Origin of the sequence: Streptomyces sp. NPDC035033, assembly GCF_040636735.1 — a bacterium.
Classification (GTDB): domain Bacteria; phylum Actinomycetota; class Actinomycetes; order Streptomycetales; family Streptomycetaceae; genus Streptomyces.
The window spans coordinates 1-85,181 of sequence record NZ_JBEZUZ010000022.1; the positions used below are offsets into that span (position 1 = coordinate 1).

General features: G+C 73.6%; 90 protein-coding genes, 1 tRNA gene and 1 pseudogene. 43 read left to right on the plus strand and 49 right to left on the minus strand.

Annotation, left to right across the window (positions count from 1 at the left end; genetic code table 11):
- Together AB0E83_RS11905 and AB0E83_RS11910 are read left to right on the plus strand one after the other, a co-directional pair.
- A pseudogene (locus AB0E83_RS11905) lies at nucleotides 1-97 on the plus strand (tyrosinase family protein); the annotation flags it as partial.
- A gap of 72 nt (nucleotides 98-169) precedes the next feature.
- A complete protein-coding gene (locus AB0E83_RS11910) occupies nucleotides 170-1,621 on the plus strand; it encodes a trehalose-6-phosphate synthase (RefSeq protein WP_362109237.1) in 1,452 nt (483 codons plus the stop codon).
- A 43-nt stretch (nucleotides 1,622-1,664) separates the two neighbouring features.
- Here AB0E83_RS11910 and AB0E83_RS11915 read toward each other — a convergent pair whose 3' ends face one another.
- On the minus strand, nucleotides 1,665-2,009 hold the full coding sequence (locus tag AB0E83_RS11915; RefSeq protein WP_362109239.1) for a helix-turn-helix domain-containing protein: 345 nt from the start codon (nucleotides 2,007-2,009) through the stop codon (nucleotides 1,665-1,667).
- 95 nt (nucleotides 2,010-2,104) lie between these two features.
- Here AB0E83_RS11915 and AB0E83_RS11920 point away from each other — a divergent pair, with 95 nt between their 5' ends.
- Both AB0E83_RS11920 and AB0E83_RS11925 read left to right on the plus strand, forming a co-directional pair.
- Nucleotides 2,105-2,989 carry an NAD(P)-binding domain-containing protein gene (locus AB0E83_RS11920; protein WP_362109241.1) on the plus strand — a complete coding sequence of 295 codons (885 nt, stop codon included), beginning with the start codon at nucleotides 2,105-2,107 and terminating at the stop codon, nucleotides 2,987-2,989.
- A 174-nt stretch (nucleotides 2,990-3,163) separates the two neighbouring features.
- The gene (locus AB0E83_RS11925) at nucleotides 3,164-5,473 is read left to right on the plus strand and encodes an immune inhibitor A domain-containing protein (protein WP_362109243.1); all 2,310 of its coding nucleotides are present in this window, start codon (nucleotides 3,164-3,166) and stop codon (nucleotides 5,471-5,473) included.
- Nucleotides 5,474-5,514: 41 nt separating this feature from the next.
- Here AB0E83_RS11925 and otsB read toward each other — a convergent pair whose 3' ends face one another.
- The 3 genes from otsB to AB0E83_RS11940 form a co-directional block, all read right to left on the minus strand.
- Nucleotides 5,515-6,357 (minus strand): trehalose-phosphatase, encoded by an 843-nt coding sequence (gene otsB, locus AB0E83_RS11930; protein WP_362109245.1) that lies wholly within the window; start codon nucleotides 6,355-6,357, stop codon nucleotides 5,515-5,517.
- Between the two features lie 105 nt (nucleotides 6,358-6,462).
- On the minus strand, nucleotides 6,463-6,714 hold the full coding sequence (locus AB0E83_RS11935) for a DUF3263 domain-containing protein (protein ID WP_362109247.1): 252 nt from the start codon (nucleotides 6,712-6,714) through the stop codon (nucleotides 6,463-6,465).
- Nucleotides 6,715-6,738: 24 nt separating this feature from the next.
- A complete protein-coding gene (locus AB0E83_RS11940) occupies nucleotides 6,739-8,022 on the minus strand; it encodes an extracellular solute-binding protein (protein ID WP_362109249.1) in 1,284 nt (427 codons plus the stop codon).
- Between the two features lie 226 nt (nucleotides 8,023-8,248).
- Between AB0E83_RS11940 and AB0E83_RS11945 the strand changes: the two genes are divergently transcribed.
- The 3 genes from AB0E83_RS11945 (at nucleotide 8,249) to AB0E83_RS11955 (ending at nucleotide 11,423) form a co-directional block, all read left to right on the plus strand.
- A complete protein-coding gene (locus tag AB0E83_RS11945) occupies nucleotides 8,249-9,199 on the plus strand; it encodes an ROK family protein (RefSeq protein ID WP_362109251.1) in 951 nt (316 codons plus the stop codon).
- Complete coding sequence (gene nagA, locus AB0E83_RS11950) at nucleotides 9,199-10,368, plus strand: N-acetylglucosamine-6-phosphate deacetylase (protein ID WP_362109253.1); 1,170 nt, start codon at nucleotides 9,199-9,201, stop codon at nucleotides 10,366-10,368. The genes AB0E83_RS11945 and nagA overlap by 1 nt, the downstream gene beginning before the upstream one ends.
- A 125-nt stretch (nucleotides 10,369-10,493) precedes the next feature.
- Nucleotides 10,494-11,423, plus strand: a complete 930-nt coding sequence (locus AB0E83_RS11955) for a 1-phosphofructokinase family hexose kinase (protein ID WP_362109255.1) — start codon at nucleotides 10,494-10,496, stop codon at nucleotides 11,421-11,423.
- 70 nt (nucleotides 11,424-11,493) lie between these two features.
- On the opposite strand, the gene AB0E83_RS11960 is transcribed toward AB0E83_RS11955, so the two are convergent.
- Both AB0E83_RS11960 and cdgB read right to left on the minus strand, forming a co-directional pair.
- Nucleotides 11,494-12,471 (minus strand): CBM35 domain-containing protein, encoded by a 978-nt coding sequence (locus tag AB0E83_RS11960; protein WP_362109257.1) that lies wholly within the window; start codon nucleotides 12,469-12,471, stop codon nucleotides 11,494-11,496.
- A gap of 84 nt (nucleotides 12,472-12,555) precedes the next feature.
- Nucleotides 12,556-14,250, minus strand: a complete 1,695-nt coding sequence (gene cdgB / locus AB0E83_RS11965) for a diguanylate cyclase CdgB (protein WP_362109259.1) — start codon at nucleotides 14,248-14,250, stop codon at nucleotides 12,556-12,558.
- Nucleotides 14,251-14,673: 423 nt separating this feature from the next.
- On the opposite strand from cdgB, the gene AB0E83_RS11970 reads away from it, so the two are divergent.
- The gene (locus tag AB0E83_RS11970; protein WP_362109261.1) at nucleotides 14,674-15,237 is read left to right on the plus strand and encodes a flavin reductase family protein; all 564 of its coding nucleotides are present in this window, start codon (nucleotides 14,674-14,676) and stop codon (nucleotides 15,235-15,237) included.
- Nucleotides 15,238-15,252: 15 nt separating this feature from the next.
- Here AB0E83_RS11970 and arfB read toward each other — a convergent pair whose 3' ends face one another.
- Nucleotides 15,253-15,690: an alternative ribosome rescue aminoacyl-tRNA hydrolase ArfB gene (arfB, locus tag AB0E83_RS11975; protein ID WP_362109263.1), complete on the minus strand. Its 438-nt coding sequence runs from the start codon at nucleotides 15,688-15,690 to the stop codon at nucleotides 15,253-15,255.
- Between the two features lie 123 nt (nucleotides 15,691-15,813).
- On the opposite strand from arfB, the gene AB0E83_RS11980 reads away from it, so the two are divergent.
- Together AB0E83_RS11980 and AB0E83_RS11985 are read left to right on the plus strand one after the other, a co-directional pair.
- Nucleotides 15,814-16,389 carry a TerD family protein gene (locus tag AB0E83_RS11980; RefSeq protein WP_362109265.1) on the plus strand — a complete coding sequence of 192 codons (576 nt, stop codon included), beginning with the start codon at nucleotides 15,814-15,816 and terminating at the stop codon, nucleotides 16,387-16,389.
- An 83-nt stretch (nucleotides 16,390-16,472) separates the two neighbouring features.
- Entirely contained in the window at nucleotides 16,473-17,003 is a 531-nt protein-coding gene (locus tag AB0E83_RS11985) for a GNAT family N-acetyltransferase (protein ID WP_362109267.1), read from the plus strand.
- On the opposite strand, the gene AB0E83_RS11990 is transcribed toward AB0E83_RS11985, so the two are convergent.
- Nucleotides 17,000-18,418: a M1 family metallopeptidase gene (locus AB0E83_RS11990; protein ID WP_362109269.1), complete on the minus strand. Its 1,419-nt coding sequence runs from the start codon at nucleotides 18,416-18,418 to the stop codon at nucleotides 17,000-17,002. The genes AB0E83_RS11985 and AB0E83_RS11990 overlap by 4 nt on opposite strands.
- Before the next feature lie 137 nt (nucleotides 18,419-18,555).
- On the minus strand, nucleotides 18,556-19,098 hold the full coding sequence (locus tag AB0E83_RS11995) for a heme-binding protein (protein WP_362109271.1): 543 nt from the start codon (nucleotides 19,096-19,098) through the stop codon (nucleotides 18,556-18,558).
- A gap of 405 nt (nucleotides 19,099-19,503) precedes the next feature.
- Here AB0E83_RS11995 and AB0E83_RS12000 point away from each other — a divergent pair, with 405 nt between their 5' ends.
- Genes AB0E83_RS12000 through AB0E83_RS12015 form a run of 4 tightly spaced genes read left to right on the plus strand, consistent with a single transcriptional unit; the run spans nucleotide 19,504 to nucleotide 23,046 of the window.
- Complete coding sequence (locus tag AB0E83_RS12000) at nucleotides 19,504-20,616, plus strand: sensor histidine kinase (protein WP_362109402.1); 1,113 nt, start codon at nucleotides 19,504-19,506, stop codon at nucleotides 20,614-20,616.
- 14 nt (nucleotides 20,617-20,630) lie between these two features.
- Entirely contained in the window at nucleotides 20,631-21,251 is a 621-nt protein-coding gene (locus AB0E83_RS12005) for a response regulator transcription factor (RefSeq protein ID WP_030495583.1), read from the plus strand.
- Nucleotides 21,252-21,311: 60 nt separating this feature from the next.
- Nucleotides 21,312-22,517: an FAD-dependent monooxygenase gene (locus tag AB0E83_RS12010; RefSeq protein WP_362109273.1), complete on the plus strand. Its 1,206-nt coding sequence runs from the start codon at nucleotides 21,312-21,314 to the stop codon at nucleotides 22,515-22,517.
- A 28-nt stretch (nucleotides 22,518-22,545) separates the two neighbouring features.
- Nucleotides 22,546-23,046: a hypothetical protein gene (locus tag AB0E83_RS12015; protein ID WP_362109275.1), complete on the plus strand. Its 501-nt coding sequence runs from the start codon at nucleotides 22,546-22,548 to the stop codon at nucleotides 23,044-23,046.
- Between the two features lie 7 nt (nucleotides 23,047-23,053).
- On the opposite strand, the gene AB0E83_RS12020 is transcribed toward AB0E83_RS12015, so the two are convergent.
- Complete coding sequence (locus AB0E83_RS12020; RefSeq protein WP_362109277.1) at nucleotides 23,054-23,710, minus strand: pentapeptide repeat-containing protein; 657 nt, start codon at nucleotides 23,708-23,710, stop codon at nucleotides 23,054-23,056.
- Nucleotides 23,711-23,840: 130 nt separating this feature from the next.
- Here AB0E83_RS12020 and AB0E83_RS12025 point away from each other — a divergent pair, with 130 nt between their 5' ends.
- Entirely contained in the window at nucleotides 23,841-24,839 is a 999-nt protein-coding gene (locus AB0E83_RS12025) for a zinc-binding dehydrogenase (protein WP_362109279.1), read from the plus strand.
- Nucleotides 24,840-24,846: 7 nt separating this feature from the next.
- On the opposite strand, the gene AB0E83_RS12030 is transcribed toward AB0E83_RS12025, so the two are convergent.
- From AB0E83_RS12030 to AB0E83_RS12040, 3 genes are read right to left on the minus strand one after another with little or no spacing between them, the layout of a single operon-like run.
- Nucleotides 24,847-25,209 (minus strand): hypothetical protein, encoded by a 363-nt coding sequence (locus AB0E83_RS12030; protein ID WP_362109281.1) that lies wholly within the window; start codon nucleotides 25,207-25,209, stop codon nucleotides 24,847-24,849.
- A gap of 9 nt (nucleotides 25,210-25,218) precedes the next feature.
- Nucleotides 25,219-25,701, minus strand: a complete 483-nt coding sequence (locus tag AB0E83_RS12035; RefSeq protein ID WP_362109283.1) for a GNAT family N-acetyltransferase — start codon at nucleotides 25,699-25,701, stop codon at nucleotides 25,219-25,221.
- Nucleotides 25,702-25,705: 4 nt separating this feature from the next.
- Nucleotides 25,706-26,593 carry an aminoglycoside phosphotransferase family protein gene (locus AB0E83_RS12040; RefSeq protein ID WP_362109285.1) on the minus strand — a complete coding sequence of 296 codons (888 nt, stop codon included), beginning with the start codon at nucleotides 26,591-26,593 and terminating at the stop codon, nucleotides 25,706-25,708.
- A 219-nt stretch (nucleotides 26,594-26,812) separates the two neighbouring features.
- Here AB0E83_RS12040 and AB0E83_RS12045 point away from each other — a divergent pair, with 219 nt between their 5' ends.
- On the plus strand, nucleotides 26,813-28,207 hold the full coding sequence (locus AB0E83_RS12045; RefSeq protein WP_362109287.1) for an FAD-binding oxidoreductase: 1,395 nt from the start codon (nucleotides 26,813-26,815) through the stop codon (nucleotides 28,205-28,207).
- A 41-nt stretch (nucleotides 28,208-28,248) separates the two neighbouring features.
- Here AB0E83_RS12045 and AB0E83_RS12050 read toward each other — a convergent pair whose 3' ends face one another.
- Nucleotides 28,249-30,306, minus strand: coding sequence for a restriction endonuclease (locus AB0E83_RS12050; protein ID WP_362109289.1), 2,058 nt, complete (start codon nucleotides 30,304-30,306; stop codon nucleotides 28,249-28,251).
- Between the two features lie 95 nt (nucleotides 30,307-30,401).
- Nucleotides 30,402-30,480: transfer RNA gene (locus AB0E83_RS12055), tRNA-Thr, on the minus strand.
- 154 nt (nucleotides 30,481-30,634) lie between these two features.
- Between AB0E83_RS12055 and AB0E83_RS12060 the strand changes: the two genes are divergently transcribed.
- The 4 genes from AB0E83_RS12060 to AB0E83_RS12075 all read left to right on the plus strand — a co-directional run bounded on the left by AB0E83_RS12060 (nucleotide 30,635) and on the right by AB0E83_RS12075 (nucleotide 34,896).
- Entirely contained in the window at nucleotides 30,635-32,038 is a 1,404-nt protein-coding gene (locus AB0E83_RS12060; RefSeq protein WP_362109291.1) for a transposase, read from the plus strand.
- Nucleotides 32,039-32,399: 361 nt separating this feature from the next.
- A complete protein-coding gene (ugpC, locus tag AB0E83_RS12065) occupies nucleotides 32,400-33,497 on the plus strand; it encodes a sn-glycerol-3-phosphate ABC transporter ATP-binding protein UgpC (protein WP_362109293.1) in 1,098 nt (365 codons plus the stop codon).
- A gap of 219 nt (nucleotides 33,498-33,716) precedes the next feature.
- Nucleotides 33,717-34,133 carry a hypothetical protein gene (locus AB0E83_RS12070; protein ID WP_362109295.1) on the plus strand — a complete coding sequence of 139 codons (417 nt, stop codon included), beginning with the start codon at nucleotides 33,717-33,719 and terminating at the stop codon, nucleotides 34,131-34,133.
- A gap of 46 nt (nucleotides 34,134-34,179) precedes the next feature.
- Nucleotides 34,180-34,896, plus strand: coding sequence for a nucleotidyltransferase family protein (locus AB0E83_RS12075; RefSeq protein WP_362109297.1), 717 nt, complete (start codon nucleotides 34,180-34,182; stop codon nucleotides 34,894-34,896).
- A 78-nt stretch (nucleotides 34,897-34,974) separates the two neighbouring features.
- On the opposite strand, the gene AB0E83_RS12080 is transcribed toward AB0E83_RS12075, so the two are convergent.
- The 6 genes from AB0E83_RS12080 to AB0E83_RS12105 form a co-directional block, all read right to left on the minus strand.
- The gene (locus tag AB0E83_RS12080) at nucleotides 34,975-36,552 is read right to left on the minus strand and encodes a DoxX family membrane protein (RefSeq protein WP_362109299.1); all 1,578 of its coding nucleotides are present in this window, start codon (nucleotides 36,550-36,552) and stop codon (nucleotides 34,975-34,977) included.
- A gap of 108 nt (nucleotides 36,553-36,660) precedes the next feature.
- Nucleotides 36,661-37,617 (minus strand): 23S rRNA (guanosine(2251)-2'-O)-methyltransferase RlmB, encoded by a 957-nt coding sequence (gene rlmB / locus AB0E83_RS12085; protein ID WP_362109301.1) that lies wholly within the window; start codon nucleotides 37,615-37,617, stop codon nucleotides 36,661-36,663.
- A gap of 90 nt (nucleotides 37,618-37,707) precedes the next feature.
- Nucleotides 37,708-39,105 (minus strand): cysteine--tRNA ligase, encoded by a 1,398-nt coding sequence (cysS, locus tag AB0E83_RS12090; protein ID WP_362109303.1) that lies wholly within the window; start codon nucleotides 39,103-39,105, stop codon nucleotides 37,708-37,710.
- 73 nt (nucleotides 39,106-39,178) lie between these two features.
- Nucleotides 39,179-39,676, minus strand: coding sequence for a 2-C-methyl-D-erythritol 2,4-cyclodiphosphate synthase (gene ispF, locus AB0E83_RS12095; protein ID WP_362109305.1), 498 nt, complete (start codon nucleotides 39,674-39,676; stop codon nucleotides 39,179-39,181).
- The gene (gene ispD / locus AB0E83_RS12100; RefSeq protein ID WP_362109307.1) at nucleotides 39,666-40,415 is read right to left on the minus strand and encodes a 2-C-methyl-D-erythritol 4-phosphate cytidylyltransferase; all 750 of its coding nucleotides are present in this window, start codon (nucleotides 40,413-40,415) and stop codon (nucleotides 39,666-39,668) included. The genes ispF and ispD overlap by 11 nt, the downstream gene beginning before the upstream one ends.
- A gap of 266 nt (nucleotides 40,416-40,681) precedes the next feature.
- Complete coding sequence (locus AB0E83_RS12105; protein WP_003953493.1) at nucleotides 40,682-41,164, minus strand: CarD family transcriptional regulator; 483 nt, start codon at nucleotides 41,162-41,164, stop codon at nucleotides 40,682-40,684.
- Nucleotides 41,165-41,773: 609 nt separating this feature from the next.
- Here AB0E83_RS12105 and AB0E83_RS12110 point away from each other — a divergent pair.
- Nucleotides 41,774-42,421 (plus strand): DUF461 domain-containing protein, encoded by a 648-nt coding sequence (locus tag AB0E83_RS12110; protein WP_362109309.1) that lies wholly within the window; start codon nucleotides 41,774-41,776, stop codon nucleotides 42,419-42,421.
- 277 nt (nucleotides 42,422-42,698) lie between these two features.
- On the opposite strand, the gene AB0E83_RS12115 is transcribed toward AB0E83_RS12110, so the two are convergent.
- Together AB0E83_RS12115 and AB0E83_RS12120 are read right to left on the minus strand one after the other, a co-directional pair.
- A complete protein-coding gene (locus tag AB0E83_RS12115; protein ID WP_043226173.1) occupies nucleotides 42,699-43,379 on the minus strand; it encodes a response regulator transcription factor in 681 nt (226 codons plus the stop codon).
- A complete protein-coding gene (locus AB0E83_RS12120; RefSeq protein WP_362109311.1) occupies nucleotides 43,376-44,608 on the minus strand; it encodes an ATP-binding protein in 1,233 nt (410 codons plus the stop codon). Before AB0E83_RS12120 ends, AB0E83_RS12115 begins: the two co-directional genes overlap by 4 nt.
- 265 nt (nucleotides 44,609-44,873) lie before the next feature.
- On the opposite strand from AB0E83_RS12120, the gene phoU reads away from it, so the two are divergent.
- Together phoU and AB0E83_RS12130 are read left to right on the plus strand one after the other, a co-directional pair.
- Complete coding sequence (phoU, locus tag AB0E83_RS12125) at nucleotides 44,874-45,554, plus strand: phosphate signaling complex protein PhoU (RefSeq protein ID WP_030495562.1); 681 nt, start codon at nucleotides 44,874-44,876, stop codon at nucleotides 45,552-45,554.
- 130 nt (nucleotides 45,555-45,684) lie between these two features.
- Nucleotides 45,685-45,837 (plus strand): hypothetical protein, encoded by a 153-nt coding sequence (locus AB0E83_RS12130; RefSeq protein ID WP_362109314.1) that lies wholly within the window; start codon nucleotides 45,685-45,687, stop codon nucleotides 45,835-45,837.
- Nucleotides 45,838-45,922: 85 nt separating this feature from the next.
- Here AB0E83_RS12130 and AB0E83_RS12135 read toward each other — a convergent pair whose 3' ends face one another.
- The gene (locus tag AB0E83_RS12135) at nucleotides 45,923-46,387 is read right to left on the minus strand and encodes a GNAT family N-acetyltransferase (protein WP_362109316.1); all 465 of its coding nucleotides are present in this window, start codon (nucleotides 46,385-46,387) and stop codon (nucleotides 45,923-45,925) included.
- 103 nt (nucleotides 46,388-46,490) lie between these two features.
- Between AB0E83_RS12135 and AB0E83_RS12140 the strand changes: the two genes are divergently transcribed.
- Nucleotides 46,491-47,024: a hypothetical protein gene (locus AB0E83_RS12140; protein WP_362109318.1), complete on the plus strand. Its 534-nt coding sequence runs from the start codon at nucleotides 46,491-46,493 to the stop codon at nucleotides 47,022-47,024.
- A gap of 187 nt (nucleotides 47,025-47,211) precedes the next feature.
- A complete protein-coding gene (locus AB0E83_RS12145) occupies nucleotides 47,212-47,652 on the plus strand; it encodes a hypothetical protein (protein ID WP_362109320.1) in 441 nt (146 codons plus the stop codon).
- Here AB0E83_RS12145 and AB0E83_RS12150 read toward each other — a convergent pair.
- Nucleotides 47,630-48,388, minus strand: coding sequence for a phosphoglyceromutase (locus AB0E83_RS12150; protein ID WP_362109322.1), 759 nt, complete (start codon nucleotides 48,386-48,388; stop codon nucleotides 47,630-47,632). The two genes, AB0E83_RS12145 and AB0E83_RS12150, sit on opposite strands and share 23 nt — an antisense overlap.
- 117 nt (nucleotides 48,389-48,505) lie before the next feature.
- Between AB0E83_RS12150 and AB0E83_RS12155 the strand changes: the two genes are divergently transcribed.
- Entirely contained in the window at nucleotides 48,506-49,864 is a 1,359-nt protein-coding gene (locus tag AB0E83_RS12155; RefSeq protein WP_362109324.1) for an MFS transporter, read from the plus strand.
- Here AB0E83_RS12155 and AB0E83_RS12160 read toward each other — a convergent pair.
- A complete protein-coding gene (locus AB0E83_RS12160; protein ID WP_362109326.1) occupies nucleotides 49,854-50,819 on the minus strand; it encodes an MBL fold metallo-hydrolase in 966 nt (321 codons plus the stop codon). The genes AB0E83_RS12155 and AB0E83_RS12160 overlap by 11 nt on opposite strands.
- 85 nt (nucleotides 50,820-50,904) lie before the next feature.
- On the opposite strand from AB0E83_RS12160, the gene AB0E83_RS12165 reads away from it, so the two are divergent.
- Entirely contained in the window at nucleotides 50,905-51,834 is a 930-nt protein-coding gene (locus AB0E83_RS12165; protein WP_362109328.1) for an AraC family transcriptional regulator, read from the plus strand.
- Nucleotides 51,835-51,939: 105 nt separating this feature from the next.
- Here AB0E83_RS12165 and AB0E83_RS12170 read toward each other — a convergent pair whose 3' ends face one another.
- Both AB0E83_RS12170 and mshA read right to left on the minus strand, forming a co-directional pair.
- Complete coding sequence (locus tag AB0E83_RS12170; RefSeq protein ID WP_362109330.1) at nucleotides 51,940-52,449, minus strand: YbjN domain-containing protein; 510 nt, start codon at nucleotides 52,447-52,449, stop codon at nucleotides 51,940-51,942.
- Entirely contained in the window at nucleotides 52,442-53,812 is a 1,371-nt protein-coding gene (gene mshA, locus AB0E83_RS12175) for a D-inositol-3-phosphate glycosyltransferase (RefSeq protein ID WP_362109332.1), read from the minus strand. The genes AB0E83_RS12170 and mshA overlap by 8 nt, the downstream gene beginning before the upstream one ends.
- A 212-nt stretch (nucleotides 53,813-54,024) precedes the next feature.
- Between mshA and AB0E83_RS12180 the strand changes: the two genes are divergently transcribed.
- The 3 genes from AB0E83_RS12180 (at nucleotide 54,025) to AB0E83_RS12190 (ending at nucleotide 57,664) form a co-directional block, all read left to right on the plus strand.
- Entirely contained in the window at nucleotides 54,025-54,828 is an 804-nt protein-coding gene (locus AB0E83_RS12180) for a class I SAM-dependent methyltransferase (protein WP_362109334.1), read from the plus strand.
- A gap of 205 nt (nucleotides 54,829-55,033) precedes the next feature.
- Nucleotides 55,034-56,092 (plus strand): C40 family peptidase, encoded by a 1,059-nt coding sequence (locus AB0E83_RS12185; RefSeq protein ID WP_362109336.1) that lies wholly within the window; start codon nucleotides 55,034-55,036, stop codon nucleotides 56,090-56,092.
- A gap of 324 nt (nucleotides 56,093-56,416) precedes the next feature.
- Nucleotides 56,417-57,664, plus strand: a complete 1,248-nt coding sequence (locus AB0E83_RS12190; RefSeq protein ID WP_362109404.1) for a fused response regulator/phosphatase — start codon at nucleotides 56,417-56,419, stop codon at nucleotides 57,662-57,664.
- Between the two features lie 124 nt (nucleotides 57,665-57,788).
- Here AB0E83_RS12190 and AB0E83_RS12195 read toward each other — a convergent pair whose 3' ends face one another.
- The 3 genes from AB0E83_RS12195 to AB0E83_RS12205 form a co-directional block, all read right to left on the minus strand.
- Entirely contained in the window at nucleotides 57,789-58,136 is a 348-nt protein-coding gene (locus tag AB0E83_RS12195) for a DUF2516 family protein (RefSeq protein ID WP_189853180.1), read from the minus strand.
- A 95-nt stretch (nucleotides 58,137-58,231) separates the two neighbouring features.
- Complete coding sequence (locus tag AB0E83_RS12200) at nucleotides 58,232-58,843, minus strand: hypothetical protein (protein WP_362109338.1); 612 nt, start codon at nucleotides 58,841-58,843, stop codon at nucleotides 58,232-58,234.
- Nucleotides 58,844-58,876: 33 nt separating this feature from the next.
- Complete coding sequence (locus AB0E83_RS12205; RefSeq protein WP_362109340.1) at nucleotides 58,877-59,269, minus strand: helix-turn-helix transcriptional regulator; 393 nt, start codon at nucleotides 59,267-59,269, stop codon at nucleotides 58,877-58,879.
- 127 nt (nucleotides 59,270-59,396) lie between these two features.
- On the opposite strand from AB0E83_RS12205, the gene AB0E83_RS12210 reads away from it, so the two are divergent.
- The 4 genes from AB0E83_RS12210 (at nucleotide 59,397) to AB0E83_RS12225 (ending at nucleotide 62,346) form a co-directional block, all read left to right on the plus strand.
- Entirely contained in the window at nucleotides 59,397-59,816 is a 420-nt protein-coding gene (locus tag AB0E83_RS12210; protein WP_362109406.1) for a helix-turn-helix transcriptional regulator, read from the plus strand.
- A 10-nt stretch (nucleotides 59,817-59,826) separates the two neighbouring features.
- Nucleotides 59,827-60,240 (plus strand): VOC family protein, encoded by a 414-nt coding sequence (locus AB0E83_RS12215; RefSeq protein ID WP_362109342.1) that lies wholly within the window; start codon nucleotides 59,827-59,829, stop codon nucleotides 60,238-60,240.
- 80 nt (nucleotides 60,241-60,320) lie between these two features.
- A complete protein-coding gene (locus tag AB0E83_RS12220) occupies nucleotides 60,321-60,806 on the plus strand; it encodes a MarR family winged helix-turn-helix transcriptional regulator (protein WP_362109344.1) in 486 nt (161 codons plus the stop codon).
- A gap of 115 nt (nucleotides 60,807-60,921) precedes the next feature.
- On the plus strand, nucleotides 60,922-62,346 hold the full coding sequence (locus AB0E83_RS12225; protein WP_362109346.1) for an MFS transporter: 1,425 nt from the start codon (nucleotides 60,922-60,924) through the stop codon (nucleotides 62,344-62,346).
- Between the two features lie 7 nt (nucleotides 62,347-62,353).
- On the opposite strand, the gene AB0E83_RS12230 is transcribed toward AB0E83_RS12225, so the two are convergent.
- Nucleotides 62,354-63,133 (minus strand): TetR/AcrR family transcriptional regulator, encoded by a 780-nt coding sequence (locus AB0E83_RS12230; RefSeq protein WP_362109348.1) that lies wholly within the window; start codon nucleotides 63,131-63,133, stop codon nucleotides 62,354-62,356.
- Between the two features lie 116 nt (nucleotides 63,134-63,249).
- On the opposite strand from AB0E83_RS12230, the gene AB0E83_RS12235 reads away from it, so the two are divergent.
- Nucleotides 63,250-64,191: an ATP-binding cassette domain-containing protein gene (locus AB0E83_RS12235; protein ID WP_362109350.1), complete on the plus strand. Its 942-nt coding sequence runs from the start codon at nucleotides 63,250-63,252 to the stop codon at nucleotides 64,189-64,191.
- Entirely contained in the window at nucleotides 64,184-64,954 is a 771-nt protein-coding gene (locus AB0E83_RS12240) for an ABC transporter permease (protein ID WP_362109352.1), read from the plus strand. The genes AB0E83_RS12235 and AB0E83_RS12240 overlap by 8 nt, the downstream gene beginning before the upstream one ends.
- 4 nt (nucleotides 64,955-64,958) lie before the next feature.
- Here the strand turns inward: AB0E83_RS12240 and AB0E83_RS12245 are convergent, their stop codons facing one another.
- Both AB0E83_RS12245 and AB0E83_RS12250 read right to left on the minus strand, forming a co-directional pair.
- Nucleotides 64,959-66,203 carry a GNAT family N-acetyltransferase gene (locus AB0E83_RS12245; protein ID WP_362109354.1) on the minus strand — a complete coding sequence of 415 codons (1,245 nt, stop codon included), beginning with the start codon at nucleotides 66,201-66,203 and terminating at the stop codon, nucleotides 64,959-64,961.
- An 83-nt stretch (nucleotides 66,204-66,286) separates the two neighbouring features.
- Nucleotides 66,287-66,889, minus strand: coding sequence for an ABC transporter substrate-binding protein (locus tag AB0E83_RS12250; protein ID WP_362109356.1), 603 nt, complete (start codon nucleotides 66,887-66,889; stop codon nucleotides 66,287-66,289).
- A gap of 128 nt (nucleotides 66,890-67,017) precedes the next feature.
- On the opposite strand from AB0E83_RS12250, the gene dtd reads away from it, so the two are divergent.
- Nucleotides 67,018-67,443, plus strand: coding sequence for a D-aminoacyl-tRNA deacylase (dtd, locus tag AB0E83_RS12255; RefSeq protein ID WP_362109358.1), 426 nt, complete (start codon nucleotides 67,018-67,020; stop codon nucleotides 67,441-67,443).
- Between the two features lie 15 nt (nucleotides 67,444-67,458).
- Here dtd and AB0E83_RS12260 read toward each other — a convergent pair whose 3' ends face one another.
- The 6 genes from AB0E83_RS12260 to AB0E83_RS12285 form a co-directional block, all read right to left on the minus strand.
- Nucleotides 67,459-68,424 (minus strand): folate-binding protein, encoded by a 966-nt coding sequence (locus AB0E83_RS12260; protein ID WP_362109360.1) that lies wholly within the window; start codon nucleotides 68,422-68,424, stop codon nucleotides 67,459-67,461.
- 9 nt (nucleotides 68,425-68,433) lie between these two features.
- Nucleotides 68,434-68,871, minus strand: a complete 438-nt coding sequence (locus AB0E83_RS12265) for a transcriptional repressor (RefSeq protein WP_362109362.1) — start codon at nucleotides 68,869-68,871, stop codon at nucleotides 68,434-68,436.
- Between the two features lie 40 nt (nucleotides 68,872-68,911).
- On the minus strand, nucleotides 68,912-69,484 hold the full coding sequence (locus tag AB0E83_RS12270; protein WP_362109364.1) for an FABP family protein: 573 nt from the start codon (nucleotides 69,482-69,484) through the stop codon (nucleotides 68,912-68,914).
- 271 nt (nucleotides 69,485-69,755) lie between these two features.
- Entirely contained in the window at nucleotides 69,756-70,637 is an 882-nt protein-coding gene (locus AB0E83_RS12275) for a hypothetical protein (RefSeq protein WP_362109366.1), read from the minus strand.
- On the minus strand, nucleotides 70,634-71,512 hold the full coding sequence (locus tag AB0E83_RS12280) for a hypothetical protein (protein WP_362109368.1): 879 nt from the start codon (nucleotides 71,510-71,512) through the stop codon (nucleotides 70,634-70,636). Before AB0E83_RS12280 ends, AB0E83_RS12275 begins: the two co-directional genes overlap by 4 nt.
- Nucleotides 71,509-72,186: a hypothetical protein gene (locus AB0E83_RS12285; RefSeq protein WP_362109370.1), complete on the minus strand. Its 678-nt coding sequence runs from the start codon at nucleotides 72,184-72,186 to the stop codon at nucleotides 71,509-71,511. The genes AB0E83_RS12280 and AB0E83_RS12285 overlap by 4 nt, the downstream gene beginning before the upstream one ends.
- Before the next feature lie 243 nt (nucleotides 72,187-72,429).
- On the opposite strand from AB0E83_RS12285, the gene AB0E83_RS12290 reads away from it, so the two are divergent.
- Nucleotides 72,430-72,792: a DsrE family protein gene (locus AB0E83_RS12290; protein ID WP_362109372.1), complete on the plus strand. Its 363-nt coding sequence runs from the start codon at nucleotides 72,430-72,432 to the stop codon at nucleotides 72,790-72,792.
- A gap of 34 nt (nucleotides 72,793-72,826) precedes the next feature.
- Here AB0E83_RS12290 and AB0E83_RS12295 read toward each other — a convergent pair whose 3' ends face one another.
- The 7 genes from AB0E83_RS12295 to AB0E83_RS12325 all read right to left on the minus strand — a co-directional run bounded on the left by AB0E83_RS12295 (nucleotide 72,827) and on the right by AB0E83_RS12325 (nucleotide 78,061).
- Nucleotides 72,827-73,087, minus strand: coding sequence for a DUF3099 domain-containing protein (locus tag AB0E83_RS12295; RefSeq protein WP_362109374.1), 261 nt, complete (start codon nucleotides 73,085-73,087; stop codon nucleotides 72,827-72,829).
- Nucleotides 73,088-73,207: 120 nt separating this feature from the next.
- Complete coding sequence (locus AB0E83_RS12300; RefSeq protein WP_362109376.1) at nucleotides 73,208-73,498, minus strand: DUF1416 domain-containing protein; 291 nt, start codon at nucleotides 73,496-73,498, stop codon at nucleotides 73,208-73,210.
- Nucleotides 73,499-73,534: 36 nt separating this feature from the next.
- Nucleotides 73,535-74,380: a sulfurtransferase gene (locus tag AB0E83_RS12305; RefSeq protein ID WP_362109378.1), complete on the minus strand. Its 846-nt coding sequence runs from the start codon at nucleotides 74,378-74,380 to the stop codon at nucleotides 73,535-73,537.
- Between the two features lie 542 nt (nucleotides 74,381-74,922).
- Nucleotides 74,923-75,609 carry a DUF2993 domain-containing protein gene (locus AB0E83_RS12310; protein ID WP_362109380.1) on the minus strand — a complete coding sequence of 229 codons (687 nt, stop codon included), beginning with the start codon at nucleotides 75,607-75,609 and terminating at the stop codon, nucleotides 74,923-74,925.
- 126 nt (nucleotides 75,610-75,735) lie between these two features.
- Nucleotides 75,736-76,944: a hypothetical protein gene (locus AB0E83_RS12315; RefSeq protein WP_362109382.1), complete on the minus strand. Its 1,209-nt coding sequence runs from the start codon at nucleotides 76,942-76,944 to the stop codon at nucleotides 75,736-75,738.
- 10 nt (nucleotides 76,945-76,954) lie between these two features.
- Complete coding sequence (locus AB0E83_RS12320) at nucleotides 76,955-77,209, minus strand: MoaD/ThiS family protein (protein WP_362109384.1); 255 nt, start codon at nucleotides 77,207-77,209, stop codon at nucleotides 76,955-76,957.
- A 45-nt stretch (nucleotides 77,210-77,254) separates the two neighbouring features.
- A complete protein-coding gene (locus AB0E83_RS12325; protein ID WP_362109386.1) occupies nucleotides 77,255-78,061 on the minus strand; it encodes an alpha/beta fold hydrolase in 807 nt (268 codons plus the stop codon).
- A 233-nt stretch (nucleotides 78,062-78,294) separates the two neighbouring features.
- Here AB0E83_RS12325 and AB0E83_RS12330 point away from each other — a divergent pair, with 233 nt between their 5' ends.
- The 5 genes from AB0E83_RS12330 to AB0E83_RS12350 all read left to right on the plus strand — a co-directional run bounded on the left by AB0E83_RS12330 (nucleotide 78,295) and on the right by AB0E83_RS12350 (nucleotide 83,592).
- Complete coding sequence (locus AB0E83_RS12330; RefSeq protein ID WP_362109388.1) at nucleotides 78,295-79,077, plus strand: response regulator transcription factor; 783 nt, start codon at nucleotides 78,295-78,297, stop codon at nucleotides 79,075-79,077.
- Between the two features lie 105 nt (nucleotides 79,078-79,182).
- The gene (locus tag AB0E83_RS12335; protein WP_362109390.1) at nucleotides 79,183-80,205 is read left to right on the plus strand and encodes a LacI family DNA-binding transcriptional regulator; all 1,023 of its coding nucleotides are present in this window, start codon (nucleotides 79,183-79,185) and stop codon (nucleotides 80,203-80,205) included.
- Between the two features lie 158 nt (nucleotides 80,206-80,363).
- Nucleotides 80,364-81,446: a trypsin-like peptidase domain-containing protein gene (locus tag AB0E83_RS12340; RefSeq protein ID WP_362109392.1), complete on the plus strand. Its 1,083-nt coding sequence runs from the start codon at nucleotides 80,364-80,366 to the stop codon at nucleotides 81,444-81,446.
- Between the two features lie 20 nt (nucleotides 81,447-81,466).
- On the plus strand, nucleotides 81,467-82,198 hold the full coding sequence (locus tag AB0E83_RS12345; protein WP_362109394.1) for a response regulator transcription factor: 732 nt from the start codon (nucleotides 81,467-81,469) through the stop codon (nucleotides 82,196-82,198).
- A complete protein-coding gene (locus tag AB0E83_RS12350) occupies nucleotides 82,195-83,592 on the plus strand; it encodes a HAMP domain-containing sensor histidine kinase (RefSeq protein WP_362109396.1) in 1,398 nt (465 codons plus the stop codon). Before AB0E83_RS12345 ends, AB0E83_RS12350 begins: the two co-directional genes overlap by 4 nt.
- A gap of 22 nt (nucleotides 83,593-83,614) precedes the next feature.
- Here the strand turns inward: AB0E83_RS12350 and AB0E83_RS12355 are convergent, their stop codons facing one another.
- Both AB0E83_RS12355 and AB0E83_RS12360 read right to left on the minus strand, forming a co-directional pair.
- Nucleotides 83,615-84,184 (minus strand): DUF664 domain-containing protein, encoded by a 570-nt coding sequence (locus AB0E83_RS12355; RefSeq protein WP_362109398.1) that lies wholly within the window; start codon nucleotides 84,182-84,184, stop codon nucleotides 83,615-83,617.
- Between the two features lie 56 nt (nucleotides 84,185-84,240).
- The gene (locus AB0E83_RS12360; RefSeq protein WP_362109400.1) at nucleotides 84,241-85,101 is read right to left on the minus strand and encodes a phosphatidylinositol-specific phospholipase C; all 861 of its coding nucleotides are present in this window, start codon (nucleotides 85,099-85,101) and stop codon (nucleotides 84,241-84,243) included.
- Between the last annotated feature and the right edge of the window lie 80 nt (nucleotides 85,102-85,181).

Genomic DNA, 85,181 nt, shown 5'->3' on the forward strand with positions numbered 1-85,181 from the left:
GACGGTGCCGTACTGGGACTGGACCCGGGACAACTCCCCGGCGTCCTCGCTCTGGTCGGAGGACTTCATGGGCGGCAACGGGCGCCGCTCGGACCAGCCGTCCGTATCCGGCCGACCGCTGACCGTATACGTACGTTTGAGCGTTTACGGGACGGGCTAGGTTCGCCACATGGCTTCCGTACTCGTGGCATCCAACCGGGGACCCGTCTCGTACACCCTCGGTGACGACGGCACGCTCTCCTCCCGCAGGGGCGGCGGCGGCCTCGTCTCCGGCCTGAGCGCCGTCGACTCCCAGGACAGCCTGTGGGTGTGCGCGGCGCTCGGCGAGGGCGACCGGGAGGCCGTCCGGCGCGGGGTCGCCGAACCCGGGGTCCGGATGCTGGACATCGCACCGGAGGTGTACGCCGACGCGTACAACGGCATCGCCAACTCGGTGCTGTGGTTCCTCCACCACCATCTGTACGACGTCCCGCGCGAGCCCGTCTTCGACGCGGCCTTCCGCCGCCGCTGGGCCGCCTACCGCGCCTACAACCAGGCCTTCGCCGAGGCGCTGGCCGCCGAGGCCGACGAGGACGCGGCGGTCCTGGTGCAGGACTACCACCTGGCACTGGTCCCCGGCATGCTCCGCGAGCTGCGCCCCGGGCTGAGGATCGGGCACTTCACGCACACCCCGTGGGCGGACCCCTCCCACCTGCGAATGCTGCCGCAGGACGTGCGGGAGGAGCTGCTGTGGGGCATGCTCGGCGCGGACCGGCTCGGCTTCCACACCGGCGTGTGGGCCGCCGCCTTCCTGCAGAGCGCGTCCGTCGACAACCTGTCGGGGGTCGCCGTGGCGTACTCCCCCGCCGGGGGGCGCGGGCGGCACGTGAAGCACCGGCGCGGCGGCGGTCCCGGCCCGGTCCGCACCACCCACGTCTCCGACCACCCCCTCGGCGTCGACGGCGACGACCTGCGGGCCCTCGCCCACCGCCCCCAGGTCGACGACCGGCTCGCCCGCCTCCGCGAGGAGGTCGGGGACCGGAAGACCATCGTCCGCGTCGACCGCACCGAACTGTCGAAGAACATCCTCCGCGGCCTGCTCGCCTACCGCGAGCTGCTGACGACGCACCCCGAGTGGCGCGGCCGCGTGGTCCACCTCGCCTCCGCCTACCCCTCCCGGCAGGACCTGGAGTCGTACCGGGCGTACACGGCCTCCGTCGTCGAACTCGCCGAGGAGATCAACGCCGAGTTCGGCACGGCGGACTGGCGGCCGGTCCTGGTCTCCGTCGAGGACGACTTCACCCGGTCCCTCGCCGCCTACCGGCTCGCGGACGTGGCCCTGGTCAACCCGGTCCGCGACGGCATGAACCTGGTGGCGAAGGAGATACCCGTGGTCTCCGACGCCGGCTGCGCCCTGGTCCTGTCGACCGGCGCGGGCGCCCACCTGGAGCTGATGGACGACGCGCTCACCGTGAACCCCTTCGACGTCTCCCAGACCGCCGAGGCCCTCCACACCGCCCTGACCATGCCCGAGGCCGAGCGCGCCGAGCGCACCAAGCGCCTCGCCGCCGCCGCCACCGCCCTCCCCCCGCAGCGCTGGTTCCTCGACCAGCTCGACGCCCTGCGGACCCTGGAGGACTGACACCGGGGAGGACCGACACCGGCCTCCCGCCCGCCGGCCGCCGTCAGACGGTGCCCTCCCACCGCTCCCGCCCCCACGCCGCGAGCGGCTCCAGGGCGTCGTTGAGGCGGAGGCCGGCCTTGGTGAGGCCGTACTCGACGCGCGGGGGGACCTCGTCGTACGAGACGCGGCGGACGATCCCGTCCGCCTCCATCTCCCGCAGGTGGGAGGCGAGGACCTTCTCGGTGATCCCCGGGACCATCCGGCGCAGCTCCCCGAAGCGCCGCTCCGGGCCCTCGTGGAGCGCCCAGAGGATGAGCACCTTCCACTTGCCGCCGATCACCTCCATCGCGGTGTCGATGCCGCAGACGTGGCCCCCGTCGTCCTCGGGCCGGTTCAGCGTCGCCATGCCCCACCTCCCTGACCTGCTCGCTCACCCCAGGGTAACCACCCACTTCGAAGTGGGTACTTGAGCAGGTCAGAGCGGTGGAAGAGCCTGGGGGCATGACAGCGAACGCGCTCGACAAGACCCCCGTCACCCTCCTCGGCCTCGGCGCCATGGGCACCGCCCTCGCCCGCACCTGGCTCGCCGCCGGGCACCCGCTCACCGTCTGGAACCGCACCGCGGCCCGCGCGGACGGGCTCGCCGCCGAGGGCGCGGCGGTCGCGGCGACCGCCGCCGAGGCCGTCGCCGCGAACCGGCTCGTGATCGTCTGCCTCCTCGACGACGACTCGGTCGGCGCGGCCCTGGACGGCGCCGACCTGACCGGCAAGGACGTCGTCAACCTGACCACCACGACCCCCGCGCAGGCCCGGGAGCGCGCCGCCTGGGCGACCGCCCGGGGCGCCCGGTACCTGGACGGCGGCATCATGGCCGTCCCGCCGATGATCGGCGTCCCGGAGACCGGCGGCTACGTCTTCCACAGCGGCTCGCCGGAGCTCTTCGAGGAGCACCGGGAGACCCTCGCCGTCCCGGCCGGCGCCCGTTTCGTCGGCGCCGACCCGGGTCACGCGGCCCTCCACGACGTGGCCCTGCTCAGCGCCATGTACGGCATGTTCGCCGGCGCGGCCCACGCCTTCGCCCTGATCCGCAAGGAGTCCATCGACCCGGCCGGTTTCGCCCCGCTCCTCACCGAATGGCTCACCGCCATGGCCGCCCCGCACGTCAGCCAGACCGCCGACCAGCTGGGGTCCGGCGACTACACGACGAACGTCGTGAGCAACCTGGGCATGCAGACGGCGGGCGTCCCCGCCTTCCTCGCCACCGCCGAACAGCAGGGCGTGAGCCCCGAACTGCTCCTCCCGTACTTCGGCCTGATGCGCCGCCGCCTCGCGGAGGGCTCCCCGCAGGAGGACCTGACGGGCGTGGTGGACCTGCTGCTCCGGTGACCGGACTTCCCCGGCGATCCGGTTCCGTTTATCGGTGACGACCCCTCCTCAGGAGGGGTCGTCCCGTGGCACACTCGCGGCGATCGTTCCCCCAGGCGATCCGTACACCCTCAACGGAACCACGCGAACCATGCGGCACACCCCCCGCATGTGAGCGAAGGGATCGCGACACACGTGAAGAAGATTGTCGTGGGCATGACCCTCGGGTCGGCGCTCACCGCACTCCTCGCCGCGGGGCTCACCCCCGCCGCCGCCCAGGAGGCCGGGGACTCCGCTCCGTCCGGCGCCACCACCGCCCACCGGTCCGACAACCGGCCCGGGCCGCTCACCAAGCAGCGCACCGAACTGCGCGAGAGGGCGATCGACCTGGTCGCCAAGGGCAAGGCCAAGGCGAACGCCCGGGGCGTCGTCGAGGTCGCGCCCGGCAAGTTCGCCGAGACCGAGACCACCACCGCCGTCCGGCAGGAGAAGATCCTCACGATCCTCTCCGAGTTCGGCGACCAGGGCTCCGGCAAGCTCGGCACCGTCCCCGGCCCGCTGCACAACCAGATACCGCGGCCGGACCGGACGACGGACAACTCCAACGCCTGGGCACCGGACTTCGACAAGGCGTACTACGAGAACCTCTTCAACGGCCCCGGCGAGTCGATGAAGACGTACTACGAGAAGCTGTCGAACGGCGCCTACTCCGTCACCAACGTCGTCGAGGACTGGGTCAAGGTCCCCGGCAACGCCTCCACCTACGGCGACAACGCGGTCGAGGACAACGGCGGTTCCTGGGCCTTCATCCAGGACACCGGCAACGCCTGGTGGGACGCGCAGATCGCGGCCGGCAAGACGCCCGCCGAGATCGACGCGTACCTCGCCCAGTTCGACGTCTGGGACCGCAACGACTGGGACCACGACGGGAACTTCGACGAGGCCGACGGCTACATCGACCACTTCCAGGCCGTCCACGCCGGCATGGGCGAGGACGCCGGCGGCGGCGCCCAGGGCGAGGACGCCATCTGGTCGCACCGCTGGTACGTCAACGGCGACGACTACGGCCTCACCGGCCCGGACGTGGCCGGCACCCAGAACAAGGCCGGCGGCGCCCGCATCGGCCAGTCGAAGTACTGGCTCGGCGACTACACCACCGAGGGCGAGAACGGCGGACTCGGCGTCTTCTGCCACGAGTTCGGCCACGACCTCGGCCTGCCGGACTACTACGACACCGACGGCGGCGAGAACTCCACCGCCTTCTGGACGCTGATGAGCTCCGGCTCCTGGCTCGGCCACGGCGAGGCCGCGAACGCCGGCATCGGCACCCACCCCGGCCTGATGGGCGCCGAGGAGAAGCTCTTCCTCGGCTGGCTCGACCTCGTCGACGCCCCGCTCGGCTCGAACGGCAGCTACACCCTGAGCCCCGCCGCCCTCCAGGAGGCCGGCAAGGCGCAGGCCGTGCGCGTCGCGCTCCCGGACAAGGCCGCCGGCACCACCTACGCCACCCCGACCTCCGGCGCGCACGCCTGGTGGACCGGCTCGGCGGACGGCCTCAACCAGGCCCTCACCCGCTCCGTCCCGGCCGCCCCGCGCGTCACCGTGAAGGCGAACGCCTGGTACGAGATCGAGGCGGACTTCGACTACCTCTTCGCCGAGTACTCCCTCGACGGCGGCGCCACCTGGGCCCGCGCGGGCGAGGCCGTCGACGGCTCCTCGGCCGGCCGGTGGACCACCCTGCGGTTCTCCTACGACGCCGCCGGACAGCCCTCGCTCTTCCGCTTCCGCTACCAGACCGACGGCGGCGTGCACCTCGCCGGCGCCCTCCTGGACGACATCACGCTGTCCAGCGGCGGCACGACCCTGGTGACGGACGACGTCGAGCAGGGCGCGAACGGCTGGACCGCGCAGGGCCGCTGGAAGGTCTCCACCGGCACCGAGTCCGCCACCTACCCGCGCTACTACCTCCTGGAGAACCGCGAGTACGTCGGCGCCGACGCGCTCCTCGCCGAGGGCCCGTACCAGTTCAGCAAGCCGCTGACCGCCCCCGACTGGGTCGAGTGGTTCCGCTACCAGAACGGCATGCTCGTCTGGTACGTCGACCGGTCCTTCGACGACAACAACGTCAGCAACCACCCCGGCGGCGGCTCGGCGATGGCCGTCGACGCCCGCCCGACGCCCTTCAAGTACGCCAACGGCGCCGCGCCCAGCAACCGCCGCCAGCCCTTCGACGCCACCTTCGGCCTGGAGGCCACCGACGCCACCTGCCTCCACACCGAGGTCCTGGCCGGCAAGGGCAAGCAGCAGACCGTCGAGACCCTCGCGGCCTGCGCCCCGTCGGTGCCGGGCATCCCGGTCTTCGACGACACCGACCCGAACGCGTACTACGACCCCTCGGCGCCGCAGGCCAGCGTCAAGGTCGCCGGGCACGGCGTGAAGGTCACCGTCACCGGCGACGCCGGCGACGACCTGACGATCAGCGTGGCCAACCCGGCCGCGCACTGATCACCCGCCGGGAGGGCGGTACGGGGGCGGTACGGGAGGGCTCAGCCCTCCCGTACCGCCCTCGCCAGTTCCGCCAGGAGCCCGACCACGCCCGCCGGGCCCGGGACGGAGAGGTCGGCGCGCTCGGCGAGCTCCGGGACCTCGCTGGAGCCGGAGCGGACCAGCAGGCCCGGCAGGCCCTCGCCGCGCAGCTTCTCCACGGCCGCGAAGGCCGGCAGGTCGCCCAGGTCGTCCCCGGCGTACAGCACGGAGCCCGCGCCCTTCTCCCGTACGAACTCCGTCAGCGCCACCCCCTTGTCCATGCCCGGGGGCCGCAGCTCCAGGACCAGCCGGCCGGGCTCCAGGACGAGGCCGTGCGCGGCGGCCAGGTCGCCGAGCGGGCCCTTCAGCGCCTCGAACGCCTCCTGGGGTTCCCGGGCGCGGCGGGTGTGGACGGCGACCGCGCGGCCCTTCTCCTCGATCCAGACGCCGGGCCAGGCGCCGTGCCGGTGGAGGAAGCCGGGCAGCTCGGCGCGGACGGAGGCGACGCCGGGGTGCGGGGCGGGGGCCGTGACCGTGCCGGTGGCGGCGTCCCAGCGCTCGGCGCCGTAGTGCCCGAGGACGGTGAGGCGCTCCAGGCCCGCCACGCCGGCGAAACCGCCGTGGCGGACGGCGACCCCGGCGGGCCGGCCGGTCACCACGACCACGGCGGCCAGGCGCGGGGCGAGGGCGGCGAGCGCGGGGACGGCGCCGGGATGGGCGCGGGCCCGCTCGGGGTCGGGGACGATCTCGGCGAGCGTCCCGTCGAAGTCGAGGGCGACGACGGCCTCGGAGGGACGCGCGAGCAACGCGTCCAGGCCGTCGCGGCCGGCGGGTGTGGCCGGGTGCGGAAGGCTGCTGACCATGCCCCCGACCCTACCGAGCCGGCCGTCCCCCGTCAGCGTGGCCGGACTCACCCCGCGGGGAGGGTTCGACCGCCGTCCCTCACCCGGAAGGGGCCCCGGAGGGGTTCACCGCCTGCGTTCCCTCGCCTCGCGGACGCGGCGCAGGCGGTTGACGGTCACCGGGTCGTGGGCGAGGGCCCTCGGGTCGTCGAGGAGGGCGTTGAGGAGCTGGTAGTAGCGGGTCGGCGAGAGGCCGAGGTCCTCGCGGACGGCCCGCTCCTTGGCGCCGGGGCCGGGCCAGGAGCGGCGCTCGACGGCGAGCACCGCCCGCTCCAGCTCCCCGAGGCCACTGCTGTCCCCCGGCGTCTCTTCGGTCATACGACCAACCTATTACTAGGCGGTCTACTCCGCCGCCTCCGCCGCCGTCGCGGTGCGGGCGATGCCGGCGAGGACGTTGGCCGGGCGCCCGGCGGGGGTGACGGCCGCGCCGATCCGCTGCTTGATGGTCTCGCTGACCTTGGCCCAGGAGGTCTTGCCGACCGGCGGGAGCTGGGCGGTGGGCAGCGCCTTGAGGAACTCGTGCAGCTCGGCGTGTTCGGCCTCGCTCTGCATGCGGGCGGAGGCGGTGACGGTGACGGGCAGCAGGTCGTTGTCGCCGGCGAACTTCAGCACGTTCTCGTCGCTGAAGACGAAGTCGAGGAAGGCGCCGATCTCCTCGCGGTGGCCGTTCTGCTTGAAGCCCATGATCCAGTCGGCGACGCCCATGGCCGCCTTGGCCGGGCCGTCGACGCCGGGCAGCGGCGCCTGGCCGACCTTGACGCCCTGCTTGGCGGCCTCCTGGAGGAGCGAGGGGTGGCCGTTGAGCATGCCGACCTCGCCGCGCGCGAAGGCGGTGAAGGCCGCCTTGCGGTTGAGCTTGCCGGGGGCGACGGGGCCGGTGAGGCCCTGGCCGACGAGCTCGTCCTTGAGCCAGGTGAAGGTCTCGACGTTCGCCGGGGAGTCGATGGCGTACCGGTCGGACTCGTCGGTCCAGCCGCCCCCGCCGGCGAGCAGCCACATCAGGGACTCGGCCTGGGCCTCCTCGGGGCCGAGGGGCAGCGCGAAGGGGGTGCGGACGCCCTCGTCCTTGAGCTTCCTCGCGGCCCCGGCCAGCTCGTCCCAGGTGGTGGGGGCCTTGACGCCGGCCTTCTCGAAGAGGTCGGCGTTGTAGAAGAGGGAGCGGGTGGAGGCGGCGAAGGGCAGTCCGTACTGGGTCTGGCCCCGCTCGCCGGCCGCGGTGAGCGGCGGGAGGAAGTTGGCCTGGACGGGGATGGTGAGGAGGTCGTCGGCGGAGTAGAGCTGCCCGGCGGCCGCGTAGTCGGCGTAGGCGCCGATCTGGGCGACGTCGGGGGCCTGGCCGGCCTCGACCATCTCGGCGACCTTGCGGTCGACGTCGTCCCAGGACTCGATCTGGACCTGGACCTTGATCCCGGGGTGGCTCGCCTGGAAGGCGGCGACGAGGGCGTCCCAGTACTTCTTGGTCGTGTTGCCGCCGGTGAGGTCGTAGTCGGCGGCGACCAGGCGCAGGGTCACGTCGCCGCCGTCACCGCCGAGGGTGCCGCAGCCGGCGACCGTGGCGGTCAGGCCCAGGGCGGCGGCGGCCGCGGTCAGTCCAAGGAATCGTCGCCGCTCCACGGCTTCATCCACCTTTTGCTCGTCGTTGAGCAGCAGTGAGCTGCACATTCAAGGGTCAAGGGGCGAAAGTCTCCCCCACCCGGAGCAAGAGGTCTACACCACTCGGGTATCACTTCGGCAACTCGGGCGGGAGCTTCGCCACAAACCCCCCGCCCCTCGGCTCGAATTTGTATCCGAGCGCAACAATCCACGGCAGTGGACTAGACCTTTAGGGCGGTCTCGCGCGAGACTGTCCCCCGTGAGACACGTCATCGCCCTCGATGTGGGCGGCACCGGCATGAAGGCCGCCCTCGTCGGGGCGGACGGCACCCTGCTCCACGAGGCCCGCCGCGCCACCGGACGCGACCGCGGCCCCCAGGTCGTCGTCGAGACGATCCTCGCCTTCGCCGAGGAGCTCCGCGCCCTCGGCGAGGAGCGGTACGGCGAGCCCGCCGCGGCCGCCGGCGTCGCCGTCCCCGGCATCGTCGACGCCGCCCGCGGCATCGCCGTCTACGCCGCCAACCTCGGCTGGCGCGACGTCCCCCTGCGCGCCCTCCTCAGCGAGCGCCTCGGCGGCCTCCCCGTCGCCCTCGGCCACGACGTCCGCACCGGCGGCCTCGCCGAGGGCCGCATCGGCGCCGGCGCCGGCGCCGACCGCTTCCTCTTCGTCCCCCTCGGCACCGGCATCGCCGGCGCCATCGGCATCGGCGACCGCATCGAGGCCGGCGCCCACGGCTACGCCGGCGAGATCGGCCACATCGTCGTCCGCCCCGGCGGCACCGCCTGCGGCTGCGGCCAGCGCGGCTGCCTGGAGCGGTACGCCTCCGCCTCCGCCGTCTCCCTCGCCTGGGCCGAGGCGTCCGGCGACCCCGCGGCGGACGCCGCCGACTGCGCCAAGGCGGTCGAGTCCGGCGACCCCGCCGCCGTACGGGTCTGGCAGGAGGCGGTCGACGCCCTCGCCGACGGCCTGGTCACCGCCCTCACCCTGCTGGACCCCCGCACGCTCATCATCGGTGGCGGTCTGGCCGAGGCCGGGGAAACCTTGTTCACACCCCTTCGGGCCGCGGTGGAGGAACGAGTGACCTTCCAGAAGCTGCCCGTCATCGTCCCGGCGGCCCTCGGGGACACCGCCGGATGCCTGGGCGCGGGCCTCCTCGCCTGGGACCTGCTCGCCGACCAGCGCCCCACCGACCCGGAGGTTTCCGCCTGATGTCCGATCACAAGGTTCTCGCCGGCGCACGCGTCGTGCTGCCCACCGGGATCGTCGAGAACGGACGTGTGATCGTCGACGGCGGCCGCATCGCGGGCTCCGCCCCCGAGGGCGCCCCCGTGCTCGACCTCACCGGCCACTGGCTCGTCCCCGGCTTCGTCGACATGCACAACCACGGCGGCGGCGGCGCCTCCTTCACCTCCGGCACCGTCGACGACGTCCTCAAGGGCGTCCACACCCACCGCCTGCACGGCACCACCACCACCGTCGCCTCCTTCGTCACCGGCGACATGGAGTTCCTCACCGCGCGGGCCGGACTCCTCTCCGAGCTCGCCGAGCAGGGCGAGATCGCCGGCCTCCACTTCGAGGGCCCGTTCATCTCCCCCTGCCGCAAGGGCGCCCACGACGAGACCCTGCTGCGCGACCCGCACCCGGCCGAGGTCCTCAAGCTGATCGACGCCGCCCGCGGGCAGGCCCGGATGGTCACCCTCGCCACCGAACTGCCCGGCGGCATCGACTCCGTCCGCCTGCTCGCCGAGCACGGCGTCATCGCCGCCATCGGCCACACCGACGCCAGCTACGAGCAGACCGTCGAGGCCATCGACGCCGGCGCCACCGTCGCCACCCACCTCTACAACGCGATGCCCGGCCTCGGCCACCGCGCCCCCGGCCCGATCGCCGCCCTCCTGGAGGACGAGCGGATCACCGTCGAGCTCATCAACGACGGCACCCACCTCCACCCGGCCGCCCTGGAGCTCGCCTTCCACCACGCCGGCCCCGAGCGCGTCGCCTTCATCACCGACGCCATGGACGCCGCCGGCTTCGGCGACGGCCGCTACATGCTCGGCACGCTGGAGGTCGAGGTGAAGGACAGCGTGGCCCGCCTCGTCGAGGGCGGCTCCATCGCCGGCTCCACCCTCACCCTCGACCGCGCCTTCAAGCGCGCCGCCACCGTCGACCGCCTCCCCGTCGAATCCGTCGTCCAGGCCGTCTCCGCCAACCCGGCCCGCCTCCTCGGCGTCTACGACCGGGTCGGCTCCCTGGAGCCCGGCAAGGACGCCGACGTCGTCGTCCTCGACGACGCCTTCGACGTCAAGGGCGTCATGCGCAAGGGCGAGTGGATCGTCGCCCCGCAGGGCGTGACCGCCCGGGTGCCGCAGACCGCCTGATCAGGGCCGAAAGGGGACGGCGAACGGTCCGGGGTCTGGGCCGATCGCCGTTCCTTTGGCATGATCGTGGCGCGTCACACGGCTGTCGCCACCAGGTCTTACCGGAAGTACGGGGGGGTGAGCAGGTGATCCTCACGGTCACCCTCAACACGGCGCTGGACCTCACGTACGAGGTGCCCGCCCTGGTCCCGCACACCAGCCACCGCGTCGCCCGCAGCGCCGAGCGCCCCGGCGGCAAGGGGGTCAACGTGGCCCGGGTGCTCGCCGCCCTCGGCCACGACACCGTCGTCACCGGCTTCGCCGGCGGCCCCACCGGCGACCGGCTCCGCGCCCTCCTCGCCCCGGTCCCCCGGCTGACCGACGCGCTCGTCACCACCGGGGCGGCCACCCGCCGCACGGTCGCCGTCGTCGACACCGGCGCCGGCGACACCACCCAGTTCAACGAGGCCGGCGCCGACGTCACCCCCGAGGAGTGGGCGGCCCTCCGCTCCCGCTACGCGGAGCTCCTGCCCGGGGCCGCGGCCGTCGCCCTCTGCGGCAGCCTCCCGCCGGGCGTCCACGTCGGCGCGTACGCCGAGCTGATCCGCACGGCCCGCGCCGCCGGCGTCCCGGTCCTCCTCGACACCGGCGGCGAACCGCTCCGCCGGGGCATCGCCGCCCGCCCCGACCTGGTGAAGCCCAACGCCGACGAGCTGGCCGGCCTCACCGGCTCCCGCGAACCGCGCCGCGCCACCCTGGACGCCCGCCGCCGCGGCGCCCACGCGGTCGTCGCCTCCCTGGGCCCCGACGGCCTGCTCGCCGCCACCCCCGAGGGGCTCTGGCGCGCCGCGCCCCCGGCCCCGGTCCACGGCAACCCGACGGGCGCCGGCGACTCGGTGGTCGCCGCCCTCCTCGCGGGCCTGGTGGCGCAGACCCCCTGGCCCGCCCGCCTGGCCGAGGCGGTCGCCCTCTCCGCCGCCACGGTCGCCTCCCCGGTGGCCGGCGAGTACGACCCCGCCGTCCACGCGTCCCTCCTCCCGGGGATCACGGTCACCCGCGAGGAGGCCACGCCCTGACCCGGGAACGCGGACGCCCCCACCGGCGAACCGGCGGGGGCGTCCGTCGAAGCCGCGGGCGGGGTCCGGGTCAGGCGTTCGGCGCGCCGCGGGTGACTTCCAGCCAGTCCAGCAGGACGTCGCACTGGTTGCCGGCCTCGCACGAGATCTTGATCTCGTTGTCGCCCTTCTTGAGGTCGACCGGCGCCCACGTGGTCTGCCAGTTCTTCTCCAGGTTCGGGTCCGAGGAGTGGATGAAGTTCTTCAGGCCGATCGGCTGGGTGTTCGGCTTGCCGTTGACCGTCAGGGTGGCGTTCGCGTCCACGGCCGGGATGGCGTAGCGCACGGTCAGGCGGTAGCTGCCGCCCTCCGGCATGGTCGCCTTCCAGGTCACCGAGGAGCCCGGGGCGTTGAAGCCCGCCACGTAGGCGCCGTCGACGCCCTCGGCGCCCTTGACGTCCTTGGCGAGGGTCGCGGAGCCGCCGAGCTGGAGGGTGGCCGCGTCCTGCTTCGGGAGTTCGGTCGGCGTCGGGTCCGCGCTCGGCTCCCCGGACGGGGTGGGCTCCTCGCTCCGGGGGGTGGCCGGGGTGCTGACCGGGTTGCCGCCGCTCGCGGAGTCCTTGTCCTTGTCGCCGCCCGAGTTCGAGATCACGGCCGCGGCGATGCCGGTGACCACGACCGCGACGACCGCGACCGCGCCGATCAGCAGGCCCTTGGTGTTGGGGCCGCGCCCGCCGCCGCGCGGGGCGGGCGGCGGGGTCTGGCGGGGCGGCTGTCCGTTGCCGTAGGTCTCCGGCGCCGCGTACTGCGGGTGCGGCTGGCCGTACGGCGCCTGCTGCTGCGGCGGCACGTACGGCTGGGCCGGCTGCTGGCCGTACTGGCGCTCGCCGACCGTCCTGACCTGGTTGTACGAGGTGCGGGGCACGCCCGGCTGCGCGGGCGCGGGGCCCGGGTAGCCGTAGCCGCCGCCCTGGGGGGCGCGGCCGGCCGCCGCCTGTCCGTCCGCGTACAGATAGCCGAACGGATCGTCGTCCTCGGGCTTGCTCGCGCCGTCGTTTCCGGCAGCCATCCGGGTCATCCTCTCCATGCTCGCCAGCCGTCGCCGACCCGGCGAGCCTACCCCGAACGATTGAAGCCCCCGTGCGGGGAACGATCAACCGGCCCGGCGCTGCACCTTGGCGCGGGAACGCTTCTCCACGTACATCCGCTGGTCGGCGGAGTTCAGGACCTCTTCGACGGTCATCCCGCACTCGGCCCAGCCGATGCCGAAACTGGCCCCGACCCGGACCGCCCGGCCGTCCACCCGGATGGGCGGGATGATCGCGTTGCGCAGCCGGACGGCGAGGTCGGCGGCGTCGGCGGCGCCCAGTCCGTCGGCGAGGACGACGAACTCGTCACCGCCCAGACGGGCGACGGTGTCGCCGTCCCGGACGCCGGTGGTGAGCCGGCGGGCCACCTCGATGAGGACGGCGTCGCCGGTGTGGTGCCCGAAGCGGTCGTTGATCGACTTGAAGCCGTCGAGGTCGCAGAAGAGGACGGCGAGCCCCTTGGTGCCGTCGTCGACGTCCCCGCCGGTCGGCGCGACCGTGTGCACGTGGTGGTCGTACGCGCCGCCGCCGGCCGGTTCGAAGCCGAAGCCGTGCTCGTGCTCGTGGTCGTACTCGTAGCCCCCCTCGTACCCGCCGTCGTGCCCGGCGGGCAGCGGCTCCGGCCCGTAGCCGAAGCCGGCGGCGGAGTCGGGGCCCGGGCGGTCGCCGCCGTGCGCGGGCCGCTCGCAGAGCCGGGCGGAGAGCCGGGAGCGCAGTTCCGCGCTGTTGGGCAGGCCGGTGAGGGCGTCGTGGGAGGCGCGGTGGGCGAGCTGGAGCTCGTGCCGCTTGCGCTCCTCGATGTCCTCGACGTGGGTGAGGAGGAAGCGGGGCCCGTCGGCGGTGTCGGCGACCACCGAGTTCCGCAGGGAGACCCAGACGTAGGTGCCGTCGCGCCGGCCGAGCCGCAGCTCGGCCCGGCCGCCCTCGGCGGAGGTGCGGAGCAGGGTGCCGATGTCCTCGGGGTGGACGAGGTCGGCGAAGGAGTAGCGGCGCATGACGGAGGCGGGGCGGCCGAGGAGCCGGCACAGGGCGTCGTTGGTGCGCAGCAGCCGGCCGTGCTGGTCGCCGCCGAGTTCGGCGATGGCCATGCCGGAGGGGGCGTACTCGAAGGCCTGGCGGAAGGATTCCTCGCTGGCGCGGAGGGCCTGCTGCTCGCGCTCCAGGCGGATCAGGGCGCGCTGCATGTTGGAGCGGAGCCGGGCGTTGCTGATCGCGATGGCGGACTGGGAGGCGTACATCTGGAGGGCTTCCTGCCCCCAGGGTCCCGGGTGCCGGCCGTTGCGCGGGCGGTCGACGGATATGACGCCGAGCAGCTCCCGGCCGGTGCCCGACGCGTACATGGGGGCGTAGAGCCGGTCGTGGGGGTGCCACTCGTCCTCGAAGCGGGGGGCTGGGCCGTCGGTGTGCCACTGGGGCACGTCGTCGTCCATCAGGACCCAGCCCTCGGTGTGCGGGATGAACCGCAGGTCGCCCCAGGGGACGGCCATGGACAGGCGGCGCTCCCAGGCGTCGCGGGAGCCGACGCGGCCGGTGATGAGGGCTTCGGCGGCGGGGTCCCCGGCGAAGGCGGCGACGACCAGGTCACCGTCGGGCCGGACGAGGTTGACGCAGGCCAGCTGGTAGTTGAGGCCGGCGACCACGCCGTCGGCGACGGTCTGCAGGGTGTCCGCCAGGCTGCGGGCGGTGTTGAGGTCCGCCACGACCTGATGCAGCTGCCGCAGGGTCGAGAGACGGACGTAAGGCTCCGACTCGGTCTCCATCGCTCGCTCTCCCCGAGACCTCGACAGCAACTCCAGGGTTCTCATCGGCTTCGTGCTGCACTGTCTCCGCCACTGAATCACAGCGAGCTGCGCACCCGGTACACAGGGTCAGCAAATAGTGCCTTCTGTGACTCAAGTCACAGCACTGTGTGGCCGGATTCCGGCGGGTCGGAGGTGACCGGCGCGACGCCCGTGCCCCACGCGGGCCCGGCGGTACGACACGGCCCGGCGGTACGGCTCCGGCGGCACGGGCCCGCGCCCGCGCGGCCCGGCGGCACGACACGGCTCCGGCGGCACGACACGGCTCCGGCGGCACGACACGGCGGTACGGCTCCGGGCCCGGGGTCCTAGGACCCGCGCCGGGCCCCGGTCTGGTCCCCCCGTCCGATGCGGCCCTCCCGGACCCGCGGTTAGCGTGCCGGTGTGCTCCAGAAGACCCCGCCCTCGCCGCCCGTCACGGATCTCGCCATCCCTCATGCTGAGGGGGTGAGCGACGACGAGTTCCGGGCGGCCATGTCCCGCCTCGCGGCCGGAGTGGTCCTGGTGACCGCGCACGATCCCGACGACGGCCCGCGCGGCGAGGACGTCGGCATGACGGCCACCGCGTTCCTCTCCGTCTCCCTCGACCCGCCGCTGGTCCTGGTGAGCCTCCGGAACGGCTCCCGGATGGACGACCTCCTGGAGGAGGTCCCGGTCTGGGCGGTGTCGGTGCTGGCCGAGGAGCAGCGGCAGGTGGCCGGCCGCTTCGCCATGAAGGGCCGCGTCTCCGACCGCCTCCTCTTCGCCGACCTGCCGTACGCCCGCGGCGAGCACAGCGGCGCGCCGCTGATCGGCGGGGCGCTCGCCACCCTGGAGTGCCGCACCGAGAGCCGGGTGGTGGCGGGCGACCACACCCTGGTGATCGGCCGCGTCCTGGCGGTCGGCCTGCCCGCCCCGGACGGCGCGCCCCTCACCTACTTCCGGGGGAAGTACCGCCGCCTGGGCTGAGTCCGCGCGGCGGGCTCAGCCCCAGTCGCGGCCCTGCCGGCCGCGCTTGGTCTCGGCGCGCTGCTTCTTCTCCCGCAGCCGGCGCTCGTTGATGCCCCGGGGGATCTTCGTGGCGCGGCGGGGCTTCGGCGGCGGGGCCGTCGCCTCGGCGAGGAGCGCGGCGAGCCGGACGGCGGCCGTCTCCCGGTTGCGCCACTGGGAGCGGTGCTCCGAGGCCCGTACGGTCAGCACGCCGTCCACGAGGCGGGAGGCGAGCCGCTCCAGGGCGCGGGCCTTCCACACCTCGGGCAGGGCGTCGGTCCCGGCGAGGTCGAAGAGCAGTTCGACCCTGGAATCGGAAGTGTTCACGTGCTGGCCGCCGGGACCCGAGGAGCGCGAGAAACGCCACTGGAGCTCGGCCTCGGGGAGCGAGACGGAGCCACGGATCTGATACGGACCTGACATGCCCTCCATGTTCCCCGCGACGGGCCCGGACCGTCATCCTGTTTTCACACCCGGGAACCGGGGAACGCCTTTCCGCGTTTCTCCCGTACGACGACGCGTGCACACGTGTGAACCGCGATGAAAGGGACTTCCATGGCTGTGAGCCTCTCCAAGGGCGGCAACGTCTCCCTGACCAAGGAGGCGCCGGGCCTGACCGCCGTCACCGTGGGCCTCGGCTGGGACGTCCGCACGACGACCGGCACCGACTTCGACCTGGACGCCTCCGCCATCGGCGTCGACGCCGCCGGCCGCGTGGCCTCGGACGCCCACTTCGTCTTCTTCAACAACAAGGCCACCCCGGACCAGACCATCGTCCACACGGGTGACAACCGCACCGGCGAGGGCGGCGGCGACGACGAGCAGATCAACGTCAACCTGGCGGGCCTCCCCGCCAACGTCGACAAGATCGTCTTCCCGGTCTCCATCTACGACGCGGTCTCCCGCTCGCAGAACTTCGGCCAGGTCCGCAACGCCTACATCCGGATCGTGAACCAGGCCGGCGGCGCCGAGATCGCCCGCTACGACCTCTCCGAGGACGCCGCCACCGAGACCGCCATGATCTTCGGCGAGCTCTACCGCAACGGCGCCGAGTGGAAGTTCCGCGCCGTCGGCCAGGGCTACGCCTCCGGCCTGGAGGGCATCGCCCGCGACTTCGGCGTCAACCTCTGACCCGCCCCTGAGGGGCCGCCACGCCCCGACAGGCCACAGGGCCCCGGCCGGGCATCCGCCCGCCGGGGCCCTACCCTTGCCGGGTGATCGTCGAGACCCTCGCGCCCCGGGCCCTGGAGGACGGGGCCGCGCTGCCCGGCCCGCTGCTCACCGAACTCACCGCCCTGTACGCCTCGAACCGGGAGTTCCACCAGCTCGGCGGGGACTTCCCTGACCCGGACGACATCCGGCCCGACCAGGTCGCGGCCGCCCTCGCCCGCGAACTGGCCGCCCCCTCCTCCGAGGTGCTGCTCGCCCGCTCCGAGGGCCGGCTCGTGGCCGTCGCCGTCACCCTGGCCCACCACCCCGACCCGGCCGACCCGGACCCGTGGCTGGGCCTGCTGATGGTCCACGGCGACGAGTGGCGCGCCGGCCACGGCCGCCGGCTGGCCGGCCACGTCGAGGACCGCTTCCGCGCGGCCGGCCGCACCGGCCTGAAGCTCGCCGTCCTGGAGAGCAACCCCCGGGCCCTCACCTTCTGGACCGCCCTCGGCTACCAGGAGATCGCCCGCCGCCCGGACCGCGCCCACGGCCACCCCTGCACGGTCCTGCGCAAGCCCCTCCAGCTGTCCTAGGGCTCCTCCGGCCGTCCGTCCCCGTACAGCCAGACGTCCCACAGCGCGCCCAGGTCCCGGCCCGCGACCTCCTCCGCGTACGCCGTGAAGTCCTCCGTGGAGGCGTTGGCGTGCCGGTACTTCGCGGCCCAGCCGCGCAGCAGCTCGTCGAAGACCCGGTCGCCGACGGTCTCGCGGAGCTCGTGCAGGACCATCGCGCCGCGCTGGTAGACGGGCGGGTCGAAGAGGTTCTCGGCGGTGGGCGGATCGGCCGGCGGGAAGGCCCAGTTGGCGTCCTCGGCGAAGGCCGCCTCGAAGCTCTGCCGGGTCGGCACCGACCCGTACTCCTCCTCGTACAGCCACTCGGCGTAGGTGGCGAAGCCCTCGTTCAGCCAGAGGTCCCGCCAGGTCTCGGGGGTGACGGAGTTCCCGAACCACTGGTGGGCCAGTTCGTGCACGAGCGTCGTGCGGTCGAAGGCGGCGGCCGGGAAGACCGGCCGGGTCTGGGTCTCCAGCGCGTAGCCGAGCAGGCCGTCGGTGGTGACGACGGCCCCGGCCGCGCCGAAGGGATAGGGGCCGAAGCGTTCCTGCTGGCGGGCGAGGAGCTCCGGGAGCTCGGCGCGGAGTCCGGCCGTGGCGGCGGCCAGCGAGGGCTCGACGGCGGTGACCACGGGGATCCCGTCGAGGGCGGTGCCGGTGGTGGTCGCGTACCGGCCGATCATCACCGTCGCGAGGTAGCTCGCCATCGGCTCGGACTGGCGCCAGACCGTGCGGGTCCGGCCGCCGGACACGGGCTCCGTCGAGACCCTGACGCCGTTGGAGAGGGCCGTCAGACCGCTCGGCGCGGTCAGCGCGATCTCGTACACGGCCTTGTCGGAGGGGTGGTGGTTGCCGGGGAACCAGGTCATGGAACCGGCCGGTTCGCCGACCGCGACCGCCCCCTCGGCGGTGTTCATCCAGCCCTCCGTCGAACCGTCCGGATCGGTGAGCGGCTCGGGCACGCCCGCGTAGTCGACGGTGACGGTGAACTCGGCGCCCTCGCGCAGCTCGTCGCGCGGCCGGAGGGTCAGCTCGTCCGCGGCCCGGTTGACCGCGGCGGGCTCGCCGTCGACGCTCGCCCGCCCGACCGTCAGGCCGGCGAGGTCGAGGTTGAGGGCGGAGAGGTCCTGGGTGGCGCGGGCGGTGATCCGCGCGGTGCCGTCGAGACGGCCGGTCTCCGGGTCGAAGGCCAGGTCGAGGGCGTAGCGGCGGACGTCGTACCCGCCGTTGCCGAGCTTCGGGAAGTACGGGTCGCGCAGCCCGGCCGCGCCGGGGGTGCCCCGCACCCCGCCGGTCTCCGGGCCGCAGCCCCCGGCGAGGAGTCCGAGCACGGTGAGGGCCGCCGCCAGGACGGCGGCGGCCCTGGGGGACCTTCCGGTCCGGCTGCTCCGGTGCACACACGGATCCTAGACAAGTCGGACAGAAGATGACGGCGAGGGCGCCCGTCGGGGGGAGTCGGGCGCCCTCACCGGTTCGTGGGGCGTCCGCCGCGCGGGACCACTCCGCGCGGCGGACGGCGGTGGTGCTCCGGGTGTTACTTCGCCAGCTCGGCGGCACCGGCCTGGGCGAACTTCTCGTCCAGGTCGCCGGAGGGGGCGCCGGCCACGCCGATGCCCGCGATCGGGGCGCCGCCGGCGGTCACCGGGACGCCGCCGCCGAGGAAGAGCGTGCCGGGGATGTCCTTCAGGTTCGGGGCCTGGGCCAGGCGGCCGGCGAGGACCGAGGTCGGGGCGTTCCAGGAGACGGCCGTGTACGCCTTGCGCTCCGCCGACTCGTAGGACTGCGGGCCGGCGCCGTCGCCGCGCAGGGTGACGATCGTGTTGCCGTTGCGGTCGACCACGGCGACCGTCACCCGCTGGTTCTCCTTCTTCGCGGCCTCCAGGACGGCCTCGGCGGCGTCGGTGGCGGCCTCGACGGTGAGGTGGTTCGTCTGGAAGAGGTGGTCGTTCGCGGCGTCGGCCTTGACGACGGCGGCGGGAGCGGCGGCCGGGGCGGAGGCGTTCGCGGAGACGGCGCCGAAGGTGCCGGCGGCGAGGACGGCGGCGGCGGTGGCGCCGAGAACGATCTTCTTCTTCATGGTGGGCTCCCGAGGAGGTCGTGTCGGACCCGATCGGTCCGGTGTCCGGTGGAGGAGGGCGTGTCGTTCGCTCTGCAACCATCCTGGGCCCGGTCCCCGCCCCGTACGGTCCACGGTCCGGCTGCCCTCCCGGCGCGCACCGGACGATGCGGGGGTCAGCCGATCGGCTGATGCCCCCCTGGTCCCCGCGGGTCAGCATGGATACGTACCCCCAGGTCGGCGCGCGTGCGCCGACCGGGCGCGCAGCCCGCACGAGGAGGCGAGACGGTGGACCGGACCGGCCGGCACGCACGGCACACCCCCGGGGCCCCGCCCGCCCCGTACGGGCCCCTCGCCCCCGCCGCCCACGGCCAGGACGGCCGGGGCCCCGCCCACGACCCGGACGCCGGCTGGCTGGCGCGCGTCATGCACGTGGCGTTCTTCCTGCTCCTCGGCGCCTCCCTGGTCCGGTTCCTGATCCGGCACGAGTGGGAGGGCCGCAGCCTCTGGATCGTCGCCCTGAGCGGCGCCCTCGCCGCCCTGTACCTGCTCGGGCCCGTCATCGACACCCGCGCCACCCCGCGCCGGATCGCCTGGCTGTGCACGGTCGTCGCCGTGTGGGTGGTCCTCGTCGTCCTCGCGCCCAGCTTCGCCTGGTGCGCGGTCCCGCTCTTCTACACGGGCCTGCGGACCCTGCCGCCGAAGGCGGCGGTCGTCCTCGTCGCCCTCCTCACCGCCTTCGTCGTCTTCGCGCAGGTGCAGCTCTCGCACGGCGGCTGGGACCCCAACCTGATCGTGGCCCCGCCGGCCGTCGCCGCCCTCGCCACCGGCGTCTTCGTCCACTCCGAGCGGCAGGCGGCCCGCCAGCGCGCCCTCATCGACGACCTGATCCGCACCCGCCGCGAACTCGCCGCGATCGAACGGCGCGAGGGGACCCTCGCCGAGCGGCAGCGGCTCTCCATGGAGATCCACGACACCCTCGCCCAGGGCCTGTCCAGCCAGCAGATGCTCCTCCAGGCCGCCGACCGCACCTGGGACAGCGACCCGGGCACCGCCCGCCGGCACGTGCGGACCGCCGAGTCGATCGCCGAACGCAACCTCGCCGAGGCCCGCCGCTTCGTCCACGACCTGGCCCCCGCCGACCTCGCCGAGGGCGGCGGCCTGGAACAGGCGCTGCGCGGGCTCGCGGAGCGCGAGTCGGCCGCCTTCCGGGTCGACGGCACGCCCGTGCCGCTGCCGGACCGGGCCCAGTCGGCGCTGCTGCGGATCGCCCAGGGCGCGCTCGCCAACATCCGCGAGCACGCCGCCGCCACCTCCGCCGCCCTCACCCTCACCTACCTCGACGACCAGGTGGTCCTCGACGTCGCCGACGACGGCAGCGGCTTCGACCCGTCGGCCGCCCGCGACGGCGGCGGCGTCCGCGGCCACGGCCTGCCCGCCATGCGGGTCCGCGCCCAGCAGCTGGGCGGCACGCTTACGGTGGAGTCGACCCCCGGCGAGGGCACCGTGCTCTCCGCCGCCATCCCCCTCACCCCCTGACGGAGGGCCGGCCCGTGACCGTACGCATCCTGCTCTGCGACGACCACGTCGTCGTCCGCGCCGGACTGCTCGCCCTGCTGGGCTCCACCCCCGACATCGAGGTCGTCGGGGAGGCCGGCAGCGGCGAGGAGGCCGTCGCGATGGCCGCCAAGCTGAAGCCCGACGTCGTCCTGATGGACCTCCAGCTCGGCGCCGGCATCGACGGCGTGGAGGCCACCCGCCGGATCGCGCCGACCGGCGTCCACGTCCTCGTCCTCACCACGTACGACACCGACGCCGACATCACCCGCGCCATCGAGGCGGGCGCCACCGGCTACCTCCTGAAGGCCGAGCGGCCCGAGGAGCTGTTCGCCGCCATCCACTCCGCCGCCCAGGGCCGTACCGCGCTGTCCCCGCCGGTCGCCAGCCGGGTCATGGACCGGATGCGGGGCGCGGCGGGACCGTCGCTCACCGACCGGGAGCGGGACATCCTCGGCCAGCTCGCCCACGGCCTCGGCAACAAGGAGATCGCCCGCGCCCTCTTCATCAGCGAGGCCACCGTCAAGACCCACCTGGGCCGGATCTACGCCAAGCTCGGCGTCGACACGCGGGCCGGCGCCGTGGCCGTCGCGAAGGAACAGCGCCTGCTCCCCTGAGGCTGCTACCGTGCGCTGTCGTTCCCGTACACAGCGTCATACCCCCGTGGGAGAGCGCACGTGAAGATCGCCGTCGTCGGTGGCGGGCCCGCCGGCCTGTACCTCTCGATCCTGCTCAAGCGCCAGGACCCGGCCCACGAGATCGCCGTGTACGAGCGGAACGCGGCCGGCTCCACCTACGGCTGGGGCGTCACCTACTGGGCCGGGCTCCTCGACAAGCTGCGGGCCGGCGACCCCGAGTCCGCCACGGCCGTCGCCGACGCGTCGGTGACCTGGACCGACGGCCTCGCCATCGTCCGCGACGAACGGACCGTCCACCGCGGCGACGCCGGCTTCGGCATCGGCCGCCGCCGGATGCTCGGCCTGCTCGCCGACCGGGCCGCCGACCTCGGCGTCGAGATCGCGTACGAGCACCCGATCGCCGGCCCCGACGCCCCCGAACTGGCCGGCGCGGACCTCGTCGTCGCCGCCGACGGCGTCCACAGCGCGCTGCGCGAGGCCCACGCCGACCACTACGGCGCCGCCTTCGCCACCGGCCGCAACCCGTACATCTGGCTCGGCACCAGCAAGGTCTTCGACTCCTTCAGCTTCGCGTTCAAGGAGACCGACCACGGCTGGATCTGGTGCTACGCCTACGGCTTCAGCGGCGAACGCTCCACCTGCGTCGTCGAGTGCGCCCCCGGCACCTGGACCGGCCTCGGCCTGGACACCCTGCCCGAGGCCGACTGCCTGGCCCTCCTGGAGAAGCTCTTCCACGACCTCCTCGACGGGCACGCCCTCATCGGCCGCGACCGCGGCGCCGAACCCGCCCAGTGGCTCCGCTTCCGCACCCTCACCACGCGGACCTGGCACCGCGACCGGACCGTCCTCCTCGGCGACGCCGCCCACACCACCCACTACTCGATCGGCGCCGGCACCACCCTCGCCCTGGAGGACGCCCTCGCGCTCGCCGAAGCCCTCCGCACCCACCCGGACGACCTCGACACCGCCCTCACCCTCTACGGGAAGCGGCGCCGCGCCGAACTCGTCTCCGCCCAGAGCGCCGCCCGCCTCAGCGCCCAGTGGTACGAGAACCTGCCCCGCTACATGAACCTGCCGCCGCGGCAGATGTTCGCCCTCCTCGGCCAGCGCCACTCGCCGCTCCTGCCGTACGTGCCGCCGCAGCTCTACTACCGGCTCGACCGCGCCGCCGGCAGCCTGGAGCCGCTGCGCCGCCTCAAGCGCTGGCTGGGCCCCCGGGTGGCACGGGCGGTCCACCGCGCCTGACGGCCGGGGACCATGACACCATCAGGGCGTGCTCGACATCGGCTACTCCCTCTCCCGGCGCTTCCCCGACCCCCCGCAGACCGACTACCGGCGGGCGGACGTGCACGCCCTGCGCCACGACCTCTTCTGCGGCGACGTCTACCTCGCGGACACCAAGCAGGACCGCGAGGTCTCCACCGCCTGGGGCTGGGTGCCCGTCCTCGACTTCGCCTGGGCGCTCTGCGACATCGTCGAGCAGCTCGACAAGGACCCGAAGGGCAGCCGCGCCTCCCGCCCCCAGTACGCCGAACTCGACTTCACCGAGTCCTCGGACCGGATGCTCTTCGAGCGCCGCTTCGGCTGGGTCGACGTCGAGGCCGACTGGATGCCCGGCGACGAGGCGCCGCTCACCTTCTCCCACGCCGAACTGCGCCGCGAGGCCCGCGACTTCCTCCACGACCTGATCGCCGACCTCACCGACATGCACGAGGGCCTGGCCGACAACCCGGCCGTCTGGGACCTCCAGGCCCGCTTCCCCCGCGTCCGCTAGCCCCCCCTCAGTCCTCCACCCGCACCCCCAGCCGCGCCGCGAGCACCGGCGCCAGGTCGAGCAGCTGCGCCGTCGAGACCACCGCGCCCGCCAGGGACTCCACCCCGCGCGCGATCTCCAGGCGCCGCACCCCGCGCAGGTCCACGTCCGTCAGCCGCGCCCCCGAGAAGTCCACCCCGGCCAGCTCGCAGTCCACGAACGACACCCGCTCCAGGACCGCCCCGCCGAAGTCCGGCTCCACCAGCACGCACCCCTCGAAGACGACGTCCCGCAGCCGCGCCCCCCGCAGGTTCGGGTACTCCCACTTCCCGCCCCGCACCAGCACCCGCTCCCACACCGAGCCGTGCAGCCGCGTCCCCCCGAACCGCGCCTCCACCACCTCCGCGTCCCGCAGCTGCGCCTCCGACAGGTCGGCGCCCACGCCCCGTACGGCCTCCAGGCGCGAGTCCAGGAAACGCGCCCCCGTCAGCCGCGCCTCGTCGAGCGCGCACGCGCGCAGCGCGCAGTCCAGGAACCGGGCGCCCTCCCCCGACGCGCCCGCCAGGTCGAGCCCGGCCAGCTCCAGGCCGTCGTAGTCCCCGTCGGGCTCCAGCCCGCCCTCGTACGGCTCCAGGGGCGGCAGCCGCAGCTCCACCCGGCGGGGCGGCTTGGTCGTTCGCTTCATGCGCCCATCGTGACGCACGCCACCGACAACGGCCCCTTGACCTCAACCAAGGTCGAGGTAGCAGGGTGAGCCGCACAGCACAGCACAGCACCGCCACCGACGCACCGTCACCGACGACAGGGGAACCGTCATGCACGCCGTCCGCCTCCACGCCTTCGGACCCGCCGAGAACCTCACCTACGAAGAGGTGCCCGACCCCGTCCCCGGCCCCGGCCAGGTCCGGATCGCCGTCACCGCCGCCGGCGTCCACCTCCTCGACACCGCCCTCCGCCAGGGCCACCCCGGCCCCTTCCCCACCCCCGCCGCACTCCCCACCGTCCCCGGCCGCGAGGTCGCCGGCACCGTCGACGCCCTCGGCGACGGCACCGACCCCTCCTGGCTCGGCCGGCGCGTCGTCGCCCACCTCGGCATGAACCCCGGCGGCTACGCCGAACGCGCCGTCACCGACACCGACCGCCTCCACGCCCTCCCCGACCACCTCGGCGACGCCGAAGCCGTCGCCATGATCGGCACCGGCCGCACCACCCTCGGCATCCTCCGGTTCACCGACCTCGGCCCCGACTCGGTCGCGATCGTCCCCGCCGCCGCCGGCGGCATCGGCACCCTCCTCGTCCAGTACGCCAAGAACACCGGCGCCACCGTCATCGGCCTCGCCGGCGGCCCCGCCAAGACCGCCCGCGCCCGCGACAACGGCGCCGACCTCGCCGTCGACTACACCCGCCCCGACTGGCCCGCCGACGTCCGCGCCTTCCTCGGCGACCGCACCGCCACCGTCGTCTTCGACTCCGTCGGCGGCGCCACCGGCCGCGCCGCCGTCGACCTCCTCGGCAAAGGCGGACAGCACCTCGTCTTCGGCTGGTCCAGCACCGGGATCCACGAAGGCGAACCCCTCACCTTCACCGAGAACGAACTCACCGCGCGCGGCATCACCTCCGACTCCGTCCTCGGCCCCGTCATGATCCAGAAGGCCGGCGGCGACATCCGCACCCTCGAACGCGCCGCCCTCGCCGCCGCCTCCGACGGCACCCTCCGCCCCGCCGTCCACCGCTTCCCCCTCGCCGAAGCGGCGAAAGCCCACCGCGCCCTGGAGACCCGGGGCACGATGGGCAAGGTGGTCCTGATTCCCTGAAGCGACCTCAGACGCCGAGCACGTCCCACGAGTGCGCCTTGAACTCCTTGCGGAAGTCCTCGTGGTCCTCCCACATCCGGGCGATGGAGCGCAGCACGTCCCAGTTGTGCTCCAGCGCCTGGTCCACCACCTGGCGCAGCTCCGGCGCCGTCCCCCGCTTCTCCACCAGACCGCCCACCTGCGAGGCCGCCTGCACCGTGTACCGCAGCGCCCGCAGGGAGCGGGAGGTGTCGTCCATCCCGAAACCGTGGTCACTGCCGTTCGCCGGGTCGAACAGCGGCGTCAGCCGCGCCTCGATGAAGTCGGTGATCCGCCGGAACCGGGCCTCGACGCCCATGTCGTCACCGTGATTGCCGTGATCGTTGCACATGAGGACTTCCTACACCGTCGCCGGAGCACCCAGCGCCGCCAGGGCCCCGTCCGTCAGCCGGTACACCGACCACTCCTCCTGCGGGCGGGCGCCCAGCGACTCGTAGAAGTCGATCGACGGCTCGTTCCACTTCAGCACCGACCACTCCAGCCGCTCGTATCCGCGCTCCACGCAGATCCGCGCCAGCTCCGCCAGCAGCGCCTTCCCGTGACCGCCGCCGCGCGCCTCCGGACGCACGTACAGGTCCTCCAGGTAGATACCGTGCACCCCGCGCCACGTCGAGAAGTTGAGGAACCAGAGCGCGAAGCCGACCGGCTCCCCGTCCTCGGTCTCCGCGATGTGCGCGAAAGCGGCCGGACGCTCCCCGAACAGCGCCTCGCGCAGCTGCCCGGGGGTCGCCCGGACCTCGTCGAGGGCCTTCTCGTACTCCGCGAGGTCACGGATCAGGGCATGGATGACGGGCACGTCGGCCGGCGTGGCGGTACGGATCATGCCCTCAGCGTGCCAGCAGCGCCCGCGCGATGACCACCTGGTCCGCGTCCAGCGCCGACGCGCCGTCCTCCACCTCCCACAGCCCGTTCTGCAGCACCCGGCCCAGCGTCCACGCCAGCGCCCGCTCCCGGTCGAGCCCCAGCCGCTCCGTCAGCAGGTCGAACCGCCACCGGATCTCCGCCGGATCCGGATTCCACAGGTCCGTCAGCGCCGGCAACAGCTCGAACCCCGGATCCCCGGCCAGCGGCTTCGGATCGATCGCCAGCCACGGCTCCCGCTCCGCGCCCAGCACGTTGTCGTAGTGCAGGTCCCAGTGCAGCAGCCGGTCCCCCGGCTCCCCCGCCACCTCACGGACCGCCGCCGCGCAGTCCGCCAGCAGCGCCGCGTCCCCGGCACCCAGCCGCGCCACCACGCCCGGCACCCGGGCGAGCATCCGCGCGGCGATCGCGTCCAGCCGCCGCAGCCCCGGCGGCGCGGGCAGCGCGGACAGCCGGGCGAGCAGCCCGGCCAGGACCCGCACCGCCTCCCGCTCGTCGCCGAGCCGCGACAGGTGCCGCCGCTCGTCGGCCCGCTCCAGCAGCATCGTGCCCGTCCCCGGATCGTGCTCCAGAAGCCGCACCGCCCCGTCGCCGCCCCACGCGCGCAGCGCGACCGGCTCCCCCTCGCTCTCCTCGTCGAGCAGCTGGAGCTTCAACGCCGCCGGCGTCCCGTCCGCCCGCTCCACCGGCAGCACCAGCGACGCCACCCCGTGCATCGAGGCCCCCGCGAGCCGCAACCCCCACCGGCCCAGGAACTCCTCCGCCCGCCCCGGCAGCGCGGCGACGAACGCCCGCCCCGCCTCGCCGTTGTACCGCTCCTGCGACCTCGCCAGTTCCTCCGGTACGTGAATCACCCCACGACCCTACGACCCCGGCGCCCCGCCCGACAGCCGCCCGAACTCCCCCGCGTCGTACACCCCCGCCCCGCCGCCTGGAGAGACCCTTCCGGAGCGACGAAATCCGCACCCCCGAACCCAGGCGCGCCCCCCGCGCCCACCCGCCGCCGAAAGACCCGTTTCCAGGGGACCGACGCCCCCGGTACCCTCCCGCCACGCACCGGGAAGAGGGACAACATGAACACCAGCACGGTCAACGGCGGCATCTCGTTCTGGTTCGCGCAGCAGGGACTGCCGGACCCCCGCGAACCGCTCCCCGGCGACCGCACCGCCGACGTCTGCATCGTCGGCGGCGGCTACACCGGCCTGTGGACCGCCTACTACCTGAAGAAGGCCGTCCCCTTCCTCGACATCGTCGTCCTGGAGGCCCGCTTCTGCGGCTACGGCGCCTCCGGCCGCAACGGCGGCTGGCTCTACAACGGCATCGCCGGCCGCGACCGCTACGCGAAACTCCACGGCCACGACGCCGCCGTCCGCCTCCAGCAGGCCATGAACGCCACCGTCACCGAGGTCCTCGACGTCCTCGACACCGAGAAGATCGACGCCGACCAGCACCGCGGCGGCGTCCTCGAAGTCGCCCTCACCCCCGCCCAGCTCACCCGCCTCAAGGAGTTCCACGCCGTCGAGCACGCCTTCGGCGAGACCGACCGCGAGATCTACGGCGCCCGCGAGACCGCCGACCGCATCCGCGTCGCCGGCGCCGTCGGCTCCTCCTGGACCCCCCACGGCGCCCGCCTCCACCCCGTCAAGCTCGTCACCGGCCTCCGCACCGCCGTCGAAGCCCTCGGCGTCACCATCCACGAATCCACCCCGGTCACCGAGATCGAGCCCAAGCACGCCGTCACCCCCTACGGCACCGTCCGCGCCCCCTACGTCCTGCGCTGCACCGAGGGCTTCACCGCCTCCCTCGCCGGCCAGCGCCGCACCTGGCTCCCCATGAACTCCTCCATGATCGCCACGGAGCCGCTCACCGACGCCCAGTGGGACTCCCTCGGCTGGAACGGCCTCGAAACCCTCGGCGACATGGCCCACGCCTACATGTACGCCCAGCGCACCGCCGACGGCCGCATCGCCCTCGGCGGCCGCGGCGTCCCCTACCGCTACGGCTCGAAGACCGACAACGACGGCCGCACCCAGCCCCAGACCGTCCAGGCCCTCCACGACCTCCTGATCCGCTTCTTCCCCCAGCTCGCGGGAATCCGCGTCGACCACGCCTGGTCCGGCGTCCTCGGCGTCCCCCGCGACTGGTGCGCCACCGCCACCCTCGACCGCACCACCGGCATCGGCTGGGCCGGCGGCTACGTCGGCTCCGGCGTCGCCACCGCCAACCTCGCCGCCCGCACACTCCGCGACCTCATCCAGCAGGACTCCGGCCAGTCCGGCCCCACCGACCTCACCACCCTCCCCTGGGTGAACCACAAGGTCCGCAAGTGGGAGCCGGAACCCTTCCGCTGGCTCGGCGTCCAGACCATGTACGCCGCCTTCCGCGGCGCCGACCGCCGCGAGACCACCGCCCACACCCCCACCACCGACCCCATCGCCACCTGGGCCAACCGCATCGCGGGCCGCTGACGACGACGGCGCCCCGACCACCCGGCCGGGGCGCCGCCCCCTCACTCCACCTCGATCCCGAAGTCCCCCACCAGCTCCTCCAGACCGCCCCGGTACCCCTTGCCGCCCAGCACGAAGTCCCAGTCACCGCCCGCCCGCCTCCGGAACGACCCGAGAACGAGCGCCGTCTCCCCCGCCCGCCCCTCGGACACCTCAAGACGGTCGAGCTCGACGCCCGAGTCGTCCCGCAACCGGATCCCCGCCTCCGTGAACCCGCCCAGATCCGCGTCGGGATTCACCTCCGGATCCACCGCCGCCACCAGGACCAGCCGGTCCGCCCGCGCGGGCAGCGCGTCGAAACCGACCCGCACCGCCGCCCGGTCCCCCGGCACCGCCGGCACCATCGCCACCGAACCGTCCGGCGTGGCGGGGTTGTTGAAGAAGACGAACCACTCGTCCCCGAGCACCCGGTTCCCCGCGCAGACCAGCGCGCACACGTCCAGCGCGGCCGCCCCCGACCACACCATCCCCAGCAGGTTGAAGTCCTCCGCCGCCTCGGCGGGCGCGGACACCGGCGCGGGCGCGGGCGCCCCCCGAGAAGCGGACCCACCGCCCAACCGGCCCCGCAGACCGTGCTGGTGCAGCAGATCGACGAGCTCGGTCCCCGAGATCAACGTCAACGGCTTGCCATTGGCGAAGGTGTACGAACCCGGCCCGAACTTCGACGTCGTGACCAGGACCCCCTTGTTGGCCCCCGCCCCCTGCACGGTCCCGAACAGATCCCGCACCGCGGACGGCGGCACGGTGTTCCGGTACCGCTTCACCTGCACGACGATCGCCCCGCCACTGATCGGATCGGGATCCAGCGCCTCGACGTCGACACCCCCGTCGTTCGACCGGCGCGTGGTCACCGCCTGCAACCCCCGCGCCCGGAACAGCTCCGCCACCAGCCCCTCGAAGGCGATCGGATCCATCGCGAGCAGATCCGGCTCCTCACCGTCCCCCTGCACCACCACGTCGGAACCCACCTGACCGGGCTCCCGCAGCGGCACCACCGCCACCCGCTCCTCCGGCTTCGCCGACAGACGACCCCCCAGCGCCCCCGTCAGGCACTCCACGGCCCCCACCATCTCCAGGTTCAGCCGCTCGAAAGCCCGCCGCTCCACCACCGCGGACGCCACGCACACCCGCGCCTCCAGACCCGTCGCCGGATCCACCCCGCCCACGTACCCGTTCAGAGCGACAGCCTCCAGCGCCCCGAACCGGTCCGCGACGAACAGCTCCCGCACCGCGAGCAGCACGCTCTGCGCGAGCACCTCCCGGTACAGCGCCCGCCGCTGCGTCACCGGCCGCGGCACCTCCTTCTCCTGGTCGGTGCTCGGCAGGTACTTGACCCCCTTCGCCTCCGGCACCACCTCGTACCCCGGCAGCCCCCAGTCCAGCACCAGGACCCGGCCCGCCCGGTCGTACGCCGCCGACACCTCGCGCGGAAAGCCCTCGGGCCACGCCGTCGAAGCGAAGAGGACCGCCGAGAAGAACTCCACCGCCGTGTCCGCGTCCCCCGACCGCAGCGCCGCCGCGGTCCCCTCGACCCCGGCGTTGTGCGCCCGCACCTCCGCGAGCCGCCCCGCCGCCCACGCGTCGTACTCGCGCCGGTAGGCCGCCAGCGTCTCCACCCGCCTCGCCTCCGCCGCCTGCGCCGCGTACCAGTCGCGCTCGAACCGCTCCCGCGCCCCGAACCCCCGGTAGCTCCCCTGGTCCGGCATCGCCACCGGCTGCCCCAGCGCCCCCGGCGCGAACGGCTCGACCTCCTCCGCCCACCGCAGCGACTCCACCCCGAAGCCGGGCGTCCGGCACCCCGCCGCGAGCAGCCCCCGCAGCGCCTCGACCCGCTCGTCCAGCTCCCGCGTCCGCCGCAGCGCGTCCTCCTCCCGGTGCTGCCGGTACGCCGCCCTCTGCTCCCGCTGCACCCGCGCCAGACCCTGCTCGTACGCCCGCTGCTGCCGCTCCGCCTCGCGCTGCTGCCGCAGCACCGCCTGGTGCCGCCCCTCCCGCTCCCGCTGCGCCACCCGCTGCTGCTCGGCCCAGATCCCGATCAGCCCACCGGAACGCCGACCCATCGACCACACCCCTCCCCGGAGAAACCCCACACCACCTGTACGCCCCCGTAACGCACAAGTGTCCCGGACCAGAGTGGTCCGGGACACGAGTTCGGTGGAGCCCCCTGTCGGATTCGAACCGACGACCTGCCGCTTACAAGGCGGCCGCTCTGGGCCGGACTGAGCTAAGGAGGCACACGCGCGTTCCCACGCGTGAGTGGCCTCCACTCTACACAGCGCCACCGACGCCTCCGAAGAACTTCCGAACCCCCGTAACCACCCGCCCACCCGTTCGTTGATCGGACGGGAGTGCAGTTCCGACTATCGGACAGCACAAGGGGGAGGAACGATGGCGCAGCCGTCCGAGGAGGCGCCCCGGCGGGTGGTCGGCGCCGAGGCGAAGCAGGTGAAGCGGGACGTCCTGGGCATCGCCGACCGGCGCAAGCACCAGGGTCGTGTCGCGATCCCCGTGCAGCGGCGCGCCAAGGAGGCGGGGACGCAGCAGCGCGTGTACCGCTACCGCTTCTATCCCATCTCCGACCAGGCCGAGCAGTTGTCGCGGACCTTCGGCGCCTGCCGGTGGGTCTACAACGAGGGGCTGGCCCTGCGGTCCGGCGCCTGGGAGCGGCATCGGGTGTCGGTCGGGTTCGCGGAGACGTGCCGGGCGCTGACCGGGTGGAAGCGGGAGGAGGGGAAGGAGTGGTTGCGGGAGGTGTCGTCGACGGTGTTGCAGCAGGCGTTGCGCCATCTGGACGGGGCGTTCTCCCAGTTCTTCCGGCAGTCGGCGAAGTATCCGCAGCGGAAGCGGAAGGGTCGTTGCCGGGACAGCGCGGTGTACGTCCGGACCGGTTTCCGGTGGGTGGAGGATCCGGAGCGGCCGGGCACGGGGCTGGTGACGCTGGCGAAGCAGTCGGTCCCTCTGGACGTCCGCTGGTCGCGGCCGTTGCCGGCGGGACAGGTGCCGGTGCGGTTGACCGTGACGCGTGACCGGGCGGGGCGTTTCTTCCTGTCGGTGCTGGTGGAGGAGCGGATCGATCCGCTGCCGCCGGTGTTCGTGCCGGGGACGTCGGCGCCGAAGGCGGTGGGACTGGACCTGGGCTTGGCGTCGCTGGTCACGCTGGACGACGGGTCGACGCTGGCGCATCCGCGTCTGCTGAGGAAGTACGGCGATGAGCTGGCCCGGCGGCAGCGGGAGCTGCACCGGAAGGAGAGGGGTTCGGCGAACCGGGGGAAGGCGCGGGAGCGCATCGCGCGGTTGTACGCCCGGATCGGCGATGTGCGCAGGGATCTGCTGGATCAGTTCACCACCCGCCTCGTGCGCGAGAACCAAGTGCTCGTGGTGGAGGACCTGCCCGTCTCGAATCTGATGCGTCCGGCGCGCGGGAAGGGGCGGCGCCGTAAGGCGAAGCTGAACCAGTCGATCCTGGACGCGGCGTGGGGCGAGCTGTTGCGGCAGTTGCGGTACAAGTGCGCGTGGTACGGGCGGACGCTGGTGGTCGTGGACCGGTTCTTCCCGTCGACGCGGCGGTGCTCGGCCTGCCACACGAAGGGTCCGAGGCTCGACGTGTCGGTCCGGGAGTGGGTCTGCGCGGAGTGCGGGGCCGTGCACGAGCGGGACCACAACGCGGCGGTGAATCTCCGGGACGAGGGGATGCGGCTGTACGGGCAGGTGGTGGCCTCGCTGCCGCCCGGCAGGCCGGCGCCGTCGCTGATCCGGGCGTCGGAGCTGCCGGAAGCGGCCCTGGCCCCGTAGGACGAAGGAAAGCGGTACGGACCGACGGGCCGTCGGTCCGGAATGCCTGTGGAGCCCGCGTAAGACCGGCTCGGCGTGGCCCTCAGGGCCGTGTCGGTTCGGCGATGGGCGCTGAAGCAGGAAGTGCCGCGTGTGCGGCAGGGCCAAAAGTGGATCGCTCTGGCTCGTCACCGGCACAGGGTCAAAAATCCGTCGCTCTGCCCCTCGGCCGAGCCCCTCGAAAATCTCATCGACTCCGACTGCTGACAGACCGGACATCGCCGGGGTAGCGTCGACCGGAGTTCACTCTGGTGGACTAGACCCATCCTTCCTTCCACTCGGATCGTCCGGCACGTTCCTGCCGGTGAAGGGACGCATCACCATGGCTTCTGTCACTTTCGACAAGGCGACCCGGATCTACCCCGGCGCCAAGACCCCCTCCGTCGACCAGCTCGACATCGAGATCGGCGACGGCGAGTTCCTCGTCCTCGTCGGGCCCTCGGGCTGCGGCAAGTCGACCTCGCTGCGCATGCTGGCGGGTCTGGAGGACGTCAACGCGGGCGCCATCCGCATCGGTGACCGTGACGTCACCCACCTGCCGCCGAAGGACCGGGACATCGCCATGGTGTTCCAGAACTACGCGCTCTACCCGCACATGACCGTCGCCGACAACATGGGCTTCGCGCTCAAGATCGCCGGCGTCAACAAGAGCGAGATCCGCGCGAAGGTCGAAGAGGCCGCGAAGATCCTCGACCTCACCCAGTACCTGGACCGCAAGCCGAAGGCGCTCTCCGGCGGCCAGCGCCAGCGCGTCGCCATGGGCCGCGCGATCGTGCGCGAGCCGCAGGTCTTCCTCATGGACGAGCCGCTGTCGAACCTCGACGCCAAGCTCCGCGTCTCGACCCGTACGCAGATCGCCGGCCTGCAGCGCCGTCTCGGGATCACGACGGTGTACGTGACCCACGACCAGACCGAGGCCCTCACCATGGGCGACCGCGTCGCCGTGCTGAAGGACGGTCTGCTCCAGCAGGTCGACTCGCCGCGCAACATGTACGACAAGCCCGCCAACCTCTTCGTCGCCGGCTTCATCGGCTCCCCGGCCATGAACCTGATCGAGGTTCCGATCACGGACGGCGGCGTGAAGTTCGGCAACAGCATCGTCCCGGTCTCCCGTGACGCGCTGGCGGCCGCCGCGGCCAACGGCGACACCACGGTCGTCGTCGGTGTCCGCCCGGAGCACTTCGACGTCTCGGGTCCGACGAGCAAGGACGGCGTGGCCGTGACGGTCAACGTGGTCGAGGAGCTCGGTTCCGACGGCTTCGTGTACGGCTCGACCCGGGTCGGCGGCGAGGACAAGGACATCGTGATCCGCGTCGGCGGCCGTGAGATCCCGGCGAAGGGCTCCACGCTGCACGTCGTTCCGCGCGCCGGTGAGCTGCACGTCTTCTCCAAGTCGACGGAGCAGCGCATCAGCGAGTGACCCTCGCCCGAGGGCATCGCCCGAAGCAGTGGCGAACGGCCCCGTGTCCCTTGCGGACGCGGGGTCGTTCGTTTAAACGGGCTTACCCCGGAAAACCCCGGCATTCGGGGCTCTCCCCGGGCCCGGCGTCAACACGGGATTCGAAAAGCCGCGTCGAACCATCGCTCGCGAGAGTGACTAAATGTCGCCATATCACTACCGGCCGCTACGCTCGCCAGCGTGACGCACACTGCCCGCCGTATCGGCCGCTCCCTCGCCCTCGTCCTGCCCGTCGTCCTGGTCCTGTCGGGAACGCTCGCGGTGTCCGCCGTGCCGTGGGCCGGCCAGGACTCCGACGGCCAGATGCTGACCGCCTCCTCCGCGGACGTCTCCACGCGCGCGAAGTCCCGCGCCCCGCAGGACGTGCTGCGCGACCGGCTGCTCTCCGAGCTCCAGCAGAAGGACCCGGGTGTCGCCCTGACCCACCTGCAGCGCGAGGTGGAGAACCGTCCCTCGCTCGCCGAGCACTGCGTGTCGATCGCGCGTGCCCTCGGCCGTGCCGCCGTCGAGCACTACGGTCCGGCCCGGGCGCAGGCGTTCTCCCGCCCGGTCTGCGACACGTCGTACGCGACCGGCGTGATGCGCGCGACGGGCTGAGCGCCGTCACCGCGTCCGCGCCCGCGGGGGGCCTAGGGTTCCCCGTATGCACACCACTCCGACGCAGGCCGTGGTCCTGGCGGGCGGCCAGGGCTCGCGGCTGCGCCCCTACACCGATGACCGTCCCAAGCCGATGGTCGAGATCCCGGGCACCGGGATCCCGATCATCGGCCATCAGCTTTCCTGGCTGGCCGCCGAGGGCGTGACCGACGCCGTCGTCTCCTGCGGGCACCTCGCCGGGGTCCTCCAGGAGTGGCTGGAGGAGACGGAGCTGCCGTTGAAGGTGACCACGGTCGTCGAGTCCGAGCCGCTGGGCCGTGGGGGCGGTCTCAAGTACGCGGCCGCGCACCTGCCCGAGCCGGACCGGCCGTGGTACGCGACCAACGGCGACATCTGGACCCGTTTCTCGTTGCGGGAGATGGCCGCCTTCCACGACGAGCGGGACGCCGTCGCCACGCTCGCCCTGGCCCGGCCCCGCATTCCGTGGGGTGCCGTCGAGACCGACACCTTCGGGCACATCACCGACTTCGTCGAGGCGCCGCCGTCGCCGTTCCTCATCAACGCCGGGGTGTACGTCTTCTCCGCGGCCTTCGCCGAGCTTCTTCCGGACCTCGGTGACCACGAGCGGACCACGTTCCCCCGGCTCGCCCGTGAGCGGCGGCTGGCCGGTTTTCCGCTGCCCCAGGGGGCGTACTGGAGGGCCATCGACACCGCCAAGGACCTGACGGAGGCGGCGAAGGAGCTGGCCGCGCAGGGGCGCTGAGGGCGTCGCGCACGACGGAAGAGGCGGCACCGTCTGGTGGGACGGTGCCGCCTCTTCCGTACGCGTACGGCTCCGGGCTCAGCCCAGCAGGCCGCCGATCGGGTTCTGCGGGGCGTCGCCGCCCGTCGGGGCCTCCTCGGTCGGCGGCTGTTCGCTCGTCGAGCCGGTGGAGCCGGACGAGCCGGTCGTCCCGCCCGTGGTGGTCGGGGCGTCACTGGTGGACGGCGGCGGCGCGGGCTTGCTCTGGGTCGGCGAGGAGCTGCCGCTGGTGGCGCCGCCGCCGGTGGTGGTGCGCGGGGCCGTCGGGCGGGTCTCCTGCGTCGGGGAGGAGCTGCCGCTGCCGGTCTCCGTCGGCCGGGTGGTCGTCTCCTCGGTCTCCTCGGTCTCCTCGCGGGCCTCGGTGCTCGTCGACGCGGACGGCTCCGGGCGCTCGCCGCGCGGCGACTCCGACGGGGTCCGGCGCCGCTCCGGCTCGGTGGGGAGGGGCTGGCCGGGGAGGTGGTTGATCGGGTCGTCGTGGGGGCCGGGGACGGTGACCATCTCGGTGGAGCGGACGGCGCCGCCGAGGACGGAGCCGATCAGGAGGGTGAGGCCGACGACCACGGAGGCGAAGAGGGTCGAGCGGCGCAGGACGCGGCGGCGCAGTTCCCAGAGTTCGGCGCGGGGGCCGAGGGTGCGCCAGGCTTCGCCGGCGAGGCGCCCGTCGAGGGAGTAGACGGGGGCGCCGGCGATGATCAGGGGGGACCAGGCGGCGAGGTAGATGATGTCGGGGGCGTCGTAGACGGGGACGGTGCGCCAGCTGACGGTGAGGATCAGGGCGGCGGACAGGAGGGCGCCGACGACGGCGGCGACCCGCTGCCAGAGGCCGAGGACGGTGAGGACGCCGACGACGACCTGGAGGAAGGCGACGGTCAGTCCGGCGCCGACGGGGTGTTGGAGGGCGAAGTCGCGGAGGGGTTCGGCGAGGGGCCAGGGGTGGAGCTGGGTGAGCCACTTGACCATGGAGCCGCGTTCGCCGCCGTCGAAGTAGACGGGGTCGCAGAGCTTGCCCATGCCGGCGTAGATGGAGATGAAGCCGAGGAAGACGCGGAGCGGCAGGAGCACCACGCCGAGGTTCATCCGCCGGCCGGGGTAGTAGGCGTGGCGGACGGTGTCGGGGCCGTTCCGCTGGGGGTGCGGGCGGGTCTCCTCGTACGCGGGTGGTTCGGGCCGCATCTCGTACACGTCGTCGTAGGCGCCCTCGGCGCGCCGCATGGGCGGCAGGAGGGGGGCGGCGGCCTCGGCGGGGACGACGGGGGTGGGCATGGTGTCGTCGATGCGGGGGATGGTCTGGGTGGTCGGCTCCAGCGTGGAGACCGCGCCGGCGGGGGCCGCCGAGGATTCCCGTACGGCCTGGAGGAGTCCGGTGGCGCCGGGGGTGGCCTTGCCGGTCCACACGACGGGGCGGCGCCGCGGTGCCCCCGCACCGCCGGCCGCTCCGGAGAGGGCGGCCATGCGCGGGTTCGCGGCGAACTTCGGCTGTTGGGCCGGCGCGAGCCGCACACGGAAGCTGGCGTGGTTCACGATCACCTGGGCGGGATCGGAATCCACTTTGACCATGCTCAGGGAGGGCTGATCGTCGAACCCCGGCCGGGGCGTTCTGGTGTCCACACTCATCTAACCGAGTGACGCGGGGTTAGGACACTGCCTTGACGGGCTCGGAATGTCCGAGACCCGTCAAGATCACGGCCGGGGCGGCTGACCCGAACGGGTCGTTCCGTCCGGTCAGGCCATGCGGCGGCGGGCGGCCTCGTAGAGGACGACGCCGGCGGCGACGCCGGCGTTGAGGGATTCGGCGCCGCCGGGCATGGGGATGCGGACGAGGAAGTCGCAGGTCTCGCCGACGAGGCGGGAGAGGCCCTTGCCCTCGGAGCCGACGACGATGACGACGGGGCCGGAGAGCGCCTCCAGCTCGTGGACCTCGTGGTCGCCGTCGGCGGCGAGGCCGACGACGGTGAGGCCGGCCTTCTGGTACTGCTCCAGGCAGCGGGTGAGGTTGGTGGCGCGGGCGACGGGGGTGCGGGCGGCGGTGCCGGCGGAGGTCTTCCAGGCGCCGGCGGTCATGCCGGCGGCGCGGCGCTCGGGGACGACGACGCCGTGGCCGCCGAAGGCGGAGACGGAGCGGACGACGGCGCCGAGGTTGCGCGGGTCGGTGACGCCGTCGAGGGCGACGATGAGGGGGTCCTCGTGGTCGTCGTAGGCGGCGGCCGCGAGGTCCTCGGGGTGGGCGTACTCGTAGGGCGGGACCTGGAGGACGAGGCCCTGGTGGTTGAGGCCGTTGGTCATCCGGTCGAGCTCGGGGCGCGGCGCCTCCATGATGTTGATGTTGCCGCGGCCGGTGGCGAGGTTGAGGGCCTCGCGCACGCGCTCGTCGTTGTCGATGAACTGCTGGACGTAGAGGGTGGTGGCGGGGACGCCGTCGCGCAGGGCCTCGAAGACGGGGTTTCGGCCGACGACCATCTCGGCCTGGCCCTTGCCGCCGCGGCGGGCGACGGGCTTGCGCTTGGCCGCGTTGCGGGCCATCGCGTTGGAGACGCGGTAGGCCTTGTGGCCCTTGCGGTCCTCGGCCTTGGGCGTGGGGCCCTTGCCCTCCAGGCCACGGCGTCGCTTGCCACCGCTGCCGACCGTCGCGCCCTTCTTGTTCGACGTGCGACGTCCCCTGCGCTGGCTGTTCCCGGCCATGGTTGCTACCTGTTCCTCTAACTGCGTGCGTACGAAGTCTGTAAGTGAAGTGTGCCGCCCGGGGCTCCGGGCGGCACGTCATCGGGTGTTCTATCGGTTGGCGATGGTCCAGCGGGGGCCGTCGGGGCTGTCCTCGATGGCGAGGCCGGACCGGGTGAGCTGGTCGCGGATCGCGTCGGCGGTGGCCCAGTCCTTGCGCTCGCGGGCGGCTTCGCGCTGCTGGAGCACGAGCCGGACGAGGGTGTCGACGACGCCGTGGAGTTCTTCGCCGCCGCCGGTCTCGTCGGCCCACTGGGGGTCGAGGGGGTCGAGGCCGAGGACGCCGAGCATGGCGCGGACCTCGGCGAGGCGGGCGATGGCCTCGTCCTTGTCGTCGGCGGCGAGGGCGCTGTTGCCCTGGCGGACGGTGGTGTGGATGATCGCGAGGGCGTGCGGGACGCCCAGGTCGTCGTCCATGGCCTCGGCGAAGGCCGGGGGGACCTCGGTGGCGGGCGGGACGGTCCGGCCGGCCTTCTCGGTGGCGCGCTGGACGAAGCCCTCGATGCGGGCGAAGGCGGCCTCGGCCTCGCGCAGGGACTCCTCGCTGTACTCGATCATCGAGCGGTAGTGCGGGGTGCCCAGGTAGTAGCGGAGGACGATGGGGCGCCAGTTCTTGACCATCTCCGAGACGAGGACGGAGTTGCCGAGCGACTTCGACATCTTCTCGCCGCTCATGGTGACCCAGGCGTTGTGCACCCAGTACCGGGCGAACTCGTCGCCGAAGGCCTTGGCCTGGGCGATCTCGTTCTCGTGGTGGGGGAAGATCAGGTCGAGGCCGCCGCCGTGGATGTCGAAGGCGGAGCCGAGGTACTTGTGGGCCATGGCCGAGCACTCCAGGTGCCAGCCGGGGCGGCCGCGGCCCCAGGGGGTCTCCCAGTCGGGCTCGCCGGGCTTGGTCGCCTTCCACATGGCGAAGTCGCGGGGGTCGCGCTTGCCGGAGACGCCCTCGTCGGGCTGGCGGAGGTCGTCCAGGTCCTGGTTGGAGAGTTCCAGGTAGCCGGGGAAGGAGCGGACGTCGAAGTAGACGCTGCCGTCGGCCTCGTAGGCGTGGCCGCGCTCGATGAGGCCGCGCATCATCTCGATCATCTCGGGGACGTGGCCGGTGGCGCGGGGTTCGTAGGTGGGCGGGAGGCAGCCGAGGGCCTCGTAGCCGGAGTTGAAGGCGCGCTCGTTCTCGTAGCCGATGGACCACCAGGGGCGGTTCTGCTCGGCGCCCTTCTTGATGATCTTGTCGTCGATGTCGGTGACGTTGCGGACGAAGGTGACGTCGTAGCCGCGGTGGGTGAACCAGCGGCGCATGATGTCGAAGTTCAGTCCCGACCGGATGTGGCCGATGTGCGGGGCCGCCTGGACGGTGGCGCCACACAGGTAGATCGAGACGCGGCCCGGCGTGAGCGGGGTGAAGTCACGGATCTGCCGGGCGCTGGTGTCGTACAGGCGAATAGTCACGGTCCCAGGGTAGTGGGCGTGCGGTGGTGCCCCGCGACCGATCGCGGGTCGCGGGGCAGGTTTTTCGCCCGGGTCAGCGCGGTGCGGGGTAGACCAGGGCGGTCGCGAGGGCGGCGAGGCCCTCGGCGCGGCCGGTCAGGCCGAGGCCGTCGGTGGTGGTGCCGGAGACGGAGACGGGGGCGCCGGCGGCTTCGCTCAGGGCCTTCTGGGCTTCGTCGCGGCGCTTGCCGATCTTGGGGCGGACGCCGATGACCTGGACGGCGATGTTGCCGATCTCGTATCCCTCGGCGCGGACGAGGCGGGCGGCCTCGGCGAGGAGGGTGGTGCCGGAGGCGCCGGCGTACTCGGGGCGGGAGGTGCCGAAGTGGGCGCCGAGGTCGCCGATGCCGGCGGCGGAGAAGAGGGCGTCGCAGGCGGCGTGGGCGGCGACGTCGCCGTCGGAGTGCCCGGCGAGGCCGTACTGCTCGTCCTCCCAGAGGAGGCCGGCGCACCAGAGGGGGCGGCCCTCCTCGAAGGCGTGGACGTCCGTGCCGATGCCGGTGCGGGGGAGGGGCGTCGGTTCAGAAGCCATCGTTGGCCCTCCTGCGGGCGAGTACGGCCTCGGCGAGGACGAGGTCGAGGGGGCGGGTGACCTTGAAGGCCTCTTCGTGGCCGGGGACGACGACGACGGGGGCGCCGAGCTTCTCGACCATGCCGGCGTCGTCGGTGGCGCCCTCGCCGGCGAGGGCGACGGTGGCGTGGGCGTCGACGAGGGTGGCGCGGTCGAAGCCCTGGGGGGTCTGGACGGCGCGGAGGCGGGCGCGGACGGGGGTGGCGACGACCTGTTCGGGGTCGCCGGGCGCGCCGGCCGGTTCGACTTCCTTGACGGTGTCGGCGACGGGGAGGGCGGGGACGACGGCGACGGCGCCGTCCCGGACGGCCTCGATGACGGCGTCGACGGTGTCGACGGGGACGAGGGGGCGGGCGGCGTCGTGGACGAGGACGGTGGTGACGTCCTCGGGGATCACGTCGAGGCCGAGGCGGACGGACTCCTGGCGGGTGGCGCCGCCGGCGACGACCCGGTAGTCGGTGCGTTCGGGGAGGGCGTGGGCGTCGAGGAGGTGTTTGACCTCGGCGACTCCGTCGGCGGGGGCGACCACGACGACGAGCGAGACCGCGCGGGAGGCGGCCATCGCGCGGACGGCGTGGACGAGCATGGGGGTGCCGTTCAGCGCGCGCAGCGCTTTGGGGGCGCCCGGGCCGAGGCGTACGCCCCGGCCGGCCGCCGGGATCACGACGGCGGTACGAGGAGGACGCGCTTGGTCAGACATCGGTTGCACTCCGGCAGGTTTGTTTCCGCGGGCGACGTGGGTATGGCGTCTGCAGGCTTGATGCGACGCCTCGACCGGACCCTTTCCGTGACGACGGTCGGGGCGTCGTCATGAGAGCCGCGGGTGTGCCGTGCGGCTCGTGGGGAGGGAAGGAAAAGGGAGACGAACATGCCGCAGTGCCCGGCGACGGGACTGTGGAATCGTGGGATTCACAGCGTGTCGGCGGGCACCGCGGCATTGCTGCTGGGCATGGCGTGGGCCAGGCGTCAGGACGCGAGCACCTCGTCGAGGAGGGCCTCGGCCTTGTCCTCGTTCGTGTTCTCGGCGAGCGCCAGCTCGCTCACCAGGATCTGCCGAGCCTTGGCGAGCATGCGCTTCTCACCTGCGGAGAGACCGCGCTCGCGCTCGCGGCGCCAGAGGTCGCGGACCACTTCGGCGACCTTGATGACATCGCCGGAGGCGAGCTTCTCGAGGTTCGCCTTGTAGCGGCGGGACCAGTTCGTCGGCTCCTCGGCGTACGGCGCGCGCAGCACCTCGAAGACCCGGTCCAGCCCGTCCTGCCCGACAACGTCGCGCACGCCTACGAACTCCGCGTTGTCCGCCGGCACGCGAACCGTCAGGTCGCCCTGCGCGACCTTGAGCACCAAGTAGGTCTTGTCCACGCCTTTGATCTGGCGAGTTTCGATGGCCTCGATCAGCGCGGCCCCGTGATGGGGATAGACCACGGTGTCGCCAACCTTGAACGTCATGTGACAGGTACCCCTTCCGTGGCTATCCAGGGTAACACGGAAACGGCTTCTTCTGAATGGCGTTTCCGCAGGTCAGGGCATATCTCGGGGCTTGACAAGTGCGTCGCCCGCGTGCTGCGGAGGGCTTCCGGAAGGCGGTATTCGCAGGTCGGGGCGGATGTGTCGACAGAGAGAAACGCGCACGTTACACACATCCGGGACCCGCCGGAGCAGCCGGTATGTCCTGGTTCGTCCGGTCCGGAGTGGCCCTCTTCACGTACTCCGTTCGAGGATCGTCCACCCGTACGGAGGGATCGGGCCGAGAATCCGGAATTGATCAGCGAGCGCCCCGTTCGTGCTTTTCCGTAAGGGAAGGCATGCGGAATGCGACGCGACCGCCGGAATTGATCACGTCGGTTATGTGAACGCCGGGCCAATGGGATGTGATCCGGCCACCGGGCGGACCGGGGACGGGCGCCCCCGGCGGGCCGCGCGCGCGGCGGCGGGCGCCAAGGGGCGGGTCGGGTGCGGGACGGAGAGGGCGGCTCGGTAACCTAAGCCCGCTGACGCACCTTTAGCTGGTCCTTAGTCCCTCCGCCCGTTCCGTACGTCCAAGGAGTTGCCGCCGCCGTGAGCCGCAGCCTTCGACGCGGCGCCCTCGCCGCCACCGCCATCGTGTTCTCGATCGCCGCGCTGTCCGCCTGTGGCGCGGGCAACGACGCCCAGACGCTCGGCATCCGGCCGGACAACGCCGCCGTCACGGTGGACGACGTCAAGATCCAGAACGCGCTCGTCATCACCCAGCCGACCCCCGGCGCCAAGGGCCCGGCCGTCGTCTCGGCCACCGTCTTCAACAACGGCCGCGCCCCGCAGACGCTGGAGTCGATCAGCCTGCCCGGCAGCGGCGCGACGGTCGTCCTCAAGGCCGCGAAGGGCGCCGGCCCGATCGTCGTCCCCGCCGGCGGCTCCGTCGTCATCGGCGGCGAGGGCAACGCCACCGCCACCATCGAGAACGGCCACGAGGCCGCGAAGAACGGCGACGCCCAGAAGGTCGTCTTCAAGCTCAGCAAGACCGGCGACGTCTCCCTGGAGGCGTTCGTCGTCCCGTCGACGCACTACTTCAAGGACTTCGGCCCGTCCGAGGTCCCGCTCCCGCCCGGCGCCACCCCCTCCGCCGAGGCCACGGCCGAGACCGGCGGGCACGGCGGCGAGAGCGGCGGCGAGCACGGCGCCGAAGAGGGCGGCCACGGCGAGGCCGGCCCGACCGCCGGCCACTGAGCCCGCACCCGTACGCGCGCCGAGAGGGGCGGCCCCTGCCCGGGGCCGCCCCTCTCGGCGTACTCAGCACTTCCTACGGCTCGCGGCCCACGGCCTACGGCCTACGGCTCGAACTTGTAGCCCAGGCCGCGGACCGTCACCAGGTAGCGCGGGGCCCCCGGGTCGGGCTCGAACCCCTGCCCCGCGTGCGCCCCTCGCACCGCTCGGCCCCCGGGGCCTCCCGGGCTTCGGGACGCCGCGCCGGACTCCGCCCGGCCTCAGGGGGCGAGCGGGGATCCTACGGCTCGAACTTGTAGCCCAGGCCGCGGACCGTCACCAGGTAGCGCGGGGCCCCCGGGTCGGGCTCGATCTTGGCGCGGAGGCGCTTGACGTGGACGTCGAGGGTCTTGGTGTCGCCGACGTAGTCCGCGCCCCAGACGCGGTCGATGAGCTGCATGCGGGTGAGGACGCGGCCCGCGTTGCGCAGCAGCATCTCCAGGAGGTCGAACTCCTTCAGGGGGAGGTCGATCTTGCCGCCGCCGACCGTCACCACGTGCCGGTCGACGTCCATGCGGACCGGGCCGGCCTCCAGGGCCGCCGGGGTGACCTCCTCCGGCTCGCCGCGCCGGCGGAGCACCGCGCGGATGCGGGCGACCAGCTCGCGCGAGGAGAAGGGCTTCGTCACGTAGTCGTCGGCTCCTATTTCGAGCCCGACGACCTTGTCGATCTCGCTGTCCTTCGCGGTCACCATGATGACCGGGACGTTGGAGCGGCCCCGCAGCTGCCGGCAGACCTCCGTGCCGGGCAGGCCGGGCAGCATCAGGTCGAGGAGGACGAGGTCCGCTCCGTTGCGCTCGAACTCGTCGAGGCCGTCGGGGCCGGTCGCCGCCACGGCGACCTCGAAGCCCTCCTTGCGGAGCATGTACGACAGGGCGTCGCTGAAGGATTCCTCATCCTCGACGACAAGGACTCGGGTCACGGAAGGACCTCCGGTGCAGGGAGCGGTTCGGTCATGAGATCGGGGGTGAGGGAGGAGGCGGCGTTCCGGCGGTCCCGTGCGGCGCCCGCCTCGGGCAGCCGCAGGGTGAAGGTGGAGCCCTGACCCTCGGTGCTCCAGACCGTGACCTCTCCGCCGTGCGAGGCGGCCACGTGCTTGACGATCGCGAGCCCGAGGCCCGTACCGCCGGTGGCACGCGAGCGTGCCGGGTCGACGCGGTAGAAGCGCTCGAAGATCCGCTCGCGGTCCTTCTCCGGGATGCCGATGCCCTGGTCGGTCACGGCTATCTCGATGAGGTCACCGCCGGGGGCCGCGACGCGGCGGGCGGCGATGCCCACGCGGGTCCGGGCCGGCGAGTAGTTGACGGCGTTCTCGACGAGGTTGCCGAGGGCGGCGGCGAGCTGCCCGCGGCTGCCCCAGACGTACAGGTCGGCGGCGCCGCCCGAGGCCATGGTGATCTGCTTGGTGGAGGCCGGGTGCCGGGAGCGGTCGATCGCCTCGGCGACCAGCTCGTCCACGGACACCGGCTCGGAGTCCTCCAGCGGGTCGTCGTTCTGCACCCGCGAGAGGTCGATGAGCTCCTGGACCAGGTTGGTCAGCCGGGTCGCCTCGATCTGCATCCGGCCCGCGAAGCGCATCACGGCCTCGGGGTCGTCCGAGGCGTCCATGACGGCCTCGGAGAGCAGCGAGAGCGCCCCGACCGGGGTCTTCAGCTCGTGGCTCACGTTCGCGACGAAGTCGCGCCGCACCGCTTCGATGCGGCGGGCCTCCGTCAGGTCCTCGACCAGGAGCAGCACCAGCCGCGAGCCCAGCGGGGCCACGCGCGCGGAGACCGCCAGGGCCTCGCCGCGCCCGCCGCCGCGCCGGGGAAGGTCCAGCTCGACCTGGCGTATCTCCCCGTCCCTGCGGGTGTCGCGGGCCATGTTGAGCATCGGCTCCACGGCCAGCTTCCCGCCGCGGACGAGCCCGAGGGCGTACGCCGCGGAGCTGGCCTTCACGACCGAGTCGCTCTCGTCGAGGACGACGGCGGAGGAGCGCAGCACGGAGAGGACGGTGTCGACGCCGGGCGGCAGCACGGCGTCGGTGTGCAGGGAGGTGCGGGTCGGTCGCGCCTGGTCGCGTTCGCTCCAGCGGAACGCCAGCATGGCGATCACGCCGGTGCACACCCCGGCGATCGCTGCCAATGCGGCGACCGCCGCGTTCACGTCCATGCCATCCAGGTTATGCGGGGTCGAGGACACTCTCCCAGCCGTCCGAGTGGCTGCTCGAACACTCGTCGCTCAGAGTTCACCCTGGGGACGGAGGCGGTTCATTTGCCCCGGGAGGGGCGGAGGCCCGCGTCGCCCAGAGTTCACCTGGAGGCCAGAACCGGTTCACACGAGGGGATGGAGCCGGACGCACAGGGGGCCGACCGTGGGAGCGTGGGGACACAGAGCGACCCCCGATGAAGAGCACCGCCTTGAGAGAGGGACATCCATGCGGGACGCGTACCACGAGGAACTCGATTCGATCGGCGAGGGCCTGGTCGAGATGGCCCGGCTGGTCGGATCGGCGATCGGGCGCGCCACCACGGCGATGCTCGACGCCGACCTGAAGCTGGCGGAGAGCGTGATCGCCGCGGACCAGAAGGTCGACGACCTCCAGCACGACCTGGAGGCGCGGGCGATAGCGCTGCTCGCGCGCCAGCAGCCGGTGGCGACGGACCTGCGGATCGTGGTCACCTCGCTGCGGATGAGCGCCGACCTGGAGCGCTCGGGCGACCTGGCGCAGCACGTGGCCAAGCTGACCCGGCTGCGTTTCCCGGACCGTGCGGTCCCCAACGACCTGCACGCGACCATCCTCCAGATGGGCCAGCTCGCCCAGCGCCTGATGGCCAAGGCCGCCGAGGTCATCATCACCAAGGACGTCGACCTGGCGATGCAGCTGGAGCAGGACGACGACGAGATGGACCTGCTGCACCGGGCGCTCTTCCAGCACCTGATGGACGACCGGTGGAAGCACGGCATCGAGACGGCCGTGGACGTGACGCTGCTCGGCCGGTACTACGAGCGGTTCGCCGACCACGCGGTGTCGGTGGCGAAGCGGGTCGTCTACCTGGTGACGGGCGAGCACGCGGACGAGCTCCAGCCGGCGGACACCCCGGTCGAGGGCGCGTAGGGGCACCGGCGCCGGCGCGGGGAGGGGCGTACAGGCGCACGGGGCTTCCGTGCGCCGTTGATGCGCCGGTGCGGGCGGGCATGGAATGGGGGACGAGGGACGATCCGCGTCCCGCGAGGGAGGGACCCCCATGGCCGATTCCCCCATCACGACCGACCCTTCGGCACAGGCCCCGCGCGAGCGGACGCACCTGCCCGTCCTGGGTGCCTGCGGCTGCGGCTCGGGCTGCGGCTGCGGCTGCCAGTCGGGCGCGCCGTGCCAGTGCGGCGGCTGCTCGGGCTGACGCCCGGAGGAGCGACGCGCCAAGGGGAGGGGGCCCGGCCGGGCCCCCTCCCCCGTCCCCTTCTACAGGCGGAGGGCACCGGCTCTCACAGACCGAGGACGCCGACGACCTGGCCGCCGCTCTCCTCGCCGGTGGTGCGGAAACCGAGCCGACGGTAGAAGTCGCCGGGGCCGTCCTCGCCGGGTTCCCAGGTCACGTACATCTCCGTGGCCCCGCGCCGGCGGAGCTCCTCGGCGACGGCGCCGACGGCGAAGCGGCCGTAGCCGGAGCCCTGGGCGTCGGCGGAGACGTTCAGCCGCCACAGGCCGCTGCGCCGGTCGGCGGGGTCCTCCTCGTTCCAGGGGATGTCGAGAAAGGCCATGACGAAGCCGACGAGCCGGTCGCCGTCGAAGACCAGCCGTGGCCAGGCGGTCTCCCCGTACGCGTACGCCTCGGCCAGCGACCGCGCGACGGGCGCGACGTTCTTTTCCTGATGGGGGTGGACGCGCAGGGCGAGGGCGGCGTCGACGGTGGCGGGGGTGACCCGCTCCAGGCGCGGCGATGGTGTCATGCCCCGGACGGTACGGCGCCCGGCCGCTCCGGCCCACCCCCACCTCGGATTACCTTCGGTCACCCCCTGGGCATCGTCGCCTCCGCCCGCGAGAATGACGGCCATGCCCTCCGCGCGAGCGACCCTCCTGGCAGCGGCGGCGACCGGAACGGCCGCGCTGCTGCTCACGGGCTGCTCGCCCGCGCCCGCGGGGCTCGCGGGGGTGTCGGTGGCGGAGGACGGCACGCCGCTCGGCGTCCTCCTGATGTGCCACGACCACGTGGACGGGGCGATGCTCTATCCCGAGGACGTGCCGGAGGAGTCCCGGGAGATCACCGGCGACTGGCGTCATGACGGCCCGGTCACCGGCTTCACCTCCTGGCCCCTGATGCAGACCTCGGGCGCGCCCGAGGCGGAGCGCTGGACCCCGGAGACCTCCGCGTCCCGGCTGGAGAAGGGCCGCAGCTACCGCCTCGCCGGCTGGACCGACGACGGCTCCTGGTCGGCCACCCCGGTCAGCTTCACGCCGGAGGACCTGAGCCGTCTGAGGCCCGGTCAGGTCCGCTACACCCTCGACGGCGAGGTCCGCACGGCCTCCCTGGACGAGTTCCGCGACCGCGCCTGCGACGAGGCGGTGGGCGTGCCCCAGGAGCACTGACGGGCACGTCCGGCGGCCCCGGCCCGGAGGGGCTTTCCGGTGCGGGCGAAGTGCCCCGGCCCGGGCCGGAGGACACCGGAACGCGACCGCCCCTGAGGACCGGGACGCGTCGAGCCGAGTACGGGTACTCATGCCGGAGCCGCGGCCCGCCGGAAGCATGGGGGCACCACACCTCCGGGGAGAACCGATGAACGCTCGCGCCCTGTTCCGCCTGACCTTCGCCAACGCCGCTTCCGCCGTCTATCTGGGGCTCGTCGGCGCGTCCGTCGTGTTCGAGGTGGCCGCCGCGGTGTTCGCGGATCCCGGGATCGTCGGCATCTGGCCGTTCCTGCTCACCGCCCCCGCCTCTCTCCTGGTCGCAGGGGGCATCGAGGCGGCCTGGGGCATGGACGCGCCTCTCTGGACCATGGTCGGCGGGGTCGCCCTCAGCGCCGTGGTCCAGTCGCTCGCCCTGGGAGCCCTCGTGGAGGCACTGAGCGGCCGCCGCCGCCCGCTCCCCGCCCGAGCAACAGCTGAACCGCCCCGCCCCCGCCCCTCCCGGCGGCACGAAGAAGCCCCCTCCCGGCGGGGAAACCGCGGGAAGGGGGCTCTTTCGTGGGTGAAGGCTACTTCTTGCCCTGGTTCTTGACGGCCTCGATGGCGGCCGCGGCGGCCTCCGGGTCGAGGTAGGTGCCGCCGGGGTTGAGGGGCTTGAAGTTCTCGTCGAGCTCGTAGGCGAGGGGGATGCCGGTGGGGATGTTGAGGCCCGCGATGTCGGCGTCGGAGATGCCGTCGAGGTGCTTCACCAGGGCGCGGAGGCTGTTGCCGTGGGCGGCGACGAGGACCGTGCGGCCGGCGAGGAGGTCCGGGACGATGCCGTCGTACCAGTAGGGGAGCATCCGCTGGACGACGTCCTTGAGGCACTCGGTGCGCGGGCGCAGCTCCGGCGGGATCGTCGCGTAGCGGGCGTCGCGGGACTGGGAGTACTCGCTGTCGTCGGAGAGGGCCGGCGGCGGGGTGTCGTACGAGCGGCGCCACAGCATGAACTGCTCCTCGCCGAACTCGGCGAGGGTCTGCGCCTTGTCCTTGCCCTGGAGGGCGCCGTAGTGGCGCTCGTTCAGGCGCCAGGAGCGGTGGACCGGGATCCAGTGGCGGTCGGCGGCCTCCAGGGCGAGCTGCGCGGTGCGGATGGCGCGCTTCTGGAGGGAGGTGTGCAGGACGTCGGGGAGCAGACCGGCGTCCTTGAGCAGCTCGCCGCCGCGCGTCGCCTCCTTCTCGCCCTTCGGGGTGAGGTTCACGTCCACCCAGCCGGTGAACAGATTCTTCTCGTTCCACTCGCTCTCGCCGTGGCGGAGGAGGATCAGCTTGTACGGTGCGTCGGCCATGCGTACGAGCCTAATGGACCGCTGACGATTGACGCGCGCCGTCAATTCACTGGCGTCCGCCAGCCGAGATGCGTAAGTTTCGAGAGCCATTCGAGGGACTTACAAGGGGGATGCTCAGTGTCCATCGGCTCGCTCAGGCGATCGGCGCGCGCCACCGTCTCCGGCTTCCCGGGGGGCTTCTGGTGGCTGTGGCTGGCGACCCTGGTCAACCGCACCGGGGCCTTCGTCCTGACCTTCCTCTCCCTCTACCTGACGAGCGAGCTGGGGCACTCGGCGTGGTTCGCGGGGCTCGTCGTCGCGCTCCACGGTCTCGGCGGCGTCGCCGGCTCCCCGCTCGGCGGCGTCCTCACCGACCGCTGGGGCCGCCGCCCCACGATGATCACCATGCACCTGTCGGCCGCCGCCTGCGCCGGCGCGCTCGCCGTCGTCACCAGCGCCTGGGGCGTCGCCCTGGTCGTGCTGCTGATGGGCGTCGCCATGCAGGCCGTCCGGCCGGCCATCAACGCGGCGATCGCCGACATGGTCCCCGCCGACGACGTGCGCCGCGCCTACTCCCTCAACTACTGGGCCCTCAACCTGGGCTTCGCCGTCGCCTCGATCGCGGGCGGCGCCGCCGCCTTCCTCGGTTACCGCACCCTCTTCGTCGTCGACGCCGTCGCCACCACGCTCTGCGCCGTCATCGTCTTCCTGCGGCTGCCCGAGACCCGGCCGGAGCAGACCGCGCCGGCGGCCGGGCAGGCGGAGCCGGAGGCGAAGGTGTCCATGCTCGACGTGCTGCGCGACGCGCCCTTCCGGACCCTCGTCCTGCTCAACCTGCTGGTGTGCCTGGTCTTCACCGCTCCTTGGATCGGTCTGCCGCTGACCATGGCCGGGCAGGGCCTGCCCCCGTCCTCGTACGGCGTCGTGATCGCCGTCAACGGCATCGTGATCGTCGGCTTCCAGCTGCTGGTCAACAAGGTGACCGAGCGGCGTTCGCCGGTCGTCCTGCTGACGGTCTCCTCGCTGCTCTTCGCCGTCGGCACCGGCGCCACCGCGCTCGCCGGCTCGCCCGTCGCCTTCGCCGCGACCGTCGTCGTGTGGACGATCGGCGAGATGGTCCACGTCCCGACGAACGCCGCCGCCACCGCCCGCCTCGCCCCCGAGCACGCCCGGGGCCGCTACCAGGGCGTGATGGGCATGTCCTGGGCCGTCGCCGGTTTCGTCGCCCCGGTCCTGGCGGGCGCGATCGTCGACGGGCCCGGGCCGGACGTCCTGTGGGCCGGCACCTTCGCGATCGGCGTCCTCGCGGCCGTCGGGTACAGCCTCCGCCTCCGCGCCGCCCTCACCGAGCCGGAGGAGGAGATGGTGAAGGGGGAGACGGTGGAGAAGGAGGCGGCCGGGGAGGCCGTGAAGGGGGCGGTGGAGCCGGCGGAGGTCCTGGTGGCCGGCGCCGGCGAGGAGAAGGCGGGCGGACGGGGCGTCTCCCTCAGCGCCTGACCGACAGGGCCAGTCCCCCCGCCCCCTCCCTGCGCACTTCGGCGACGCCCGATCCGCCGAAGTGCGCCGGCACGACCAGCTCCCTTTCATCGGCCGCCCGTTCCAGGATCCGCCGGCGGCTCCGCTCCGCCTGGCGCGGGTCCAGGCAGAAGCAGCTGTTGTGCGCCGGGTCGAGGATCTGTACGGGGCTGTGCAGCAGGTCCCCCACGAAGACCGCCCGGTCTCCCCCGGACGCCAGCCGCAGCACCGCGGAGCCGGGCGTGTGGCCGGGCGCCGACTCCAGGGTCAGGTGCTCGTCGATGCGGTGGACGCCGTCCCACAGCACCATTTGGCCCGCGCGGTGGACGGGCGCCACGCTGTCCTCGTAGAGGAGCCGGTCGTCCTCGCTCCGCCCGCCGCCGTAGGCGTTGTCCGGGCCGTAGTACGCGTCGTCGGCGGCCGGCAGCAGGTACTGGGCGCGCGGGAACGCCGGCACCCAGGCGTCCTCCGCCCCGGCCCCTCCCCTGCCCCCCGCGCCGGTCCCTGCCCCGGCCCCCGCGCCGCCCTCCGCCGCCCGCGTGTTCCAGCCGACGTGGTCGGCGTGCAGGTGCGTGTTGACGACGACGTCCACGTCCTCGGGGCGGACCCCGGCCCGCTCCAGGCGTCCGAGGAAGTCCCCCTGCCAGTGGTGGTACTCGGGCGCCCCCGGCCGCTCGCGCCCGTCGCCGATGCCCGTGTCGACCAGGACCGTGCGGCCCGCGCTGCGCAGCACCCAGGTCTGGAGCGCCATCACCGTCCGGTCCGTCGCCGGCTCCCAGTGGTCCGGCGCGAGCCACTCCTCGTTCTCCCGCCACACCTCCGCCGGGGCGGTGGGCAGGAGCTCGCGGGCGGGCCGGAACGCCCCCTGCCACTCGACGATCCGGAGGACCTCGACGTCTCCCAGGACCATGCGCTGTACGTTCTCGTGCGTCGTCATGGCATCGACCCTAGGAAGGGCCGGTGAGCATCTCAATGCCCGTACGGCTCCCCCGGATACGCGTGCGTCTCACTATGCTGGCGCGATGGACGTGGTGAGCGACGCGATCTCCGCCGTACGGGTCGGGCGGCCCTTCTCGCAGCGGGTACGGATCGGCGGCAGCTGGTGCACCCGGCTCGCCCCGTACGAGGGCGCGGGCTTCCACGTCGTCCTGGAGGGGCGCTGCTGGCTGCTCGTCGACGGCGGCGCGCCGGTCGAACTCGGCGCGGGCGACGCCGTCCTGCTGCCGCACGGCACCGGGCACGTCCTCGCCGACGCGCCCGTCGGCGCCGAGGAGCTGGCGCGCGCGGTGCCGTTCGAGCGGTGGGCGGACGGGACGGTGGAGCGCCCGCTGCTGACGCCCGCGCACGCGGGCGGGCCCGTGGTGGAGATGCTGTGCGGCAAATACCGGCTCGACCGCAGCCACGTCCACCCGCTCCTCGCGGAGCTGCCGCCGCTCGTCCACCTGCCGGGGCGGGCGGACGGAGGGGACGAACTGGGCGCCGCCATCGGCCTGTTGGGCCGCGAGGCGGGCGAGCGGCTGCCCGGTTCGGGGGTGGCGCTGCCCAGCCTCCTCGACCTGCTGCTCGTGTACATGGTCCGCGCGTGGGCCACGGGCGGCGGATCCGGGGAGGGGGGCGCCTGGCCCGCCGCCCTCGGCGACCCGGTGACCGCCGCGGCCCTGCGGGCGCTGCACGACGACCCGGCCGCGCCCTGGACCAACGAGCTGCTCGCGGCCGAGGCGGGCGTCTCCCGCCCCACGCTGGCCCGCCGTTTCACCGCGCTCGTCGGCCGGCCCCCGATGGAGTACCTGACGTGGTGGCGGCTCACCCGGGCGGCCGCGCTCCTGCGGGACACCCGGGACCCCCTGGTCTCCATCGCCCGCCGCGTCGGCTACAGCAGTCCGTACGCGCTCTCGCACGCCTTCCGCCGCGAGTTCGGCACGCCCCCGGGGCGGTACCGGGCCGGCCGCTGACCGGCCGACCCGGCGGAACGGCGGTCCGACAGAACGGCGGTCCGGCGGACCGGCAGAACAGCGGAACAGCGGTCCGACGGAACAGCGGTCCGGCGGTCCGGCGGGCTACTCGGCCGGCTTCGCGGTCAGGTTCCTGAACGCGTCGAGGTTCCGCGTCGACTCGCCCCGGGAGACCCGCCAGGCGTACTCCCGGCGGATGGCCGTCGCGAAGCCGAGTTCGAGCAGGGTGTTGAAGTCGCCGTCCGCCGTCTCCAGGACCGAGCCGAGCAGTCGGTCGAGCTCCTCCGGCGTGACGGCGGCCAGCGGGAGCTTGCCGGCGAGGTAGACGTCGCCGAGCGGGTCGATCGCGTACCCCACCCCGTACAGCTTGAGGTTCCGTTCGAGGAGCCAGCGGTGGACGCCGGCCTCGTTCTCGTCGGGGTGGCGGACGACGAAGGCGTTGAGGGAGAGGGAGTGGCGGCCGACCCGCAGCGACAGCGTGGTGAACAGCTTGCGGGTGCCGGGGAGTTTGACCACGTACGCGCCGGGTCCGGTGCTCTCCCACTCCAGCTCCGCGTCGGTGAGCGTGTCCTCGACGATCCGCCGTACGTCCTGAGCGTCCTGAGCGTCAGCCATGGTGGGAGCGTACGCGACGGTGGTGCGCGCGCTGGCGGTGGTCGTGCAGGGCGGCCGTGTACACGTCGGCGGTGCCCGAGGCGGCCGTGTCCCAGCCGAAGGACTCGGCGTGCCGGGCGGCGGCGTCGCCCATCCGCGCGGTGAGCTCCGGATCGGCGGCGAAACGATCCAGCACGCGCGCGTAGTCCGCGGGGTCGTGGCCCTGCACCAGGAAGCCGGTCCGCTCGTCCCGCACGGCGACGGGCAGGCCACCCACCGCCGCGGCGACGACCGGGGTGCCGGCCGCCTGCGCCTCGATCGCGACGAGCCCGAAGGACTCGCTGTACGAGGGCATGACGAGGACCGACGCGGCCCGGAACCAGTCCGCGAGCCGCTCCTGGCCCACCGGCGGGTGGAAGCGCACCAGATCGGCGATGCCCAGCGTGGCGGCGAGCTTCTGGAGCTGCTCCGGCTTGGCGAGGCCGCTGCCGCTGGGGCCGCCGACCACCGGCACCACCATCCGGGAGCGGAGGGTGGGGTCGCGGTCGACCATCAGGGCGGCGGCGCGCAGCAGGATGTCGGGGGCCTTCAGCGGCTGGATGCGGCCGGCGAAGACGGGGACGAAGGCGTCCCGGGGCAGGCCGAGGCGGGCGCGGGCGGCGGCCCGGCCGTCGGCGGGCCGGAAGCGGTCGAGGTTGACGCCGGGGTGGACGACCGCGATCTTGCCGGGGTCCGCCTCGTAGAAGCGGGCCAGCTCGTCGGCCTCCTCGGCGGTGTTGGCGATCAGCCGGTCGGCGGCGGCGACGATCTGCGTCTCGCCGATGACCCGGGCGGCCGGCTCGGGGGTGTCGCCCTCGGCGAGCGAGGCGTTCTTGACCTTGGCCATGGTGTGCATGGCGTGGACGAGCGGGACGCCCCACCGCTCGGCGGCGAGCCAGCCGACGTGGCCGGAGAGCCAGTAGTGCGAGTGGACGAGGTCGTAGTGGCCGGGGCGGTGGCCCGCCCACGCCCGCATCACGCCGTGCGTGAAGGCGCAGAGCTGGGCCGGCAGCTCCTCCTTGGCCAGTCCTTCGTACGGTCCGGCGTCCACGTGCCGCACCAGGACGCCGGGGGCCAGCTCGACCGCGGGGGCGAGGCCGCCGGTGGTGGCCCGGGTGAAGATCTCGACCTCGATGTCGATGGCGGCGAGCCGCTTGGCGAGCTCGACGATGTAGACGTTCATCCCGCCCGCGTCGCCGGTGCCCGGCTGGTGGAGCGGGGAGGTGTGGACGGAGAGCATGGCGACGCGGCGGGGGGTCCGGTGGCGGCCCGGCAGCCGGAGCCGGGAGGGCGCTGCCGGGTGCCGGTGCCGGGTGCCGGCGAACCGGGACACGTACTGGCTCACGTCGGCGGTCCTTCCGCGAGAGGGGCCTGGCGTGCGGACATGACAGGCGGAGGGCGCGGTCCACGTCCTCCGCCCCGGACAACACCGGAACGGTTCTCTTCATTTCCGCCGCGACCGGCGTTTTGCCAATTCATTACGCGGGGTCCGGCTTCCCCCATCCCTTGCGCGACGCGGGGCCCGGCCGCCCTCCGCCCCTTACGTATCCTCGTCGCATGGCCCCGCGCACCACCCGCCCCGTCGGCACCCCGACCCGCGGGACCACCAACCCCAACCGGCTGCGCCGCATGGACCGCTGGATCGCCGCCGTCCACGGCCCCGCCCTGCGCCGCTCCCCCGAGCCGCCCGTCGCCGTCGACCTCGGGTACGGCGCCGCCCCCTGGACCGCCGTCGAGCTCCTCGCCCGGCTGCGCACCGCCGAGCCCCGCACCCTGCTGTACGGGATCGAGATCGAGCCCGCGCGGGTGGCGGCCGCGAAGCCGTACGAGGAGCGGCACGAGGGGCTCGCCTTCGTGCACGGCGGCTTCGAGGTGCCGGTGCCGGGCGCGCCCGCGCTGATCCGGGCGGCGAACGTGCTGCGCCAGTACGACGAGGAGCAGGTCGCGGCGGTGTGGGAGCGGCTGTGCGGGCGGCTCGCGCCCGGCGGGCTGCTCGTCGAGGGGACCTGCGACGAGATCGGGCGCCGGCACGTGTGGGTGGCGCTCGACCGGAGCGGGCCGCGCACGGTCACCTTCGCGACCCGGCTCGGCTCCCTGGAGCGCCCCTCGGACCTGGCCGAGCGCCTGCCGAAGGCGCTGATCCACCGCAACGTGCCGGGCGAGCCGGTCCACGCCTTCCTGCGGGACTTCGACCGGGCCTGGGCGGCGGCGGCCCCGTACGCCTCCCTGGGCGCCCGGCAGCGCTGGATCCGCGCGGTCCGGGACCTGACGGGCGACTGGCCGGTCGTGGACGGCCCGAAGCGCTGGCGGCAGGGCGAGGTGACCCTCCGCTGGGGGGCGCTGGCGCCGGGCGGCGGGTGACCGGCGGGTGTCCTGGGGGCCACCGGCGCCCCACGTCCCCCGCACATCCCCGTGTCCCGGGAACGCCGTCCCCCCATCGGCCGTCACTCTGGCGGGGCACCTGTCGTTTTCGGGCTCCTCGTGGCACTATCGCCAGGACCACCACAAGTTACTGACGGTAAATCAGAAAGTGGCCCGGGGGGATCCCGGTCACGAGGGGGAGACAGTGAACCGACGACGCCGACGTCCGCACGCCGCCGCCGCGGTGACCGTGGTCTGCGCCCTGGCCGTCCTGGCCTCGCCGGCGCTCACGCTCCAGGCCGCCGCCGCCCCGCTGCCGCCGCCCCCGCCGAAGAAGACCCTCGAAGAGGTCCGCACGGAGATCGACGAGCTGTACCGGCAGGCGGCCGCCGCCACCGACGCGTACAACCTCGCCGAGGAGCGCGCCGAGAAGCAGTCCGCCGAGATCGTGCGGCTCGCCCGGATGATCGAGGGCGGCCGGAAGCGGATCGAGACCCTCAAGGCCCAGGCCGGCGCCACCGCCCGCGCCCAGTACCGCAACGGCGGCATCCCCGACAGCGCCCGGCTCGTCCTCGCCGGCGACCCGCAGCTCTTCCTCGACACCGCCGGTCGGCTCCGCGAGGGCGCCAAGGCCACCACCGACCTCATCGGCGAGCTCACCCGCGCCCAGGCCGAGCTGGACACCTACGCCAAGGAGGCCGGCGACAACTGGACCAAGCTGGAGGCCGACCGCGTCAAGCAGGCCCAGGCGAAGAAGGACATCAACGGCAAGATCGCCGCCGCGAAGAAGCTGGAGAGCGAGCTCGCCGCCGAGGAGCGCGAGCGGCTGCGCCGCCTGGAGGAGCTGGCCCGGCAGCAGGCCCAGACGAAGTGGCTCGGCTCCGGGATACTCGCCGAGCTCGGCACCGAGACCTCCCCGGCCGCCCGCGAGGCGATCCGGAACGCCCTCGCCCAGGTCGGCAAGCCGTACGTGTGGGGCGCCGAGGGACCGGACTCCTTCGACTGCTCCGGCCTCACCCAGTCCGCCTGGGCGGCCGCCGGCAAGGTCATCCCGCGCACCTCGCAGGAGCAGTGGCGGCTGCTCCCCCGCGTCCAGCCGAAGGACATGCTCCCCGGCGACCTGATCGTCTACTACAAGGACGCCAGCCACATCGGCATGTACATCGGGGACGGGAAGATGGTCCACGCGCCCCGGCCCGGGCGGAACGTCACGGTCGCGGGCGCCGGCTCGATGGAGATCCTCGGCATCGTCCGCCCGGTCTGACGGGCGGGGGCCGCCGGGCCGACCTGACGGATCGGCCCGAGTGACCTTTCTCATGGGTCCGGGGCCCGCCCGTGCCCGCTCCGGGCACAACTACCTCCCCTTCCGCGGCATATGCCAAGGATGACGGGCGCGCCCGCGGGGTGATCGCCATTCCGCCGCACGCCGCACTGCCGCTATGGTCCCGGACGGGCGGGACGCCACCCGGCGCCCGGATCACCCGCGGGGGAGGGAAGGAAACCCGGACCGATGCCCGTATCCGTACCGCGCCGGAGAATCGTCTCTGCCGCGGGGCAAGGCGAGACCACCGCCATGGACGCCACCGTCATGGACTCCACTGCTGTGACAGACGCAGGAACCGGCACAGGAACCGACCGCGACCGCACCGACCTCACCCTCCTGGTCGTCGAGGACGACCCGGCGGGTTCCCTCGCCGTACCCGAACTGCTGGACGCGGCGGGCAAGGCCGGCACCCGGGTCCGCATCCGCACCGCCCGGAACCTCACCGAGGCCGAGCGGCTGCTCACCGACGACGTGCACTGCGTGCTCGTCGACCTCGCGCTGCCCGCCCCCCGGGGCGCGGCCGACGAGGACCCGCTCGCCCCGCTGCGGCACATCCTGCGCCTCGCGCCCCGGCACGCCGTCCTCGCCCTCGCCCCCTCGGCCGACGCCGAGCTGGCCGCCGAGGCGGTCCGGGTCGGGGCCCAGGACCACCTCTTCCGGGAGGAGCTGGACGGGCGGCTGCTGAGCCGCGCCATCCGGTACGCGGTCGAGCGCAAGCGCAACGACGCCGCCAAGGTGAAGCTCGCCGAGTCCCGGCTGCGCGCCCAGGAGAACGCCCGCCTGGAGCGCGGCCTGCTGCCCACGCCGCTCCTGGAGGGCTCCGACCTGCGCTTCGCTGCCAGCTACCGGCCCGGCCGGTCCCGGGCGCTGCTCGGCGGCGACTTCTACGACGTCGTCCGCACCCCGGACGGCACCGTCCACGCCATGATCGGCGACGTCTGCGGCCACGGCCCCGACGAGGCCGCCCTCGGCGTCGAGCTGCGGATCGCCTGGCGCGCCCTGACCTTCGCCGGGCTCTGCGGGGACGAGCTGCTCTCCACCCTCCAGCAGGTCCTGGAGCACGAGCGGGAGAGCGAGGAGATCTTCGCGACCCTCTGCACGGTCGACATCGCGCCCGACGGGCGCCGCGCCGGGCTCTGTCTGGCCGGCCACCCGGCGCCGCTCGTCGCCCAGCGGGGCGGGACCGCCCGGCTCCTGCCGTACGAGGACGGCGGCCCGGCCCTCGGGCTGCTGCCGCGCGCCCGCTGGCCGCGCCGGCAGGTCGAGCTGGGCGGGGCGTGGAGCCTGCTGCTCTACACCGACGGCCTGATCGAGGGCCGGACGGCGGGCCCGGGCTCGCCCCGGCTCGGGCAGGACGGCATGGTCGGGATGATCAACCGGCAGCTGACCGGCGGCCTGCGCGGCGAGGCGCTCCTGGAGGCCGCGATGGCGGAGGCCCGCTCCCTGAACGGCGGCGAGCTGACGGACGACGTGGCCCTGCTGGCCCTGGAGCGCGAGGGGCCCCTGGGCTAGGCCGCCCCTTCCGGACCGGGCCGGGCCCGCGGCGCCCGGCACGCGCGGGGCCAGGCGGGCCCCTGAGCGCGCGCGAAGGGCCCGGGGGCGGTGCCCCCGGGCCCTCTCCCGCGCGTCCCCGCGGCTACCGGCCGCCGTTGTACGGGCCGTACGGCCCGTCGCTGCTGGATCCGCCGCGCCGGCCGCCGCCACCGCCGCCCATGACCTGCTTGAGGGCCGGGCGGACGTCCACCATGAAGACGATCGCGGCGATCAGGCCGGCGATCAGGAGGAAGAGGAGGCCGGGGAGGAAGAGGTTCAGCGCGAGGTTGACCCCGAGCAGGATCAGCCAGAACTTCTTCGTCTGCTTGTCCGCGGCCCGGTAGGCGTCCTCGCGGACCATCGCCGCGATGACGAACGAGGCGACGGCGAACCCGGTGAAGACCAGGAACATCAGCAGGTTGAGGGTGTTGTCGAACCGGTCCATCAGCATGCTGAACACCGCCTAGGGGGTCATGGGGTACGTGCGCCTCGCGGTCAAGGTACCCGTTTCAACGCACCTGGCCCCAGGAATCGTGCCCGGGTCCGCTATTCGGCCTCGCCGGCCGTGGCCGCGGCCTTCTTCGCGGGGGCCTTACGGGCGGCGGCCTTGCGGGCGGGCGCCTTCTTCGCGGGCGCGGGCTCCCCGGCGGCCTCCGGCTCCTCCGCGGGCGCGGGCACGGACGCGGACGCGGGCTCCTCGTCGGCGGCCTCCTCCGGCTCGACCACGACCGTGATCCCGGTGGCCGGGGCGGGGGCCTCGCCGCGCCAGGCGCGGACGGTCTCCTCGCCGAGGGCGGCGACCTCCTCGTACTTCTCGCGCGCCTTGACGGCGTACTCGGCGGCCACGCCGACGCCCCGCAGGGCCAGGTCCTGCGCGGTCTCGCCGAGCTTCTTGAGGTCGTCGGCGTCGAGGGAGCCGACGGCCCCGACGACCTCGGCGACCTTCGCCTGGACGACGGCCTGGGCCTCCTTGGCCCGGTCGGTGACCTTCTCCTGGACGGCCTTGGGGTCGGTCTTCCGCACGGCCTCGATCCGGCCGGGCGCCTCGGCGGCGAGCTGCTCGAGCAGACCGGGCACCTTGAGGGCCTGCCGCACGGCGAGGTCGGCCGTGCCGGCGGCGAAGTAGAGGGGGGTCCGCAGTTCGTCGATGATGGCCATGCTGGTGGTCCTCCCGATGGGGGCGTACTGGCTCTAGGCTTCCGGCTCCGCTGTGGCTCCCGCCGCGGCCTCCGCCGCGTTCTCCTTGCGGAAGGAGTCGTAGATCTGGAGCAGCACCTGCTTCTGCCGCTCGCTGATCGAGGGATCGGCCAGGATGACGGCGCGCGTCTCCAGCTCCTCCCGGTCCTTCTCGTCGAGGATCCCGGCCCGCACGTAGAGCGTCTCGGCCGAGATCCGCAGCGCCTTGGCGACCTGCTGGAGCACCTCGGCGCTGGGCTTGCGCAGCCCGCGCTCGATCTGGCTGAGGTACGGGTTCGACACCCCGGCGGCGTCGGCGAGCTGCCGGAGCGAGAGCTGCGCGGTGCGCCGCTGCTCGCGCAGGTACTCGCCGAGGCTGCCGAGATTGCCGACGTTGAGCGATGCCATGCTCCGTACCCTGCCACCCGTTGCTAACTATTGCAAGCACATGCTTGCAAGAGGCACCACCGGCCGCGCCGGGCGAACCGGCCCCCGGGCCCCGCCCCGGCAGTACCGTGAGGGCGTGAGCACCCGCATACCCCTCGACGACCTCCGGCGCCTGCGGAAGGCGCGGGACCGGATGGACCGGGACTACGCGCAGCCGCTGGACGTGGCCGCGCTCGCGCGGACCGCGCTGATGTCCACCGGGCACTTCGCGCGGAGCTTCCGCAGCGCCTTCGGGGAGACCCCGTACAGCTACCTCATGACCCGGCGGATCGAGCGCGCCAAGGCGCTGCTGCGGCGCGGGGACCTGTCGGTGACGGACGTCTGCATGGAGGTGGGGTGTACGTCGCTGGGCTCGTTCAGCTCGCGCTTCACCCAACTGGTCGGGGAGACGCCGAGCGCCTACCGGGCCCGGGAGCACGGGGCCGACGCCGCCCTGCCCGCCTGCGTCGCCAAGGTGGTCTCGCGACCGGTCAGGAACGGAGAAGCGCGGGCCGGCGGCGCTCCCTAGCGTGGGGGCCATGGACATCAACCTCTCCCAGAGCTTCATCACCGTCGACGACCACGACGAGGCGCTCGGCTTCTACCGGGACACGCTCGGCCTGGAGGTCCGCAAGGACGTGGGCTTCCAGGACATGCGCTGGGTGACCGTGGGGTCGCCCGCGCAGCCGGACGTGTCGGTCGTGCTGGAGTCGCCGCTGGCCGACCCCGGCGCCTCCGAGGCCGACCGCCGGGCGGTCGTCGACCTCATGCGCAAGGGCCTGCTGCGCGCGGCGATCTTCGGCACGGACGACTGCGACGCGGTCTTCGAGCGCGTCGCCGCCTCGGGGGCCGAGGTCCTGCGGGAGCCGGTCGACCAGCCGTACGGCGTCCGCGAGTGCGCCTTCCTCGACCCGGCGGGCAACCAGATCGTCTTCCAGCAGCCGAAGTCCTGACGGCCGGCCGGGACCGGTCCCGCGTTTTCCTACGGTTCTCGATAATCCGCGACGGATCGATCCTGGCTACCCTGGCGGACATGACCGCCATGACGCCCCGCCGCAGCGAGCCCGATCTCTCCTACCTCCTCGACCACACCAGTCACGTCCTGCGCACCCGCATGGCGGCGGAGCTGGCGGAGATCGGGCTCACCGCCCGGATGCACTGCGTCCTCGTCCACGCCCTGGAGGAGGAGCGGACCCAGGCGCAGCTCGCCGAGATCGGCGACATGGACAAGACGACGATGGTCGTCACCGTCGACGCGCTGGAGAAGGCCGGGCTGGCCGAGCGGCGGCCGTCGAGCACGGACCGGCGGGCGCGGATCATCGCCGTCACCGAGGCGGGCGCGCGGGTCGCCGCGGAGAGCCGGCGGATCGTGGACGGCGTCCACGCGGACGCCCTCGGCTCGCTCCCCGAGGAGGAGCGGGAGGTGCTGGTCCGGGCGCTGGGGCGGCTGGCCGACGGCCCCCTGCGGACGCCCGTCGAGGGGCCGGGGACCGCGCGCCGGGCCCGCCAGAAGAACTGACCCGGGGCCGGAGGGGCCCGGCGGAAGCCCTCCATCAAGTTCCGTAAAAAATAGTCTGCAACAAAACCTTCTGCTAGCGTCTCTCCTGTCGCCTCCACGGACAGGAGAGATCCCCATGCGTGCCCAGAACCGTTCCCTCGCGCTCACCGTGCTCGCCAGCGCCATGCTCATGACCGTCCTCGACGGCAGCATCGTCACCGTCGCCATGCCCGCCGTCCAGGCCGACCTCGGCTTCACCCCGGCCGGCCTGAGCTGGGTCGTCAACGCCTACCTCATCGCCTTCGGCGCGCTCCTGCTGCTCGCCGGACGCCTCGGCGACCTGATCGGACGCAAACGGATGTTCCTCGCCGGGACCGCCGTCTTCACAAGTGCATCGCTGCTCGCCGGCGTCGCCGGCTCCCCCGCCGTCCTGATCGCCGCCCGCTTCCTCCAGGGCGCCGGCAGCGCGATGTCCTCCGCCGTCAGCCTCGGCATCCTCGTCACGCTCTTCACCGAACCCCGCGAACGCGCCCGCGCCATCGCCGTGTTCAGCTTCACCGGAGCCGCCGGCGCCTCCCTCGGCCAGGTCCTCGGCGGGCTCCTCACCGACGCCCTCTCCTGGCACTGGATCTTCTTCATCAACCTGCCCGTCGGCGCCGCCGCGATCGCCCTCGCCGTCCGCGCCCTCCCCGCCGACCGGGGCCTCGGCCTCGCCGCCGGCGCCGACGCCCTCGGCGCGCTCCTGGTCACCGCGGGCCTGACGACCGGCATCTACGCGGTCGTGCGCATCGAGGAGCACGGGGCCGCCTCCGCCCACACCCTGGGCCTCGGCGCCCTCGCCCTCGCCCTGCTCGCCGGCTTCCTGGTCCGCCAGCGCCGGGCCGCCACCCCCCTGATGCCGCTGCGGATCCTGCGCTCCCGCGCGGTCGCGGGCGCCAACCTCGTCCAGCTCCTCATGGTCGCCGCCCTCTTCTCCTTCCAGGTCCTCGTCGCCCTCTACCTCCAGCGGGTCCAGGGGTACGGCGCCACCGCCACCGGCCTCGCCATGCTGCCCGCCGCCCTGGCCATCGGCGCCGTCTCGCTGGGCGTCTCGGCCCGGCTCATCACCCGCTACGGCGAGCGCGCGGTGCTGCTCACCGGCCTCGGGCTGCTGGTCGGCGTGCTGGGCCTGCTCACCCGGGTCCCCGTGCACGCCTCGTACGCCACCGACCTGCTCCCGGTGATGCTGCTCGCCGCCGGCTTCGGCCTGGCGCTGCCGGCCCTCACGGCGCTCGGCATGTCGGGCGCCGACGAGGCCGACGCGGGCCTGGCCTCGGGGCTCTTCAACACCACGCAGCAGATCGGCATGGCGCTCGGCGTGGCGGTCCTCTCCACCCTGGCCGCCGCCCGCACCGAGGCGCTCGGCGCGGCCGGGCGGACCGCGGCGGAGGCCCTGACGGGCGGCTACCGCCTGGCCTTCGCGGTCGGCACGGGGCTGCTGCTCGCCGCCCTCGCGGTCGCGGCGACCGTGCTCCGCGCGAAGGCGGCGGCCCCCCGGCCCGAGGTCGTCACCGCCGCCTGACGGCGGCTCAGGACGCGCGGCCCTCCACGAGGGCCGCGACGCCGTCCAGGATCCGGGCCAGACCGAAGCGGAACTCGTCGTCGGGGCCGTCGGCCTGGTCCAGGACCCCCGAGTCGATCACCTTCGCCACCTGCGGGAACGCGGCCGGGTCGACCAGCCGGCGCAGGGTGCGGCTGTACTGGGCCATGGCCTCCTCCGGCGCGACCCCGGACGCCTCCATCGCGTCCGCGAGCTCGGCCATCATCAGCGCGTCGCTCTTCACGAAACCGGACACCAGCAGCGTCACCGAGATCTTGGTGCCCTCGTCGAGGCCGGTGCCCTCCATCGCGAGCAGCGCCTTCTCCCACCAGGCCACCGCGTGCGGGGTCGCGGGCGGGCCGGAGACCGGGATCCGCAGCAGCCAGAGGCTGCGCAGATAGACCTCGCGCATCGCCCGGGCCCAGCGCTCCAGCCCCTCCCGCCAGGGGACGTCCGGGCCGAACAGCTCCGGCGGGGCGCCCGTCGCGGCCTCCTGCATCAGCACGTACAGCTCCTGCTTGGCGGAGACGTACCGGTAGAGGGACATCGTCGAGACGCCCAGCTCCTTGGCGACCCGCCCCATCGAGACGGCGGCGAGCCCCTCCGCCGAGGCGAGCTCCACGGCCGCGGCGACGATCCGGTCCTGGCTGAGGCCGGGCTTCGGCCCCTTGGTGGGGCGCTCGCGCAGCCCCCAGGCGGCCTCGATCGAGGCCGGCAGGTACGACCCGCCCTCGCCCCGGGACACGTTCCCGTCCTTGCCGCCCGTCATCCGCGCCGCCTCCTGAGCTCGCCCGCTTGACGCCCATCCTAGTAATGCGTAACCCTTACACAGTAACGCGTAAGGCATACGCAGTACGCTGCTGAGCGCCGCAGAAGGGGACACCCATGCCTCCCGCCATCGAGACCACCGGCCTGACCAAGGGCTACGGCACCACCCGCGTCCTCGACGCCCTCGACCTCCGCGTCGAGACCGGCACCGTCTTCGCCCTCCTCGGGCCCAACGGCGCCGGCAAGACCACCACCGTCCGGATCCTCACCACCCTCACCGCCCCCGACGGCGGGCACGCGCGCGTGGCGGGCCACGACGTCGTCACCGAGCGCCGCGCCGTCCGCCGCGCCATCAGCCTCACCGGCCAGTACGCGGCCGTCGACGAGACCCTCACCGGCGCCGAGAACCTCCGCCTCGCCGCCCGCCTCTCCGGCCTCTCCCGCGCGGCCGCCGCCCGCCGCGCCGACGAACTCCTCGAACGCTTCCGGCTCACCGACGCCCGCGACCGGCAGGCGAAGACGTACTCCGGAGGCATGCGCCGCCGCCTCGACCTCGCCGCCGGCCTCGTCCGCGACCCCGGCACCACCCGGGTCGTCTTCCTCGACGAACCCACCACCGGCCTCGACCCGCGCAGCCGGAACGAACTCTGGGACGTCGTCCGCGAGTTGTCCGCCCACGGCACCACCGTCTTCCTCACCACCCAGTACCTGGAGGAGGCCGACCGGCTCGCCCACCGCATCGCCGTCCTCGGCGGCGGCCGCGCCCTCGCCGAAGGCACCGCCGCGGAGCTGAAGACCCGTTACGCGGGCCACCGCCTCGACCTCGTCGCCCGCGACCGGGACGCGTACCTCCGCCTCACCCCGCACGCCACCGCCCACACCCCCGAGACCCTCACCCTCGGCCTCCCCACCGACGGCAGCGCCGCCCACGTCCGCGCCCTGCTCGACGCCCTCGACCCGGACCGCACCGACATCGAGCGCTTCACCCTGCACAGCGCGACCCTCGACGACGTCTTCCTCACCCTGACCAGCACCGCGAAGGAGCCGAGCCGTGCCTGACGCGACCGCGAGCCCCCTCACCACCGCCACCGTCCTCGTCGGACGCGGCCTCCTCCTCAGCCGGCGCAACCTCGACGCCGTCATCAGCGCGCTGGTGCTGCCGGTGATGCTGATGCTGGTCTTCGTCTACTTCTTCGGCGGGGCCATCGACACCGGCGACACCCGCTACGTCACCTACGTCGTCCCCGGCGTCATCGTCCTGTGCGCCGGCTTCGGCGCCGCCGCGACCGCCGTCACCGTCAGCGACGACATGCAGCGCGGCACCGTCGACCGCCTCCGCACCCTCGACGTCGGCGCCGTCCCCTTCCTCACCGGACACGTCGTCGCCGCCGTCGCCCGGAACCTCCTGGCCACCGGCCTGGTCCTCGGCGTCGCCCTCCTCATCGGCTTCCGCCCCGCCGCCACCGCCGGCGGCTGGCTCGCCGCGGCCGGCCTGCTGCTCGCCTACATCACCGCCGTCTCCTGGCTGTCCGCCGCGGCCGGCCTCGTCACCCGCAGCCCCGAGGCGGCCGGCGCGGTCACCTTCCTCATGATGTTCCTGCCCTACCCGAGCAGCGCCTTCGTCCCCATCGACACCATGCCGGGCTGGCTGCACGGCTTCGCCGAGCACCAGCCCGTCACCCCGCTCATCGAGTCCCTGCGCGGCCTGCTCCTCGACCGGCCGGTCGGCGACGCGCCCTGGACCGCCCTCGCCTGGTGCGCCGGCCTCCTCCTCCTGGCCGTCGCCGCCTCCGGCACCCTCTTCCGCCTGCGCACCCGCTGACGGATCAGAAGATGTCCGGCGAGAACGGCCGCAGCGGGGTGCGGAAGAGCAGGTCGGCACGGGCGGCCGCGCCCGGCACCGCCTCCTCGATCCGGCCCAGCCGCGCCAGCCGCACCGCCGACTCGTCGCCGAGGACCAGCCGGGCCAGCTCGGCCACGTCGAGCACCAGGTCCGCCGAGGCGGTCGTCGGGACGCACGAGGCGCCCTTCGGGGAGGCGTCGAGGCGGTGGCGCCCGCCCGCGTACCCGTCCCCGTCCCGCACGTCGAGGACCAGCCCGTCCGTCACCGGGTACGTCCGCTCCTCCAGGACCCGCGCCACGTCGAGGATCCGCAGCCACAGCATGTCCGCGTGGCTCACCGTCCGCGCCGCGCGCGGGTCCGGCAGCAGCAGCGGCAGCGGGTCGTCCGGCGGCCGGTGGCCGCTGCGCACCGTCACCACCCAGTCGACCGAGCAGACGAACCGCCACAGGGCCCGCTCGGCGGCCGGCGTCGCCGCGATCAGGTCCCGCACGGTCAGCGTGTTCTCCGGCTGCTTGTCGTCGCTCCACCTGTCGTCGCAGCGGTACGACACGTACCCCTCGGGCTCGCCCGACGCCGAGCGGTAGACCGCGTAGTACGGCTCGGTCCAGGGCTCCAGGTGGTGGCCGCCGCCGGTGCCCACGTCCCAGTTCCGGGCGGAGCGGTCGGTGACGCCGGCCCGGACCCCGGCGAGCCGCCGGTGCAGCCCCGGCCCGATCCGGCGGATCTCCGCCCCGTCGCAGAGGTCGATCCGGCCCCCGTCCTCGGGGCCGCCGGTGCGCCGCGGGTCGAGCCCCGCCCGGCGCAGGTCCACGCTCCACTCGGTGACGGAGCTCGCGGGCCCGAAACCGTACCGGCCGTAGATCGGGTACTCGGCGGCGATCAGCGTCGCGATCGCGTCGCCCCGCTCCCGGGCGGCGGCGAGGTCCAGGGCCATCAGCCGGCTCAGCAGCCCGCGCCGCCGGTGCGTCGGCGCCACCGTCACCTGGGTGATCGCGTCGGCGGACAGGGCGCCGCCGCCGACCGCGCTCACCTCCTGCCGGAAGGAACGGAAGGTGGCGACGACCCGGCCGCCGTCCAGGGCGGCGCGGGTGCGGTCGAGGTCGACGTGGGCCAACCGGTCCGCCACCAGCCCGTCGGGGACGACGGGCTCGTGCAGGAACCCCGTCCGCAGCGCCCGCAGCCAGTCGGGGAACTCGGACTCGGTCACCGTGCGCAGTTCCACAGCCATCCCCCGACCCTACGCACGGCCCGGCCCTCCCGGCACGGGGTTTTCCGTGCGGGAGGGCCGGGGGTCCGTCGGGCGGGCGCCGGTCAGGCCAGCAGGTCGTCGACCTGGGCCTCGCCCTCCCGGTAGCGGCGGGCGATCTCCGCGCCGCAGTCGTCGGCGGTCCGCTGGAGCGCCTGCCGGCGGCGCGAGATCTGCTGCTCGTACCCCGCCAGCCGCCCCATCGCGGTGTGCAGCTCCTCGTCCGTGCGGGCCGTCAGGTCCGACAGCTCGACCTCCGACAGCATCTCCGAGGCCAGCCGCCGGTACTCCTCCCCGCGCGGCGTCGACAGCGTCACGTGCCGGGCCGAGGAACGGTGCCGGGACGGCCCGTCGGCGAGGATCTCGGAGAGCCGGTCGAGCACCGGCGCCTCCGGGTCGGTCCGGCGCGCCAGCTCGGCCCGCAGGATGTCGATCCGGCCCTGGAGCATCCGCCGCACGTAGCTGAGGTCGGCCTCGTCGCTCTGCGCGTCCCGGCGCAAGGCCCGCAGTTCGGCCAGGCGCAGGCCGCCGAGGTCGTGACCGGGCCCCTCGGGTTCGGCGGTCCGCTGCGCGGGCGGCCGGGCGACCGGTCCGCCGGGCGCCGCCCCGGCGGGGCGGATCAGCGGTACGGGGCCGGACGGCGTCGGCCCGGTGCTGGATGCACTCATGAGAATCGTCCCCTCGACCGGTGCGGAGCCGCACCGCCTCCTGGCATGGTGCCACTCCGGCACGCGCGCGTGCAGGCGCTCTGCACCCGTTCGGCCCCCAGAAATCCCCGATCGGTAGGTTGGGACCCATGCGAGCTGTGGTGCAGAGGGTGGACGGCGCGAAGGTCGTCGTCGCAGGGGAGACGGTCGGCGAGATCACCGGCGAGGGACTGTGCGTCCTGGTGGGCGTCACCCACGACGACACCCCGGAGAAGGCGGCCCAATTGGCCAGAAAGCTCTGGTCCGTCCGGGTATTGGAGGACGAGAAGTCCTGCTCCGACGTGGACGCCCCGCTCCTGGTGATCTCCCAGTTCACGCTCTACGGCGACGCCCGCAAGGGCCGCCGCCCCACCTGGAACGCGGCCGCCCCCGGCCCCGTCGCCGAACCCCTCGTCGACGAGGTCGTCGCGCAGCTGCGGAAGCTCGGCGCGCGCGTGGAGACGGGCCGCTTCGGCGCCGACATGCGCGTCAGCCTCACCAACCACGGCCCGTTCACGGTCCTCGTCGAGGTCTGAGCCCCGGCCCGGGGGCTACGGCTCGACGACGGTCTCCTGCGCGGCGGCCGTCGTCCCCGCCACCAGCGGCGCGTCCACCGGCACGTTCCGCTTCACCAGCGCCAGGGCGATCGGCCCCAGCTCGTGGTGGCGGACGGCGGTCGTCACGAAGCCGAGCTGACGCCCGTCCGGCCCGTCGGCCGCGAGCCGCAGCGGCGTGCCGTGCCCCGGCAGGCTCACCTCGCTGCCGTCCAGGTGCAGGAAGACCAGCCGGCGCGGCGGCTTGCCCAGGTTGTGCACCCGGGCGACCGTCTCCTGCCCCCGGTAGCAGCCCTTCTGGAGGTGCACGGCGGTGCCGATGAGCCCGATCTCGTGCGGGATGGTCCGGTGGTCGGTCTCGAAGCCGAGCCGCGGCCGGTGCGCCTCCACCCGCAGCGCCTCGTACGCGAGGACGCCGGCGGCCGGCCCGTGCGCGGCGGCGAAGGACTCCAGCCCGGCGCGGGGCAGGAACAGGTCGCGGCCGTACGGGGTCTCCCGTACGACCACGCCGCCGGGCGTCTCGGCGGTCGACCCGGCCGGCAGGTGCACGACGGCGAACTCCTCCGTCCGGTCGGCGACCTCCACCCGGTAGAAGAACTTCATCGACTCCAGATAGGCGAGCAGCTCGCCCTCGGTGCCCGGCTCGACGTGCGCCCACACCGTCTCGCCGTCGTCGACGAGCGAGAGGGCGTGCTCGATGTGCCCGTTCGCGGAGAGGATCAGCGCCTCGGTGGCCCGGCCGGCCGGCAGGTCGCTGACGTGCTGGGTGAGCAGCAGGTGCAGCCAGCTCAGCCGGTCCTCACCGGTGACGGTGACGACGCCGCGGTGGGAGAGGTCGACGAAACCGGTGCCGTCGGCGAGGGCGCGCTGCTCGCGGAACAGGTCGCCGTAGTGGGCGGCGACGCCTTCGTCGCGGCCTTCGGCCGGAACGGCGCCGGGCAGGGACAGCAGAGGGCTCTTCATGGGAAAAGCCTACGACTCCGCGGCGGCGGCCTTCCGGGAGCAGTCGGCACACCGCCCGAAGATCGCGAAGTGCTTCATGTCGGTCTCGAAGCCGAAGGTCTCGCGGAGCTTCCCGGTGAACTCGGCGGCCACCTCCACGTCCGCCTCGATGACCTCCGAGCAGTCCCGGCACACCAGGTGGAGGTGGTGGTGCCGGTCCGCGAGGTGGTAGGTCGGGGCGCCGTGCCCCAGGTGCGCGTGGCTGACCAGTCCGAGCTCCTCCAGGAGCTCCAGGGTCCGGTACACGGTGGAGATGTTCACCCCGGAGGCGGTCTTCCGCACCTCGACGAGGATGTCGTCGGGCGTGGCGTGCTCCAGCACGTCCACCGCCTCCAGGACAAGCTGACGCTGCGGCGTCAGCCGGTAGCCACGCCGCCGCAGGTCGCTCTTCCAGTCGGTGCTCACCACGCCCCCAGTGTACGGAGGGCGTGGCGGGCCGCCGGTGGTCCTACTTGAAGAAGGCGATGCCGTCGTCGGGCATGTCGGGGAGGTTGCGGGCCATCTCGGCGACCTCCTCGGGGGTGACGACCTTCTTCAGGTGCGCCGACATGTAGGGGCGGAGCGGGACCTCGGGGGTCGCCTTCTCGCCGACCCACATCAGGTCGCTCTTCACGTAGCCGTAGAGCCGCTTGCCGCCGCTGTACGGGCCGGAGGCCGCGGTGCGGGCCACGGCGTCGGTCGCCAGGTCGATCTGCGGCTTCTGGTCGGCGAGCTCGCCGTACCAGACCTCGACGACGCCGTCGTCGCGGACCATGACGACCTCGACCTTGCGGTCCTTGTCGATCCGCCAGAAGCCGCTCTCGCTCTCCAGCGGGCGGACCTTGTTGCCCTCCGCGTCGAGGACCCAGGAGTGCGAGCGGTACTCCAGGAAGTCCCGGCCGTCGTGGCTGAAGGTCACGGACTGGCCGAAGTTGCACTTCTCCGCGCCGGGGAAGTCGGACACGCCGGCGCCCTCCCAGGTCCCGAGGAGGAACGCGAGCGGGACGAGGTCCGGGTTGAGGTCGGACGGGATCTGGATCATGAGCGACTCAGACGATCTGTGAAGGGGGATCGGTGAAGGAAGGTCGGTGGAGGCGGCGGACCGGGAAGGTCAGCGCTGGCCCTGGTACAGCTTCTTCACGGTCAGACCGGCGAAGGCGAGCACGCCGACGGCGACCAGGACCAGCAGAGTCTCGAAGAAAATGATCACGGAGTGCTCCTCGGCTGAGGGTGAAGGCGGAACGGGCCGGACCCCAGCTTAGTGGGCGGGGGCCCGGCCCACTCGGTGAGGTGGGTCTCCGGGGACGGCCCGGTCAGCCGAGCAGCTGGTTCTGGAGCGTCACCGTCTGCTGGAAGGGGACGGCGAGCGCCTCGCCGGCCCGGACCTGGGTCACCACGGCCACGATGTCGCCGGTCTGGAGGTACGCCCAGCGGGTCTGCTCGGGGCCGTACGGCTTCTTCTCCCGGAAGCCGTAGAGCGTCGTGTCCGGCACGTCGACGACCGAGGCGTAGTCCTCCGGCACCACGTCCTCGACGCCCCGGGGCAGCACCGCCGGGGCGGAGGCCGCGCCCGCGTCCAGGGCGTCGTCCTTGAACGCCTCCGCGTACGCCACCGAGCCGAACCGCAGCAGGTGCACGGTGCTGCGGGTGCCGTCGGGCATGGTCCAGGCCCGGGCCGCGATGTGCCGGAGCGTGGAGTCGGCGAGCGCCGTCCGCAGCTCGGCCCGGTCCTCGTCGCCGTACAGGGCGAGGAAGGACTCGGTCGTCACCCAGGTGCCGTCGGTCTTCGGGTCGACCTTCGCGCCGGCCGGGGCCGGCAGCACGAGCCGGCGCGCGTCCGCGTAGTGGATCTCGCCGTCGTTGCCGTCGGTGAAGGGCCGCGGCTTGCCCTCCGGCAGGGCCGGGAGGCTCAGCTCCGGGTACTCCCAGCGGCCGTCGCTCTCGGTCGCGAGCCCCGGCACCTCGTGCCGTTCCAGCGAGGTGATCCAGGCGGCGGTGCCGGCTCCGGCACCGGCGAAGACCACCACGGCGGCGGTCCACCGCGCGACGGCGGCGAGCACCCGGCGCGACCGCCGGGGCCCGGCGGTCGCGGCCCGCGGCGCCTCCTCGACGGCGGCGTCGGTCCCGACGGCGGCTCCGGCCTCGGCGGCCTCGGGCGCCGCTCCGGCGGCCGGGCCCGATGCGGTCACGCTCATACGTACTCCCCCGGGGACTGGATGTGGTCGAGCTGCTTCTTCACGAGCTCCGCGACCTCGGACTTCTCGAAGGGGACCGCGCCGAACGCGACGACGGAGACCATGAGCTCGGAGTCGTACGCGGAGCAGGACATGCCCCGGAGCGCGTTCTCCCGGTCCTCCTTCTCCTCCTCGGTCTCCTCCTCGACCCGGTCCTGCGGGTCCTCCAGGAGGAAGCAGGAGGAGTTGCGGTGGTCCTTGATCTTCGGGCCCTCGGGGAGCTCCAGGAACTCGGCGAGCTCCCGCTTCCACCGGTACAGGTCGTGGATGCTGCGCTTGTCCTTCATGCGCACGATCTGGATCTCGACGACGAGGTGGTTGTCGTACGAGGTGAGGGACCGCATGCCCATGCCCTGCACGCCCAGCTTGTCGATGCGCTTCTCGTAAGCGCGGCGCTTCTTGCCGGAGAGCCCGCGGGCCTCGCTCTTCAGCAGGGCGGCGGCCTCCCGGCCGGACAGCTCGCCGTCGTTGCCGTACGACTCGATGTCGGGGCCCAGGCGGTAGCCCGAGGGGACGGGCAGCAGCAGCTTGCTCATGGGGGTGTCGGCGCGCCCGCGGGTGATCGCGGTCGCGGCCGGGTCCTTGGAGGTCGCCTTCGGGTCCGGCGCCTGCCAGCCGACGGTCTCGGCCGTGCGGTCGGCGTTCGCCACGGTGACGGCGGTGTACCCGATGCCGCCGCCGGCCGCCCCCAGGACGAGGACGGCGGGCAGGACGACGCCGAGCAGGATCCGCCCGACCCGCCTCTCGCGGACGGGCGGCACCTCCACGGCCGGCGTCTCCGCGACGGCCGGCGGCTCGGGGGCGGACTGCGCCTCGGGGGTCTCGTGCTCGCTCACAGGCGCTCCAGCTGCTTCTCGGCCAGCGTGCGGATGTCCTTCTTGCTGATCTTCTTCGTGTCGAAGATGTCGATCTCGGCCATCACGTCGCCGCGCTGGAAGATCGCCCGGGCCCGGTACAGGTCGAGGTAACCGGCCTCCCGGTGCGCCGGATAGACGTAGTAGCGGCCGTTCCCGCTGCCCTTGATCGCGTCGCCCGGGTTGTCCGCGTGCTCCTCCCCGTCCATGTAGGAGAGCTGGTCCTCGGCGTGGTCCACGGCGCCGAGCTCGCCGCTGGGGGCGAACTGGACGAGCCGGATGATCGTGGTGCGGCTCTCGCCCGACTCCCAGCTGCGGAAGGCGATCCGCCGCAGCCGGCTCTCGCCGAGGAAGGTGAGCATCCAGCTCTCGTCCTTGAAGTCCCGCGCGTACGAGGCGATGTCGTACCAGCCGTCGCGCGGCCCGAACTCGTTGTCGCGGGCCCCGGCCGGGCGCGGGACGAGCAGCTTGCGCAGATCGCCGTCCGTCTTCGCCAGGGCGTCCTCGGCGGCGGGGAGCGGATCGGGCTCCTCGCCCTTCGGGAGCGGCTTCGCGGGATGGGCGAGACCCGGCTGGTTGAGGGCCGGGAGCGGCGTCGGCTCGCGCTGGGCCTGGACGCCGTAGCCGACGGCCGTGCCGCCGATGACGCCGAGCACGGCGGCGACGGCGATCAGCGCGATCGTACGGCCGGCCCGGCGGCGGCGCGGAACCGACCGTGTGAGCGGTTCCGGGGCGGGGTCCGGCGACGGCGCCGGCCCGCTCTGAGCGGATTCGACCGCTTCTGAGGCTTCCAAAACAGTCCCCCCACGAGACGAGAAGGGCGGATTCCGTTATCCGCGCACCCACCTGACCCGTGAGGCATGCGGGGAGTTGCATGACTTCGCATTACAGTTCGGTATATGGCGAAGAAGCTCGTGATCAAGGTGACCGCCGGGGCCGACGCCCCGGAACGCTGCTCCCAGGCCTTCACCGTGGCCGCCGTCGCCGTCGCGAGCGGCGTCGAGGTGTCGCTGTGGCTGACCGGCGAGTCCGCGTGGTTCGCCCTCCCGGGCAGGGCGGCCGAGTTCGACCTGCCGCACGCGGCCCCGCTGCCGGACCTGATCGACGCGGTCCTGGCGGCCGGCCGGATCACCCTGTGCACCCAGTGCGCGGCCCGTCGCGAGATCACCGAGAAGGACGTCCTGGACGGCGTGCGCATCGCCGGCGCCCAGGTCTTCGTCCAGGAGTCCCTGGCCGACGACACCCAGGCCCTCGTGTACTGATCCCGTCCCCGGCTCGGCCGGCGCCCCGCCGCCGCTACTCCCGGCGCTTCTTGCCGTCGAGCTCGTCCCACCACTCGTCCGACTGCGGGTCCCCGGACGGGTCGTCCCACCAGCGGTCCTCCGGCCCCCGCCGGTTCGCCACCATCGCCGCGACCGGCGGAATGACCATGGCCACGACGCACATCCCGACGGCGACCGGCATGGAGAACAGCCGCACGACGGCCCAGGCGCCCACGAAAAGCACCAGGCAGGCACCCATCATCCAGAAGTAGACGCGCCGACGCCGTGCGTACACACCTTCAGCCTACGACCGCCCCCCGGGCAAGAGAAGAAGCCGGAGGGCCGTGCCTCAGGTCCTGGTGATGGCGTCCAACCCCCCAGGAGGCACGGCCCTCCGGCCGTCGGTGTCCGCGGATCAGACCGCGATGGCCACGTCCGTCAGGCTGCCCGTCTCGGTGACGACGACCTTGCGGTCGGCCTGGGCGCCGGGGACGAGGGCGCGGAGGGTCCACTCGCCGGCGGCCGCGTAGAAGCGGAACTGGCCGGTGGCGGAGGTGGGGACCTCGGCCGTGAACTCGCCGGTGGCGTCCAGGAGGCGGACGTAACCGGTGACGGGCTCGCCGTCCTTGGTCACCTGGCCCTGGATGGCCGTCTCACCGGGCTTGAGCGTGCTGACGTCGGGGCCGCCGATCGGAGCTCCACACATGTTCTTGGGTCCTGTCCTGTCGCGAGGGGGAGGCGGTTACTTGTTGGCGCCGAGCTCGATCGGCACGCCCACGAGGGAGCCGTACTCGGTCCACGAGCCGTCGTAGTTCTTGACGTTCGGGACCTCCAGCAGCTCGTGGAGGACGAACCAGGTCAGCGCCGAGCGCTCGCCGATGCGGCAGTAGGCGACGGTGTCCTTCGCCAGGTCGACCTGCTCGGCCTCGTAGAGGGCCTTGAGCTCGTCGTCCGACTTGAAGGTGCCGTCGTCGTTGGCGTTCTTCGACCACGGGATGTTGCGGGCGGTCGGGACGTGGCCCGGGCGCTGCGACTGCTCCTGCGGGAGGTGGGCGGGGGCGAGCAGCTTGCCGGAGAACTCGTCGGGCGAGCGGACGTCGACGAGGTTCTGGGTGCCGATCGCGGCCACGACGTCGTCGCGGAAGGCGCGGATGGAGACGTCCTGGGCCTGGGCCTTGTACTCGGTGGCCGGGCGGTTCGGGACCTCGGAGCCGTCGACCAGGTCGCGGGAGTCGAGCTCCCACTTCTTGCGGCCGCCGTCGAGGAGCTTGACGTCCTGGTGGCCGTAGAGCTTGAAGTACCAGTAGGCGTACGAGGCGAACCAGTTGTTGTTGCCGCCGTAGAGGACGACCGTGGTGTCGTTGGCGATGCCCTTGGCGGAGAGGAGCTTCTCGAAGCCCTCCTGGTCGATGAAGTCGCGGCGCACCGGGTCCTGGAGGTCCTTGGTCCAGTCGATCCGGATGGCGTTGCGGATGTGGTTCTTGTCGTAGGCGGCGGTGTCCTCGTCGACCTCGACGATCGCGACGGCCGGGTTGTCGAGGTTGGCCTCGACCCAGTCGGCGTCGACCAGTACGTCGCTGCGAGCCATGCTGTTTCTCCTCCGGGGCAGTGTGCGGCGGTGCGGTGCGAGGGTGGTGCTGCATGTGCGGGTACGCGCCGGGGCGAGGCGCCCGACGGCGTCGTGCGGCGCGGTGCGGCCCGGACCCCGGGGGTCGGCGGGCCGTGGGAAATACGGGCGCGGAGCGCGTCCCGCTCAGACGGAGCGACAGAGCATGGCGGCGATGCGGCACAGGTCTACTGCCCGCCGCTTCGTGAGTTCCGCCTGTCGCTTCATGCCGTCGATCGTAGGGACGGACGGGCGGCCGTGTCACCGGTGTGTCGTATTTTGAGACGGGATCATCCGGGTAGTGAGACCGGAGAGGGGCCGGAGCGGCCCGGCGCGCCCTTCCGTCCGGCCGCCTTCCCGCGCACTTCTGCGGATCGGACGGCCTCGTCTCATTATGTGAAAACGGGGCGCAGGGAGGGCCGTTCGGCCCGCCGTTCCCCGCCCCGGGCCGCCACGTCCGCCCTCGGACCGCCACGGCCTGGCCCCGGGCCGCCGTGGCCGGGCTCGGCCGCCGTGGCCGGGACTCAGCCCGCTATGGCCACGTCCCGGCCCGTCACCGTCACGGCCAGCCCCTCCGGGCGCGGCTCCACCGTGGCGACCCGCATGCCGGCGACGCGGCCGAGCGGGCGCTCGAAGTCGGTGCGCTCGCGGACGAGCTTCTCCAGGAAGGGGATGCCCTCGCCGGGCACCTCGTCGGCGCGGACCCTGACGGTGTCGCCGCCGACCAGGGTGACCGAGGAGACAACGGTGCGGGTCACCGTGCGGCCCAGGACCACGACGCTGCCCGTCACCTTCACCTTGCCGGGACCGCCGTACTCCATGGCGGTGGCCCGCCGGGAGGCCGCGACGAGGTCGGCGTACGAGATGAGCGCCGTGCCGCTCGCCTCGCCGGCCCGGAAGCCGGACCAGTCGCCGGTGACGGTCACGTCCCGCAGGTCGAAGGTGATCTCGTCGATCCGGAGGGACTTGTCGCCCGCCTGGGTGTGGGCGCCCCGCGCGACCACCTCGACCTCGTCGAAGCGCTTGTCGGCGGCCTGGGTGAGGAAGGGGAAGCCCTTGATGTCGACCTCGACGGACTCGGTCCTGCCGCCCGCGAGCGAGGCGCGGCCCGCCACCTCCGACTCGGCCCAGGCGGCGGCCAGCCGGTCGGCGCCGACCAGGACCCCGCCCAGCACGACGGCCACCACCAGCAGGATCCGCAGTGCTCGCATGGCTGTCTCTTCCCCCGTCGCCGTGTCGTCAGTCTCGCCGGGACGTGGGCCGGCCCCCCGACACGAAGATCGACGTGTCGGGGGGCCGGGCGGTTCCCGGGCGCCCCGGGCGTGCGGTCGGACCGCTCAGACCAGGGCGCGGCCGAGAAGGTACACGGCGGGCGCGGCGGCCGTCAGCGGCAGGGCCACACCGGCCGTCATGTGCACGAAGCGGGACGGGTAGTCGTAGCTGGCCACCCGCAGGCCGACGAGGGCGCAGACGCCGGCGGCGAGGCCGAGCAGCGCCCCGGAGGCGCCCATGCCGTTCAGGGTGCCGGCGGCGGTGCCCGCGCCGGCGGCGGCGAGCAGCGAGACGACGAGCGAGACCGGGCCGGGCAGCGGGAGCGCGCGGGCGAGGACGGCCGCGGCCACCGCCGCCGCGCCGGCCACCACCGCGTCCGGCTCGGCGCCGAGGTGCCCGGCGGCGAGGACCGTGAGCGCCGACGAGGCGACGGTGGCCATCAGGCCGTACATCCGCTCGTCGGGGTCGGCGTGGCTGCGCAGCTGGAGGACGAGGCAGAGCAGGACCCAGACGCCGAGCGTGCCGAGGATGGCGGGGGCGGCGTGCTCGCGGCCGGTGGCCAGCAGGGCGGCGTCGGCGACGAGCCCGCCGAGGAAGGCGAGCGCGATGCCCTGCCGGGCGGGCCACATGCCGTTGAGCCGGAACCAGCCGGCGGCGGTGAGCGCCTGGAGGACGACCAGCGGCAGGAGGAGCCCGTACGCGCCGAGCGCGGCGCCGCCGGCGAGCAGCAGTCCGAGGACGGCCGTCAGGGCGGCGGGCCGCATCCCGGGCTCGATGATCGGCGACCGGCCCTCGGCACGCGCGCGCTGGGCGTCGGTGATCCGGGTGTTCCCGGAGGTGGTCGGCGAGGAGTACGCGGGCCCGGCATCGGCCTCGACGGGTACGGGCGCGGGGGCCGGGGCCCCGGGCCCCGGCCGGTCGTACGCCTGCGGGTACGGCTCCTGGGCGTAGGGCTGCGGCTGCGGTTGCGGCGCCTGCGGGGCGTGGGCCTGCTGCCCGTACGCCTCCTGTCCGTACCCGCCCTGCCCGTACGTCTCCCGCGGGTACGCCCCGGTCCCGTACGCCGGCTGGACCTGCGGCGCCTGCTGGGCGGCGTACTCGTAGGCGTGCGCGTGCGCCTGCGGGGCCGGCGGCTGCTGCTCCTGGGGGCGGATCGCGGGCTGGTACGTGGTGTCCCAGGTCTGGCCCTCCCAGGTCTGGGTGACCGAGGGGTCGTACGCGTGCGGGTCGTGGGGCTGCCCGCCCTGGCCGCCGTACTGCTGGTCGTTGCTCATGCTGTGGGGGTCACCCTCCTGCGAACGGGGGGAGCACCTCGACCGTGCCGCCCTCGGCAAGCCGTACCGTCTCATGGTTCCGGGTCCCGACCGGGTCGCCGTCGACGAGGAACGAGCAGCGCCGGAGGACCCGGACGAGCTCGCCCGGGTGGTTCGCGCGGGCCGCTTCCAGGGCCTCGGCGAGGGTCTCGGCGGTGTACGGCTCCTCGGCGACCCCGGCGGCGGCCTTGGCCGCGGCCCAGTAGCGGATGGTTCCCGCTGCCATAGCGGCGCTCCCTTCGTTCGTGTGCGCGCCGCCCCCCATGATGGGCTATCGGCGGACGAGCCAGGCGCCGAGCCGGTCGAGCAGCTCCTCGTCGGCCGCGTTCTCCGCGTGGCCCATGCCCGGCTCCAGCCACAGCTCCGCGTCCCCCGCCGCGGCCAGGGCCCGCGGGTGGTCGAGGGGGAAGTAGGCGTCCCGGTCGCCGTGGACGACGAGCAGCGGGACCGGCGCGATCAGCGGGACCGCCTCCACCGGGGAGAGCGGGACGGGGTCCCAGGCGCGGCGGTCGATGCGGGTGCGGAGCCCGTACCGGCCGACGAGCCGGCCGGCCGGGCGGGTGACCACCCAGTGGAGGCGGCGCATCGGGGCCGTCCCCCGGTAGTACCAACGGGCCGGGGCGGAGACGGCGGCGACCGCGTCGGGGCCCGCGTCCGTCCCGCGTTCCAGGGCGGCCTGCCGGAGCACGACGGAGCCGCCCATGGAGAAGCCGGCCGTCGCCACGCGCGCGTGGCCCTGCTCGCGGGCCCAGCGGACGGCGGCGGAGAGGTCGAGGACCTCGCGGTCGCCGAGGGTGGAGAGGCCGCCGGAGCCGCCGTGGCCGCGGAAGGAGAAGGTGACGACGGCCGCCGCGTGCCGGCCGAGGGCCCGTGCCGCGCGGCGCACGGCGGGCCGGTGGACGGAGCCGGTGAAGCCGTGGGCGACCACGATCGCGGTGTCGGTGGCAGCATCGGAGAAGGGTTCGTACAGGGCTTCGATGCGGACGCCGTCCGGCGTCCGCAGCATGGCGCGTCGAGGTCCGGAAGTGAGCGAGGAAACATCCATCATGTGAAATCGGCCCTCTGTCTCGGAACTCATGTGGGCTATTCTCCTAGGCAGAGGATCCGGGCGACGCCGCCACCGGGTCCTTTTGCGTTTTCCGGCCGTTGTTACGGACGGATGAACAAAAGCTCTCAGGGCGCGAGAGCGACGAGTGAGACCGCAGTGCCGCAGACGTCCTCGCAGGGACCGAGGAGGAACCGCCGTATGGACGAGCGTACGAAGCACGACCGACCGACGAGGCCGACGATCCGGACAGGTGGAGTGTCGCGATGAGTTCACTGCTGCTCCTGACCAACGCCCTCCAGCCGTCGACCGAGGTGCTGCCGGCACTCGGCCTGCTGCTGCACAACGTGCGGGTGGCCCCGGCCGAGGGCCCCGCCCTGGTGGACACCCCCGGCGCGGACGTGATCCTCGTCGACGGGCGGCGCGACCTGCCGCAGGTCCGCTCCCTCTGCCAGCTGCTGCGCTCCACCGGACCCGGCTGTCCGCTGGTCCTGGTGGTCACGGAGGGCGGTCTGGCGGCGGTCACCGCGGACTGGGGCATCGACGACGTCCTGCTGGACACCGCCGGTCCCGCCGAGGTCGAGGCGCGGCTGCGGCTCGCCCTGGGCCGGCAGCAGATCGTCGCGGACGACTCCCCGATGGAGATCCGCAACGGCGACCTGTCAGTGGACGAGGCCACGTACAGCGCGAAGCTGAAGGGACGGGTCCTCGACCTGACCTTCAAGGAGTTCGAGCTGCTGAAGTACCTGGCGCAGCACCCGGGCCGGGTCTTCACCCGCGCGCAGCTCCTCCAGGAGGTGTGGGGGTACGACTACTTCGGCGGCACCCGGACGGTCGACGTCCACGTGCGGCGGCTGCGCGCCAAGCTCGGCCCCGAGCACGAGTCGCTGATCGGCACCGTCCGCAACGTGGGGTACCGCTTCGTCACGCCCGAGAAGGTCGAGCGGGCCGCCGAGGAGGCCCGCGCCCAGGAGGCGAAGGGGTCCGCCGGGACGAACGGGGAGCGAACGGGACAGGACGCCCAGGAAGAGGCCCGTACCGGCACCTGAGTCAAGGGCGCCACGGCCGACACCACCCGTTGGAGGGACGGTAACGTGGCGTATGCCACAGTGCGACCTGCCGGTAGGTAGGTCACCCCGCGTAGACTTCCGCGCGTGGCCAAGGTGACGCGGGATGACGTGGCGCGACTGGCGGGTACTTCGACCGCGGTCGTGAGCTACGTCATCAACAACGGACCAAGGCCGGTCGCCCCGGCCACGCGCGAGCGTGTCCTCGCCGCCATCAAGGAGCTGGGCTACCGGCCCGACCGGGTGGCCCAGGCGATGGCGTCCCGCCGCACCGATCTCATAGGCATGATCGTCCCGGACGCGCGCCAGCCCTTCTTCGCGGAGATGGCGCACGCGGTCGAGCAGGCCGCCGCCGAGCGCGGGAAGATGGTCCTCGTCGGCAATTCCGACTACCGCACCGAACGCGAGATCCACTACCTGCGGGCCTTCCTCGGGATGCGGGTCTCCGGGCTGATCCTGGTCAGCCAGGGCATGAGCGAGCAGGCCGCGAGCGAGATCGAGGCCTGGGACGCGCGCGTGGTGCTGCTGCACGAGCGGCCGGAGGCCATCGACGACGTCGCCGTCGTCACCGACGACATCGGCGGCGCGCAGCTCGCCACCCGGCACCTCCTGGAGCACGGCCACCCGTACGTGGCGTGCCTCGGCGGCGTCGCCGACACCCCGGCCGTCGGCGACCCGGTCGCCGACCACGTCGAGGGCTGGCGGCGCGCCATGCTGGAGGCCGGCCGCGAGACCGAGGGCCGGCTCTTCGAGGCCCCGTACAACCGCTACGACGCCTACCAGGTGGCCCTGAAGCTGCTGGCGGGCCCGGACAGGCCGCCGGCGATCTTCTGCTCCACCGACGACCAGGCGTTCGGCGTGCTGCGGGCCGCCCGCGAGCTGCGGATCGACGTGCCGACGGAGCTGGCGGTGGCGGGCTTCGACGACGTGAAGGAGGCGGCGCTCACCGATCCGCCGCTGACCACCGTCTTCTCCGACCGCCCGGCGATGGCCCGGGCCGCGGTGGACCTGGTCCTCGACGACTCGCTCCGGGTCAGCGGCTCCCGCCGCGAGCGGGTCAAGCAGTTCCCGTCGGCGCTGGTGGTCCGCCGCTCCTGCGGCTGCCGCTGACCCCCGCCGGGCGCGCGCCGGGGCCACGGCCGCGCCGTCCGGCGCCCCGGCCGCCCGGTCGGCCCCCGACAGGTCTTTATTTCGGGCATACAGGGTTCTGTCGGGCTTCTCAGCCGGTCCTCAGACGGTTCTCATCTCCCGGTCCGAGAGTCGTGGTCATGACGGACCACACGCAGCCCCAGCAGCCGTACCACCCGCCGCGCCCGCCCTACGAGCCGACGCGGCCGATCACCACCGAGCCGGGCACCACCGTGTGGCCGTCCGGTTCCGGCGGCGGGTTCCCCCCTCCCCCGGCCGGACCGGCGTACGCGGCGGCCGGCCCGGCGCCCGCCGCCGGGCCCGTCTCCCGCCGGCGCGCCAGGCGCGGGGTCGGGCTGATGGCGGCCGTGGCCATCGCGGCGGCGGCGATCGGCGGCGGCACCGCCACCCTCGTACAGCGGCTGACCTCCGAGGCCCCCGCCACCACCGCGGCCTCCTCCGTGGTGAACGGCACCAACGTCTCCGCGAGCAGCACCGGCACGGTCGCCGGGGTCGCCGAGGCGGTCTCCCCCTCGATCGTGGAGATCTCGGCGAGCTCCGCCTCCGGCGAGTCCACCGGCTCGGGCGTGATCCTCACCGCCGACGGCGAGATCGTCACCAACAACCACGTGATCTCCGGCGCCTCCGAGATCACCGTCCGGACCGGCGACGGCGAGAGCCACCGGGCCGAGGTCGTCGGCACGGACCCCGACAAGGACCTCGCGCTCATCAAGCTGGAGGGCGCCTCCGGCCTGAAGGCCGCCGTCCTCGGCGACTCCTCCCGGGTGAAGGTCGGCGACGAGGTCGTCGCCATCGGCTCCCCCGAGGGCCTGACCGGCACCGTCACCAGCGGCATCGTCTCCGCCCTCGACCGGGACGTCACCGTCGCCAAGGACGAGGGGAGCGACCAGGGCCGGGACCAGCGGCAGTGGGACCCGCGGCAGGGCTGGCCGTTCGAGTTCGGCGGGCAGGAGTTCAACGGCGACACCGGTGCCTCGAAGACCACGTACAAGGCGATCCAGACCGACGCCTCGCTCAACCCGGGGAATTCCGGCGGCGCGCTGATCGATATGAACGGCCGCGTCATCGGGATCAATTCGGCCATGTATTCGCCCAGCGCTTCGAGCGGTTCCACGGCCGGCAGCGTCGGACTCGGATTCGCCATCCCGGTGAACACCCTGAAGGCCGACCTGGAATCCCTCCGCTCGGGCGGCGAAAGCTGAGCGCGTGGCACGCTGACACCATGACCGGGCAGCCGAACGAATCCGAGCGCATCCTCGTCGTCGACGACGAACCCGCCGTGCGGGAGGCCCTGCGGCGCTCCCTCGCCTTCGAGGGGTACGCGACGCGGGAGGCCGTCGACGGCGTCGACGCGCTCGCCGCCATGGAGTCGTACGCCCCCGACCTCGTCGTCCTCGACGTGCAGATGCCCCGCATGGACGGGCTGACGGCGGCCCGCCGGATCCGGGCCGCCGGCTCGACCGTGCCCATCCTCATGCTCACCGCCCGCGACACCGTCGGCGACCGCGTCACCGGCCTCGACGCGGGCGCCGACGACTACCTCGTGAAGCCCTTCGAGCTCGACGAGCTCTTCGCCCGCATCCGCGCCCTGCTGCGCCGCAGCTCCTACGCCGCCCCGTCGGCCGCCGCCGCGCACCCGGAGGACGTGCTCGTCTTCGAGGACCTGCGGATGGACCTGGCGACCCGCGAGGTGACCCGCGGCGGGCGGCCCGTGGAGCTGACCCGCACCGAGTTCACGCTCCTGGAGATGTTCCTGGCGCACCCCCGGCAGGTCCTCACCCGCGAGCAGATCCTCAAGGCCGTGTGGGGCTTCGACTTCGAGCCGAGCTCGAACTCGCTGGACGTGTACGTGATGTACCTGCGGCGCAAGACGGAGGCGGGCGGCGAACCACGGCTCGTGCACACCGTGCGCGGGGTCGGGTACGTGCTGCGCGGCGGGGGCGGCACCGAGTGACCCGGCCCCGCACCCCCCTGGCCTGGTTCCGCTCGCGGCCGCTGCGCTCCCGGCTCGCGCTGCTCACCGCCGTCGCCGTGGCCGTCGCCGTCGCCGCCGTCTCCACGGCCTGCTGGTTCGTCACCCGGGCCCAGCTGGAGGGCGAGCTGGACTCCGCGCTGCGCAACACCCGGCTCGACCGGGCGGCGGTCGGGACCCTGTCCCGGATCTGCCAGAGGGGCGAGGAGCCGCCGCCGGTCGGCGGGTACACCGTGCAGATCGTCGACGCGGTCGGCGGCGTCTGCACCTCCGGCGAGGCGGCCCTCCCGGTCGGCGCGGGCGACCTGGCGGTGGCCCGGGGCACGCTCGCGTACGTCCTGCGCACGGTGAAGGACGCCGACGGGCGCGAGATGCGCGTCTACACCTACGCGCAGCCGGAGTCGCCGGGCCTCGCGGTGTCGGTGGCCCGCCCGCTCGCCGAGATCGACAACGCCCTGTCCACGCTGGGCTGGGTGCTGCTGCTGGTCTCCGGGATCGGGGTCGTCGGCGCGGGCGCGGCCGGGCTGTGGGTGGCGCGGACCGGCCTGGAGCCGGTGGACCGGCTGACCGGGGCGGTGGAGCACGTGGCCGCCACGGAGGACCTGACGGTGCGGATCCCGGCCGACGGCGAGGACGAGATCGCCCGCCTGTCGCGGGCCTTCAACCAGATGACGGCGGCGCTCGCGAGCTCGCGGGACCGGCAGGCGCGCCTGATCGCGGACGCGGGCCACGAGCTCCGCACCCCGCTGACCTCGCTGCGGACCAACGTCGAGCTCCTCGCCCGCAGCGAGGAGACCGGCCGGGCGATCCCGCCGGAGGACCGGCGGGCCCTGATGGCCTCGGTGAAGGCGCAGATGACGGAGCTGGCGGCGCTCATCGGCGACCTCCAGGAGCTGGCCCGGCCGGACGCGGTGCGGCCGGGGCCGCTGGAGGTCGTCCCGCTGCACAACGTGCTGCGCTCCGCGCTGGACCGGGCGCGGCTGCGCGGGCCGGAACTGACCTTCGCGACCGACCTCGCGCCCTGGTACGTGCGGGCGGAGCCGGCGGGCCTGGAGCGCGCCCTCGTCAACGTGCTGGACAACGCGGTGAAGTTCTCGCCGCCGCGCGGCACGGTCGAGGTGACGCTGATGCGCGGCGAGCTGACGGTCCGCGACCACGGCCCCGGCATCGCCCCGGACGAACTCCCGCACGTCTTCGACCGCTTCTGGCGCTCCCCGTCGGCGCGCAGCCTGCCCGGCTCGGGCCTGGGCCTGTCGATCGTGGCCCGTACGGTGAAGCAGGCGGGCGGCTCGGTGTCGCTCTCCCCCGCGGAGGGCGGCGGCACGCTCGCGACGCTGCGCTTCCCAGGGGCCCCGACGCCGCCGCCGGAGCTGTGACGGCGGGCGCGGCGGGCGGGCGCTACTGCCCGACGCGGCCGTCGACGCGTTCGCGGAGGAGGTCGGCGTGGCCGCAGTGGCGGGCGTACTCGGTGATCTGCATGGTGAGGAGTTCGCGCAGCTGTCCGCCGTCGGGGGTGCGGGCGCCGAGGTCGGGGGCGGCGGCGAGGTACCGGTCGGTGGCCTCGGCCTCCTCCTTCCACCGCCGGCGGGCGTCGGCGACGACGGCCGGGTCGGCGACGGCGCCGGTCCAGTCGGCCTCGCGGTCGTCGGGGGTCCGGTAGATCCGGGGCGCGTCCTCGCCGGCGAGGCGGCGGAAGTGCCGCTCGTCCTCGGCCATGTGCCGGATCAGGCCGAGCAGCGACATGGTGGAGGGCGGCACGGAGCGGCGGGCCAGCTGCTCGGCGTCGAGGCCCTCGCACTTCAGCTCCAGGGTGAGCCGGAAGTGCCGCAGGGCGTCGAGCAGCGCGCCGCGCTCGTCGGTCACCGGCGCGCCGCCGCCCTCGCGCGGGTCGGCGTGGGGGTCGGCCCACATGTCGGTGTGGACGGTGGAGGCCGTCCACCGTCGTACGTCCGCGTCGCTCGTCTCCATGCGGGCATGGTGGTACGGCTCCGGTCCCGCCGCCACCGCATTGCCCCCGGTCCCGCTCAGTTGTGCCGCAGCAGGGCCTCGACGAGCCCGGTCCGGGTGGCGGGGAAGTCCAGGGGCACGATGCCGAGGCCGGTCCGGCCGGCCGCCCAGGAGCCGTCGAGCCAGCGGTGGACGCGCGGGTTGAGGTTGTCGGAGTTCCAGCGGGGCGGCAGGCCGGCGGAGGTGCTGACGAAGTTGACGTACAGCGGCCCGGGGCGCTCGACGGCGGCGCGGAAGTGGGCCTCGATCCTGGGGTACTTGGCGTCGGGGAGCGCGTTCCAGTCGTCCTGGACGGCGAAGTGCCGGGGGTCGGCCCAGCGGAGTCCGGGCAGGCCGCCGTTGTCGGCGAGCAGCACGACCCGGCCGCGGGCCTCGCCGAGGACGGGCAGGCCGTCGCCGATCCGGAAGAGGGAGCGCCAGCCGCGCCGGTCGAGGTAGTCGTCGAAGACGGCCCGGAAGGTGGCGTCGGACTCCTCGGAGTACTCCTGCTTGACCCGCATGAGCACGGTCTCGGTGGGGTGGGCGGCGAGGAAGTCGCGGCAGGCGACGAGGACGTCGCCGAACATCATGTTCTGGTAGGCGGCGCCGTGGTGGATGGCGAAGGACCCGCCGGTGACCCGGCACCGCACGTCGAGGAAGCGCACGCCGCTGTCGAGCTGCTGGGCGATCGTGGTGGTCTGGCACTGCGCCCAGGGTCCGCCGAAGCGCGCCCCGGAGTCGTGCGTCCCGGGGATCGTGAGCCGCGCGAGCGCGGTCCCGTCCCCGTGCGCCGCCATCCACGCGCGCGTGTCCACGGCCGCGGCCCGCGCCGCGGGCGCCCCGGCGAGCAGGACGGCTCCGGCCCCGAGGGCCCCGGTGAGAAAGCGTCGTCGCTCCATGGGACCGGATGATGACAGGTTCGCGTCAAACTCCGCCAGGGTGCGGACGCCCGAAGGGGCCGCCTCCCGGCCGTACCGGC

Excerpts from the sequence above, each read along its gene's own strand:
- AB0E83_RS11910 (WP_362109237.1), top strand. The coding sequence starts at position 170 with ATGGCTTCCGTACTCGTGGCATCCAACCGGGGACCCGTCTCGTACACC.
- AB0E83_RS11915 (WP_362109239.1), bottom strand. The coding sequence starts at position 2,009 with ATGGCGACGCTGAACCGGCCCGAGGACGACGGGGGCCACGTCTGCGGC.
- AB0E83_RS11920 (WP_362109241.1), top strand. The coding sequence starts at position 2,105 with ATGACAGCGAACGCGCTCGACAAGACCCCCGTCACCCTCCTCGGCCTC.
- otsB (WP_362109245.1), bottom strand. The coding sequence starts at position 6,357 with ATGGTCAGCAGCCTTCCGCACCCGGCCACACCCGCCGGCCGCGACGGC.
- AB0E83_RS11935 (WP_362109247.1), bottom strand. The coding sequence starts at position 6,714 with ATGACCGAAGAGACGCCGGGGGACAGCAGTGGCCTCGGGGAGCTGGAG.
- nagA (WP_362109253.1), top strand. The coding sequence starts at position 9,199 with ATGTCCGATCACAAGGTTCTCGCCGGCGCACGCGTCGTGCTGCCCACC.
- AB0E83_RS11960 (WP_362109257.1), bottom strand. The coding sequence starts at position 12,471 with ATGGCTGCCGGAAACGACGGCGCGAGCAAGCCCGAGGACGACGATCCG.
- cdgB (WP_362109259.1), bottom strand. The coding sequence starts at position 14,250 with ATGGAGACCGAGTCGGAGCCTTACGTCCGTCTCTCGACCCTGCGGCAG.
- arfB (WP_362109263.1), bottom strand. The coding sequence starts at position 15,690 with ATGGAGGGCATGTCAGGTCCGTATCAGATCCGTGGCTCCGTCTCGCTC.
- AB0E83_RS11980 (WP_362109265.1), top strand. The coding sequence starts at position 15,814 with ATGGCTGTGAGCCTCTCCAAGGGCGGCAACGTCTCCCTGACCAAGGAG.
- AB0E83_RS11995 (WP_362109271.1), bottom strand. The coding sequence starts at position 19,098 with ATGAAGAAGAAGATCGTTCTCGGCGCCACCGCCGCCGCCGTCCTCGCC.
- AB0E83_RS12000 (WP_362109402.1), top strand. The coding sequence starts at position 19,504 with ATGCACGTGGCGTTCTTCCTGCTCCTCGGCGCCTCCCTGGTCCGGTTC.
- AB0E83_RS12020 (WP_362109277.1), bottom strand. The coding sequence starts at position 23,710 with ATGAAGCGAACGACCAAGCCGCCCCGCCGGGTGGAGCTGCGGCTGCCG.
- AB0E83_RS12025 (WP_362109279.1), top strand. The coding sequence starts at position 23,841 with ATGCACGCCGTCCGCCTCCACGCCTTCGGACCCGCCGAGAACCTCACC.
- AB0E83_RS12030 (WP_362109281.1), bottom strand. The coding sequence starts at position 25,209 with ATGTGCAACGATCACGGCAATCACGGTGACGACATGGGCGTCGAGGCC.
- AB0E83_RS12035 (WP_362109283.1), bottom strand. The coding sequence starts at position 25,701 with ATGATCCGTACCGCCACGCCGGCCGACGTGCCCGTCATCCATGCCCTG.
- AB0E83_RS12045 (WP_362109287.1), top strand. The coding sequence starts at position 26,813 with ATGAACACCAGCACGGTCAACGGCGGCATCTCGTTCTGGTTCGCGCAG.
- AB0E83_RS12050 (WP_362109289.1), bottom strand. The coding sequence starts at position 30,306 with ATGGGTCGGCGTTCCGGTGGGCTGATCGGGATCTGGGCCGAGCAGCAG.
- AB0E83_RS12060 (WP_362109291.1), top strand. The coding sequence starts at position 30,635 with ATGGCGCAGCCGTCCGAGGAGGCGCCCCGGCGGGTGGTCGGCGCCGAG.
- ugpC (WP_362109293.1), top strand. The coding sequence starts at position 32,400 with ATGGCTTCTGTCACTTTCGACAAGGCGACCCGGATCTACCCCGGCGCC.
- AB0E83_RS12075 (WP_362109297.1), top strand. The coding sequence starts at position 34,180 with ATGCACACCACTCCGACGCAGGCCGTGGTCCTGGCGGGCGGCCAGGGC.
- AB0E83_RS12080 (WP_362109299.1), bottom strand. The coding sequence starts at position 36,552 with ATGAGTGTGGACACCAGAACGCCCCGGCCGGGGTTCGACGATCAGCCC.
- rlmB (WP_362109301.1), bottom strand. The coding sequence starts at position 37,617 with ATGGCCGGGAACAGCCAGCGCAGGGGACGTCGCACGTCGAACAAGAAG.
- ispF (WP_362109305.1), bottom strand. The coding sequence starts at position 39,676 with ATGGCTTCTGAACCGACGCCCCTCCCCCGCACCGGCATCGGCACGGAC.
- ispD (WP_362109307.1), bottom strand. The coding sequence starts at position 40,415 with ATGTCTGACCAAGCGCGTCCTCCTCGTACCGCCGTCGTGATCCCGGCG.
- AB0E83_RS12105 (WP_003953493.1), bottom strand. The coding sequence starts at position 41,164 with ATGACGTTCAAGGTTGGCGACACCGTGGTCTATCCCCATCACGGGGCC.
- AB0E83_RS12120 (WP_362109311.1), bottom strand. The coding sequence starts at position 44,608 with ATGGACGTGAACGCGGCGGTCGCCGCATTGGCAGCGATCGCCGGGGTG.
- phoU (WP_030495562.1), top strand. The coding sequence starts at position 44,874 with ATGCGGGACGCGTACCACGAGGAACTCGATTCGATCGGCGAGGGCCTG.
- AB0E83_RS12130 (WP_362109314.1), top strand. The coding sequence starts at position 45,685 with ATGGCCGATTCCCCCATCACGACCGACCCTTCGGCACAGGCCCCGCGC.
- AB0E83_RS12135 (WP_362109316.1), bottom strand. The coding sequence starts at position 46,387 with ATGACACCATCGCCGCGCCTGGAGCGGGTCACCCCCGCCACCGTCGAC.
- AB0E83_RS12140 (WP_362109318.1), top strand. The coding sequence starts at position 46,491 with ATGCCCTCCGCGCGAGCGACCCTCCTGGCAGCGGCGGCGACCGGAACG.
- AB0E83_RS12145 (WP_362109320.1), top strand. The coding sequence starts at position 47,212 with ATGAACGCTCGCGCCCTGTTCCGCCTGACCTTCGCCAACGCCGCTTCC.
- AB0E83_RS12150 (WP_362109322.1), bottom strand. The coding sequence starts at position 48,388 with ATGGCCGACGCACCGTACAAGCTGATCCTCCTCCGCCACGGCGAGAGC.
- AB0E83_RS12160 (WP_362109326.1), bottom strand. The coding sequence starts at position 50,819 with ATGACGACGCACGAGAACGTACAGCGCATGGTCCTGGGAGACGTCGAG.
- AB0E83_RS12165 (WP_362109328.1), top strand. The coding sequence starts at position 50,905 with ATGGACGTGGTGAGCGACGCGATCTCCGCCGTACGGGTCGGGCGGCCC.
- AB0E83_RS12170 (WP_362109330.1), bottom strand. The coding sequence starts at position 52,449 with ATGGCTGACGCTCAGGACGCTCAGGACGTACGGCGGATCGTCGAGGAC.
- AB0E83_RS12180 (WP_362109334.1), top strand. The coding sequence starts at position 54,025 with ATGGCCCCGCGCACCACCCGCCCCGTCGGCACCCCGACCCGCGGGACC.
- AB0E83_RS12190 (WP_362109404.1), top strand. The coding sequence starts at position 56,417 with ATGGACTCCACTGCTGTGACAGACGCAGGAACCGGCACAGGAACCGAC.
- AB0E83_RS12195 (WP_189853180.1), bottom strand. The coding sequence starts at position 58,136 with ATGCTGATGGACCGGTTCGACAACACCCTCAACCTGCTGATGTTCCTG.
- AB0E83_RS12200 (WP_362109338.1), bottom strand. The coding sequence starts at position 58,843 with ATGGCCATCATCGACGAACTGCGGACCCCCCTCTACTTCGCCGCCGGC.
- AB0E83_RS12205 (WP_362109340.1), bottom strand. The coding sequence starts at position 59,269 with ATGGCATCGCTCAACGTCGGCAATCTCGGCAGCCTCGGCGAGTACCTG.
- AB0E83_RS12215 (WP_362109342.1), top strand. The coding sequence starts at position 59,827 with ATGGACATCAACCTCTCCCAGAGCTTCATCACCGTCGACGACCACGAC.
- AB0E83_RS12220 (WP_362109344.1), top strand. The coding sequence starts at position 60,321 with ATGACCGCCATGACGCCCCGCCGCAGCGAGCCCGATCTCTCCTACCTC.
- AB0E83_RS12225 (WP_362109346.1), top strand. The coding sequence starts at position 60,922 with ATGCGTGCCCAGAACCGTTCCCTCGCGCTCACCGTGCTCGCCAGCGCC.
- AB0E83_RS12230 (WP_362109348.1), bottom strand. The coding sequence starts at position 63,133 with ATGACGGGCGGCAAGGACGGGAACGTGTCCCGGGGCGAGGGCGGGTCG.
- AB0E83_RS12235 (WP_362109350.1), top strand. The coding sequence starts at position 63,250 with ATGCCTCCCGCCATCGAGACCACCGGCCTGACCAAGGGCTACGGCACC.
- AB0E83_RS12245 (WP_362109354.1), bottom strand. The coding sequence starts at position 66,203 with ATGGCTGTGGAACTGCGCACGGTGACCGAGTCCGAGTTCCCCGACTGG.
- AB0E83_RS12250 (WP_362109356.1), bottom strand. The coding sequence starts at position 66,889 with ATGAGTGCATCCAGCACCGGGCCGACGCCGTCCGGCCCCGTACCGCTG.
- dtd (WP_362109358.1), top strand. The coding sequence starts at position 67,018 with ATGCGAGCTGTGGTGCAGAGGGTGGACGGCGCGAAGGTCGTCGTCGCA.
- AB0E83_RS12260 (WP_362109360.1), bottom strand. The coding sequence starts at position 68,424 with ATGAAGAGCCCTCTGCTGTCCCTGCCCGGCGCCGTTCCGGCCGAAGGC.
- AB0E83_RS12270 (WP_362109364.1), bottom strand. The coding sequence starts at position 69,484 with ATGATCCAGATCCCGTCCGACCTCAACCCGGACCTCGTCCCGCTCGCG.
- AB0E83_RS12275 (WP_362109366.1), bottom strand. The coding sequence starts at position 70,637 with ATGAGCGTGACCGCATCGGGCCCGGCCGCCGGAGCGGCGCCCGAGGCC.
- AB0E83_RS12290 (WP_362109372.1), top strand. The coding sequence starts at position 72,430 with ATGGCGAAGAAGCTCGTGATCAAGGTGACCGCCGGGGCCGACGCCCCG.
- AB0E83_RS12300 (WP_362109376.1), bottom strand. The coding sequence starts at position 73,498 with ATGTGTGGAGCTCCGATCGGCGGCCCCGACGTCAGCACGCTCAAGCCC.
- AB0E83_RS12305 (WP_362109378.1), bottom strand. The coding sequence starts at position 74,380 with ATGGCTCGCAGCGACGTACTGGTCGACGCCGACTGGGTCGAGGCCAAC.
- AB0E83_RS12310 (WP_362109380.1), bottom strand. The coding sequence starts at position 75,609 with ATGCGAGCACTGCGGATCCTGCTGGTGGTGGCCGTCGTGCTGGGCGGG.
- AB0E83_RS12315 (WP_362109382.1), bottom strand. The coding sequence starts at position 76,944 with ATGAGCAACGACCAGCAGTACGGCGGCCAGGGCGGGCAGCCCCACGAC.
- AB0E83_RS12320 (WP_362109384.1), bottom strand. The coding sequence starts at position 77,209 with ATGGCAGCGGGAACCATCCGCTACTGGGCCGCGGCCAAGGCCGCCGCC.
- AB0E83_RS12325 (WP_362109386.1), bottom strand. The coding sequence starts at position 78,061 with ATGAGTTCCGAGACAGAGGGCCGATTTCACATGATGGATGTTTCCTCG.
- AB0E83_RS12330 (WP_362109388.1), top strand. The coding sequence starts at position 78,295 with ATGAGTTCACTGCTGCTCCTGACCAACGCCCTCCAGCCGTCGACCGAG.
- AB0E83_RS12340 (WP_362109392.1), top strand. The coding sequence starts at position 80,364 with ATGACGGACCACACGCAGCCCCAGCAGCCGTACCACCCGCCGCGCCCG.
- AB0E83_RS12345 (WP_362109394.1), top strand. The coding sequence starts at position 81,467 with ATGACCGGGCAGCCGAACGAATCCGAGCGCATCCTCGTCGTCGACGAC.
- AB0E83_RS12355 (WP_362109398.1), bottom strand. The coding sequence starts at position 84,184 with ATGGAGACGAGCGACGCGGACGTACGACGGTGGACGGCCTCCACCGTC.
- AB0E83_RS12360 (WP_362109400.1), bottom strand. The coding sequence starts at position 85,101 with ATGGAGCGACGACGCTTTCTCACCGGGGCCCTCGGGGCCGGAGCCGTC.